The 99461-nt window shown below is 73.9% G+C and carries 79 protein-coding genes and 2 pseudogenes; 46 read left to right on the top strand and 35 right to left on the bottom strand.

Annotated elements, in window-relative coordinates; genetic code table 11:
• From ACFP3R_RS24075 to ACFP3R_RS24045, 7 genes are all read right to left on the bottom strand, one after another.
• A partial coding sequence (locus ACFP3R_RS24075; RefSeq protein ID WP_380638651.1) for a BTAD domain-containing putative transcriptional regulator occupies nt 1-2282 on the bottom strand: 2282 nt, incomplete at its 3' end.
• A gap of 476 nt (nt 2283-2758) precedes the next feature.
• Nucleotides 2759-3175 carry a PRC-barrel domain containing protein gene (locus tag ACFP3R_RS24070; RefSeq protein WP_380638650.1) on the bottom strand — a complete coding sequence of 139 codons (417 nt, stop codon included), beginning with the start codon at nt 3173-3175 and terminating at the stop codon, nt 2759-2761.
• A 120-nt stretch (nt 3176-3295) separates the two neighbouring features.
• Nucleotides 3296-4162, bottom strand: a complete 867-nt coding sequence (locus tag ACFP3R_RS24065; protein ID WP_380638649.1) for a GNAT family N-acetyltransferase — start codon at nt 4160-4162, stop codon at nt 3296-3298.
• A 32-nt stretch (nt 4163-4194) separates the two neighbouring features.
• Nucleotides 4195-4863 carry an NUDIX domain-containing protein gene (locus ACFP3R_RS24060; protein WP_380638648.1) on the bottom strand — a complete coding sequence of 223 codons (669 nt, stop codon included), beginning with the start codon at nt 4861-4863 and terminating at the stop codon, nt 4195-4197.
• Entirely contained in the window at nt 4860-6065 is a 1206-nt protein-coding gene (locus ACFP3R_RS24055) for an adenylosuccinate synthetase (RefSeq protein ID WP_380638647.1), read from the bottom strand. The genes ACFP3R_RS24060 and ACFP3R_RS24055 overlap by 4 nt, the downstream gene beginning before the upstream one ends.
• On the bottom strand, nt 6062-7039 hold the full coding sequence (locus ACFP3R_RS24050) for a hypothetical protein (RefSeq protein ID WP_380638646.1): 978 nt from the start codon (nt 7037-7039) through the stop codon (nt 6062-6064). The genes ACFP3R_RS24055 and ACFP3R_RS24050 overlap by 4 nt, the downstream gene beginning before the upstream one ends.
• Nucleotides 7040-7041: 2 nt before the next feature.
• Nucleotides 7042-8049, bottom strand: coding sequence for a protein kinase family protein (locus tag ACFP3R_RS24045; protein WP_380638645.1), 1008 nt, complete (start codon nt 8047-8049; stop codon nt 7042-7044).
• A 237-nt stretch (nt 8050-8286) separates the two neighbouring features.
• Here ACFP3R_RS24045 and ACFP3R_RS24040 point away from each other — a divergent pair, with 237 nt between their 5' ends.
• The 3 genes from ACFP3R_RS24040 to ACFP3R_RS24030 all read left to right on the top strand — a co-directional run bounded on the left by ACFP3R_RS24040 (nt 8287) and on the right by ACFP3R_RS24030 (nt 11571).
• The gene (locus ACFP3R_RS24040; RefSeq protein WP_380638644.1) at nt 8287-10227 is read left to right on the top strand and encodes a serine/threonine-protein kinase; all 1941 of its coding nucleotides are present in this window, start codon (nt 8287-8289) and stop codon (nt 10225-10227) included.
• A 124-nt stretch (nt 10228-10351) separates the two neighbouring features.
• Nucleotides 10352-10984: a ClpP family protease gene (locus ACFP3R_RS24035; RefSeq protein ID WP_380638643.1), complete on the top strand. Its 633-nt coding sequence runs from the start codon at nt 10352-10354 to the stop codon at nt 10982-10984.
• A complete protein-coding gene (locus tag ACFP3R_RS24030) occupies nt 10981-11571 on the top strand; it encodes a ClpP family protease (RefSeq protein WP_380638642.1) in 591 nt (196 codons plus the stop codon). Before ACFP3R_RS24035 ends, ACFP3R_RS24030 begins: the two co-directional genes overlap by 4 nt.
• A 68-nt stretch (nt 11572-11639) precedes the next feature.
• Here ACFP3R_RS24030 and ACFP3R_RS24025 read toward each other — a convergent pair whose 3' ends face one another.
• The gene (locus tag ACFP3R_RS24025) at nt 11640-11987 is read right to left on the bottom strand and encodes a helix-turn-helix domain-containing protein (RefSeq protein ID WP_380638641.1); all 348 of its coding nucleotides are present in this window, start codon (nt 11985-11987) and stop codon (nt 11640-11642) included.
• 87 nt (nt 11988-12074) lie between these two features.
• On the opposite strand from ACFP3R_RS24025, the gene ACFP3R_RS24020 reads away from it, so the two are divergent.
• Entirely contained in the window at nt 12075-12593 is a 519-nt protein-coding gene (locus ACFP3R_RS24020) for a pyridoxamine 5'-phosphate oxidase family protein (protein ID WP_380638640.1), read from the top strand.
• Here ACFP3R_RS24020 and ACFP3R_RS24015 read toward each other — a convergent pair.
• Nucleotides 12580-13059, bottom strand: a complete 480-nt coding sequence (locus ACFP3R_RS24015) for a SagB/ThcOx family dehydrogenase (RefSeq protein WP_380638639.1) — start codon at nt 13057-13059, stop codon at nt 12580-12582. The genes ACFP3R_RS24020 and ACFP3R_RS24015 overlap by 14 nt on opposite strands.
• A gap of 216 nt (nt 13060-13275) precedes the next feature.
• Between ACFP3R_RS24015 and ppk2 the strand changes: the two genes are divergently transcribed.
• A complete protein-coding gene (gene ppk2, locus ACFP3R_RS24010; protein ID WP_380638638.1) occupies nt 13276-14256 on the top strand; it encodes a polyphosphate kinase 2 in 981 nt (326 codons plus the stop codon).
• A 193-nt stretch (nt 14257-14449) separates the two neighbouring features.
• Nucleotides 14450-16147 carry an alpha-glucosidase gene (locus tag ACFP3R_RS24005; protein ID WP_380638654.1) on the top strand — a complete coding sequence of 566 codons (1698 nt, stop codon included), beginning with the start codon at nt 14450-14452 and terminating at the stop codon, nt 16145-16147.
• Nucleotides 16148-16293: 146 nt separating this feature from the next.
• Here the strand turns inward: ACFP3R_RS24005 and ACFP3R_RS24000 are convergent, their stop codons facing one another.
• Nucleotides 16294-18150 (bottom strand): ABC transporter ATP-binding protein, encoded by a 1857-nt coding sequence (locus ACFP3R_RS24000; protein WP_380638637.1) that lies wholly within the window; start codon nt 18148-18150, stop codon nt 16294-16296.
• Nucleotides 18147-19880: an ABC transporter ATP-binding protein gene (locus tag ACFP3R_RS23995; RefSeq protein WP_380638636.1), complete on the bottom strand. Its 1734-nt coding sequence runs from the start codon at nt 19878-19880 to the stop codon at nt 18147-18149. Before ACFP3R_RS23995 ends, ACFP3R_RS24000 begins: the two co-directional genes overlap by 4 nt.
• 87 nt (nt 19881-19967) lie before the next feature.
• On the opposite strand from ACFP3R_RS23995, the gene ACFP3R_RS23990 reads away from it, so the two are divergent.
• Nucleotides 19968-20666, top strand: a complete 699-nt coding sequence (locus tag ACFP3R_RS23990; RefSeq protein WP_380638635.1) for a TetR/AcrR family transcriptional regulator — start codon at nt 19968-19970, stop codon at nt 20664-20666.
• Between the two features lie 112 nt (nt 20667-20778).
• On the opposite strand, the gene ACFP3R_RS23985 is transcribed toward ACFP3R_RS23990, so the two are convergent.
• The 8 genes from ACFP3R_RS23985 to ACFP3R_RS23950 form a co-directional block, all read right to left on the bottom strand.
• Nucleotides 20779-22287 carry an RICIN domain-containing protein gene (locus tag ACFP3R_RS23985; RefSeq protein WP_380638634.1) on the bottom strand — a complete coding sequence of 503 codons (1509 nt, stop codon included), beginning with the start codon at nt 22285-22287 and terminating at the stop codon, nt 20779-20781.
• Between the two features lie 14 nt (nt 22288-22301).
• Complete coding sequence (locus ACFP3R_RS23980) at nt 22302-23609, bottom strand: RICIN domain-containing protein (RefSeq protein WP_380638633.1); 1308 nt, start codon at nt 23607-23609, stop codon at nt 22302-22304.
• Nucleotides 23610-24331: 722 nt separating this feature from the next.
• Nucleotides 24332-26101: an arginine--tRNA ligase gene (gene argS, locus ACFP3R_RS23975; RefSeq protein WP_465269998.1), complete on the bottom strand. Its 1770-nt coding sequence runs from the start codon at nt 26099-26101 to the stop codon at nt 24332-24334.
• A 137-nt stretch (nt 26102-26238) separates the two neighbouring features.
• Nucleotides 26239-27276: a medium chain dehydrogenase/reductase family protein gene (locus ACFP3R_RS23970; protein WP_380638632.1), complete on the bottom strand. Its 1038-nt coding sequence runs from the start codon at nt 27274-27276 to the stop codon at nt 26239-26241.
• 96 nt (nt 27277-27372) lie between these two features.
• Nucleotides 27373-28422, bottom strand: a complete 1050-nt coding sequence (locus ACFP3R_RS23965) for an ABC transporter ATP-binding protein (protein ID WP_380638631.1) — start codon at nt 28420-28422, stop codon at nt 27373-27375.
• The gene (gene modB, locus ACFP3R_RS23960; RefSeq protein ID WP_380638630.1) at nt 28419-29207 is read right to left on the bottom strand and encodes a molybdate ABC transporter permease subunit; all 789 of its coding nucleotides are present in this window, start codon (nt 29205-29207) and stop codon (nt 28419-28421) included. Before modB ends, ACFP3R_RS23965 begins: the two co-directional genes overlap by 4 nt.
• Nucleotides 29204-29944 (bottom strand): molybdate ABC transporter substrate-binding protein, encoded by a 741-nt coding sequence (gene modA / locus ACFP3R_RS23955; RefSeq protein ID WP_380638629.1) that lies wholly within the window; start codon nt 29942-29944, stop codon nt 29204-29206. Before modA ends, modB begins: the two co-directional genes overlap by 4 nt.
• Entirely contained in the window at nt 29941-30339 is a 399-nt protein-coding gene (locus ACFP3R_RS23950) for a TOBE domain-containing protein (RefSeq protein WP_380638628.1), read from the bottom strand. Before ACFP3R_RS23950 ends, modA begins: the two co-directional genes overlap by 4 nt.
• 154 nt (nt 30340-30493) lie before the next feature.
• On the opposite strand from ACFP3R_RS23950, the gene ACFP3R_RS23945 reads away from it, so the two are divergent.
• Nucleotides 30494-30973, top strand: coding sequence for a DUF4383 domain-containing protein (locus ACFP3R_RS23945; protein WP_380638627.1), 480 nt, complete (start codon nt 30494-30496; stop codon nt 30971-30973).
• Nucleotides 30974-31081: 108 nt separating this feature from the next.
• The gene (locus tag ACFP3R_RS23940) at nt 31082-31300 is read left to right on the top strand and encodes a hypothetical protein (protein WP_380638626.1); all 219 of its coding nucleotides are present in this window, start codon (nt 31082-31084) and stop codon (nt 31298-31300) included.
• A 102-nt stretch (nt 31301-31402) separates the two neighbouring features.
• On the opposite strand, the gene ACFP3R_RS23935 is transcribed toward ACFP3R_RS23940, so the two are convergent.
• Complete coding sequence (locus ACFP3R_RS23935) at nt 31403-32320, bottom strand: NAD-dependent epimerase/dehydratase family protein (protein WP_380638625.1); 918 nt, start codon at nt 32318-32320, stop codon at nt 31403-31405.
• 35 nt (nt 32321-32355) lie between these two features.
• On the bottom strand, nt 32356-33525 hold the full coding sequence (locus ACFP3R_RS23930) for a metallophosphoesterase (RefSeq protein WP_380638624.1): 1170 nt from the start codon (nt 33523-33525) through the stop codon (nt 32356-32358).
• Nucleotides 33526-33634: 109 nt separating this feature from the next.
• On the opposite strand from ACFP3R_RS23930, the gene ACFP3R_RS23925 reads away from it, so the two are divergent.
• Both ACFP3R_RS23925 and ACFP3R_RS23920 read left to right on the top strand, forming a co-directional pair.
• Nucleotides 33635-33811 (top strand): hypothetical protein, encoded by a 177-nt coding sequence (locus ACFP3R_RS23925; protein WP_380638623.1) that lies wholly within the window; start codon nt 33635-33637, stop codon nt 33809-33811.
• 147 nt (nt 33812-33958) lie between these two features.
• Nucleotides 33959-36061 carry a putative bifunctional diguanylate cyclase/phosphodiesterase gene (locus ACFP3R_RS23920; RefSeq protein WP_380638622.1) on the top strand — a complete coding sequence of 701 codons (2103 nt, stop codon included), beginning with the start codon at nt 33959-33961 and terminating at the stop codon, nt 36059-36061.
• Nucleotides 36062-36215: 154 nt separating this feature from the next.
• On the opposite strand, the gene ACFP3R_RS23915 is transcribed toward ACFP3R_RS23920, so the two are convergent.
• Nucleotides 36216-36872 (bottom strand): thiaminase II/PqqC family protein, encoded by a 657-nt coding sequence (locus ACFP3R_RS23915; protein ID WP_380638621.1) that lies wholly within the window; start codon nt 36870-36872, stop codon nt 36216-36218.
• A gap of 247 nt (nt 36873-37119) precedes the next feature.
• Here ACFP3R_RS23915 and ACFP3R_RS23910 point away from each other — a divergent pair, with 247 nt between their 5' ends.
• The 9 genes from ACFP3R_RS23910 to ACFP3R_RS23870 all read left to right on the top strand — a co-directional run bounded on the left by ACFP3R_RS23910 (nt 37120) and on the right by ACFP3R_RS23870 (nt 47970).
• Complete coding sequence (locus ACFP3R_RS23910; RefSeq protein ID WP_380638620.1) at nt 37120-39150, top strand: diguanylate cyclase; 2031 nt, start codon at nt 37120-37122, stop codon at nt 39148-39150.
• A 48-nt stretch (nt 39151-39198) separates the two neighbouring features.
• Complete coding sequence (locus tag ACFP3R_RS23905) at nt 39199-39408, top strand: hypothetical protein (RefSeq protein WP_380638619.1); 210 nt, start codon at nt 39199-39201, stop codon at nt 39406-39408.
• Between the two features lie 120 nt (nt 39409-39528).
• Nucleotides 39529-41838: a discoidin domain-containing protein gene (locus tag ACFP3R_RS23900; protein ID WP_380638618.1), complete on the top strand. Its 2310-nt coding sequence runs from the start codon at nt 39529-39531 to the stop codon at nt 41836-41838.
• Nucleotides 41839-42008: 170 nt separating this feature from the next.
• A complete protein-coding gene (locus ACFP3R_RS23895) occupies nt 42009-42821 on the top strand; it encodes an esterase-like activity of phytase family protein (RefSeq protein ID WP_380638617.1) in 813 nt (270 codons plus the stop codon).
• On the top strand, nt 42751-43071 hold the full coding sequence (locus ACFP3R_RS23890; RefSeq protein WP_380638616.1) for an esterase-like activity of phytase family protein: 321 nt from the start codon (nt 42751-42753) through the stop codon (nt 43069-43071). Before ACFP3R_RS23895 ends, ACFP3R_RS23890 begins: the two co-directional genes overlap by 71 nt.
• A 359-nt stretch (nt 43072-43430) precedes the next feature.
• Entirely contained in the window at nt 43431-45785 is a 2355-nt protein-coding gene (locus ACFP3R_RS23885) for a xanthine dehydrogenase family protein molybdopterin-binding subunit (RefSeq protein WP_380638615.1), read from the top strand.
• Nucleotides 45782-46630: an FAD binding domain-containing protein gene (locus ACFP3R_RS23880; RefSeq protein WP_380638614.1), complete on the top strand. Its 849-nt coding sequence runs from the start codon at nt 45782-45784 to the stop codon at nt 46628-46630. The genes ACFP3R_RS23885 and ACFP3R_RS23880 overlap by 4 nt, the downstream gene beginning before the upstream one ends.
• A complete protein-coding gene (locus ACFP3R_RS23875; protein ID WP_380638613.1) occupies nt 46627-47094 on the top strand; it encodes a (2Fe-2S)-binding protein in 468 nt (155 codons plus the stop codon). Before ACFP3R_RS23880 ends, ACFP3R_RS23875 begins: the two co-directional genes overlap by 4 nt.
• Nucleotides 47095-47217: 123 nt before the next feature.
• Nucleotides 47218-47970, top strand: coding sequence for a hypothetical protein (locus ACFP3R_RS23870; protein ID WP_380638612.1), 753 nt, complete (start codon nt 47218-47220; stop codon nt 47968-47970).
• Here ACFP3R_RS23870 and ACFP3R_RS23865 read toward each other — a convergent pair.
• The 4 genes and pseudogenes from ACFP3R_RS23865 to ACFP3R_RS23850 form a co-directional block, all read right to left on the bottom strand.
• Nucleotides 47954-51451: a hypothetical protein gene (locus tag ACFP3R_RS23865; RefSeq protein ID WP_380638611.1), complete on the bottom strand. Its 3498-nt coding sequence runs from the start codon at nt 51449-51451 to the stop codon at nt 47954-47956. The two genes, ACFP3R_RS23870 and ACFP3R_RS23865, sit on opposite strands and share 17 nt — an antisense overlap.
• Before the next feature lie 163 nt (nt 51452-51614).
• Nucleotides 51615-51881, bottom strand: a complete 267-nt coding sequence (locus tag ACFP3R_RS23860; protein WP_380638610.1) for a hypothetical protein — start codon at nt 51879-51881, stop codon at nt 51615-51617.
• 164 nt (nt 51882-52045) lie between these two features.
• Nucleotides 52046-52376 (bottom strand): annotated as a pseudogene (locus ACFP3R_RS23855) (nitroreductase); the annotation flags it as partial.
• A 71-nt stretch (nt 52377-52447) separates the two neighbouring features.
• The gene (locus ACFP3R_RS23850; RefSeq protein WP_380638609.1) at nt 52448-53677 is read right to left on the bottom strand and encodes a DUF4032 domain-containing protein; all 1230 of its coding nucleotides are present in this window, start codon (nt 53675-53677) and stop codon (nt 52448-52450) included.
• A gap of 299 nt (nt 53678-53976) precedes the next feature.
• On the opposite strand from ACFP3R_RS23850, the gene ACFP3R_RS23845 reads away from it, so the two are divergent.
• Nucleotides 53977-54648 (top strand): lytic polysaccharide monooxygenase auxiliary activity family 9 protein, encoded by a 672-nt coding sequence (locus tag ACFP3R_RS23845; protein WP_380638608.1) that lies wholly within the window; start codon nt 53977-53979, stop codon nt 54646-54648.
• Nucleotides 54649-54747: 99 nt separating this feature from the next.
• Here ACFP3R_RS23845 and ACFP3R_RS23840 read toward each other — a convergent pair whose 3' ends face one another.
• The 5 genes from ACFP3R_RS23840 to ACFP3R_RS23820 all read right to left on the bottom strand — a co-directional run bounded on the left by ACFP3R_RS23840 (nt 54748) and on the right by ACFP3R_RS23820 (nt 60489).
• Nucleotides 54748-56301: a pectate lyase family protein gene (locus ACFP3R_RS23840; RefSeq protein WP_380638607.1), complete on the bottom strand. Its 1554-nt coding sequence runs from the start codon at nt 56299-56301 to the stop codon at nt 54748-54750.
• 323 nt (nt 56302-56624) lie between these two features.
• On the bottom strand, nt 56625-57635 hold the full coding sequence (locus ACFP3R_RS23835) for a pectate lyase family protein (RefSeq protein WP_380638606.1): 1011 nt from the start codon (nt 57633-57635) through the stop codon (nt 56625-56627).
• Nucleotides 57636-57645: 10 nt separating this feature from the next.
• Nucleotides 57646-58650: a pectate lyase family protein gene (locus ACFP3R_RS23830; protein WP_380638605.1), complete on the bottom strand. Its 1005-nt coding sequence runs from the start codon at nt 58648-58650 to the stop codon at nt 57646-57648.
• 11 nt (nt 58651-58661) lie between these two features.
• Nucleotides 58662-59696, bottom strand: coding sequence for a pectate lyase family protein (locus ACFP3R_RS23825; RefSeq protein ID WP_380638604.1), 1035 nt, complete (start codon nt 59694-59696; stop codon nt 58662-58664).
• 457 nt (nt 59697-60153) lie between these two features.
• Nucleotides 60154-60489, bottom strand: a complete 336-nt coding sequence (locus tag ACFP3R_RS23820) for a hypothetical protein (RefSeq protein WP_380638603.1) — start codon at nt 60487-60489, stop codon at nt 60154-60156.
• Nucleotides 60490-61885: 1396 nt separating this feature from the next.
• On the opposite strand from ACFP3R_RS23820, the gene ACFP3R_RS23815 reads away from it, so the two are divergent.
• A complete protein-coding gene (locus ACFP3R_RS23815; protein WP_380638602.1) occupies nt 61886-62242 on the top strand; it encodes a hypothetical protein in 357 nt (118 codons plus the stop codon).
• Nucleotides 62243-62462: 220 nt separating this feature from the next.
• Complete coding sequence (locus ACFP3R_RS23810) at nt 62463-63722, top strand: hypothetical protein (protein WP_380638601.1); 1260 nt, start codon at nt 62463-62465, stop codon at nt 63720-63722.
• 91 nt (nt 63723-63813) lie between these two features.
• Here the strand turns inward: ACFP3R_RS23810 and ACFP3R_RS23805 are convergent, their stop codons facing one another.
• Nucleotides 63814-65514 (bottom strand): S8 family serine peptidase, encoded by a 1701-nt coding sequence (locus tag ACFP3R_RS23805; RefSeq protein WP_380638600.1) that lies wholly within the window; start codon nt 65512-65514, stop codon nt 63814-63816.
• A 221-nt stretch (nt 65515-65735) separates the two neighbouring features.
• Between ACFP3R_RS23805 and ACFP3R_RS23800 the strand changes: the two genes are divergently transcribed.
• Nucleotides 65736-67040, top strand: coding sequence for a glycoside hydrolase family 18 protein (locus ACFP3R_RS23800; protein WP_380638599.1), 1305 nt, complete (start codon nt 65736-65738; stop codon nt 67038-67040).
• Nucleotides 67041-67118: 78 nt separating this feature from the next.
• On the opposite strand, the gene ACFP3R_RS23795 is transcribed toward ACFP3R_RS23800, so the two are convergent.
• Both ACFP3R_RS23795 and ACFP3R_RS23790 read right to left on the bottom strand, forming a co-directional pair.
• Entirely contained in the window at nt 67119-67958 is an 840-nt protein-coding gene (locus ACFP3R_RS23795) for a phosphoenolpyruvate hydrolase family protein (RefSeq protein WP_380638598.1), read from the bottom strand.
• A 5-nt stretch (nt 67959-67963) separates the two neighbouring features.
• Nucleotides 67964-68866, bottom strand: coding sequence for an NAD(P)-dependent oxidoreductase (locus tag ACFP3R_RS23790; RefSeq protein ID WP_380638597.1), 903 nt, complete (start codon nt 68864-68866; stop codon nt 67964-67966).
• Between the two features lie 192 nt (nt 68867-69058).
• Between ACFP3R_RS23790 and ACFP3R_RS23785 the strand changes: the two genes are divergently transcribed.
• The 15 genes and pseudogenes from ACFP3R_RS23785 (at nt 69059) to ACFP3R_RS23715 (ending at nt 89661) form a co-directional block, all read left to right on the top strand.
• A complete protein-coding gene (locus tag ACFP3R_RS23785; RefSeq protein WP_380638596.1) occupies nt 69059-70948 on the top strand; it encodes a non-ribosomal peptide synthetase in 1890 nt (629 codons plus the stop codon).
• A 120-nt stretch (nt 70949-71068) separates the two neighbouring features.
• Nucleotides 71069-75556, top strand: coding sequence for an amino acid adenylation domain-containing protein (locus tag ACFP3R_RS23780; RefSeq protein ID WP_380638595.1), 4488 nt, complete (start codon nt 71069-71071; stop codon nt 75554-75556).
• Nucleotides 75553-75882: a phosphopantetheine-binding protein gene (locus tag ACFP3R_RS23775; RefSeq protein WP_380638594.1), complete on the top strand. Its 330-nt coding sequence runs from the start codon at nt 75553-75555 to the stop codon at nt 75880-75882. Before ACFP3R_RS23780 ends, ACFP3R_RS23775 begins: the two co-directional genes overlap by 4 nt.
• Before the next feature lie 4 nt (nt 75883-75886).
• On the top strand, nt 75887-79282 hold the full coding sequence (locus tag ACFP3R_RS23770; RefSeq protein WP_380638593.1) for a thioester reductase domain-containing protein: 3396 nt from the start codon (nt 75887-75889) through the stop codon (nt 79280-79282).
• Nucleotides 79279-80142 carry a 3-hydroxyacyl-CoA dehydrogenase family protein gene (locus ACFP3R_RS23765; RefSeq protein ID WP_380638592.1) on the top strand — a complete coding sequence of 288 codons (864 nt, stop codon included), beginning with the start codon at nt 79279-79281 and terminating at the stop codon, nt 80140-80142. The genes ACFP3R_RS23770 and ACFP3R_RS23765 overlap by 4 nt, the downstream gene beginning before the upstream one ends.
• Nucleotides 80139-80432 (top strand): acyl carrier protein, encoded by a 294-nt coding sequence (locus ACFP3R_RS23760; RefSeq protein ID WP_380638591.1) that lies wholly within the window; start codon nt 80139-80141, stop codon nt 80430-80432. Before ACFP3R_RS23765 ends, ACFP3R_RS23760 begins: the two co-directional genes overlap by 4 nt.
• Nucleotides 80425-81534, top strand: coding sequence for an acyl-CoA dehydrogenase family protein (locus ACFP3R_RS23755; RefSeq protein WP_380638590.1), 1110 nt, complete (start codon nt 80425-80427; stop codon nt 81532-81534). Before ACFP3R_RS23760 ends, ACFP3R_RS23755 begins: the two co-directional genes overlap by 8 nt.
• Nucleotides 81531-82517, top strand: coding sequence for a 3-oxoacyl-[acyl-carrier-protein] synthase III C-terminal domain-containing protein (locus ACFP3R_RS23750; RefSeq protein ID WP_380638589.1), 987 nt, complete (start codon nt 81531-81533; stop codon nt 82515-82517). Before ACFP3R_RS23755 ends, ACFP3R_RS23750 begins: the two co-directional genes overlap by 4 nt.
• Before the next feature lie 17 nt (nt 82518-82534).
• Nucleotides 82535-83596: pseudogene (locus ACFP3R_RS23745) on the top strand (HAD-IIIC family phosphatase); the annotation flags it as partial.
• Nucleotides 83573-85153 (top strand): amino acid adenylation domain-containing protein, encoded by a 1581-nt coding sequence (locus ACFP3R_RS23740; protein ID WP_380638652.1) that lies wholly within the window; start codon nt 83573-83575, stop codon nt 85151-85153. The pseudogene ACFP3R_RS23745 and the gene ACFP3R_RS23740, both read left to right, overlap by 24 nt.
• Before the next feature lie 29 nt (nt 85154-85182).
• The gene (locus ACFP3R_RS23735) at nt 85183-86436 is read left to right on the top strand and encodes an MFS transporter (protein WP_380638588.1); all 1254 of its coding nucleotides are present in this window, start codon (nt 85183-85185) and stop codon (nt 86434-86436) included.
• 21 nt (nt 86437-86457) lie between these two features.
• Nucleotides 86458-87513: an LLM class flavin-dependent oxidoreductase gene (locus tag ACFP3R_RS23730; protein ID WP_380638587.1), complete on the top strand. Its 1056-nt coding sequence runs from the start codon at nt 86458-86460 to the stop codon at nt 87511-87513.
• A complete protein-coding gene (locus ACFP3R_RS23725; RefSeq protein WP_380638586.1) occupies nt 87510-88016 on the top strand; it encodes a flavin reductase family protein in 507 nt (168 codons plus the stop codon). Before ACFP3R_RS23730 ends, ACFP3R_RS23725 begins: the two co-directional genes overlap by 4 nt.
• 14 nt (nt 88017-88030) lie before the next feature.
• Nucleotides 88031-88972 carry a hypothetical protein gene (locus ACFP3R_RS23720; RefSeq protein ID WP_380638585.1) on the top strand — a complete coding sequence of 314 codons (942 nt, stop codon included), beginning with the start codon at nt 88031-88033 and terminating at the stop codon, nt 88970-88972.
• Nucleotides 88973-88977: 5 nt separating this feature from the next.
• Nucleotides 88978-89661: a 4'-phosphopantetheinyl transferase family protein gene (locus ACFP3R_RS23715; protein ID WP_380638584.1), complete on the top strand. Its 684-nt coding sequence runs from the start codon at nt 88978-88980 to the stop codon at nt 89659-89661.
• On the opposite strand, the gene ACFP3R_RS23710 is transcribed toward ACFP3R_RS23715, so the two are convergent.
• Nucleotides 89651-89779 (bottom strand): hypothetical protein, encoded by a 129-nt coding sequence (locus ACFP3R_RS23710; RefSeq protein WP_380638583.1) that lies wholly within the window; start codon nt 89777-89779, stop codon nt 89651-89653. The genes ACFP3R_RS23715 and ACFP3R_RS23710 overlap by 11 nt on opposite strands.
• Before the next feature lie 106 nt (nt 89780-89885).
• Between ACFP3R_RS23710 and ACFP3R_RS23705 the strand changes: the two genes are divergently transcribed.
• The 7 genes from ACFP3R_RS23705 to ACFP3R_RS23675 all read left to right on the top strand — a co-directional run.
• On the top strand, nt 89886-90515 hold the full coding sequence (locus ACFP3R_RS23705; RefSeq protein WP_380638582.1) for a DUF899 domain-containing protein: 630 nt from the start codon (nt 89886-89888) through the stop codon (nt 90513-90515).
• A gap of 227 nt (nt 90516-90742) precedes the next feature.
• On the top strand, nt 90743-91558 hold the full coding sequence (locus ACFP3R_RS23700; RefSeq protein ID WP_380638581.1) for an ABC transporter permease: 816 nt from the start codon (nt 90743-90745) through the stop codon (nt 91556-91558).
• Nucleotides 91555-92601: a taurine ABC transporter substrate-binding protein gene (locus ACFP3R_RS23695; protein WP_380638580.1), complete on the top strand. Its 1047-nt coding sequence runs from the start codon at nt 91555-91557 to the stop codon at nt 92599-92601. Before ACFP3R_RS23700 ends, ACFP3R_RS23695 begins: the two co-directional genes overlap by 4 nt.
• Nucleotides 92594-93361 (top strand): ABC transporter ATP-binding protein, encoded by a 768-nt coding sequence (locus ACFP3R_RS23690; RefSeq protein WP_380638579.1) that lies wholly within the window; start codon nt 92594-92596, stop codon nt 93359-93361. Before ACFP3R_RS23695 ends, ACFP3R_RS23690 begins: the two co-directional genes overlap by 8 nt.
• A gap of 17 nt (nt 93362-93378) precedes the next feature.
• Nucleotides 93379-94218, top strand: a complete 840-nt coding sequence (locus ACFP3R_RS23685) for a TauD/TfdA dioxygenase family protein (protein WP_380638578.1) — start codon at nt 93379-93381, stop codon at nt 94216-94218.
• Between the two features lie 126 nt (nt 94219-94344).
• On the top strand, nt 94345-95499 hold the full coding sequence (locus tag ACFP3R_RS23680; protein WP_380638577.1) for a C45 family autoproteolytic acyltransferase/hydolase: 1155 nt from the start codon (nt 94345-94347) through the stop codon (nt 95497-95499).
• 460 nt (nt 95500-95959) lie between these two features.
• Nucleotides 95960-99461, top strand: a 3502-nt coding sequence (locus tag ACFP3R_RS23675; protein ID WP_380638576.1) for a beta-ketoacyl synthase N-terminal-like domain-containing protein, incomplete at its 3' end; no start/stop codon positions are given.

Raw genomic sequence — 99461 nt, 5'->3', positions numbered from 1 at the left:
CCGGCGTCGGCGAGGGCGGCCCGCAGCACCGGCGCGGCCTCGGCGGCACGGCCCTCGCGGTGGTGCGAGGCGGCCAGCACCCAGCGCGTCTCGGCGACCAGCTCGCGGTCCCGGGCGCGGGCCAGCGCGTAGCGGGCGTCGGCCTCGGCCCGGCCGCCGAGCCGGAACACCAGGCGCGCCAGCCGGGCGGCGAGCCGTTCCCGCGCCCCGGCGGGCACGTCCGACCGCCCGAGGACCGAGCGCAGCACCGCGACCGCCAGGTCCGGGTCGCGCGCCGCGACCGCCTCGGCGTTGGCGGTCAGCCAGTCCACCACCCACGGGTCCACGGCGGTCGGCGCGGTCGCCAGCTGCCGCGCGACCAGCTCGACCGGTGAGCCGGCCGCGGCCAGCGCCTCGGCGGCCCGGCGGTGCAGCGCGGCCCGGACCGCGGCCGGGGTGCCGCGGTAGAGGGCGTGGTGGACCAGGTGGTGCCGGAAGGCGAACTCGGCGCCCGCCTCGACCAGCACGCCCGCCGCCGTGGCCTCCTCGACTGCGGCGACCAGCTCGGAGACCGGCCGGCCCGCCACGACCGCCGCGTTCCCGGGCGCGAACCGGGTGCCCAGCAGCGCGGCCCGGCGCAGCAGGTCCAGGGCGTCCGCGGACAGGAACGCCAGCCGCCTGGTCAGCGCGCCCACCAGCGACGTCGGCATGTCCTCGCCCACCAGGTCCGCCTCGGCCACGCCGTCGCGGAACTCGACCGAGTTCTCCCGCAGCAGGGCGTCGACGACCTCCCTGAGGTAGAGGGGGTTGCCGCCCGCGCACCCGGCCACGCGGTCCAGCCCCTCGCCCGGCGCGGCGCCCACCAGCCCGGTCAGCAGCGCGGTCACCTCGTCCTCGGCCAGCGGCCCCAGGTCGACCAGGACGCCGGTCCGCACGACCGCGCGCCGCACCCGCGCCACGTCGTCGCGGTGCGGCACCGGCCGCGCCACCGCGACCAGCAGCAGGGGCAGCCGGTGCGCCAGGCGCAGCAGCCGGTGCCACAGCAGCACGCTGGCCTCGTCGGCCCACTGGAGGTCGTCGAGCGCCAGCACCAGCGGGGTGTCCGCGCACAGCTCGCCGACCAGCTCCACCAAGCGGTCGATCGCGGTCAGCACGGGGTCGTCCGGCGCGGGGGAGTCGCCGGCCGGGTCGAGCAGGTCCCGGGCCAGCCCGACCCGGCGCGGGTCGGCCGAGGTGACCGACACGTCGAGGGCGTCGAGGACCACCCGGAGGGGGAAGCGCCCGCCCAGCTCGTCGGCCGCGGCGCGGGCCACGCGGACGCCCGCGTCCGGCGCGCCGGCCAGGGCGGTGGTCAGCAGCGACGACTTGCCGATGCCCGGTTCGCCCTCCAGCCACGCGGCGCCGCCGCGCCCCCGGGCCACCTCGGACACCGCGCGCCGCAGCAGGTCCAGCTCCCGGCGCCGGCCGACGAAGGGGGACAGCGCCGGCCGCGGCGGTGGGGTCGGGTGCGCCCGGGGCCGGGGCGCCCGGTGCGCGGCCACGTCGCCGTCGAGCACCCGGCGCTGGACCTCGCGCAGGGCGTGGCCGGGCTCGATGCCCAGTTCGGTCGCCAGCACGCGCCGGGCCCCGCGGAACACCTCCAGCGCCTCGGCCTGCCTGCCGCCCTGGTGCAGCGCGGTCATCAGCAGCGCGTGCAGGCCCTCCCGCAGCGGGTGCTCCACCACCAGCCCGAACAGCTCGGCCACCACGTCGGCGTGCCGGCCCAGCCGCAGCGCCAGCTCGGCGTGCCGCTCCACGGCGGCCAGCCGCAGCTCGTGCAGCCGCGACCGCTGCGCCTCGGCGAACCGGCCGGGCACGGCGAACAGCGCCTCGCCCTCCCACAGCGCCAGCGCCGCGCCCAGCTCCGCCGCGGCCCGCTCCGGGTCGTGCCGCGCCAGCGCCTCCGCCCGCTCGCGGTGCCGGTCGAAGCGGTGGACGTCCAACCCGTCCCGGTCCAGCCGCAGCGCGTAACCCGCCCCGGTCGAGGTGAGCACCACCCCGGCCGACCGCTTGGACCGCTCGGGCTCCAGCTCCCGGCGCAGGCCCGAGACGTAGGTGTAGAGGCTCGCCCCGGCGCTCGCGGGAGCCGCGTCGCCCCACACGCCGTCGATCAGTTCGTCCCTGGAGACCGCCTCGTTCGCGCGGAGCGCGAGCAGGGTGAACACCGCCCGCCTGCGCGCGGTGCCGAGGTCGACCTCCGCGCCGCGGCGCCAGGCGCGCACCGGGCCCAGCAACCTGACCACCAGCGACGCGGTCGTGCTCATCGACATCGGATCACCCCTTTCGTGGAAATAGGGGCCGGGTGGCGTGCTCTTGCTGATGGCGTACCTGCTCCGCTGTGCGCCGGTTGCTATCGAAGATGTGCCCGTTCGACCACGTTATCACGGGAACGGATCGGGAAGAATGCTCACAACCCGCGTCTCAAAAGAGGGTTTTCGCAGATCAAATCCGTGTGGTCGGAAGTCCGGCCCGGTCGCGGCGATACTCTCGGCGATAGTTTTACAGAAAACTCATCCGATTCCCCCGGGCTTGGAATCGGTAGGATGACCGTTTGACCGGGCACCTGTGGGAGATTGCCGGAATGGCCCCGGAACACCGGTTCGCGGGTGCCCCGCCACCCGGGCGGGACGTCCGGACCAGGGTGCCGGGGCCGTTCGGGGTGAAGACGGCGGGGGCTCGGGGACGGCGCTCCGGCGCCACCCCCGAGCCCCCGCGGCAGGTCCGGTCGTCCGCGGCACCGTCAGGGCGCCGTGCGGTAGCTCTCGGTGTAGTAGTCGCCGAGGCGGGCGCGGAACGCGTCGGCGTCGAAGGTGTCCGGGTCGTACTCGGGCCCGCTGGTCACCTGCTCCTTGGTCCGGTCGACGTGGATCACCCGGCCGTCGTGGTCGATGCGGGCGACCGCGCCGACCGGCAGCACCACCTGGTGGCTGGTCAGCCAGGTGCCGGTGTCGACCAGCAGGCAGTCGGCGGGCACCCGGGCGTTGGCCTCGTCGACCTTGCCGATCCGGCCGTCGACCGCCTCGACCTCGTACCCGAGCAGGCCCACGTCGGGGCGGTCGCGGTCGCCGACGGCCTCGTTGCGGGTGTCGAGGATCGCCACCGCGTCGCGCCAGATCCACGGGGCGAACGGGAACGGGTGCGGCTCCATCGCAGTCATGGTCGTCTCTCCTTCGTGCGGTGACCGGACGCCGGTCACCGGGAGGTGGTACCCGTTCCGGCGATCATGGGAACCCGCTCCGGGGGATCGGCGGGCGCGACCCGGTACCGGGGCGCCTGCTCAGGCGCCCCGGCACAGGTCGTGGACCTCGGGCAGGGGCCGGAAGCCGGCCGACGCGTAGGTGGCGACGGCGCCGACGTTGGAGCTCGGTGTGCAGACCAGGGCGCTGGACGAGCCGAGCTCCCGGAGCGCGGCCGCCGCGGCGACGGCGATCGCGTGGCCGTGGCCGTGACCGCGGTGGTCCCGGTGCACGCCCATCGGTTCGAGCAACCCGGGCCTGCCCGGACCGGCCGACCACACCGTCACCGCCGCCACCGCCTCACCCCGGTCGTCGCGGGCGACCAGGCACCGGGCCGCCGCGTACGCCGGTCCGGCCGCCATCGCGCGCCAGCGCTCGTCGGTGAACGTCGACCTGTCGAACGACGCCCGCTGCACGGCGGTCCGCACGGGCGCCTGCTCCGGCCCGACCACCTCGATCCGCAGGCCCGGGTCCTCGACCGGCTCCGCGAGGTCGCGGCGCAGCGGCGTCCACGGCTCGTCGGTCCGCCAGCCCTCCTCGACCAGCAGGTCCCGGACCAGGGCATCGGCCGGCGCGTCGACGTAGACCCGGCCCGGCACCAGCACGCCGCGCGCCGGGTCGACCACGTCCTCGACCACCCGCCGCGCCAGCTCCTCGTCCCGCCGGGCGCCCGGCGCGGTGGTCAGCCGCAGCAGCTCGGGGTCGTCGAGCAGCCCGACGGCGAGGATTCGCCCGTCCCGGCTCCAGGTCCGGACCGCCGCGGCCGTCGCCTCCGCGCCGAACCGCCGGAACCAGCCCAGGTCGCCGGGGTGCAGCTGCGCCGGAGCCCCGTCGTGCTGCCACTCGCGCAGCGCGGCCAGGGCGCCGCTCGGCCCGTCGGCCCCCGGCTCGTCCAAGGTGATCGCCATACCCGGGATTCCACACCACCGCCGGGTCGCGCTCAGCGGGTGGTCGGCTCGGCTCGTCCGGGGTCCGGCCGGACCCACCGCCACACCGAGGGCGGGCGGCCGCCCCTGGGCAGGGCGGCGGCGTGCTGGGCGGTGCGCTCCAGGCCGGGCACGCGCTCCATGGTCCGGCCCAGGTTGGCGGGGTAGGGGCGGTCGCCGGTCAGGGACTCGGTGACGTCCAGGGCCTGCGCGGTGGTGAACTCGGGCCCGAGCAGGCCGGCGGTGAACCCGACGTCGCGCCAGAGGCGGTCGGCCAGGATCGGGCGGCAGTCGGCCACGATCCGGTCGTGGTCGAAGGCCAGCGGCGGCACGTCGGCCAGCGGCGTCCACGTGGTGGGGCCGCCGGTGAGCCGGCCCGGGTCGACCGCGGCCCACAGGGCGATCGACAGCGTGGGCCCGCGCGGGTCGCGGGAGGGCTCGTCGAACGTGGTCAGCTGGCCGGAGGCGGTGACCGCGTCCCCTGGCACGCCGAGCTTGTCGCGCACCGCGCGCCGGGCGGCGTCGCGCAGGCGCTCGCCCCGGCCCAGCAGGACACCGGGCAGGGCCAACTCGCCCGCGAACGGCTCCTGGGCGCGGTGGGCGACGCCCAGGAGCACGGTGCGCGCGGTCGGGTCGAAGCGCAGGGCCAGCACGTCCACCGACACCGGGGTCGACTCGATCATGGACCGATTGTCGCGCACGCCCGCACCGCGTAGCGGTCCCGGTCCGGGCCGCTGCCGGTGACCAGCACGGGCCGGCGGGCCTCGAACCAGGCCAGCGGGTCCGGCAGGTCCTCGGGTGCCGCGCCGCGGCGGGGCACGACCCCCAGCCCGGTCGCGTCCAGGTGCGTCACGGCCAGCCCGTCCACCCCGCCGCACGCGGCCACGGCGTACTCCAGCAGCTCCGCGTCCAGGTGGCCGGCCCGCCACGCGCCCTGGTAGTGGCCGGTGGCGTTGTGGCGCTCGGGGAACCGGGCCGCCACCGCCGGGTCCTCGGTCGGCAGCGGCCCGGCGCCGTGCCGGGTCTGGTAGGTCCGGGTCACCCCGACGACCGCGGCCGGGCGGCCGCCCAGCAGCTCGCGGGCGTTGTCCGGGGTGGTGGTGGACCAGGTGGTGTGCGGGTGGAAGCCGTGGTGCTGGTCGAGCAGCACGCCCTGCGCGCCCTCGAACACCAGCCGGCCCCGCCCGGCCAGCCGGCCCACCTCGTCGCCGCGGGTGATCCGGACCGCGTCGGCGAAGTCGCGGTAGAGCGACACCAGCTCGGCCACCGACGTGCCCGACCCGATCAGCGGCTCGTAGAACCGGGCCAGCGCGTCGAGCTTGCGCCGCAGCGCCGCGGGGTCGGCGCAGTCGCCGACCCGCGGCGCCGCGCCCGGCGCGCCCAAGACCTCCTGGTGCTCCACGACGTCGCCGGGGCGGGCGCCCGCCAGCAGCGAGTACCAGACCGTCTCCCCGATGCCCTTGCCGCACGAACCGTGCCGCGAGCGCCCCCGGGCGTCCTCGCGGGCGCGGTTGGCGCGGATGTGGAACGGCGTGGTGAGCAGCGCGCCGGCGTCGACCGACAGCAGCCCCAGCGGGTCGGGCACCCCCAGCCCGGCCAGTTCCCGCGACTCGCCCGCCAGGGCCATCGGCTCGACCAGCACGTGCCGGGACAGGTGGGTCGGCACGCCGGCGAGCGTGCCGGACCCGAACTGGCTGAACGTGTGGTGCCTGCCGTCCGCGACCACGTTGTGCGCGGCCTGCGCGCCACCGTTGAAGCGGACCACCGACACCGTCTCGCGGTCGTGGCACAGGGCGTCGACCACCGCGCCCTTGCCCTCATCGCCGAACCCGAGGCCGACGACCACCACGTGCCCGTCCACGCCGTTCACACCCGCTCCGCTCACGTCAGGGTCACGTCGTCGGGACCGTCGAGCGCCGGGGGCGTGGCCGACCTGGTCAGGGTCTTGCCGCCGACGCCGACCAGCGCCTTGCCGACCGCCGCGCTCTCCGCCGCCGACCCGATCTCGGCCAGGTCCACCATCGCCTGGTCCAGGTCGACCACGCGCTCCTCCAGCCCGATCGTGGCGGCGATCAGCTCGCACACCGCGCCGGGGTCGTCGAGCTTGAGGAAGCGCTGCCCGAGGACGCCGCGCCAGTGCTCCGCGATCTCCGGGTCGTTGTAGTAGGCCGACTGGTCCGGCAGCACGTAGTAGACGTGCCAGCGGCGCTCCAGCTCCCGGTAGACCGAGACCGGGTCGATGTCCTGGTGCACGTCGTCGCCGATGACCCTGCGGATGTGCCGGGCCTCCAGCCGGGGCTTGTTCAGCTCGTCGCCGATGAGGAACAGGTAGCCCTTGCGGCCGCGCTTCTGCCAGGCGTCGGTGACCACGTGCCGGGCCATGAAGTAGGCGGCCAGCTCGTACGACTCGCTCTTCTGCCCGCCGCCACCGCCCTCCAGCAGGATGGTGCGCAGCTGCTCGTCCATCCGGTTGTCCGACTCGAACTGCCCGACCTGGAGCGGCACCCGGTCGCTGTCGGCGTCACCGATGCCGCCGAACATCAGCTGCGGGTCGGTGAGGTAGCCCTTGCGCTGGATGAGGCCGTGCAGCTTGCCGAGCTTGGTCTGCATCACCTTGGGCACCCGGCCCATCGAGCCGGTGACGTCGAACAGCACCGCGATGGGCGTCGAGTCGGCGTGGTCGGCCGAGTCGCGGCACTCGCGCACCGCGTCCCTCGGGTCCAGCGACGGGTCGGCCCGCCACTCGCTCCTGGGCTTGCCGCGCATCGCGGCGGTGTAGCCGAAGTCGTCGATGCCCTTGGCGGCGCGGAAGGTCTTGGCCGCCGCGTAGGCGTTGTCGTCCCACTTGCCGTGTCCCACGGTCAGGCTCCTGTCGGGGTAGGGGGGAGGGCGAACGGGCGGAAGGTCCGCTCGCCGTAGAGGTCTTCGAGCAGGTCGTCGTACTCGGTGAGCAGGTCGGCGGCGTCGGGCCGCCGGGCCGGGTCGTCCTGCGCGCACCCGCGGGCGAAGGCGCGCTGCCGGGTCTCGTGCCCCGCCAGCACCCCCAGCATCAGCGCGTGTGCCATGTGGACGTCGGTGGCGGCGGTGACCGGCTGTCCCAGGTGGACCTCAGGCGGGTAGTCGACGGTCTTGCCGGTGGCCAGCGGCCGCTGCCCGCTCTCGACCGCGAAGGACCAGCCGACCAGCACGACGCCGTGCTGCTCGGGGTGGACCAGGACGTTCTCGGCGACGACCGCGCCGTGCACCAGGCCGATCCGGTGCGCGCCGGCGAGCGCCCGCAGCAGCCTGCGGTGCATCCACGCCCAGTCGCGCCCGTCCAGGCCGCCCGGGAACGCCCGCCGCACGTCCGCGAGCGTCACGAACCCGTCCACCAGGGGTTCGAGCACGGTGAACGCGCGCTCGCCGCGTGCCACCGGGCCGGAGCGGTCGACCAGGCGCGGGTAGTAGGGCCGCAGCCACCGGTGCTCGTCGGTGAACCGGGCGAGCGCGTCCAGCGCGTCCCACTCGGCGTGGGCCAGCGGGTTGAGCGCCGGGTTGCGCACCACCTTGACCACGTGCGGGCCGTCGGTGAGGTAGGTGTTCGCGACGCTGCCCACCGCGTGCAGGGCGGTGATCCGGTAGGCGCCGCGGTCGGTGCGCAGCTCGACGGACGTGCCGCGCCGCCACTCGTCGTGGAGCCTGGTCAGCTCCGCGGACGCGGCGTGGGCCCTGGTGTCGGCGGGCCCCACCCGGTCGGGGTGCAGCACGGCGGCCAGCGCCCGGTACAGCCGCTGCGCCTCCCGGTGCCGGGCGGGGTCGAGGGGACCGAACAGGTCGGCCGCCGAGGTCGCCCGCTCGACCCGGTCGAGTGCTTCCTGCCTGGTGAACATGGTTTGAGTCTATACGACTCAAACCAGTGTTCGGGGTGGAATACCGGTGTGTCCTGGGTCACGTGCCCGTGCCGGGGTGGGGGGTGCCCGCGAACGTGACTACTGCCGGACCACCCCCGGTGCTCCATCGCGGTGATCTCTGAGCCAACAGGCTGAACCGGGCCCGATTCCGCCATCCGGCCGCAGCGCCGCTCCCATACTGGCCGACCACGGCCCCACCACGAGACCAGGAGATCCATGTCCGGTGACGACAGCGCGTTAGCGGGGTTCCGCGGGGTGACGACCGGCCTGGTCGACGAACTGGTGAAGCGGCCGGGTGGCCGCGCCCGGACGCTGCCGCTGGTCGTCGCGCTCGGGTCGCGCGGCACCGGCAAGACCGCCCTGCTGCGGAGCGTCCGCGACCGGTGCGCCGACGGGGTGCCCCTGGCGCTGCTGGACTTCGAGGACCCGGCCGGGGTCCGGCCCGCCGCCGCCCTCGCCGGGATCGCCCTCGACCTGGGCCGGGACGTGCCGGGGGCCGACCGGATCGCCTTCCCCCGGCTGTGGCTGTGCGCGCTGGTGCTGGCCGGCGACCCGGGCGACCGCGACGGCGCGCTAGCCGAACTCCGCGACCTGATGAGCGAGGACCACCCGCTGGAGCGGCACCGGCCGCGGGTGCTGGAGCTGGTCCGGCTCGTCGGCGAACCGGACGGGCTGCCCGGCTGGGCCCCCTCCGCCACCGGGGTGCTGCTCCACGGCCTCGACTGGTTCTCCCGCCGGCGGCTGCTGCGCGCCGTCCGCCAGGTGACGCCCGGCGCGCCCCGCGACCCCCGCGACCTGCCGGCGGCCCTCGACCGGGCGGGCCGGGGGTCGCCCGCCGACCGCCGCGCGGTCGACGACACCCTCTTCGACGCCTTCCTGGCCGACCTGCACCGGCACTTCACCGGCCGGGCCGACCACCCCCGGCGGAGCGCCCGCTGCGCGGTGCTGCTGGACAACGTCCACACCGGGGAGGGCAAGGCGTTCCTGACCTCCTACCTGGCCGCGCGCGAGCGGTCCGCGGCGGTCGGCGACCACGTCGCCGTGATCGCCACCAGCCGGACCTGGAACACCGACTGGGACGACACCTGGCGGCGGCCCGGCACCCCCGCGGGCGGCACCGCCCCGCTGCCCCTGCCGCGCACCCCCGAGGACGCCGAGCGGGACGCGCGCTCGGCCACCGGGTGGCGGCCCTGGTACCTGGTGCACCCCGGTCACCTGAACGCCGCGGACACCGAGGACGTGGTGGTCCGCGCCGCCGTGCCCGGCCTGCCCCGGTCCCTGCCCCACCGCCTCACCCGCGGCCACCCCGGCGGCCTGCGGATCGTGCTCGACGTGCCGGCCAGGCAGGCGGGCCCCGTCGTGCCGCGCCGGCTGCTGTCCGCGCGCGCCTCCCCGACGGGCAACGCCTCCCTCGCCGACGAGGCCTTGGCGCAGCTCCTGCGCGACCTGCCGGCCGAGCGGGTGGACGACCTGGTCACGGCGAGCGCGGGACGCGGGGTGGAGTTCCTGCCCGACCCGACCGCGCCGGATCAGACCGCGCCCGGCACCGGCCCGCCGGACGGCGGCGACGAGCTCCACGCGTTCCTGCTCGACCACTTCCTGCTCACCCTGGAACCCGACGAGAACGGCCCCCGCGTCGTGCTCGACCCGTGGCTGCGCACCCTGCTGCTGCACCGGCTCGCGCACCGCGAGGACCCCGCGCGCGGCTGGGACGCGGTGCACCGGCGGTACCGCGACCACCACGAGGCCCGGGGCCGGACGACCGAGGCCCGCTACCACGACCTCGCCCTGGGCGACGTGCGCTCGGTCGTGGCGCACCTGGCCGGCCCGTTCACCTCCGACGGGCCGCTGGACCAGCCGACCGCCCGGGGGTGGTTGCGGGAGCTGGACCTCATCACCGGCGCGCCCAACCGGCTGCCGCGCGACCACGACCCGCTCACCCAGGTCGAACTCCTCGCCGAGGGGGTCCCGCCGACCGGTCCGCACGGCGCGGCCCTGGCCAGGCTCGTCGCCGCGCTGTGGATCGCGGGCGACCCGCTCGGCGACCCCGAGGACACCCTGCGCGGCCGGGTCGAGCACGCCTACAGCCGGCTCTCCCAGCACAGCGGCCAGGGCTCGATCCTGCTGTACGACCGGGTGGAGAGGTACCGCGCCTGAGCGAGGTGGCGGCTGGGCGAGGTGGCGGCGGAGGGCGCCCGTAGCTCGGCCGGTCCGCCGTGAGCTGATCCGCTCACGGCGGAGAAAGCGGCGCCCGGAGCCGGGGTGGCGGCATCGTCGGGGCATGACCGACAACCAGAAGCAGCCGATGTTCGACCACCGGCTCCGCGAGCGCTTCCTCGCCCAGCGGGTGCTCGTCCTCGACGGGCCCCTCGACGACGACAACGGGACGGTGCTCGCCACCCAACTGCTCTCCCTGGCCGGTGAGGACCCGGGCCGGGACATCGCGCTGTGGATCCACTCGCCGGGCGGCTCGGTCGCCGCGATGCTGGCCATCCGCGACGTGATGCGGCTCGTGCCGTGCGACGTGGCCACGTTCGCCCTGGGGCTGGCGTGCAGCGCCGGGCAGTTCCTGCTGTCCGCGGGCACGCCGGGCAAGCGCTTCGCTCTTCCCCACGCCAGGATCATGATGCACCAGGGCTCGGCGGGCATCGGCGGATCCGCGGTCGAGGTGCAGGTGCAGGCGGACGACCTGCGCCACACCCGGGACACCGTGCTGAGGCTCACCGCGGCGGACACCGGCAGGCCGGTGGACGAGGTCTTCGCCGACTCCCTGCACGACCGCTGGTTCACCGCCGGGCAGGCGCTGGACTACGGCTTCATCGACCACGTCGTGAGCGACCTCGGCCAGGTCGTGCCCGTGCGCACACACGAGCTGGGCCTCGGCCTCGGCCAGAAGGCGGGGACCCGCGCATGAGCACCTACACCATCCCCAGCGTCATCACCCGCGGCGTGGGCGGCGAGCGGGTCATGGACGTCTACTCGCACCTGCTGTCGGAGCGGATCGTCTACCTCGGCACCGCGATCGACTCCGGCGTGGCCAACGCGCTGATCGCCCAGCTGCTGCACCTGGAGGCGGACAGCCCGGAGCGGGAGATCAACCTCTACATCAACAGCGAGGGCGGCGACCCGTCCGCGATGCTCGCCCTCTACGACACCATGCGCTACGTCAAGGCGCCGGTGACCACGACGTGCGTCGGCCAGGCGGTCGCAGCCGGCGCGGTGCTGCTCGCGGCGGGCGAGGCCGGGCGCCGCTTCGTGCTGCCCCACACCAGGGTGGTGCTGCACCAGCCCGCGGCGCAGGGCCGGGGCACCATCCCGGACCTCATCCTCCAGGCCGACGAGGTCGTGCGGGTGCGCACCCAGCTGGAGGAGATCCTCTCGGCCCACACCGGTCGCGGTGTGCCGCAGCTGCGGCACGACACCGACCGCGACCGCGTGTTCGACGCGCGGGGCGCCGTCGCCTACGGGCTCGCGGACCACGTCCTCGACCGCCGGGTCTGAGGACGTCGCCCCGGGCCCGGCGGTCGGGGACGCGGTCGGCGGCCGGGTACGTGGTCGGGGACGTGGTCTCAGGCGGCCAGGACCACGGGTCCCGAAGGGCGGCGCCCCACCGCGGGGCCCGCGCCGCGGTCCCGTCGGACGTCGCTCGCGAGACCGGTGAGCAGGTCGGCCAGGTCGACGCCGAGCGCGCCGGTGACCGCGGCGATCATCTCGCTGGAGGGCTCCTTGCGGCCGCGCTCGATCTCCGACAGGTACTGCGGCGAGATGCCGGCCCGCTCGGCGACGTCGACGAGGCGGCTGCCCCGCTCCTCCCTGGCCGCCCGCAGGCTCCGGCCCAGCACCACGCGCCACAGCGGGTCCGGGACCCGTTCCGGAGTGCGGGCGCGCTTCTGGTGGAAGGGGAGGATGTCCGCCATACCGCCATCCTGACCCCCGCCCGGCGCCCGGGGGAGGGGTTCCGCTCCCGGCGAAAACGCGGCCCGGGAGATCGTTACGGTGGCGTGGTGCGCGAAACCGGCGAAGAACTCGCAGAGCTCCAGGCCCTGCTGGACGCCTCCCTGTCCCGCTCCACCTCCCACCTCCGCTCGATCGTCAGCGGGCACACCGCGACCGCGGAGCAGCTCACCGGGGTCCTGACCGGCATGTGCACGCTCGCCCTGTCCACCGTGACGGCCAAGGGCGAGCCGCGCGTCAGCGGCGTGGACGGCCACTTCCTGCACGGCAGGTGGCACTTCGGCACAGCGCGCGGCGCCGCCAAGGCCCGGCACCTCGCCGCCCGTCCGTCCGCGAGCGCCGCGCACCTGCGCGGCGAGGACCTCGGCGTGTTCACGCACGGTGAGGTGGAGGACCTCAACCCCCGCGCCGGCGAGCCCGCCGCGGACTGGCCGGACCTGCTGGCCTACTTCAAGGAGTTCTACGGCGACGACGCCTTCGACTGGGACGAGGAGGTGGTCTTCTACCGGCTGCGCCCGCACTGGATGACCGTCTACGCACCCGACCTCGCGAAGCTCACCGCCCCGTGAGGGGCGGCTCGGCCGGGAGCCGGTTCCGGCGGAAGGTCTCCAGCCCGGCGACGGGCGGAACGCCCTGGGGCTCAGGGTGCGGCCACCCGGCGGCCAGCGGGTAGAGCGGGGTGTGGCCGACGTTGTCCAGGCCGAAGCGGTCGGCGACGAGCGTGTCGCGGAACGCGCCCGTCTGGGCCGGGCCGAGGCCGAGCGCGGTGGCGGTGAGCACGAAGGTCTGGCCGAGGTGCCCGGCGTTGAGCAGGGACACCCGGTAGCAGCGGGGTGTGCGGTACTTGCTGTACATGCGGTCGATGACGGCGGTGAGCACCACGAGGAAGGGCGCGCGGCCGACCCGGTCCTGGTCGGCGCCCATGCGGGTGCCCTCCTCGGCGGTGAAGCCCCCGGCCGGCAGTTCCAGCGAGTGCTCCAGGGCGTTGGGGGGTTCCACCCAGTCGTCGAAGGCGGTGAGCACCTCGGCGACCACGGGTGCAGCGCGGTGGGGCCGCCACCGGGGTAGGGGTGGGCGACTCGCCGAACCACTCGCGTGAGTGACGAAGCCCCTGGTGGCTCGCTGGTTTCCGCTCCGGTGAGTCGCGATCTCCCCGGTGGTGCGGGGGAAAGCGGTCGTGGCCGCGGTCCGGGCCGCAGGGGCCTTTCGGACGGCTGTTTGCGGTGGTGGTGGCGGGGGTACGTCGACCGTGTGAACAACGCGCTCGACATCTCGGACCGGTTCCCGGAGCTGTCGGTCGACGGCTTCGTGGTGGACTACGAGGACGGCGACGACCCGGTGCTGCGCCGCCGCGACGGGTCGCTGGTGGACACGTGGCGGGAGAACTACCCCTACCCCGAGCGGATGTCGCGCGAGGAGTACGACCTGGCGAAGCGGTTGTTGCAGATCGAGCTGCTCAAGCTCCAGTACTGGATCAAGGACACGGGCCGCCGGGTGGTCATCGTGTTCGAGGGCCGGGACGCGGCGGGCAAGGGCGGCACGATCAAGCGGTTCACCGAGCACCTGAACCCCCGGGGCGCGCGGGTGGTGGCGCTGGGCAAGCCGACCGACCGCGAGCAGGGCGAGTGGTACTTCCAGCGGTACGTCGACCACCTGCCCACGGAGGGCGAGGTCGTGCTGTTCGACCGGTCCTGGTACAACCGGGCGGGGGTCGAGCGGGTGATGGGGTACTGCACCGACGAGCAGTACGAGCGGTTCATGCGGCAGGCCCCGACGTTCGAGCGGATGCTGGTCGACGACGGCATCCTGCTGGTCAAGCTGTGGTTCTCGGTGTCGCGGGCGGAGCAGCGGACGCGTTTCCTGATCCGGCAGGTGGACCCGGTGCGGCAGTGGAAGCTCAGCCCGAACGACGTGCGGTCGCTGGACCTGTGGGACGCCTACACCGAGGCGAAGGTGGCGATGTTCCGGGCCACGGACACGGAGGCGGCTCCGTGGACGGTGGTCAAGAGCAACGACAAGAAGCGGGCGCGGATCGAGGCGATGCGCAGCGTGCTGGCGCGGGTGGACTACGCCGACAAGGACCCCGAGGTGGTGGGGGAGCCCGACCCGAAGGTGGTGGGTCCGGCGGCGACGCTGCTGGAGGAGGGGGAGGACGAGGCGTCGTTGAGCCCGACGCCGATCGCCCCGGTGGACGCCCCCGACCACGGGCCCGGGATGCACCCGCCCGTGTGACCTGTCGTTCCGGTGGCCGACCGCCCGGGTGGTCAGTCGCTCCGGGGGCGACCGCCCGCGCGGAACACCGCCCCGGGACCGCTGTGCCGGCGGGTCCTGCCGATCGGCCCCCCGCCGGCTACCCTGGGCGACGCGGTCGCCGCCGGCGCCCGCGATGATCATCCACATCGGACTGGGAGGCGCGAGGGTGTCGATGGCTCAGGAGGCCGGGTGGTGGCGCTCGGCGGTGGTCTACCAGGTCTACCCCCGCAGCTTCGCCGACTCGAACGGTGACGGGGTCGGCGACCTCAACGGGATCACCGCCCGGTTGGCCCACCTGGAGCGGCTCGGGGTGGACGTGGTCTGGCTGTCGCCGGTCTACGCCTCGCCGCAGGCCGACAACGGCTACGACATCTCCGACTACCAGGCGATCGACCCCGCCTTCGGCACGCTGGAGGACTTCGACCGGCTGCTGGCCGAGGTGCACGCCCGGGGCATGAGACTGGTCATGGACCTGGTGGTCAACCACACCTCCGACCAGCACCCCTGGTTCGTCGAGTCGCGCTCGTCGAAGGACAGCCCGAAGCGGGACTGGTACTGGTGGCGGCCGCCGCGCGAGGGCTTCGCGGTCGGTCGGGCCGGCGCCGAGCCGACCAACTGGGAGTCGTTCTTCTCCGGGCCCGCGTGGACGGCGGACGAGGCGACCGGCGAGTACTACCTGCACCTGTTCGACCGCCGCCAGCCGGACCTGAACTGGGAGAACCCGCAGGTCAGGCAGGCCGTGTACGAGATGATGCGGTGGTGGCTGGACCGGGGCGTGGACGGCTTCCGGATGGACGTGATCAACCTGATCGCCAAGGACCCCGCCCTGCCCGACGGCGCGCTCACCGGCACCGCCGGGCTGGGGGACGGCTACCCCCACTACGGCACCCGGGACCGCGTCCACGACCTCCTCCAGGAGATGCACCGGGAGGTGTTCGCCGGCCGGGAGGGCCTGTTGACGGTGGGCGAGATGCCCGGGGTGACCTGGGAGCAGGCCCGCCTGTTCACCGACCCGGCCCGTCGGGAGGTGGACATGGTGTTCCAGTTCGAGCACGTCTCCCTCGACCACGGCCCCGGCGGCAAGTTCGACCCCCGCCCGCTGGACCTGCGGCTGCTCAAGGGCTCGCTGGGCCGCTGGCAGACCGCCCTGGCCGAGGTCGGCTGGAACAGCCTGTACTGGAACAACCACGACCAGCCCCGGGTCGTCTCCCGCTTCGGCGACGACGACCGCTGGTGGCGCGAGTCGGCCACCGCCCTCGCCACCGTGCTGCACCTGCACCGCGGCACCCCCTACATCTACCAGGGCGAGGAGCTGGGCATGACCAACGCCCCGTTCGCCTCGGTCGACGACCTGCGCGACGTGGAGTCGCTCAACCACTACCGCGAGGCCGTCGCCGGCGGGGTGGACCCCGAGGTGGTCATGGTCGGGCTGCGCGCCATGGGCCGCGACAACGCCCGCACCCCCGTGCAGTGGGACGACGGCCCCCACGCCGGGTTCACCACCGGCACGCCGTGGCTGGCGGTCAACCCCAACCACACCCGGATCAACGCCGCCGCCCAGTACGACGACCCGGACTCGGTGTTCCACCACTACCGGCGGCTGGTCGAGCTGCGCCACACCCGGCCGGTGGTCGCCCTGGGCGGCTTCCGGATGTTCCTGCCCGACCACCCCCACCTGTACTGCTACGAACGCGCCCTGGACGACGCCCGCCTGCTCGTGCTGGCCAACCTCGGCCCGGGTGAGGAGAGCGTCGAGCTGGAACCGGGGTGGGCGGCCGAGCACGTCGTGCTGGCCAACACCGACCGGGTGCGCGTCAAGGCCGGTCGGGCGGAGCTGGGGCCGTGGGAGGCGCTGGTCCTGGAGCGGTGAGCCCGGCGTGGTGAGCGGGGAGCCCTGAGCGGTGAGCCCGGACCCTTCGCCGTTCCGGGTGCCGGGCACGGGGACCGCGAGGTCCCCGTGCCCCGGCCTCAACCCACCACGGCTCTCGGCCTCAGCCCTCCCGCTGGGGCCCCGCCTCACCCCGCAGCGGCGGCGAACTGCGCCGAGTACAGCCGGTGGTAGGCGCCGTGCGCCTCCAGCAGTTCCTCGTGCGTCCCCTGCTCCACGATCCGGCCCGACTCCATCACCAGGATCAGGTCCGCGTCCCGGATCGTCGACAGCCGGTGCGCGATGACGAAGCTCGTCCGCGACGACCGCAGCGCCGCCATCGCGTGCTGGACCAGCGATTCGGTGCGCGTGTCCACTGACGAGGTCGCCTCGTCCAGGATCAGCAGCGACGGGTCGGCGAGGAACGCGCGGGCGATCGTCAGCAGCTGCTTCTCGCCCGCGCTGACGTTCGTGCCCTCCTCGTCGATCACCGTGTCGTACCCGTCGGGCAGCGTGCGCACGAACCGGTCCACGTAGGTGGCCCGCGCGGCGGCCACGATCTCCTCCTCCGACGCGCCGGGGCGGCCGTAGGCGATGTTGTCCCGGATCGTGCCGCCGAACAGCCACGTGTCCTGGAGCACCATGCCGATCCGCGACCGCAGGTCCGAGCGCCGCAGCGCGGTGATGTCCGTGCCGTCCAGCGTGATCCGGCCGGAGTCCAGCTCGTAGAAGCGCAGCACCAGGTTCACCAGCGTGGTCTTGCCCGCGCCGGTCGGGCCGACGATGGCCACCGTCTGGCCGGGTTCGGCCACCAGCGACAGGTCCTCGATCAGCGGCTGGTCCGGCCGGTAGGAGAACCCGACGTGCTCGAACGCCACCCGGCCCCGGCTCGCCTCGGGCACCGGCGCGTCGACCGGGTCCGGGGCCTGCTCCTCCGCGTCGAGCACCTCGAACACCCGCTCGGCCGAGGCCACGCCCGACTGCATCAGGTTCGCCATCGACGCCACCTGCGTCAGCGGCTGGGTGAACTGGCGCGAGTACTGGATGAACGCCTGCACCTCGCCCAGCGTCATCGCCCCCGAGGTGATCCGCAGCCCGCCGACCACCGCGACCGCCACGTAGCTGATGTTCGACAGGAACATCATCACCGGCATGATCAGGCCGGACATGAACTGCGCGCTCGTCGCCGAACCCACCAGCTCGTCGTTGCGCCGCCGGAACTCCTCCTCGGACTCCCGCTGCCGGCCGAACACCTTCACCAGCTGGTGCCCGGTGAACGCCTCCTCGATGTGCGCGTTCAGCGCGCCGGTGTGCTTCCACTGCGCCACGAACTGCGCCTGCGACACCGTGCGGATCCGGGCGGTCACCACCACCGACACCGGGATCAGCAGCAGCGCGATCAGCGCCAGCAGCGGCGAGATGGTGATCATCATGATCAGCACGCCCACCACGGTCAGCAGCGAGGTCAGCAGCTGGCTCAGCGTCTGCTGCAACGTGGTCGAGATGTTGTCGATGTCGTTGGTGACGCGGGACAGGGTCTCGCCGCGCGGCTGGCCGTCGAAGTAGCGCAGCGGCAGCCGGTGCAGCTTCGCCTCCACGTCGGCCCGCAGCGTCAGGACCACCCGCTGCACCACGTTGTTGAGGATGCGGCCCTGCGCCCAGCCGAACAGCGAGGAGGCCAGGTACAGCGCCAGCACCCAGGCCAGCACCTCGCCGAGCGCGCCGAAGTCGATCCCGGCGCCCGGCACGCCGCGCACCCGCGCGAGCACGCCGTTGAAGATGATGTCGGTGGCGTGGCCGAGGATCTTGGGCCCGGCGACCGCGAACGCGACGCTGACGACCCCCAGGACGACCACGGCCGCGACCGTGCCGCGCTCCGGGCGCAGCCGCCGCACGAGCCTCTTCGCCGACGGCGTGAAGTTCTCCGCCTTGCCCATCGGCATCCCCATGCCGGGGAAGTTCCCGCCCATCCGGGCGGGCGCGCGGTTCGTCGTGGCGGTGCTCATGCGGCCTGCTCCGGGGTCAGCTGGGACTCGACGATCTCGACGTAGGTGGGGCACGTGTCCAGCAGTTCGCGGTGGGTGCCGGTGCCGACCACGGACCCGTTGTCCAGCACCACGATGCGGTCCGCGTCGATGATCGTGGACACCCGCTGCGCGACGACGAGCACGACGGCGTGCGCGGTGTGCGGGCGCAGCGCCGCGCGCAGCCTCGCGTCGGTGGCCAGGTCCAGCGCGGAGAACGCGTCGTCGAACAGGTAGATGCCGGGCTTGCGGACCAGCGCCCGCGCGATGGACAACCGCTGCCGCTGACCGCCCGACACGTTCGTGCCGCCTTGCGCGATCGGGGCGTCGAGCCCCTCGGGCATGGCCTCCACGAAACCCCGCGCCTGGGCGACCTCCAGCGCCGCCCACAGCTCCTCGTCGGTGGCGGCGGGGTTGCCGTAGCGCAGGTTGCTCGCGACGGTGCCGGTGAACAGGTACGGCCGTTGCGGCACCAGGCCGATGCGCGAGCACAGCGCGTCCGCGTCGACCTCCCGCACGTCCACGCCGTCGACCAGCACCGCGCCGGAGGTGACGTCGATGAGCCGGGGGATCAGGTTGACCAGGGTGGTCTTGCCCGCGCCGGTGCTGCCGATGATCGCCGTGGTGCGGCCCGCCTCGGCCGTGAACGTCACGTCGCGCAGCACCGCGTCCGCCGCGCCGGGGTAGCGGAACCCCGCGTTGACGAACTCCACCTCGGCCCGCCGGGGCAGCTCCACCACCGGGTTCGGCGGCGGCGTCACCGACGACCGGGTGTCCAGCACCTCGTTGATGCGCTCGGCGCTCACCGCGGCGCGCGGGATCATCATCGAGATGAACGTGGCCATCATGACCGACATGAGGATCTGCATCAGGTAGCTGAGGAACGCGGTCAGCGCGCCGATCTGCATCTGGCCCGCGTCGACCCGGTAGGCGCCGAACCACAGCACGGCCACGCTGGAGGCGTTCAGCAGCAGCATCACCACCGGGAAGATCAGCGCCTGCAACCGGCCGACCCGCAGCGCGGTGTCCGTCAGCGCCCGGTTCACCCCGGAGAACCGCTCGGTCTCGTGGGGCTCGCGGACGAAGGCGCGCACCACGCGGATGCCGGACAGCTGCTCGCGCAGCACCCGGTTGACCGCGTCGATCCGCTCCTGCATCAACCGGAACTGCGGGACCATCCGCACCACGATCAGCCCGATCGAGAGGGCCAGCGCGGGCACGCACACGAGCAGCAGCCAGGACAGCCCGAAGTCCTCGCGCAGCGCCATGACGATGCCCGCCACGCACGTGATCGGGGCGGCGATCAGCATGGTGCACACCATCACCACCAGCAGCTGCACCTGCTGCACGTCGTTGGTGGTGCGGGTGATCAGCGAGGACGGCCCGAACGAGGCGACCTCGCGCGCGGAGAACTCCCCGACCCGGTGGAACACGGCCGAGCGGACGTCGCGGCCGAAGCCCATGGCCGTCCGGGCGCCGTAGTAGACGGCGCCGACGGAGCAGCCGACCTGCACGACGCTGACCAGGAGCATCCAGCCGCCGGTGGACAGGATGTAGTCCGTGTCGCCGGTGGCGATGCCGAAGTCGATGATGTCGGCGTTGAGGCTGGGCAGGTACAGCGAGGCCACGGTGCCGACGAGCTGGAGCACCAGCACGACGGTGAGTTCTCGCCGGTAGGGCCGCAGGTGTGTGCGGAGCAGGCGGGTGAGCAACGAACTTCCCCCATAGGAAACGGATCGTGTCTAATGTGTGCAAGGTAGACCGGTTTTATAAGAAACGCAACGTATCTAAGGAGCAGGGTGGCCGAACCGAGGTCGCGGCGTCGCGGGGCCGAGCTGGAGGCCGCGGTCCTGGACGCGGCATGGGCGGAGCTGAGCGAGGTCGGCTACTCCCGGCTGACCATCGAGGCGGTGGCGAAGAGGGCGGGCACGAGCAAGCCGGTCATCTACCGCCGCTGGCCGAGCCGGGCCGAACTGGCCCTGGCGGCGTGGAACCGCCGGGTCCCGGTGTCGGTGGCGGACCCCGACACGGGCGACCTGAGGGAGGACCTGCTCGGCCTGTTCTCCTCGGTGGCCCGCCGGGCGGACTCGATGATGAACGAGATGATCGCGGGCGTCATGGGCGAGGCGTTCCGCCACCCGGAGGTGGCCGGTATCCTCCGCGACCGCCTGACCTCGAGGTCGCCGCTGACCGGACCGCTGGACGCGATCGTCGACCGGGCCGTGGCCAGGGGCGAGCTCCCGCCCGTCGAGGTGCCTCACCGGGCGGCCCGCGTGCCGCTGGACCTGATCCGCAGCGAGTCCATGGCCTGCGGCGCGCCCCTGTCCGAGGACGCGGTGGCGGAGCTGGTGGACGACATCTACCTGCCCCTCCTGCACGGCCTCGCCTCTCGGCCCCTGCCCCAGGATGGCCCGGATCAACGGCCGGGGCGACCGGATTCGCGAGTAAAATCCCGAGCTGAATTCCCGGAATCCGGCCAAATCGACACAATCGTGTGAATTGCGGGCGGGAGCGGTGCGTGAGGGCGCTCAGTCCTCCGGGTACGGCGGAACCCCCGGTGCCGGGCACGAGCCTGGCGCGCGAGGTTCCGCGGTCACGTCGAGCCGACCGTCAGACGGTCGTGCGCGACCACTGCTGGTTGGTGCCGGAGTTGCACGGGTACTGCTTGAGGACCGCGCCGTCGGCGGTGGAGGCGGACGGCACGTCCACGCACTTGCCGCTGTGCCGCGCCCGGAGCTGGGACCAACTGCCGTTGGTGACCAGCTGGAACTGCTGGTTGGTGCCGCTGCCGCAGGTGTACTGGACGAGTTCGGCGCCGTCGGCGGTGGAGGCGCTCACCACGTCCAGGCACTTGCCGCTGTGGCGGCTGACGATGCGCCAGTAGCCGCTGCCCGCGTCCTGGAACTGCCACTGCTGCCAGGCGTTGCCGCCGTAGGCGTACTGGCCGACGCGGGCGCCGTCGTCGGTGTTCGGTTGCTGGACGTCCATGGACTTGCCGCTGTGGCGGACGTCGAGGCGGTAGTAGGTCGGTGCGGGGTCGTTCCCGGTGTCGTCGCCCCAGGCGTAGCGGAGGCGGGTGGCGCCGGAGGCGTTGCGGACGGTCAGGTTGAGGTCGGTGCCGCTGCCGCTCAGGGAGTACATCGAGTAGTAGTCGTAGCCGATGTTCCCGGGCTTGCCGCCGATGGCGGGCCAGTAGGTGCCGCCCATCCGGTTGTCGCGCATGACCTGGGCCATGGCGCGGATGTGGCGCACGAAGTTGTCGGTGCTGCCGGCGTCGCCGTAGTTGAGGCCGGTGGACATCGGCGCGCCGAACTCGGTGGCGACCGCGCGGGAGGCGCAGTTGCCCAGGCGCGTCTGGATGTGGCTCCGGAAGGCGTCGTAGGTCATCGGGCTGTAGAAGAAGGCGTAGTGGTGGAAGGACAGCAGCGTGGCGTTGAAGCGGCTGTCGTTGCAGACGTCGCGCAGGTCCTGGCTGTAGCCGGTGCCGCCGATGAGCACCCGGCCCGGCACCGCCGAGGTGTGGTAGGACAGCCAGTTCGCGGCGACGGTGCGCCAGTCCGCCGAACTGTAGCCGTGCGGCTCGTTCATCGGTTCGAAGTAGACGTTGCCGTTGGAGCCGTACGTGTTGGTCACGCTGGACCACATCGTGTTCCACGCGGCCAGGTTCGTGATCCGGCCGCCGGACGCGGCGCCGTCCTCCCAGTAGGCGAGGATGACCTTGAACCCGCGGGCGGTCGCGGCGTCGATCGCGCCGCGGTAGGCGTTCCACCACGTCGTGTTGGCCACGGTGTGGGTGTTGATGGGCAGGCGGACGGTGTTGACCCCCAGGGTGGAGGCCATGTCGTCGTAGAGGGCGTTGGCCTTGGCCCGGACCGTCGCGTTGCTGTCGGACAGGCTCAGGCCCTGCACGACGAGCGTGCCGGTGCTGAAGTTGTCGCCCAGCACGGCCCAGTTCACGCCGCGGAACTGGCTGGTGGCGGCGGTGGCCGGCGCCGCGGGGGCGACGAGGCCCGCCGCGGTGAGCGCGGTCACCGCCAGGGTGGTCAGCGACCGGCGCCACGACCGGGCGCGCCGCGGTGGTCCTGCTGGGGGAGCACCAGGCGCCGTGATCAGTGTCATGAGGTGTCCAATCACTAGACCTGGGCGCGGGTCCACTGCTGGTTGGCGCCGCCGCCGCAGGTGTACTGCTGGATGTCGGCGCCGTCGCCGGTGCCGGAGTTGACGACGTCGAGGCACTTGCCGCTGTGCCGGGCGACGATCCGGGAGTAGCCGCCGTCGGTCTGCCACTGCCACTGCTGGTTGGTGGCGCCGCCGCAGGTGTACTGGATGACGTTCGCCCCGTCGGCGGTGGAGCCGCTGGCCACGTCCAGGCACTTGCCGCTGTTGCGGTTGACGATGCGGGACCAGCCGTCGCCCGCGTCCTGGAACTCCCACTGCTGGTTGCCGCCGCCGTTCCACGACCACTGCTTGATCTCGGCGTTGTTCGCGGTGGAGGCCGACACGACGTCCACCACCCGGCCGCTGTTGCGGTTGGTCACGCGGTAGGCGGGCACCGCGCCGGGCACGTCGGCCACCGGCAGGATCGTGCCGTGGCGGCAACCGGGGCACGTGATCTGGCCCAGGCCAGACCAGGAGTCCAGGTTCGAGCTGGTGGCCGTCCAGATGCCGCCGTTGGTGTACTTGTCGACCCAGACGCGCCAGGAGCCGTCGGCCATCCGCAGCACGGCCGGCCCCTCGTAGCCCGAGCTCCACAGCTGGCCCCGGTTGGCCCACCCGCCGGTGAGGCTCGTGCTGGTCCAGTGCTCGATGTACTTGGTGGTCTCGTTCTTGGTGAAGGCGTGGTAGGTGCTGCCCGACTTCACCACGTAGGTGTCGATGTAGTTGTAGCCGAGGCCGCCCATCTGCGCCGGGGCGCTCCAGGAGGACAGCGCGCTGTTCTGGGCGGTGAAGACGTAGGGGCGGAAGCAGTTGGAGCACGTCGTCTGGGCGATGCTCACGATGATCCGGACGGTGCCGTTCTCGACGTAGAACTCGGGCGCCCAGGTGAACCGCGTGTTGGCGACGCCGGAGTTGACGCTCGTGACGTGCGTCCAGTTGACCAGGTCGGGGCTGGAGGCGATGTTGAAGTGCGTCGAGTTCGTGGTCCAGGACTGGACGGTGTGGGCGATGTAGTAGAGCCCGTTGTGCTGGATGACGCTGGGGTCGCGGAGCACGCCGGACGGGCCGCGGTAGTTCGTGTCGGCCAGCACGCCGAAGTTCGTGCCGTTGGTGGAGGAGTAGACCCAGAGCTCCTGGTCGGCGGCGGCGTCGCCCTTGAACGTGGTGTAGACGTAGCCGGGGGCGGCCTGCGCGGGCGACGCGACGGTCACTGCGGTGCCGGCGGCGGTGAGCGCCACGAGGCTGAGCCGGGCCAGCCAGCGCTTGACCTTCTGTCTGTTCACGGGTGATCTCCTGGGTCGGGGGTGTGCGCGGCGCGGCCGCGGTCGACAGAGGACCGTGCGGTGTTAGCGTGAACACGCAGCCGGGGTGGTGATCGGGATCGCGGCGAGCGGCGCGGCAGTTCCGGCGGGAGCCGGTGGTGGCCGGGTGCGGCGGCCGGGTGCGGCGGAACGACCGTCCGGTTCGGACGGGCCGGGGGCGCGACCTCGTCGGTGGCGCGGTCGCCCGGTGGTCGGCCCGGTTCACCCCTCCGGGATCAGTCGCGGCGCCGTTCGCGGCCGGTGTGGCACACCGTCGTCGGGGCGACCAAGGTGGGGCGTCCGCGGCGGGAGGGTGAAGAGTTCATCGTTGATCTCCTCGGGGTGTCGACGACTGCCGGGCGATCGGCCGGCCTGGGGCACCGGCTCGGGTCGGTGGTGTCCAGCTGTGCGCGGGAGGCGCCGGTCGTCATGACCCGGGCGGTGGCCCGTCGGCGCCATGACACCGCGCTGCGGCCGTCGACTGGCGTCCGCGGCGTCCCGGTGGGGCGAGAGCCACGGATGTTTGCGTTAACATCCAAGGCGGTCATAGTGTGCGAGCAATGACGCGGCGGTGTCAAGGGTGTGACGTTCTGTCACGTGCGGCCCGGCCGCCCGCCCGGCCACCTCCGCCAGGTCGTCCGGCGCGGGCCTCCCGCCACCGCGTGGCACCGGGTACCGGTGCGCGGTGGCGGGAGGCGGCGGGACTACATGCGTTCCGGTGCGGCGATCCCCAGCAGGTCGAGGCCGTGGCCCAGCGTGCGGGCCGTGAGCCGGCACAGGGCGAGCCGGTTGCCGCGCACGGGTTCGTCGGCCTTCAGGACGGGGCAGGCTTCGTAGAACGCGGTGAAGGCGCGGGCCACCTCGTAGAGGTGGCCGCAGAGCCGGTGCGGTTCGAGGGTGGCGGCGACCTCGGTCAGGACGGCGTCGTGGGCGTCGAGCGTCAGGACGAGGTCCCGCTCGGCCGGGTGGAGCGCGGTGGTGGGGTCCACGGTGGTGTCCGGGTCGCCCGCGTTGCGCAGGATGGAGCTGATGCGGGCGTGGGCGTACTGGAGGTAGACCCCGGTGTTGCCGGTGAAGGAGACCATGCGGTCGACGTCGAAGGAGTAGTCCTTCACCCGTGAGGTGGACAGGTCCGCGTACTTGACCGCGGCGATGCCCGCCGACTCGGCGATCCGGTCCAGCTCGGCCGCGTCGAGGTCCGGGTTCTTCTCGACCACGACGGCGCGGGCGCGGGTGACGGCGGCGTCGAGCAGGTCCACGAGGCGGACGGTGCCGCCCGCCCGGGTCTTGAACGGCGTCCCGTCCGGGCCGAGGATCGTGCCGTAGGCGACGTGCTCGGCGCTGGTGTCGTCGGTGAGCCAGCCGGCGCGGCGGGCGGCCTCGAAGACGAGCTGGAAGTGCAGGGACTGGCGCGAGTCGGTGACGTAGACCAGCCGGTCGGCCCCGAGCTCGCGGACGCGGTGGCGGATGGTGGCCAGGTCGGTGGTGTCGTAGCCGTAGCCGCCGTCGCTCTTGCGGACCACGAGCGCGGCGGGTTTGCCCTCCGGGCCGGACACCTCGTTTGAGTGGAAGACCAGCGCGCCCTCGCTCTCGACGGCCAGGCCCGCGGCGACCAGCTCGTCCACGGTGTCGGCCAGCACGGGGTTGTAGAACGACTCGCCCACCGAGTCCTCGGCGGTGAGCAGCACGGTCAACCGGTCGTAGATCGCGCGGAACGACCGTTCGGACTCGGTGACGATGCCCCGCCAGACCGCGACGGTGTCCGGGTCGCCCGCCTGGAGGGCGACGACGCGGGCGCGGGAGCGGTCGGCGAAGTCCGGGTCGGCGTCGAACTCGGCGCGTGCCGACCGGTACAGGTCGTTGAGGGCGGACACCGCCGAGGCGCCCTCGTCGAGCTCGTCGTGGTGCCACGTGGCGTCCGGGTGCTCGTCGAGGTACTGGATCAGCATCCCGAACTGGGTTCCCCAGTCGCCCAGGTGGTTCTGGCGCACCACGTCCGCGCCGAGGAAGTCCAGGACGCGGGCCAGGCTGTCGCCGATGATCGTCGTGCGGAGGTGCCCGACGTGCATCTCCTTGGCGATGTTGGGCGCCGAGTAGTCGACGACGGTCCGCCGCCCGCCCTCCGGCGCGCCCGTGCCGAGGCGGAGGTCCCGCAGGCGGGCGGCGACCTGCTCCCAGACCGCGTGGTCGGTCACGGTGACGTTGAGGAAGCCGGGGCCCGACGGTGCCGCGGCGGCGACCACGGTCTGCCCGTCGAGGTCGAGCGCGCCCGCGATGTCGGTGGCCAGGTCGCGGGGCTCGACGCCGAGGCGCTTGGCCAGGGCGAGGGCGGCGTTGCACTGGAAGTCGGCGCGGTCGGATCGTCGCACCACCGGGTCCGCCCCGGCCAGGTCCGCCCGGACCCGGCCGATCGCCTCCGACATCGTGGCGGCGACCCGCCCCGACAGCGACAGCACCTCGCGGTGGTGATTCACCTGGAACGTCCTCTTTCGTCGAAACGGAATTCGGTCGGAACCCGTTCCGCACCGCACCCCGGGCGCGAAACGGGTGCCCACGGTCGCCCGGTCCGGGCCGGGGCGCAACCGAAATTCGCGGCCCCGGCCGGTGGTTCTCACGGCACCAGCACGACCTTGCCGGTGATCGTGCCGGACTCGGCCAGCGCCACCGCCTCGGCCACCCGTTCCAGCGGCACGCGCGCGGCCACCTGCGGTCGCAGTCGCCCCTCGGCCAGCAGCGCGAACACCGCCCCCAGGTCGTGGCCCAGGCGGGCGCGGAAGCCGGCCGCGTCGCGCTTGCCCGTCCAGATGTTGAAGAACTTCGCGGTGCGGCCACCGGGCAGGGCGTCCCACAGGAGCAGGCGGGCGAACAGCCTGAGCACCGGCAGGCGGGAGGAGCCCGGGGCGTCGCGCGTGGACGCGGTGCCGTAGGCCACCAGGGTGCTGCGCGGTCCCAGCAGCCGCCAGGAGTCGACGATGCCGGGACCGCCGACGTGGTCGAAGACCGCGTCCACGCCGCCGGGGGCCAGTTCGCGCACCTTCGCGGGCAGCGCGGGGTCGCGGTAGTCCAGGGGGGTGGCGCCCAGTTCGCGCACCGCGTCGTGGTGGCGCGGCGACGCGGTGCCGATGACCCGTGCCCCGGCCAGGCGGGCCAGTTGCACCAGGGTGGAGCCGACGCCGCCGTTCGCGCCGTGCACCAGCACGGTCTGCCCCTCGGCGACCCGGGCGACGCCGTGCAGCATCTGCCAGGCGGTGATGCCGTTGACCACCACCGTTTCGGCCTCGGCGGGGTCGACGCCGTCGGGCACGGGCACCAGGTCGGCGGCGTCCACCACGGCGTGGCTGGCCCACCCGCCGGTCTTGGTGAGCACGGCGAACCGGCCGCCCAGCAGGCCGGGGTCGACGCCGGGGCCCACCTCGGCGACCGTGCCGACCAGGTCGTAGCCGGGCACGAACGGGAACGGGGGCTGGTCGTAGTACTTGGCCCGGCGCATCTGCTGCTCGGCGAACGACACCCCCGTCGCCTCGACCCGCACCAGGGCTCGACCGGGGCCGGGGGTGGGGCGCTCGCGGTGGCGCAGCACCAGCCCGTCGGGTTCGACCACCCCGGGCAGCACGACCTCCAGCACCTGTCCGGTCGACGCGTCGTCCACGGAGCCTCCTCCATCTGTGAGTGGTCAGTCACTCAATCCAGGGAGAAGTAAACGGGTGAAGTCCCTCCTTGTCAACAGGAGTGGTTGGTTACTCACTCAGGCCGGGTAGGCGCTCACCTCGGTCGCCTTCACCGCGGCCCACAGTCGGTCGCCCGGCTTGAGCCGCAGCTCGGCCACGGTCGCGGTGGTCACGTCGGCCAGCACGGGCGGCGCGCCCTCCAACCGGACGCGGGTGGTGTGCGCGTGCCGCTCCACCCCGGCCACGGTCACCTCCCACGCGTTGCGCGGGCTGCCGCCGGGCCGCGCGGGGTGCAGGCTCACCGCGTTCGGCGGGAACACCACGTGCACGCGCCCGGCCGCCGGCGCGGCCACGGTCAGCGCGCCGCCACCGTCCAGCGCCACCGAGGCGCCCGAGGCCGTGCCCCGGTAGAGGTTCAGGCCCACCAGGTCGGCGACGTAGTCGGTGCGCGGCCGGCGGGCGACCTCGGCCGGCGCGCCCTGCTGCACCACCTCGCCGCGCTCCAGCACCACCAGCCGGTCGGCCAGCACCATGGCGTCGAGCGGGTCGTGGGTGACCAGCAGGGTGTGGCCGGGGTAGTCGCGCAGGTGCCCGGCCAGCTCCGCGCGCACGTGCAGGCGGGTCGCCGCGTCCAGCGCCGCCAGCGGCTCGTCCAGCAGCAGCAGGTCCGGGCGGGTGACCAGCGCGCGGGCCAGCGCGACGCGCTGCGCCTGCCCGCCGGACAGCGCCCGCGGCCGGGTCCGCGCGTGCTCGGCCAACCCCACCCGCTCCAGCCAGCGGGCCGCCTCCGCGCGGGCCGCCGCCCGACCCGCGCCCCGCGCCCGCAGGCCGAAGGCGACGTTCTCCAGCGCGCTCAGGTGCGCGAACAGCAGGTAGTCCTGGAACACCACGCCGATCGGCCGCCGCTCGGGCGGCAGGAACACCCCCGGCGGCACGTCCCACTCCCGCCCGCCCACGCGCAGGTGCCCGCCGGTCAACCGCAGCAGCCCCGCCAGCGCGCGCAGCGCCGTGGTCTTGCCCGCCCCGTTGGGCCCCAGCAGGGCCACCACCTCGCCGGGCTCCGCGGTCAGCCCCACCCCGAGCCGGAACCGGCCGCGGTCGACCTCCAGGCGCGCGTCCAGCGTCACGACGGCCCGCTGACCCACCGGTCGCGCAGCGCGGCCAGCACCGCGACCGACACCACCAGCAGCACCACGCTCAGCACGATCGCCGCGTCCGGGTCGGTCTCCAGCGCCAGGTACACCGCCAGCGGCATGGTGGTCGTCTCGCCGGGGAAGTTGCCGGCGAAGGTGATGGTCGCCCCGAACTCGCCCAGCGCCCGCGCCCAGCACAGCACCGTGCCCGCCACCACCCCCGGCAGCACCGACGGCAGCGTGACCCGCCGGAACGCCAGCCAGCGCGACGCGCCCAGGGTCGCGGCCGCCTCCTCGTAGCGCGGGTCGGCGGCCCGCAGCGCGCCCTCCACCGAGATCACCAGGAACGGCATGGCCACGAACGCCTCGGCCAGCACCACCCCGGCCGTGGTGAACGGCAGCGACACCCCGAACCACTCGTGCAGGTGCTGCCCGACGAGCCCGCGCCGCCCCAGCACGAACAGCAGCGCCACCCCGCCCACCACCGGCGGCAGCACCAGCGGCACGGTCACCAGCGCCCGCAGCAGCCCCCGCCCCGGCAGGTCGCCCCGCGCCAGCACCCAGGCCAGCGGCACGCCCAGCACCACGCACACCACCGTCGCCAGCGACGCGCACACCAGCGACAGCCGCAGCGCCTCGCCCACCGACGCGCTGAACAGCTGCCCCGGCAGGTCGCCCCACGGCGCGCGGGCCAGCAGCCCCACCAGCGGCACCAGCAGGAACGCCAACCCCACCGCCGCCGGCAGCGCCAGCACCACCGGCAGCCGGCCGCGCGTCACGGCGCGTCGAACCCGAACCCGGCCAGCGCGGTCCGCCCCCGCTCGGACCGCACGTGCTCGACGAACGCCCGCGCCCCCGCCGCGTTGGGCGCCGCGGCCAGCACCGCGATCGGGTAGTCGTTGACCGCCAACCCCGCCTCGGGGAAGTCCAGGCCCTCGACCGCGTCGCCCGCGGCGAGCACGTCGGTGCGGTAGACCAGCGCGGCGTCCGCCTCGCCCAGCCGCACCTTGGTGAGCACCGCCTTCACGTCCTGCTCCAGCGTGTCCGGCCGCGGCACGACCCCGGCCGCCGCGAACACCTCCCGCGCCGCCGCCCCGCACGGCACCTGCTCGGCGCACAGGGCGATCACCGGCTCCTCGCGGCCGAAGTCCGCCAACCCGGTCACCCCCGCCGGGTTGCCCCGGGGCACCGCGACGCGCAGCCGGTTGCGCGCGAAGGTCACCGGCGACACCGCGTCGCCGACCTGGCGCATGGTGTCGGGGGAGGCCGCGGCGAACACGTCGGCCGGCGCGCCCTGCCCGATCTGCCGGGCCAGCCCGGAACTGCCGCCGAAGTTGAAGATCACCTCCGTGCCGGGGTTGGCGACCTCGAACTCCCGCCCCAGCGCGGTGAACGCCTCGGTCAACGACGCGGCGGCGAACACCGTCACCCGCTCGGGCGCCTCCGGCCGGCCGGGGGAGCCGCAGGAGACCAGGACCGCGGCGACCACCGCGGCGGCGACCGCCCGCACGCTCACGCCCCCGGGATCTCGACGACCACGTGGGTGGACTTGATCGAGGCGACCGCCACGCACCCGGCCTCCAGACCCAGCTCGTCGGCCGACTCGCGGCTCATCAGCGACACCACCCGGAACGGCCCGGCCTGCATCTCCACCTGCGCCATCACCCCGTCCTTGACCACCCGCGTGACGATGCCGCGCATCCGGTTGCGCGCCGACGCCGCGACGGTCGCGCCCGGCTCGGGCGCCTCGGCCAGGCGCCGGGCCAGCCCGGCCAGCTCGCGCCCGTCCACGCCCTTGCGGCCGCTGTCCAGCCGCACCTCGGCCAACCGGCCCTGCTCGACCCACCGGCGCACCGTGTCGTCGCTGACCCCCAGCAGGGCGGCGGCCTCGCTGATCCGCAAATTCGGCACGAACCGAAGTCTAGAACCGCGCCTGCGGAAAAATCGACCTCGTGGCGTGCGCCGGTGCGACGCGGCCCCGGGTCGGCCGCTCCCGGGGGATCTTGGTTTCGCCCCACCCACCCCGGGTAAGCCAGGCCCAACCAGCCAGATCCGGAGGACCGCCATGACCAGCGCGACCGAGCGCACCGGCACCCGCCGCCGTCCCGTCCAGGCGATCGCGCTCCTGGTGGGGGCGGTGTTCCTGCTGGTCGGGGTGCTGGGCTTCATCCCCGGCATCACCGCCCACTTCGACCACCTCGGCTTCGCCGGCACCGGGTCGCGCGCGGAGCTGTTCGGGCTGTTCCAGGTGTCGGTGCTGCACAACCTGGTGCACCTGCTGTTCGGCGTGGCCGGTGTCCTGGCGGCCCGCGCCGCGGGCGCCTCGCGCGCCTTCCTGGTCGTCGGGGGGTTCGTCTACCTGCTGCTGTGGGTCTACGGCTCGGCCGTGGACGCCGCGGGCGGGGCGAACTTCGTGCCCTTCAACGCCGCCGACAACCTGCTGCACCTCGGCCTGGGCGTCGGCATGGTCCTGCTCGCGGTGATCGCCACCTTCGCCGAGCGCTCCCGGGGGCAGTACCCCGGCACGGAGCAGCGCGGTCGGTGACGCCCGGATGACGCCTCGGTGAACCGGGTCGCGTAAGTTCACCCCGGGAGGCGCTTGACTGGGAGGGCGTAGATGGCGAGTTCCGGACGACGGCGGCGGTTGGGGCGGGTGGACCCCTTCATCCTGTTCACCGTCCTGCCGCTGTTGTTGATCGCGGGCGTCCTGGTCTGGGGTGGCCTGTCCTGGGTCGGTGTGGTCGTCATCGTCTTCGTGGTGCTGCTGGTCCTGGTGGACTCGTGGACGAACCGGCCGTTGCCGTTCGACGTGCCGGACGAGGACGAGGACTACGACTACGAGCCGCCCCCGGCCGGTCGACGCGGCTACTAGTGGGCAGCCGGCGCTACCACCCGTAGCGTCGCTGCCCACCTCCCCGGCGGGGTGAGTTCACCCGGTCGGGAGAACGTCAGCCCCTCCCGGCGGGCCGCCCGACTACCGCCGGTCGCGGGGGAACGTCTCCGCGATCGCCGGGTCGAGGGACTCCGGTCGGGTGGGCGGGATGAACAGCTCCCGCAGCAGCAGGTCGCCCAGGTGCCGGGGATCCAACCCGGACTGCCTGCCCCGCGCGGCGTGCGCCGCCCAGGTCGCCCACAGCGCCGCCCGCACCACCGCGCCCGGCAGTCGGCGCACCGGGCGCGGGTGCCCGGCCGCGCCGGCGACGCGGCCGATCATCCCCGACCAGGTCAGGTTCTCCCCGGACACCGGGATGTCCTCACCGGACGCCCGCTCCAGCGCGTCCACCGCCACCTCGGCCACGCACCGGGCCGTCGTGGCGGCGCTGCCTCCCGGTGGGGCCAGCAGCGGTGACCGCGACCGCGCCCACCGGTCCAGCGGGCCCGCCCAGTTCGGCTCCCGGTCCCGGGCGCGGCCGAACACGAACGGCAGTTCCAGCACCGCCACCGGCAGGTCCGGGCCCGCCGCCACGCGGCCGAGGCGCGCCTGCTCGACCCGGCTGCGGATGTAGGGGTGGCGCTCGGTCAGCCGCCAGCCGGGGTGCTCCCGGTGGAAGTGCGTGTAGTACGACCCGAGGACCACCGCCCGGGTCAGGCCCTCCTCGCGGGCCGCGGTGAGCAGCCGCACGACCGGGGCGACGTTGCCGCGGTGGAACACCGGGTAGGCGGGCCCGCGCGGCACCTCCCGGTCGTCCGCGCCCGCCGCGAACACCACGCCGTCGTGCCCGGCCATCAGCGCGCGGAACTCCGCACCGCTCGCGCGCGTGGCGTCCAGGGCGTGGTCGACGCCGTCGCGCGCGGTCCGCGCCGCGGTCGTCGCCCCGTGCCCCAGCGCCCGCAGGCGCTCCACCACGTGCTGCCCGATCAACCCGCTCGCACCCACCACCAAGACCCTCACGGGGCCGTGATGCTACGCCGGGACCGCCCCCGCCATCACGCTCCCGCGCGCAGGGTCAGCAGGGAGATCTCGCTGGGTGCGAACACCCGCAGCGGCGGACCCCAGAACCCGGCGCCCCGGCTGGTGTAGAGGCGGGTGCGCTCACCGTGGCGGCTCAGCCCCGACAGCACCGGCTGCTGGAGCCGCACCAGCAGGTGGAACGGCCAGATCTGGCCGCCGTGGGTGTGGCCGGACAGCTGGAGGTCGACGCCCGCGGCGACCGCCTTGACGATCTCGGAGGGCTGGTGGGCCAGCAGCACCACCGGGTCCTCGGGCCGGGTGCCCGCCAGCGCCGCGGCGAGGTCAGCGCCGTGGCCGGGTTCGCCGGAGTGCGCGCCGGTCACGTCGTCCACGCCCGCGAACACCAGCCGCGCCCCGTCGCGCTCCAGCACCCGGTGCTGGTTGTGCAGGCTCGTCCAGCCCAGCTCGGTCAGGTGCTCCAGCCACGCCTGGGCATTGCCCAGGTACTCGTGGTTGCCGGAGACGTAGAACCGGTGCGGCGCGCGGACGTCGGCCAGCGCGGCGGCCTGGCCCCGGCGCTGCGCCACCGTGCCGTCGGCGATGTCGCCGACGTGGACCACCACGTCGGCGTCCAGCTCGTTGACCGCCGCGACGGTGGCGTGCGACCAGCGGGTGCGGTCGATCGCGCCGTAGTGGGTGTCGGCGAGCACCGCGACGGTGAGCCCGTCGAACGCCGCGCCCAGCCGGGGCAGCGCCACCTCGGTCCGCCGCACCCTCGGCACGCGCCGCGCCTCGTGGACGCCGTGCGCGGTCAGGGCCAGGCCGATCACCAGCAGCAGCACCGCCACGACCCGGGCCCGCAGCGGGTTGTCCACGCCCGCGACCGCCAGGACGAGCCGCAGCACGTCGGTGACCAGGGTCCAGGCGAAGAACACCCACGCCACGCCGAGCACCGCGTGCGCGACCCGGGCGGCGCGGTCGGTGTGCCGGCGGCCGTGCGCGCGGACCAGCAGCAGCGGGAACGCCACCGAGACCGCGACGAAGAACGCGGTGCCCGCCCACTGCGCCGGCCACGGCCACCGCGCGCTCGGCGCGAACAGGCCGAAGTACGGCACCCACAACAGCAGCGCCGTCACCGTGAGCAGCACCACCGCGAACGCGACGCGGCGCCGCGCGGACGGACGGGGTGGCGCGCTGGTCGACATCGAGGCTCCTCGCCGTTTACGAACCGGTGGTCTGTTAACAGAGGCTAGCTTTCGCGCCGACCGCTGTCCAAAGCGGTTTGTCCACCCGCCTGTCGGCAATCCCCGGGCCATGGTCGACGAGGACGACGTGCGCGAGGTCCGGACACCCGAGCAGGACGAGCGGCTGGAGGAGGTGCGGCGGGACATCGCCGAGGCCAGGTCGGAAGCGGCCGACCTCCGTGAGGCCACCCCCGACCCGTTCCCCGACTCGGACCCGCCGAACGAGGACGGCACCCCGGCCAACTGACCGACTCGGTCCACAGTGGACATTCACCCGAATGGCGGTTGATTCCCGGCGAACGGGTCTGAATAGTGCGATCACCCGGCAGGCTGTGCCGTGATCGTCGTTCTACTCTGGGGGTAACCGGGCGTGGCTCGTCCAACCCGTGCCCCGGTGGACGGGGGACTCCTGTCGCCGGGGCTGTCCGGGCTGCGCCGCACGGTCCGGCTGACCTCGGCGTTCACCTGGCTGGCCGGCGTGGCGTTCGCCGTGCAGCTGGTGTTCGCCGGAGCCGGCCCCGCCCACCTGCCGCTCGCCGCCCTGGCCCTGGTCGTGCTGGCGGCCTGGCTGCGGCCCGGACGCGACCCGTGGGCCGTCGCCGCGGTCGAGGGCGTGGTCATCCTCGGCGCGACGCTGGTGATGCCCACCCCGCAGCCCGTCATCGCCTTCCTCTTCGCGGTCACCGTGCGCCGGGCCCTGCGCGTCGGCGCGGAGCGGTTCCCGGTCAGGGCGCTGCCCGCGCTCGTCGGCTACCTCGCCGGGCTGACCTGGTGGCTGGTCGACCAACCGGCCGCCGTCACCGGACCGCAGGTCGCCGCCAACCTCATGCCGCTGGCCGGGCTGGTGGTGGAGAGCCTGGCGCTGCACGAGGCGGTCCGCGCCACGCGGCTGGTCGAGCGCGCCAACCGCACCCTTGAGGCCGTGGTGCGCGCCAGCCCCGTCGGCCTGGTGCTGCTCGACGAGGAGGGCAGGCCCGCGCTGCGCAACGAGCGCGCCCGCGAGCTGCTGGACTGGACCGGGGACCCGGGCGACCGCGTGCCGTGCCCGCACGGCCCCGACCTCTCCCGCTGCACCGCCGGCTGCCGCACCGCCGGGGAGGCCGTCGAGGTCGAGGTGCCGCGCCCCGGCGGCATCACCGGCGTCCTGGCCGTGCACGCGGTGCCGATCGAGCGGCGGACCCTGGTCACCGCCCAGGACGTGAGCAAGCGGCGGCGGTTCGAGGAGGTCCTGCGCGCCCGCGCCGAGCGCGACGAGCTGACCGGGCTGGCCGGCCGCGCCCACTTCCTGCACCTGGTGGACCAGGCGCTGCTGGCCGGTGAGGCGGTCGGCCTGCTCGTGATCGACCTGGACGGGTTCAAGGAGGTCAACGACGCCGACGGGCACGAGGCGGGGGACTGGTACCTGGTGTCGGCGGCCGAGCGGATCAACCGGGCCGCGGGCCCGGTGGCCGAGGCCGCGCGGCTGGGCGGCGACGAGTTCGCGGTGCTCGCGCCGGGGCACGACGTGCGCGACTCGGCGCGGCTGGCCACCCGCGTGCTGTCCGAGCTGGCCCGACCGCTGGCCGGCCTCGGGCACGACACGGCGATCCGGGCCAGCGTGGGCATCGCCGTGTCGCGGCCGGGCATCGGCACCGCCGACCTGCTGCGGGACGCGGACACCGCGATGTACGCGGCCAAGCGGGAGGGCGGCGCGCGCATCCGGCTGTTCCGGCCGGAGATGGGCGAGCAGGTGCTGGCGCGCCAGCGCGACAAGGCCGACCTGCGCACCGCGGTGGACGAGGGCCAGCTGGTGCTGCACTACCAGCCGATCGTGGACCTGGCGACCTCGGAGGCCGCCGGCGCGGAGGCCCTGGTGCGCTGGCAGCGCCCCGGCCACGGGCTGCTCGCGCCCGGCGCGTTCATCGGCCTGGCGGAGGAGACCGGCCTCATCGTGCCGCTGGGCGCCAAGGTCCTCGCCGGGGCCTGCGAGCAGGCCATGCGCTGGCGCGAGCAGGGCCGCGGGCTCGGCGTGACCGTCAACGTCTCCACCCGCCAGCTCTCCGCGCCCGTGTTCCTGCCCTCGCTCGACCGGGTGCTCAAGACCACCGGCCTGCCGCCCACCCAGCTGACCATCGAGGTGACCGAGTCGGTGTGGGCCGACGAGGCGGCGATGCGCGGCCTGATGGAGGTCCGCGAGACCGGCGTCCGGGTGGCCCTGGACGACTTCGGCACCGGGTACTCCTCGCTGAGCTACCTCCAGCGGTACCCGTTCGACGTGGTCAAGATCGACAAGTCGTTCACCGGGAACCTCGACGACACCGGCCGCACCGCGGGCGTGGTCCGCTGCATCATCGACCTGGCCGAGGTGCTGGGGGCGCACACCGTCGCCGAGGGCATCGAGACCGAGGCGCAGGCGGACTGGCTGCGCCGGGCGGGCTGCGCCTACGCCCAGGGCTACCTGTTCGGCCGCCCCGACACCCCGGAGAACTGGGACAGCCACCCGATCGCGGTGTCCTGACCGCACGGCCGTCCGGGTCCTCGCGCGGAACGGGCGGAACCGCCCGCGCACGGCTCACGACAAGGGCCTGGTCGAGCGCACGACCGGCGCGGGACAACCGGTCACGACCGGTCACGACCGGCGCGGGGACGACCGGGGCCGCCCCCGCGCCCCCTCAGGCCACCCCGGCCAGCGTGTTCCAGAACATCAGCTCGTAGGAGTGCAGCAGCCGGGCCGCCGGCAGGGCCCCCTCCGGGGTCCACCCGGTGGCCAGGACCGCGTCGAGGGCGGCCAGCGAGAGGGCGTCCAACTCCGGCGACGGGGTGGCGAAGAAGTCGAAGAACGCGCAGGCCGCGTCGTCGAATCCGTAATGCTCGCGCAGCCCGCCGGCGATCGTCGCGCAATAGCCGCCCCATTCCGCGAAATTCGCCAGAATCGCGAGCAGCGCGTCGTGCGGATTGCCGTCCAGGGCGAGCCTGGCCACGTACGACGGGTACGCCTGGCACCCCGGCAGAGGCCGGTACGAGGCCAGGTCCGCCCCGGTCAGGCCGCAGGCCGCGGCGAAGTCGCCGAGCTTGGCCAGCGCCAGCCCCTCGCCGCCCGCGACCATCGCGAAGAACTCGCGCTGCGGGCGTTCGGTCGCCTGCGCCGCCAAGGTGAGGAACGCTCGCCAATCGCTGCGCACGATCAGGTGTTCCTCCGCCGCGAGGCCCCGCAGCGCGTCGAGCGACGCCCGGCCGCCGGCGATCAGCGGCGCCAGTTCGTTGGTCCCGCCGTCCCGGCGCACCTCCTCGCGCACCCGCTCCAGCAGTTCCCGCGCTTCGTCCGACATGATCTCCCCAGTGGCGACGGTGTTGGGCGTCAACCCTATCCTCTGGGTGGGGACGATGAAGACTCGGCAACAGGGGATTGACGCAACGTCCCGTTTACCGATCTCATGGCCACGCTTGTCGCAGCGGAGCCGAGCCGCAGAAGGAGAGTCGGGATTGCGCGTCGTCGCGGACAGGTCGGTCGAAAGCCGCGGAATCCCGATCGAAAAACCCGACCGGCTCTGGCTCGGTTACCTGGTTCTCGGTCTGGTGGCCGTGGCCGTCTACTACACCGTGCCGATCTTCGTCGGCCCGGTGCCGCTGCGCGTGGTCGTGTACTGCGCGGTCAGCGCGTCCGCCGCCGTCGCGGTGTGGTGGGGGGTGCGCCGCAACCGGCCCGAGCACCGCGCGCCGTGGGTGCTGCTCGGGCTCGGGCAGGTGGTCTACGCCCTGGCCGACACCACGTTCTACGTCTCCCACTACGTGCTCCACGAGACGCGCTACCCCTCGGTCGCCGACGTGTTCTACATCGGCCACTACCCGCTGGTGATCGCCGGGCTGGTGGTGCTGGTGCGCCAGCGCCGCTCCGACCGCGACCTGCCCGGCCTGCTCGACGCCGCGTCGCTCACCGTGGGCGCGGGCCTGCTGTCGTGGGTGTTCGTGATCGGCCCGCAGACCCGCCTGGGCACACCGCTGCTGGTGGAGGTCGCGTCCCTGGCCTACCCGCTGATGGACCTGGTGGTGCTGCTGGTCTCGCTGCGGCTGCTGTTCGGCGGCGGTCGCCGCGACGGGTCGTTCGTGCTGCTCAGCGCATGGCTCGCGGCGATCCTCACCGCCGACACCGTCTACGTCATGCAACGGCTGGACCACACCTACGCGGCGGGCAACTTCCTCGACGCGATCTGGCTGACCGGCAACCTGGCGCTCGGCGCGTGCGCCCTGCACCCGTCCATGGGCCGGATCGCGCAGAACGTGGACGCGCCCGCGCTGCGGTTGAGCTGGCCGCGGCTGACCGTGCTGTGCCTGGGCGCGCTGATCGGGCCGCTGCTGCTGATCCTCCAGCACGCCCAGGGCGTGCAGCGGGACGTCCCGGCGATCGCGGTCGGCTGCGCGGTGCTGTTCGCGCTGACCACGACCCGGTTGGCGGGCCTGGCGGTCGACCAGCGCCGGATCGCCATCACCGACGGGCTCACCGGCCTGCGCAGCCGCCGCTACTTCGAGGCGCGGCTGGCCGACGACGTGGCGCGGGCCGAGCGCGTCGGCGGCCCGCTGGCCGTGGTGATCCTCGACGTGGACCGGTTCAAGCAGATCAACGACCGGTTCGGGCACCCCGGCGGCGACCGGGTGCTGGTCGAGGTGGCCGACCGGCTGCGCGAGGTCGCCGGCCCCGAGCAGGTGCTGGCCCGCTACGGGGGCGAGGAGTTCGCGCTGATCACCACGGGTGCCGACGCCGAGCAGCCGACCCGGTTGGCCGAACGGCTGCGCCACGCCGTCGCCCGGGAGCCGATCGTCGTGAGCGACGAGTCGTCGGTGACGGTTACGCTCTCCGCCGGCACCGCCGCGTTCGCGCCCCACCACGGGTCGGCGTCCGCGCTGGTGTCGGCCGCCGACCGCGCGCTGTACCTGGCCAAGGACCTTGGCCGCGATCGCGCGGTGGCCGGTGGGACATCGGTCGCGGAGCAGCGGGAGGACGTCGCGGTGGACTACCTGGACCAGGTCGCGGACCTGGTTGACCTGCGGGTGGCGAGCCCGGGGCGCAGCGTGGCCATCGCCGAGTGGGCGCGGACCGCGGCCGAGCGCCTGGAGCGCGACGCCGGCGAGGTCCGCACCGCGCACCGCGCGGGACGGCTGCTGGACGTGGGCATGGTCGTGCTGCCCGACGACCTGCTCACCGAGTCCGGCCCGCTGACCGACCAGCAGTGGCACCTGCTGCACGAGCACCCCGACAGCGGCGCCCGCATGGTCGGCGTGCTGCCCGACCACTCCGAGGTCGCCGAGGTCATCCGCCAGCACCACGAGCGGTGGGACGGCGCGGGCTACCCCAACGGCCTGCGCGGCGAGCGCATCCGCATCGAGGCCCGGATCCTGTCGGTGTGCGACGCGTGGGCCGCGATGCGCGCCGACCGGCCGCACCGGCGGGCGCTGACCCACGAGCAGGCGGTGCGGGAGCTGCGGGTGGGCCGGGGCGCCCGGTTCGACCCGCACCTGGTGGACGTGTTCCTGGAGCTGCTGGACGAGCACGCGGTGGGCGACATGGTCACCGGGCCGGCCGCGCCCCGCGAGGGCACCCGCCTGTCCTGAACCCCGCGTCCTGTCCTGAACCCCGCGTCGCGCGTCGCCTCGATCGCCGTGGACCCGGACGAGGTGCGCGCGTTCCCGGCGGGGCGGCGGGTCGTCACGGTGGCCACGATCGGCCCGAACGGGGACGGCCCCACCCGGTGCCGCTCGCGCACCTCCCGGGTCGGCCCCGGACAGGCCGTGGCCCGGGTGATCGCCACCCCGGACCGGGTCCTGGCGGACACGCACCTGGCGATCAGTGCCCTGCTCGCCGACCCATAGTCGGCTTTTTGCGTGATTAAGTAGACATCTTGCAGACGTTCTGCTTATGGTGTGCGCCGCGCCACACCACGTGACGTCCCTGCCCGCCGCCGGGGTCCTGTCCAACGAAGGGCTGAACCCATGCGCCTGACACCCCACCCCCGGCGCCTGCCGGCGCTCGGCGCGATCGTGACGACCGCCGCGCTGCTGGCCGCCGCCGTGGTCGCGAGCGCGGACCCGGCCGGGCCGATCTCGGTCGCCGCGGCCCCCGGCTCGCCGTTCGACGTCCCGGACCGGGGCGCCGACGTGCCGTTCGTGGAGCACGAGGCGGAGCTGGCCGCCACCAACGGCACGCGCATCGGCCCCGGCCGCCGCCAGGGCACGCTGGAGGGCGAGGCGTCGGGGCGGCGGGCCGTGACGCTGTCCGGCCAGGGCCGGTACGTCGAGTTCACCCTCACCGAGCCCGCGAACTCCATCGACCTGCGCTACAGCGTCCCCGACGGCAACGGCGGCGCGGGCATCACCGCCCCGCTGTCGCTGTACCTGAACGGGCAGAAGTCCGGCAGCCTCACCCTGACCTCCCGGTACGCCTGGCGCTACGGCTCCTACCCGTACTCCAACGACCCGGGCCAGGGCCGCCCGCACCACCTCTACGACTCCACCCGCGCGCTGTTCCCGACCACCCTCCAGGCGGGCGCCAAGGTGCGGCTCCAGGTCGACGCGGGCGACACCGCGCCGTCCTACACGGTCGACCTGGCCGACTTCGAGCTGGTCGCGCCGCCCGCCGGCCGCCCGGCGAACTCCGTGTCGGTCACCGAGCACGGCGCCACCCCGAACGACGGCACCAACGACAGCGCTGCCTTCGACGCCGCGGTGGCCGCCGCCCGCGCCGCCGGCCGCGAGGTGTGGATCCCGGCCGGCCGGTTCACCGTCACCAAGCACATCACCGTCGACCGGGTCACCGTGCGCGGCGCGGGCCACTGGCACAGCGTCGTGACGGGCGACCGCGTCGGCTTCTACGGCCTGGGCGAGCCGTCCTCGTGCGGCCAGGGCGGCAACTCGGGCGTGAGCACCCGCGTCGGCCTGCACGACTTCGCGATCATCGGCGAGGTCACCAACCGGGTGGACTGCGACCAGACCAACGCCATCGGCGGCGCGCTGGGCGGCGGCTCGGTCGTCTCCGGCATGTTCCTCCAGCACACCAAGGTCGGGCTGTGGCTCGACGGCCCCTTCGACGGGCTGACCATCCGCGGCAACCGGGTCGTCGACCAGCTCGCGGACGGCATGAACCTGCACCGCGGCATCAGCAACGTGCTCGTCGAGCACAACCTGTTCCGCAACATCAGCGACGACGGCATCGCGCTGTGGTCCGAGCAGCAGGCCGACCACTCCAACACCATCCGCCGCAACACCGTGGTGGTGCCGATGAAGGCCAACGGCATCGCCCTCTACGGCGGCCGGGACAACGTCGTCACGGAGAACGTCGTCGCCGACACCCAGGACCAGGGCGGCGGCCTGCACGTCGGCAACCGGTTCTCCTCGGTGCCGCTGTCCGGCACCACCACGCTGTCGCGCAACACCACCCTGCGCGCGGGCGTGCTGGACTCCAACTGGCAGTTCGGCGTGGGCGCGCTGTGGTTCGACGCCCGCGACGGCGCCATGACCGGCCGCATCGACGTCACCGACACCGACCTGGTCGACAGCAACTACGAGGCCATCCAGTTCATCAGCGGCACCATCACCAACGTCCACTTCAACGGCGTGCGCATCAACGGCGCCGGCACGTTCGGCGTCCAGCTCCAGTCGCCCGGCTCGGCGTCGTTCACCAACGTGGTCGCCACCGGCCTCGGCCGCGCCGGCGTCTACAACTGCCTGGGTGAGGGCGCGTTCCAGATCACCCGGGGCGCGGGCAACTCCGGCTGGGACGGCCCGTCGTACTGCGGCGCGTGGCCCGAGCCGGTCTACACCGACCCGACCACCCCGCCGACCACGACCACCACCACGACGACGACCACGACGACCTCGGTGGTGCCGGGCGGCAACCTGGCGCGCGGCAAGCCCGTGACGGCCTCCAGCACCACCGGCGGCTTCCCCGGCGGCAACGCGGTCGACGGCAACACCGGCACCTACTGGGAGAGCGTGAACAACCAGTTCCCGCAGACCTTCACGGTGGACCTCGGCAGCGCGGTCCCGGTGCGGCGGATCGTGCTCAAGCTGCCGCCGGCCACCGCGTGGGGCGCCCGCACGCAGACGCTGAGCGTGTCCGGCAGCGCCAACGGCAGCACGTACGGCCAGCTGGTCGCCTCGACGGGCTACCGGTTCGACCCGGCGTCGGGGAACCAGGTGAGCATCCCGGTCACCGGCAGTTCCCGCTTCCTGCGGCTCACCGTCACCGGCAACACCGGGTGGCCGGCCGCCCAGCTGGCGGAGTTCGAGGTGTACGCGAGCTGACGCGACGGGGTGGGTGCTCGCCGGCCGTGCGGCGGGGGAGCACCCACCCGTGTCCTCTTACGAGTGAAATTTGCCGTTCCCTATTGCTTCAGTGTTGCTCAAAAGCAACGTTCAGCCGCGCTCGGGGCGCGCGCCACCCGCCGTTCACCACGCGGTCCTGACGTGCGGCCATGAGGAGAAGCCTGCTGGTCGGTCTGTCGGCGCTGGTGTCGGTCGGGGTCGCGGTGCCCGGGGTGGCGTCGCCGGACGACCGCCGGGACCGGGGGCGGGCGACGCTGACGGGGTTAGCCGCGCTGCCCGCGTCGACGTTCGTGCCCGGCAGCGAGCCGTCCGGGGCGGCGCTGGGGACGGCGCCGGTCAACGGGGTGGTGGCGCCGTTCGCGGACCAGCCGGTGCAGGGGTTCAGCGGGGTGCTGCGCAACGCCGACGGCACCTACGACGTGCTGTCGGACAACGGGTTCGGCACGAAGGCCAACAGCGCGGACTTCGCGCTGCGGGTCCAGCGGGTGGCGCCGGACTTCGGGTCGGGCGTGGTGGACGTGGTCGGGGGGATCACGCTGACGGACCCGCACGGGCACGTGCCGTTCCCGCTGACGCGGCCGGACCGGGTGTTGACCGGCGCCGACCCGGACGTGGAGTCGATCGTGCGGGTGGCGGACGGCTCGTACTGGATCGGGGACGAGTTCGGCCCGTACCTGCTGCACTTCGACCGGGCTGGGCGGTTGCCGGCGCCGCCGGTGCCGTTGCCGGGGGTGTTCGCGCCGGAGAACCCGGCGGGTGCGTCGAACCTGGGCGGCAGCAAGGGGTACGAGGGCCTGGCGCTGTCGGCGGGCGGTCGGGTGCTGGACGCGTTGCTGGAGGGGACGGTCGCGGGGGGACGCGGCGGGCACGCTGCGGTTGAACGAGTTCGACGTGCGGTCGGGGCGGTACACCGGGAGGCGGTGGACCTACCGGTTGGACCGGCCGGAGCACGCGATCGGTGACGCGGTCACGGTGGACCGGAACCGGTTGCCGGTGATCGAGCGCGACGGGGCGCAGGGCGTGGACGCGCGCGTGAAGCGGGTGTACCTGGTGGACAAGCGGGACCGGGACCGGGACGGGGTGCTGGACAAGACGTTGGTGGCGGACCTGCTTGATGTCGCGAACCCGCGGGCGCTGGGCGGGTTCGGCAGGACGTTCACGTTCCCGGTGCGGTTTCCCGTGGCCGGGATCTGTGGTGCGTGTCGGTGCTGAGGTGCTGGGTGTGCCGCCGGAGGAGCGGCGGTGGGTGCTGGAGCTGGGCGCGGCCGCCGCGCCGAGCCTGGACACGGGGTTGTCGTGGGGGCGGTTCCGGCGGGTGGACGCGGCGCTGGTGGCGTTCGACGCGTGGTTGGCAGGGCACCCGGGGCGGTGCACCGGTCGACGCGGGTGTTGCGCGGGTACGAGCGCCTGCCCGCGGTGCTCGGCGGCTGATCCTCGACGGCTGATCCTCGGCGGCTGGTCCGGTGCCGGGCCGGCTTCGCCCGTAGCCTGGTACGGCACCCTCTTGTGCGATTCCCCCGGGCCCGCCGCGGTGGGACAGTGGCTGCCTGACCTCGGACCCGGGGGGCGGCGTGGGCGAAGGGCTGATCGGCGCGCGGGTGAGCCGCACGGAGGACCCGAGGCTGCTCACCGGTCGCACCCGGTTCCTCGACGACGTGCGGCTGCCGGGGATGCTCGAGGCCGCCGTGCTGCGCAGCACCCTGCCGCACGCCCGCGTGGTGCGCGTGGACACGACCGCCGCGGCCGCGCACCCCGGTGTGTTCGGGGTGGTGACCGGTGCGGACGTGCGGGCCGCGGTCGTGGCGCGGCAGCCGGTCGTGTGGTGGCCCGACCCGGGCGCGCCGATCCCCTCCGGCTACCCGCTCGCGGTGGACGCGGTGCGCTACCCCGGGCAGGGCGTGGCCGCGGTGGCGGCGGTGGACCGGGCGACCGCGGAGGACGCGGCCGAGCTGATCGAGGTCGAGTACGAGCCGCTGCCCGCCGTCACCACGGTGGAGCAGGCGCTGGCGCCGGGGGCGCCCCGCCTGCACGAGGACCTGCCGGACAACGTGGGCGCCCGGGTGCTGGTGGAGAAGGGCGACGTGGCGGCGGCCTTCGCCGAGGCGGAGGTCGTGCTGCGCGAGTCGTTCCGGTTCTCCCGGCAGCTGGGGGCGCCGCTGGAGACGCGGGGCGTGGTGGCGACCTGGGACCCGTTCACCGGGCGGCTGGACGTGTGGCTGTCGACCCAGGCGCCCGAGCTGGTCCGGGAGCTGCTCGGCGAGGTGCTGGGCCTGCCGGTGGGCCGGATCCGCGTGCGGACCCCCGACGTCGGCGGCGGGTTCGGCACCAAGTTCGACTTCTACGGCGAGGAGGTCGTGGCGGCGGTGCTGTCCCGGGTGACCGGTCGGCCGGTGAAGCTCGTCGAGGACCGCCGGGAGAGCTTCGTGGCCAGCTCGCACTCCCGCGAGCAGCGCATCGAGGTCGAGCTGGCGGCGCGGGCCGACGGCACGATCACCGGGATGCGCGGCACCCTGCACGGCGTGCTCGGCGGCGTGGTGGGCTCGGCGGGGCTGTCGCCGTGCTGGACCACGGCGGCGACGATGACCGGCCCGTACGACATCCCGGCCTTCCGGGTGGACGTCGTGGGGGTGTTGACGAACAGGTCGCCCTACGGCTCCTACCGGGGCTACGGGCTGCCCAAGTCCAACTTCGTGCACGAGCACATGGTCGAGGCGCTGGCCCGGCGCCTGGGCGTGGACGCGCACGCCGTGCGGCGGCGCAACTTCATCGCGCCGTCGGCGTTCCCGTACCCGGGCCCGGTCTTCGTGCACGACGGCGGGCGCTACGAGGAGTGCCTGGACCTGTGCCTGGGGGCCGTGGCGCGGGCGGGGTGGGCGGGGTTCGCGGCGGCGGCGCGGGAGCGGGGCGAGGCGGTCGGGATCGGCTACTCCTTCCACACCGAGGTGTCGGCCTTCGGGCCGTCGCGCATCGTCAACCGGGGCGGTCTGCGGCACTCCGGGTTCGACGAGGAGGTGGTGCGGGTCGACTCCACCGGGCACGTGACCGTCCACACCGGGTTGAGCGCGATGGGGCAGGGCATCCACACCGCCCTGGCGCAGGTCGCCGCCCAGTGCCTGGGCGTGCCGCTGGACCACGTCACCGTCATCTCCGGCGACACCGACGCCTGCCCCTACACCGGGTACGGCACCGGGGCGAGCCGCGCGGCGGCCGTCGGCGGCGCGGCGCTGCTCACCGCGGCCACGCGGCTGCGCGCCAAGGTGCTGCGGATCGCCGGGCACGTGCTGGAGGTCTCGCCCGACGACCTGGACGTGGCCGACGGGGTCGTCTCCGTGCGCGGTGTGCCCGGCGCGGCCCTGACGCTGGCCCAGGTGGGCGACGCGGCCTACCGGCGGGTGGACGGCGTGCTGCCCGAGGACGAGACGCCGACGCTGGAGGAGCGCGAGGTCTACGACCCGGTCGACACGGCGACCTCCTACGGCTGCACCGCCGTGCTGGCCTCCGTCGACGTGGAGACCGGCGTGGTGACCCTGCTCGGCCACCTGATCGCGCACGACTGCGGCACCGTGATCAACCCGCTGATCGTGGACGGCCAGCTCCAGGGTGGCGCGGCGCAGGGCATCGGCGGCGCCCTGTTCGAGCAGCTGTCCTACGGGCCCTCCGGCGAGGCGCTGACGCGCTCGTTCACCGACTACCTGCTGCCCACGGCCGTCGAGGTCCCGCCCTTCGGCATCGAGCACATGTCCACGCCCGCCGAGCACGTCCCGGGCGGGTTCAAGGGGATGGGGGAGGCGGGTGTCGTGGGCGCCGGGGCGGCCGTCGCCCACGCGGTGGAGGACGCGCTGTCCGACCGCGGCGTCACCATCACCTCCCTGCCGATCACCCCGCCTGCCCTGCTGGCGGCCATCCGGAAGGGCACCGGCCGGTGAAGGCCGCCCCGTTCGACTACGTGCGCGCCGCCACCGTCGAGGAGGCTGTGGGCGCCCTGTCCGGCGACGGCGCCAGGGCGCTGGCCGGCGGGCAGAGCCTGGTGCCGCTGCTGAACCTGCGGCTGGCCCGGCCCACGACCGTGGTCGACGTCAACCGGCTCGACCTGGACCACCTGCGCCTCTCCGGGACCGACCTGGTGCTGGGCGCCCTGGTCCGGCACCGGCGGGTCGAGACCTCGCCGCTCGTGCGGCGCGAGGTGCCGCTGCTGGCGGAGGCCATGTCCCACGTCGGGCACGTGGCCGTCCGCAACCGCGGCACGGTCGGCGGCAGCGCCGCCCACGCCGACCCGGCCGGGGAACTGCCCGCCGTCTGCGTCGCCCTGGACGCCACCCTCGTCGCCCGGGGCCCCGCCGGGCCGCGCGCGATCGCCGCGCGCGACTTCTTCCTGGGTCCGCACCGCACCGCCCTGGCCCCCGGTGAGCTGCTCGTCGAGGTGCGCCTGCCGGTGCCGCCACCGGGTAGCGGCCACGCCGTGGCCGAGCTGTGCCGCCGCCACAACGACCTCGCCCTGGTCGCCGTCGTCGCCTGCGTCACCGTGTCCGAGGGGACCGTCACCCGGGCCCGCGTCGCCGTCGCGGGCGCCGGACCCACCCCGCTGCGGGCCACCGCCGCCGAGGCCCTGCTGGTCGGCCGCGCCCCCACCGCCGACGCCATCGCCTCGGCCGCCGACGCCGTAGCCGACAGCACCGACCCGCCCGACGACCTCCACGCCCCGGCCACCTACCGCCGCGACATGGCGGCCGTGCTCACCCGCAGAGCCCTCCGACAGGCGGTCGCCCCGTGAAGCTCACCGTCACCCTCACCGTCAACGGCAGGCCGGTCGAGGCGACCTGCGAGCCCCGCCGCACCCTCGCCGACTTCCTGCGCCACGACCTGGGCCTCACCGGCGTCAACGTCGGCTGCGAGCACGGCGCCTGCGGCTCGTGCACCGTCCTGCTCGACGGCGCCACCGCCCGCTCGTGCTGCCTGCTCGCCGCCCAGGTCGACGGGGCGAGCGTCACCACCGTCGAGGGGATGGCCGACAACGGAGCGCTCAGCCCCCTCCAGGAGGCGTTCCGCCGCCACCACGCCCTCCAGTGCGGCTTCTGCACGCCCGGGGTGCTGGCCACCGCCACCGAGCTGCTGCGCGACCACCCCCACCCGACGGAGGCCGAGATCCGCGCCGCCCTGGCGGGCAACCTCTGCCGCTGCACCGGCTACCAGCACATCGTCGACGCCGTCAGGGCCGTCGCCGAGTCGTCGGACTGACGCCTCGACCGGACCGGGGGAGGTGTTCGCGGTGGTGACGCCCCGGGCGTCGACCCCGGCGGGCTCCCCGCGGAACCGGACGCCCTGGCCGCGCTGTACCGCAGCCTGGTCGCCGGGCGGCGGATGCTGGTGCTGCTGGACAACGCCGCCACCACCGACCAGGTCGCACCGCTGCCGCTGGGCAGCGCGTCCTGCACCGTGCTGGTCACCGGCCGCACCACCCTGCCCGCCCTGATCGACCGGCACGGCGCCCGCCACCTGTCCCTGGGCGTGCCCACCCACACCGAGGTCCGCGACCTGCCGGCCCTGCGCCTCGGGGAGGAGCGGATCGCCGCCGAACCCGGGGTGACCGACGAGCTGATCGGGCTGTGCGGGCGTCACCCGCCGGCCCTGGCGATCACCGCCCGCCACGCCGCCACCCGCCCCGCCATCCCGCCGGCCGAGTTCGCCGCCGAACTGCGGGACCTCGGCCTGGACGTCCTCGACGACGACAACGACAACGACGACGACAACGACAACGACGACGACCCCGCCGCGACGACGTGGCCGTGTGGCGGACCGCCACCGACTCCGCCGGCCACCTGCCCGACCCCACCCACCGCACCCTCGCGTACCGCTTCCTCGGCCACCCCCACGCCGCCCTCGGCCACCACGACGAGGCCCGCGCGGCCTGGCGGGAAGCCCTGGAGCTGTACCGCGACCAGGGCCGCGACGCCGACGCCGACCGCGTCCGGCGGCAACTCGACGCCCTCGACCCGACAGCGGAACCGGACGCGGACGCGCGGAACGGGTGAGCGAGCGGGCAGATCGGCCCCGATCAGGCCCGGTCCGGCCCGCCCGACCACCACCGCCGCCGCCCTCAGCGCACCGGGATGATCGCCCGCACCTGGAACACCCCGTCCGCCCCCACCTCGATCACCGGCAGCTGCCGCCCGACCGCGTTGCCGGTGGTGGCGTCCAGCGTGAACGGACCACCCGCGCCGCGCACCTGGTTGCGCTCGCGGTCGGAGCGCACCAGCTCCGCCCGCACGCTCCGGCGCGTCGGCGCCTCACCCGACTTCAACCCCACCGCGGCGCGGTTGACCACGTCGACCATCGCCAGCAACGCGTCGTGCATCATCACGCCCCAGCCGTCGGCCAGGTCGGCGGTGGTGAAGCCCAGTTCCTCGAACCTCGCGGTGAGCTGGTCGAACTCGGTGATGCCCATCTGCCGCGCCGCGGCCGGGTCCACGTGCGGGGCGTAGACGACGGCCAGGGGCGGCTGCTCCGGCCGGGGCCGCAGGTCGTCCCTGGTGCGCAGCATCGACGCGTCGGAGCCGGAGACCAGCGTGATGGGCCGGTCCAGCGCGCAGGTGCGTCGCCGCAGGTTGCTGATCAGGTCGTCGAGCAGCACCGCGCGACCGGCGTAGAGCACCGTGTCCAGGGCGTCGTCGCTGCACAGGTCCTTGGTGATCTGGTTGAACTGGTTGTCCAGCGTCGCCTCGGTGTCGAACGGGTTCTCCACGGTGATCGCCAGCCTGCCGCTCGCCCCGGCCGCCTTGAACTCCTCGTGCAGCGTGGAGGTGTAGAGGTCGTCCTCGTTGTCGTCGTAGACGAGCATCGCCCGCCCGACGCCGCGCCCGGCCAGGTAGTCGGTCAGCACCGCGATCTGGTTGCCGGTGGTGGAGTTGACCCGCGCGAAACCCCTGATGTAGCGGGTGGGCTCGCCCGGCTGCGCGGTCGGCTCGACCTGGAACCCGGTCGCGGTGATCACCGAGGCGATCATCGGGACGTCGGCCTCCGCGAGCGCGCGGGCCGTGTGCTGGGCGTTGGTGGTGCTCTGGCCGACCCCGACCACGCCGACCAGCCGCTGCTCGTCGGCCAGTTCGACCAGCTGGTCCACCACCCGGCGCCACTCCTGCTGCGTGCTGCCGGGGTTGGCCAGCAGCAACCGGACCTTCGGCTCGCGCTTGTCCTGGTTCGCGGTCAGCTGGGCGACGTGGGCGCCCTCCAGCTGGGCGCGGACCCGCTCCCACGTCACGCTGCCCACCTCGGTGGGCAGCAGCGGCGTCAGGACGGCGACCGTGACGTGCGACTGCCCGGCCACGCGCTCGTTCTCCGCCAGGATCCGCCCCTGCACGTCGGCCAGCCGGTCGTCGAACACGTAGGACCCGTCGGTGACGCCCACGCACTCGCCGCCCCGGTCGTGGACGCCCTCGCCGCACCGGGTGAACAGGTTCAGGCCGACCACCACCGAGGCCCCGACCACCACCACCAGCGCCGCGGCGAGCGCCGCCAGCCTGACCCGCGCGGCGCGCCGGGCGCCCCGGGGCGTCGGCGGCGTGAAGTCGAGCTCCTCCGGCCTGGTCGAGGCCCGGCGGCGCGGACCCCGGCTCGTCGACGGGGTGTCGCCCGCCTCGGCCCTGGCCTCCAGCAGCGCGGCGGCCTTGAGGAAGTCGTTGCGCGCCACGCCCGGCTGCTGCGCCAGCGTCTTCAGGTCCCACGCCGCGCTGGTCCACAGCTCCGCGCGGTTCGCCGTGGACAGCGGGTCGTTGGCGGCCCACAGCGCCGCCACCACGCGGGTGATCGTCCGCCCCGGCTCCGCCGCGGGCGCGGTGAGGCCGGCCGCGGCCAGCACCCGACCGGGGTCGGTCTCGTCGGTGTCCAGGTCGTTGGGCGCGGCGGTGACGGCGTCGAGCGCGGCGAACCACGCCCGCGAGTCGGGCAGCAGCCCCTCCAGCCACCGCACCACCGCGTCCACGTCCCGCAGCGCCAGCGCGTGGTAGTGGCGGTCGGACTCCCGGCCGTGCTCCCGCAGCCAGCTGTGCGCCGCGGCCCACCGCGCGGGGTCGGCGGCCAGGCGGCGCAGCAGCAGGTGCCGCAACGCGGGCAGCAGCACCACGCGGCCCTCGTCGGCCCGACCGGGGTCGGCGGGCGGCCCGTCGCCCGCCCGCGGCACCGGCCGGCCCGGGTCGCGGACCTGGAGCGCGTCGGGCACCGGGCCCGCGCCGCCGCGCGAGGACGGCACCAGGTCGCTGCCCGTCAGCTCGTCGGCCTGCTCCACGTCCCGGGCGGCGGCGCACGCCTCCAGCTCGGCCAGCGCCTCGGGGGACGCGGCACCGAGCAGCTCGCGCCGCAACCGCGCCTCGACCGTGACCGGGTCCTTGTCGACCGGGCCGCGCCACCGCGCGCCCAGCAGCCGCTTCACCGACGTGTCCTCACCGGTGTGGTCGCCGACGGCCTTCACCACCACGGCGGTGGCGGCGGGGTGGCCCCTGGTGAAGCGGTACACCTCGGCGGCGACCGCGCGGTGCGCGTTGAGGCGCGGACCGGCGACGTCGGCCACCATGTCCTTGACCTCGTCCAGGGTCAGGTCGCGCAGCGCCACCGGGTAGGAGTCGCTCTCGTACTCGCCCTGCCTGCGCGCCAGGTAGTCCTCGTAGCCCGCCTCCTCGGCGAACGGGATCTCGCCGTCCGGCTCCACGTGCCGGGCCACGCCGCCCGCGCTGGTGGCGACCACGGTCAACGGGTCGGGCTCGCCGCGGCGGGCGTCGGTCAGCGCGCGGTAGAGCAGGCGACCGGGCTTGGTGTCGACGTCGTCCAGCAGCAGCACGCAGTTCAGCGACCACGCGCGGGCCCCGCGACCCCGGCCGAACGCGGCCCGCAGGTCGGCCAGGAACGCCGCCCACAGCAGCTCGGTGGCCTCCTTGCGGTCGGCCTCGCCCGCGTCGTCGCGGGTCAGCAGGTTGAGCCGGGCCAGCTCGTCGTACGCCTTGTCGCCCGCGCCGTACCACTCCAGGCCCTCGCCCAGCACGACGCGGCGACCGTGCCGCCACGACACCAGGCCGTCCAGCACGAGGTTCGGCGCGTACCGCGCGGCCGTGGCCACCCCCGGCACGGCGCCCACCCCCGGCACCGCGCCGGCGAGGTCCTGTGCCAGGTTGTCCAGGAACGTCCGCAGCTGGTCGACGCGCCGGGCGTTCTCCAGCGCCTCCCGGATGCGTAATCGGGCGGCGTGGCCCAGGGTGTCGACCTGCGCGGAGATGGCGACCTGGGCGGTGACGAAACGCGGGAACGGGATCGAGCCGTACCCGGCGGCGTTGCGGTTGAGGTCGAACGCCAGCAGCGGCAGCACCTCCCAGGCCGTGCTGCTGCCCAGCTCGCCGCAGTTGACGCGCGCGTGGGGGACCGCGCCGCGCAGCCGGCTCTCCAGGGAGTCGAGCAGCGCGGTCCGGCCGCAGCCCTTCGGCCCGGTGAAGATCAGGACCGGGGTGCGGCGCGTGGTCGGCCGCCCCTTCGGCTCGGGCCGGGTCGCGAACTCCCGCACCAGGGCGGTGGCCCGGTCCCTGCCGTGCAGGTTGAACGGGTCGTCAGGCATGGTGAACCCCCACACGAACGAGCGCGAGCAGACATGATCTCGCTCCACCGCGGTCGTGTCACGGCTTTCGGCGCACTACCACGCCCGTGGGCGATCGCCCTCCGCTCCGGCCCCCGCCCGGTCGGGGCGGGTGGTGCGCCACCGGGGCGGCGCACCACCGCCGTCACCTCAAGGGCTCGACGTACCTGCCGTCGAGGTGCAGGCTGCTCTTGGCCGCCAGCCCGGAGTAGGCGTAGTCGACCTTGATCTTCGCCGGCACCCCGCCCACCTGGAAGTCGATCTCCTTCCTGGTGAACCACAGGCGCCCGTCGCCCACCTGCTCGCCGTCGACGGACACCAGGATCTTGCCGGTCATCGAGCTGTGGTCGATCTCGACCTCGTGCTCGCGCTCGGCCACCGTGACACGCCAGACGTGGTCTGCTTCGCTCATCTCGAACCCCTGTCTCGTCCCAAGTGGGGTTCACCTACCCGATGCCGTTCGACCTCACACCTGGCCCGTCGGGCCGCGGTCGGCACGCGCGCGGCTCCTCCACCAGGGCGAGCGGACAGCGCGCCCCGCCGTGCGGGCCGGTCGGTCCACCTCCTGCGCCCGGCGCAGCTGTGCAGCCCTTCGCCGCGCAGCAGCAGCATGGCGGTTTGCAGGTACATGCCGATGTCGGACCACTGGGCCGGCCCCATGTCGCGGTCGGTGTAGCAGAACAGCGCGGCGGGCGCGCCGAAGCAGTCCCAGTTCCCGGCCGCGGCCCGCCGGCGCGCCTCCACGTCCCCGCGCGAGATGCCCAGCGCGCCGTAGCGCTGCGCGGCGAAGGCCGACTGGCGCTCGCGGTAAGGGGGACTTCAGCCCGGCCGGGTACATCTCGTACTCCCGCTCGTCCCAGGCGTCGGCCGCGGCCACGCGCTCGCCGGCCCGCCGCTTCAGCTCGGCCGGCGCCGCGCGGCCGACCTCCGACCCCGGCGGCGGGCGGGGGAGACGTCCACGGGACGCCCCACCCGGAGTCAGCCCACCAGGTCGTCCTCGTCGGCCTCCTGGTCCCCGTCCTGGTGGGGCAGCACGGTGGCCAGGTAGGAGTGCAGCGCCGCGGTCGTGCCCACGTCGCGCCCCGCGTCCTCGGACAGGTACCAGCGGTGCACCAGCACCTCGTGGAACAGCTCCGCCGGGGCCAGCACGCCGAGCAGGTCGGGCGGCACGGCCGCCACCACCGGGTCGTACACCTCGCTGCGCCACAGGTGGCCCGCGGTGGCCTCGGGCACCGGGCGGCCGTCGCGCTGCTCCAGGTAGGCGCGGAACGAGCGCAGGTCGTTGAGCAGGCGGCGGGCCTGGTTCTCCTGGGCCTCCAGGCCGGTGAGGCGGAACAGCTCGCGGCGGTGCTGGCCGCTCTCGGCGACCCGGATGTCCACCCGCAGCCGGGCTCCGCCCCCGGAGGTGATCAGCTCCACCTCGCCGACGTCGAAGCCCAGGTCGTTGAGGCGGCGCAGGCGCTCGGCGACGCGGTAGCGCTGCTCGTCCAGCCGGAACGACTCCTCGCGGGTGACCTCGTCCCACAGCGCCCCGTAGCGGCGCGGCACGCTGTCGGACACCTCGATCGGGTCCAGCTCGGGGGGCAGCAGGCCGCCCGCCTGGAGGTCCATCAGCTCACCGCCGATGCGCTCGCGCGCCAGGTCCACGTCGTGGTGGCGCTGGCCGTCGGACAGCCGGGGGTGCCGCTCCACGGTCTCGGCGTCGACCAGGTGGGCGGCGAGCTTGCCCGCGTCCAGCCGGAACAGGGTGTTCGACAGCGAGCAGTCGCCCCAGAACGTGCCCGACAGGTGCAGCCGCACCAGCAGCTCCACCAGCGTGTCGACCAGGCGGTCGGCCGAGTGGTCGTCGCCGCGCGGGCTGGAGAACAGGTACCGGTAGGACATCGAGTGCTCCAGGTACCGGGTGACCAGGACGGCCTGCTGGTCGTCCGGGCGGTCCACGCACAGCCCCAGCACCGACACCGCCGGCATCCCCTCGTGCTCCAGCTCGCCCAGCACCGCGTACTCGTGGCGGGCCAGCCGCTCGGAGATCTCCTTGAGCGCGTAGACCCGACCGTCGCTGGTCACGAACCGCACGACGTGCCGGGAGATGCCCCGCTGCGGCACGGTGAGCAGCAGGTCCTCGTCCCACTCCTCCAGCGGCCGCGCCCAGGGCAGCGACAGCAGGCCGGTCGCCTCGGTGGCGGGCGGGCGGAACAGGAAGCGCATCGGGTCCTCCCGTCGTGCGTGGACGAGCGGAAGGTACCCGTCGCCGGTGGCCGGCCGGGGTGTGTGACTGCTCACCGGCGTCCCGGTGCGCGTCGGCCGGCTCCACCGGCGGCGCGCCGGGGAGGGGGCCGGTGCCGACCGCGGGGGAGTGGAAAGGGCTTTCGTCGAACGCGCACGTCGAATGCCGTCGAACGTGAACCGCTTGTGGGACAACACTTCCCATCTCCGCGCACGGCTGGTTACAGTGCGATTTGGGAGCGCTCCCAAAATATGTGGTCATCCTCAACGAGGAGGAGAGAGTGGCGCTCAAAGCCATCCCCGCGAGAAAGAACCTGCTCGCCCGCGCCTCCGCGACGGTCGCCGCCGTCGCCGGGCTGCTGGCGGGTGTGCTCACCGGTGTCGCCGACGCGCACGGCTCCACCACCGACCCGCCCTCGCGCAACTACGGCTGCTGGCAGCGCTGGGGCAGCGACTTCCAGAACCCGTCCATGGCCCAGCAGGACCCGATGTGCTGGCAGGCGTGGCAGGCCGACACCAACGCGATGTGGAACTGGAACGGCCTGTACCGCGAGGGCGTGGCGGGCAACCACCAGGGCCAGATCCCGAACGGCCAGCTGTGCAGCGGCGGCCGGACCGGCGGTATGCGGTACGCGGCGCTGGACAACCCCGGCCAGTGGAAGGCCGTGACCAAGTCGCGGCAGTTCACCCTGACCATCACCGACCAGGCCCGCCACGGTGCCGACTACCTGCGGGTCTACGTCACCAAGCAGGGCTTCAACCCCACCACCCAGGCCCTGGGGTGGAACAACCTGGACCTGCTCACCACCACCGGTCGCTACGCGCCGGCGGGGCAGTACCAGGTGGCGGTGAACGCGGGCAGCCGCACCGGCCGCCACGTCGTGTACGTGATCTGGCAGGCCAGTCACTCGGACCAGTCGTACTACTTCTGCTCGGACGTCGTCCTCCAGTAGGGCGACCGCGATCGGCGGACCACGACGGCCCCTCGGCACCGCACCGGAGTGCGGGGCGAGGGGCCGTCGGTCGTGCCCGGTCGTCGTTCGGCGGCCCGCCTAGCAGGTGCCGTTCGACTCCTTCATGCCGTTGTTGGCGCCCGCCGTGCGGCTGACGATGCCCGGCACGCAGGTGGTCTGGTCGAGCGAGTAGGCGTAGGGGATGGACACCGTGGTCGTCGACCTGACGTCGGGGCCGGCGGGGTTGGTGTCGCTGCCGGGGGCCGACCAGGTCACGTTGTCGAAGATGTTCCCGCTGACCTGCCAGTACCCGGCCTCGCTGGTGTAGAAGGTGCCGAGGGCGTCGTGGACGTCCTTGAAGTAGTTGTTCTCCACCTTCGCCCTGGCCCCGGCGCGGGAGTTGATCCCGGACTCGTGGATGTCGACGTAGTGGTTGTTGTACATGTGGCCGATGCCGCCGCGCAGCAGCGGGGTCCGCGAGTCGATGTTCTCGTAGAGGTTGTGGTGGTAGGTGACGAACCCGTTGGAGCGGTCGCTCTCGCTGGACCCGACCAGCCCGCCGCGACCGGAGTTGCGCAGGGTGCTGTAGGACAGGGTCACGTACTGGGTGTCGTCCTTCATGTCGAACAGGCCGTCGAAGCCCTCCGACTCGCCGCCCGAGGCCAGCAGGGTGGTGTGGTCGACCCAGACGTTGCGGACGCTGCTCTCCATGCCGATGGCGTCACCGCCGTTGGAGGTGGGCGAGCCCGACTTCTTGACGTTGCGGATGGTCACGTTGCGGATGATGATGTTGCGGGAATCGCGGATGTGGATGCCGAGCTGGTCGAACACCGCCCCGCTGCCGACGCCGATGATGGTGACGTTGCTGATCTGCTTGAGCTCGATGACACCGGCGGCGGTCGAGCAGCTGTCGCCCGAGACCTTCGTGGTGTTGCCGTGGTTGATGGTGCCCTCGACCTCGATGGTGATCGGGGTCGAGCTGCTGGCCCGGCCGCACAGGGCCTGGTGGATCTGGGTCCCGGAGGTGGCCCGCACCGTCGCCCCGCCCCGGCCGCCGGTGGTCCCGCCGTTCTGGGACGCGTAGCCGGTCGCGGTGCCCGTGGGCGGGTTCTGGTTCGACGTCGTGGTGGTCGTGGTAGTGGAGGTCGTCGACGTCGTGGTGGAGGTCGACGTGGAGGTGGACGTCGCCGTGGACGTCGTGGTGGAGGTGCCGGTGGTGGAGCCGGTGCACGTGACGCCGTTGAGCCTGAACGAGCTCGGCACGGGGTTGGACCCGGTCCACGAGCCGTTGAAGCCCGGCGTGACCGACGCGCCCGTGCCCAACGCCCCGTTGTAGCTCGCGTTGCGCACCGTCACCGCACCGCCCGACTGGGAGAACTCCCCACCCCACATCTGCGTGACCTGCTGCCCGGCGGCGAACGACCACTCCAGCGTCCACCCCGACAGCGCGTCACCCAGGTTCGTCACCGTGACGTTCGCACCGAAACCACCCTGCCACTGGTTCGTCACGCTGTAGTCGACCCGGCACCCGACCGCCGCATTGGCATTGGTGCCGGCCGCCATCACCAGGCCCCCGGTCACAGTCGCCACCGACACCGCCGCGGCGATACCGGCGATCCGGCTCCTCCTGCGTTCACCAATGCGCTCACCCATGCGTCGCCTCCTTGCGAACAGCACTCCTGGACAGCGGTCCCCCACGGCCCCGACCACCACCGACTGGCGGTATCAGCGGTGGTCACAGACTCTGGGAACGCTCCCAGGGAGCATTGCGCAAGTATGCGCAGCTGGCAAGAACATTCATGTCGATGAACCGGCGGCCGGAGAGAGAGGCGCGCCGCACGATTTTTTCGCGGCCCACCCATTCACGGACGTGAACGAAAAGAGGTGCGGAACGGCCACCCGTTCCGCACCTCCGCGATGACCGACGACCGGGAACGCCCCGGCCCGCACGAGCCGGGGCTGGGCGTCCCGCGGACCTACACCCTGCCGACGCCCGCGCCCGCGGTGACCAGCGAGGGCACCGAGGAGGCGGGGTCCAACGCGTAGGCGTAGTAGGTGCGCGGCTCCACCACGGTGCCCAGGGTCTGCGGCGCCCCGGAGTTGACGTAGGCGTTGTTGCGCTCGACCACGCGCCCCGGCCCGCTCTTGTCGTAGCCGGACAGGATCGGCTTGGCCACGTTCTCGAAGTAGTTGCCCTCGACCACCACGCCCGCGTCTTCCGTGGACGCCACGCCGTAGAGCGCGTTGCCCCGGTAGTAGTTGTTGTAGACGTGCACGGGCTCGCCGAACCGGACGCGGGGGTGCCGCTGGTCGGTGCGGTCGAAGAAGTTGTGGTGGTAGGTGACCCGCAGCTTGCCCCGGTCGGCCGTGTAGGTGTCGGAGTGGCCGAGCAGGGCGGCCTTGCTGTGGTCGTGGAAGTGGTTCCAGGAGATCGTCACGTAGTCGGACTCCCGCTTGACGTCCAGCAGGCCGTCGTAGCCGCGCGAGAGGTCGCAGTGGTCGATCCACACGTGGTGCGCCTTGTTGGTGACGCTGATCGAGTCGTCGGACGCGTCGGTGAACCGCAGGTTGCGGATGATCACGTTGTTGCCGGGGCGGGTGGTGGAGCCGAGCTGGAGCCCGCCGCCGGTGATCTCCGAGCTCGACCCGACGCCCAGGATCGTCTTGTTCGCGACCACGGTCAGCATGTCGTCGCCGACCTGGACACGGCCGGAGACGGTGATGACGTAGGGCTCCTTGCGGCCCACGTAGTCGGCCAGGGCGTCGGCGGTGGTCACGGTGACCGCCTGGCCGCCCGCGCCGCCGGTGGTGCCGTTGAGGCCCAGGGCGTTGACCGAGGCGAAGCCGTCGGCGACGGCGAGCGCCGAGGGGTGCTGGTGCGGGGTGGGGTAGGCGCTGGCGCTGGCGCCGGCGTTGCGCGGTGCGGTGGCGGCGAAGGCGGCCAGCGCCGAGCCGGCGAGCAGTCGTCGGCGGTTCAACGGGCTCATCGTCCCCTCCTCAGATCCGGCCCACGCCGACACCGGCGGGCACGGTGGTCCGCAGGTTCGCGGCGTTGTCGGGCGTGTAGGCGTAGTAGGTGCGCGGCTCGACCACGGAGCCGAGCGTCTCCGGGGTGCCGGAGTTGACGTAGACGTTGTTGCGCTCGACCACGCGCCCCGGCCCGCTCTCGTCGTAGCCGGAGTAGATCGGGAAGGGCACGTTCTCGAAGTAGTTGTGCTCCACCAGCACGCCCGCGTTCTCGGTGGACGCCACGCCGTAGAGCGCGTTGTTCCGGAAGTAGTTGTTGTAGACGTGGATGGGCTCGCCGAAGCGGACGCGGGGGTGCCGCTGGGCGGTGGCGTTGAAGTAGTTGTGGTGGAACGTGGTGCGCAGCTTGCCGGTGTCCGGGCCCGAGTTGGAGTCGGAGTGGCCGAGCAGCGCGGTCTTGCTGTGGTCGTGGAAGTGGCACCACGACACGGTGATCAGGTCCGCCCCGCGCACGATGTCGATCAGGCCGTCCGCGCCGCCGCTGAGGTCGCAGTGGTCGATCCAGATGTGGTGCGAGGACTGCTGGACGCTGATCGCGTCGTCGTCGGCCCCGGTGAACCGGAGGTTCCGGATGATCACGTTCTGCCGGCGGTACATGTCCAGGCCGCCGCCGTTGATCTCGGCGCCGGGCAGGCCGATGACGGTCTTGTTCGACCGCAGGGCCTGCTTGCTGCTGAACCGCATGATGCCGTCGACCTGGATGATGTAGGGCTCGTTGCGGTCGCAGTAGTCCAGGAACGTTTCGGTGTCCCGCACGGTGACCACGGGACCGCCCGCGCCGCCGGTGGTGCCGTTCTGGCCGAGCAGGTTGGTGCCCGCGAAGCCGTCGGCGGTGGCGAACGGCGCGGCCCACACCGGGTTGGTGGTGGTCGCGGGCCTGGTCGCGGGCTTGGCGGCGGCGACCGTGGCGCTCGCGGCGGTCAGGGCGGTGGCGGCGGCGCCCGCGAGGAGGCCGCGCCTGCTGATGGGGCTCATGGCCGGTCCTCTCAGATCCTGCCGACGCCCGCGCCCGCGGGCACGACGGTCGGCACCTCGGCGGCGCGGTGGAGCGTGTAGGCGTAGTAGGTGCGCGGCTCGACCACGCTGCCGCGCGTCTCGATCTCGTGGTTGCAGTCGACCAGGATGTTGTCGCGCTGCACCATGCGGCCCAGGTCGCCGCTGAAGTCCACCCGACCGGGGTTGTTCACGCTGTAGAAGTAGTTGCCCTCCAGCACCACCCCGGCGTTCATCGCCGACGCCACGCCGTAGCTGTTGTCCCGGTAGTAGTTGTTGTAGACGTGCACCGACTCGCCGAACCGGACGCGCGGGTTGCGCTGGTCCGAACCGTCGAAGTAGTTGTGGTGGTAGGTCACCCGCAAGCGGCCGATGTCCTGCGCGCCGTTGTCGTCGTCGTGACCGAGCAGCAACGTCTTGTCGTGGTCGTGGAACCTGTTCCAGGAGACCGTCACGAAATCGGAGCCGCGCTTGATGTCGACCGCGCCGTCATCGCCGTTGGAGAAGTCGTTGTGGTCGATCCAGATGTGGTGGCTGAACATCTGCACGTTGATCAGGTCGTCGGTCGCACCGGAGATGGAGAGGTTCCGGATGATCACGTTGTGCACGGCGTTGGCCGGGGGAGAGGTCACGTCGTCGTCCACCGGCAGGCCGATGTTGAGCCCGCCGCCGACCAGCCGGGCGTCGGTCCCCAGACCGATGACGGTCTTGTCCGAGGACACGTCGTGCATCCCGTCCGAGCTGCCGGTCGGCAGCGTGATGGTGCCCTTGACCTGCACGACCAGCGGACCGGACCGGGAGATGTAGTCCAGGAACTGGGCCGGCGTGGTCGCGGTGACCACCGCGCCGCCCGCGCCGCCGGTGGTGCCGTTCTGGCCGAGCGCGGAGACCGAGGCGAAGCCGTCGGCGGACGTGGCGGCCAGGGCGGGGGCCGCGCCGGGCGCGGTGAGCGGGGAGGCGACCAGGACCGCGGCGGCGATGACCGCGGCCCGGGGCAGGGCGCGCCTGTTCCCGGCAGTTGTGCGCATGGGTTTTTTCCTTTCCCGACAGGAGTCAGGCGAGGGGCAGGGAAAGTGATTCTCATCGCACCGTAAGAGGTGTGTTCCGCACATGTCAACGCCGGATTTCCGGTTCACATATGTGGTTGTTTCAGGGGGTGGTCCTGTTCACATATGTGTTCTATTTTCGGTCTATTCCAGGTGGCCGCGCATTCGATCTGCGTTCGATGCCGGCGGTTCGTTCCGCCGGGTCGACGCGGTCCGGGTGCCGGTCGGTCGAGCCGGGTCGGGTGGCTGAGCACCGCGTCCGGGCACGGGAGGCTCAGCGTTCGATCAGCGCACGCTCAGCGCCGGATCAGCGGCCCTGGTGACCGTGGTCATCACCGGGGCCGGGAGAGGGAGGGGGATGAGGACACCGCACTCCGGGTCACCAGGATCGACAGCGGTGGCAGCAACCACACCGACGCCTCCAACAACCGCGGCAACCTCATGCGCGCCTGCGGGAAGGCCGGCAACTACCCCGAGGTCGCCTGCACGATCTGGCGGTGACGAGCGGGACGACGGCGTGTCCCGGTGCCTCGTCGGAGTGGAACGTGTCCAACGCCCAGGCGATCCGCCACACCGCGTCGTGCCGACCGGGCTCGTCGGCGGCACGGAGGTCGATGTCCGGTCCGCGCACCAGGCCGAGCAGCCCGAACGCCGTCGCCTGCTGCTGCGGCAGGGCGGCGCAGGACCAGGACAGCACCGCCGCCAGGTCGGTGGCCGGGTGGCCGGTCTCCAGCGCCGCCAGGCGGGTGTCGGCGTCGCGCAGTTCGGCGGCCAACCCGGCGAGCGGGAAGTCGGGGTGCGGGGTGGCGGCCGGCGACGACCCCCGGGGCCAGGGGCAGGCCCGCGCGGTGGGTGATCAGGTCGGAGACCACGTCAGGCTCGGATTCGACTCGCTCGGCGCCCAGCCGTACAGCCCCACCCCCGCCCGGGGATCGACCGGTACGGCCTCGGGGGCGACCCCCAACGCCGAGGAACCCGCGCACCACCTCGGCGGCCGGCACGGGGTCTCCGTCGGCGTCGCACCCGCGCAGGTTCGCGAACAACTGGCCGTCGGGGAACCTGTCCGCGTTGCGGTGGGCCCGGTGCAGCGCCGGCCACGTCTTCCCCACGCCACCCGGACCTGCGACGGCCGAGATGGCCGCGGGTTCGACCGCGTGCCCGCCACCGTCCACGGAGGAGGTCAACGCGGCCGGTTCCCGGTCGCGGCCCACGAACGCCGCCGGGGCGGGCGGGAGTTGACGCGGGATCACCGTCGGCGGCCGCTTCGCCCCGGTGAGGGGCGGGCCCGGTTCGTCGCGCAGGTATCCCGGTGTCCGGTGGACGAGGCGGACCCCGGGGTCTCCCGCCGGCACCGCGCGCAACTGGGACACGCACCCCTGGACGCTGTTGCGCGCGGTGGCCGGAGGCCCTTCCTCCCACGTCCCACAGCGCGTCGATGAACCGGTGCAGCGGCACGACCTGGCCGGGTGTCAGCAGCAACACCGCCGGCACCGCTCGTTGGCGTACGCCGCTCAGCCGGATCTCGTGGTTTTCGTCGCGCACCTCGACGGTGCCCAGCAGCCCGAATTTCACCGTGTCCCCCGACCGGCGTCATGTCGTGTTGGTGCAGCCGCGGACCAGTCTCCACACCGCGCCCGGCGCGATCCGCCCATGCCGAGCGGTGTCCCTCGATCAGGCCAGTCGCTTTCGCCCACCCGACGCAACACCGCCGGGGGTCGCCGGCCCAGGGGCCCGGCAAGTGAGGTGCGAAGGCGCGGGTGCGTCGGGATCGCTACTCGCCCGGCGGCAGCGCGCACACCGTGTGCGTTCGACGCGCGGACTTGACGGGGAAATGTCGTGCCGTGCTTCGGTCATATCGACCGCAGAAGTGCGGCAAGTGCGTATCGTTATTCCACCCGAACAGGGAGCCGCGGCCTTTCGGGTGGGTAAGCGTGCATACGCTGGGTAGCGCTCTCGACTTCTCCGGGCGCTCAATCGGCGGTGTACGACATACGCCCCCTGTCGGAAGTATGCAATGCGGGAGGAAATTCGACCAATTCGGAGGGGGAAGAACGCCCGTGTCATCGGAGAAACGTTTTTCTTTTGTTTTCGCCACAGTTCTCGCACTCGGTGCCTCGCTCCTGTTCGGGGGCGCCGGGGTCGCGTCCGCGACGCAGCCGCCGGGCGGCGCCGTGGCGGTGGACCTGCTGTCCGACGTCCCCAAGCACGTGGTGCTGGACGCCGCGACCGGGCGGGTGGTGTCGGCCGTGCCGGTGGGGGAGTTCGGGACGCTCATCTCCAACCACAACTACTGCAACTCGGGTGAGGGCTGCTACCACGCGGGTCGGACGCCCTACGCCCACCAGGGCTTCTTCGGCACGCCCGGGACGTTCACCGGCTCCTGGCCCTACCGGAGCAGTTGGTACACCGGCCGGTACACCGCGCGGGCGTGCTGGGTCGGGGCGTGCGCGCAGGTGGCGCTCGGCCCCAACACCACGGCGACGTTCGGCGGGACGCTGGTGACCGGGACGTCGTTCCGCATCTACTGAGCGCCTCCTGGCCCCGCGGCGGACGACCCGCCGGGACCTGACCGGATCCGCGGGTCAGGTCCCGGCGCGACGGCGAGCGGGCGAGCGGGCAGGCGGGCGGAGCGGCGGGCAGGCGGAGCGGCGGCCACAACAGCACCACAACAGCGGGACAACGACACGTCCGTAGACCTTTCGGTGTCAGGCGGGGAGGGCTCGCCGGGTAACCGAGGGGAAAGTGTCGATGAGTACACACTTCCGCAGTCGTCCGAAGCGGTCGTGGCGCCGTGCGCTGCCCGCGGTCGTGGTGACCGCCGCGATGGCCGCGGCGCTCGTCCCGGGGCACGCCGTCGCCCAGGTGGGCACGACCACGGTGGTCGAGGAGGACCAGGACTTCCCGTCGGTGCCCCTGCCGGACCCGACGCGCACCGACCCGGAGGTGCTGGCCGTCGTCAACGCCGCGGCGGACGCCCTGGAGTACTCCACCGCGGTGGTGGCGGCCGACCCGACCCGGGAGTACCCGGAGGGCACGGTGGAGGCCGGCCTGCGGGCCGGGCTGCTGACCGTGCCCGCCGAGGTGCGGCGGGAGATCACCCGTTCGGCGCAGGCGATGGTCAACGCCGACGTCGACGCCAGGGTCGCCGAGTTCGGCCAGTACGGCAGGAACGACTGGGCCACCCACGCCCGGCTGGGGTTCGCGGGCGTCTTCCAGGCCGAGACGCTGCGGGTGGACCGCGCGGCGCTGACCGCCCGGCTGAGCGGCCAGGCCGACCAGCTGGCGACCGAGGGGCGCGCGGCCGAGCAGCAGGTCCACGAGGAGGCCCGCAGGCTGGGGGTCGACCCGTCCACCATCGAGCGGGTCAAGGCGCTCGCCCTGGACATCACCTCGGTGAAGTGCCTGGGCGAGACCGACGACTGGTCTCCGAGCGACGAGATCTCGATGGGCGGGTTGACCATCGGTTCCGACGGGGTGACCACGAAGATCAGCCCGTTCAACGTGCACGACGACTTCGACACCGGTGAGATCATCACCTACGGCAACGGCGGCAAGCGGTTCTCCACGCTGAACATGTCCCAGGCGGGCGTGTGGCCGCGGTACTACGGGCACAGCGTCTTCCTCGCCGAGAGGGACGGCTTCGGCGGGTTCTCCAAGGCCCTGACGAACGCCTGGGAGCAGGTCAAGGGCTACGTCCAGACCGCGATCGAGAAGCTGGTCCAGGGCGTGCTCTCGCCCTACCTCGGCGCGGCCATCGCCGGCGCGATCGGCAAGGTGGTCGCGTGGCTGGTCAAGACCTTCATCGGGTGGCTGGTCAAGCTCTTCCAGGACGACCTCTTCGCGCCGCAGCACGTGAACGTGAAGCTGCCGTCGAACGCGAAGTTCATGTACGAGAACCCGATCTACCTGGGCTGGGACGACTCCCGCTCGCCGACCATGTCCGGGTGGTACAAGGGCCACGGCGGTGGCCACTACCGGGTCAACGCCCACCTGGAGGTCCTCTCCTGACCTCGTCGGGCACCACCGGCCGAGCCCTGAGCGGAATCCGCTCAGGGCTCGGCCGGTCGTCGTACCGGGCGCGTTGCCGCCCGGCACCGGGTCAGAGGAAGTCGCCGCCGCGGGTCACGGCGCCGTAGGCGTCCACGATGCCGTACCCGTAGAAGCCGTTGAACCGGGTGTCACCCACGCAGGTCGCGGTGAACTCGGCCGGTCGGCCGACGTCCTCGTACGACACCGTGCGCGGCTCGGGACAGGCCCGCGGGGTGGCGGTGTTGACCAGCACCGCCTGCACCCGGTCCGGGGACATGGTCAGCGTGCCGGGGTGCGCCCGGTCCTTCTTGCCGTACTGGCTGACCACCAGCGCGGCCACGCCGGTGGCGTGCGGCGCGGCCATCGAGGAACCCTGGAGGTAGCGGTAGAAACCGCAGGTGGTGGCGTCGCAGTACCTGGCCACCCCGGCCGCGAGGCCCTGGGGGGTGATGGCGCCGTCGGCGTCGACGTCTCCCGCGGCCACCGCCACGTTGCGGGGGTAGGCGGAGCGGATCAGGTTCTCGTTGGTGCGGTACCAGTCGGTGCCCAGGCCGTCGCGGAAGTAGCCGCCGGGGGCCGACAGCACGGTCTGCTCGGTGCCGTAGTTGGCGTAGTCGGCCTTGGCCGTCGACGGGCCGAGCGCGGACACCGAGATGACGTGGTTGCCCTCGGTCGGGAGGTTCAGGCACGTCGCGTTGTCGATCGCGCGGGGGTAGGAGGCGCCCGGCGGGTAGTTCGGGCTGGCCGCGTCGGTCCGCGGGTTGCCCAGGTCCTCGTGGTTGTTGCCGCCGGCGCCGATCAGGGTGACGCCCTTGCGGTGCGCGTAGTCGAGCGCGCGCTGGACCGCGGTGATCGTGGTGCGCTGGGCGATCTGCGCCTCGGTGCCGTCGGCCGGGTTGGCCGTGCAGTTCATGTACCAGGGGTCGACGTAGAACGACATGTTGATCACGTCGAGGCCGATGTCCGCGCCGTAGGTCAGCGCGTCCACCACGGGCTGGAGGAAGAAGTAGCCGGAGTCCTGGCCACCGCGGATGTTGACCAGCGACACGTTCGGCGCGACGCCGGACACGCCGAAGCCGTTGGCGGCGGCCCCGATGGTGCCCGCGACGTGCGTGCCGTGGCCGCCGTCGTCGCGGTCGGCGGGGTCGACGCAGCCGCGGAACTCGCACGGCCCGTCCAGCTCGTCGCCGTTGGGGTCGTTCGGGATGTCGATGGTGAAGTTGCGGGACAGCTCGCGGTTGAAGTTCGGCGCGATGTCCGGGTGCGTGCCGTCGACCCCGGTGTCCAGCACGCCGACGTGGACTCGCCGGTCACCGGCCTGCCGGGCGCGGGCGATGTCGGAGCGCACCAGGCGCAGGCCCCACAGGGCGTCGTCGAGCGGGTCGAGACCGGCCGCCGCGCGGGGTCGGCTCTCGGGTGCGGGCCGGGTGTTCGCGCCGACGTGCTCGGTCTCGACCTCGTGCTGCTCGCGGACCTGCCGGTTCGCGCTGCGGGGGGTGTGGCCGATCGGCCGCACCGGGGCCGCGCCGAACACCGCGTCGGCGGCGGTGACGCGCCGGACGAACCCCGTGGCCGGCGCCGTCACGGTCAACGTGCCGACCGCGGCGTTCTCGGCGGTGACCCGGCCACCGGCGGCCTCGACGGCGGCACGCGCGGCCGGGAGCGGCGCACCGGTTTCCACGAGGACGGTGTAGTCGGCGTCCTGCTGCTGGGCCGACACGGGTTGGACGGTGGCCACGAGCACCACCACCGCGCTCGCCACCGCGAGCACTGGCCGAGCTAATCGTCTGGGTCTCAAGGTTGTCTCCTCGCAGCGGATCGGATCGCGTCGCGACACCCTGTCACAGGCGACCGCCCGCGGTCAGGGTCCTTCGTCGGGTTCCGGGTACGGGGTGCCGATGGCGGTTACGCCGTCCGGGCGTACCAGTGGTCTAGACCTCCCTCTAGCGTGGTCCGGACCACCCCGTAGCCACCGCCAGTGCGAGGAGAACGATGTCGATGAAGAGGTGGGGCGCCGCCGTCACGGCCGGCGCCCTGTCGATCGGGCTGCTGGTCGCCGGCGCCCCGGCCCAGGCCCACGACCGCCACGGCTCCGGCGCCGTCCGCACCGTCGGGTACTACACGCAGTGGAGCTTCGCCGACCGCGGCATCCCGGTCCGCTACCTGGTCGACAACGGCACCGCGGCCAAGCTCACCCACCTCAACTACGCCTTCGGCCTCCTCGACGAGCAGGGCAGGTGCGTCAGCTCCGACCCGGTGGCCGACTACCGGCGGCCCTTCACGGCGGAGCAGGCCGTCAACGGCAGGGCCGACCGGCCCGGCCAGGCGCTGGCGGGCAACCTCAACCAGATCAAGCAGCTCAAGCAGAGGTTCCCGAAGCTGCGCGTCTACATCTCCCTCGGCGGCTGGACGGGGTCGAAGTACTTCTCCAACGCCGCGCTCACCCGGCAGTCGCGCGCCGCGCACGTGAAGTCCTGCGTCGACCTGTGGCTGAAGGGCAACCTGCCGGGAGCGCCCGCCGGTGCGGCCAAGGGCGTGTTCGACGGCATCGACCTGGACTGGGAGTGGCCGGCCACCGAGGGCAACCCCGGCAACGTCGTGCGCCCCGAGGACAAGCGGAACTTCACCGAGCTGCTGCGCGAGTACCGCGTGCAGCTGTTCACGCAGGGCCTGAGGGACCGCAGGTCCTACGACCTCACCGCGTTCCTGCCCGCCAACCGCGAGGCGCTGGACCGCGGTTACGAGGTCGAGAAGGTCTACCGGCTGCTCGACTTCGCCACCGTGCAGGGTTACGACTACCACGGCACCTGGGAGAGGACCACCAACCAGCAGTCGGCCCTCCGCGTGCCCGAGGGCGACCCGACCACGCCCCCGGACAGCGGTGAGATCGTCGTCGACGCGCACCTCCAGCGCGGGGCGCCGCGCCACAAGGTCGTCCTCGGCGTGCCGTACTACGGCCGCGGCTGGACCGGCGTGACCAACTCGAACAACGGCCTGTTCCAGCAGTCCACCGGCCCCGCCCCGGCCACCTACGAGGCGGGCTACGACGACTACCGCCTGCTCAAGGACCTGCTGGCCGACGGGAGGTACAGGCTCCACCGCGACGAGGCGGCAGGCCACGCCTGGCTGTTCGACGGCACCACGTTCTGGACCTACGACGACCCGATCGAGCTCGAGCGCAAGGGTCGGTTCATCCGTGACCGCGAACTCGGCGGCGCGATGATCTGGTCGCTGGACGGCGACACACCGCAGGGCGAACTGATCAACGGCCTGTACGCCGGTCTGCACCGACGCTGAGGAGACCCGCGGCTGTGACGACCGCGGGGTGCGCCGCGAGAGGCGGCGCACCCCGCGGTGGGTCGGCCCCGCGGTGTGTCAGCCCACCGGCCGGGTCAGACCGGTGAAGCGGCGGGTCTGCGCGGTGATCGCGTCCTCGACCGGCATCCGCTCCAGCGAGGACGCGCCGTAGAAGCCGTGGACGCCGGTGGTGGCGCCCAGCACGTGCCGCACGTCCTCCGGCTCGGCGATCGGGCCGCCGTGGCACAGCACCAGCACGTCGTCCCGCGCCGCGTGCGCCGCGTCGGCCCACTCCTGGAGCAGCCCCGCGCACTCGTCCAGGCCGCGCGAGGACACCGCGCCGATCGTGCCGCCGACGGTCAGCCCCAGGTGGCAGACGACGATGTCCGCGCCCGCCTCCGCCATCGCCTCCGCGTCCCGCGCGGAGAACACGTACGGCGCGGTGAGCAGGTCGTGCGCCGCCGCGGCCGCGATCAGCGACACCTCCAGGTCGAACCCCATGCCGGTGGCTTCGAGGTTGGCCCGGAAGTTGCCGTCGATCAGGCCGACGGTCGGGAAGTTCTGCACGCCGCAGAACCCCATCCGCGCCAGTTCGGGGAGGAAGACCTCCGGATCGAGGAACGGGTCGGTGCCGTTGACGCCCGCGAGCACCGGCGTGCGCGTCACCACGGGCAGGATCTCCCGGCCCATCCCGACGACGACCTCGTTGGCGTTGCCGTAGGCCAGCAGCCCGGCCAGCGAGCCGCGGCCCGCCATCCGGTACCGGCCGGAGTTGAACACCGTGAGCAGGTCGACGCCGCCGTTCTCCTGGCACTTGGCCGACAGGCCCGTCCCGGCGCCGCCGCCCACGACGACCTCACCCCGCGCGGCCTTGGCGCGCAGCCGCTCCAGGACCTCGGCCCGGCGGAACCGCGGCACGGCCGCTACTTCCCGCGCAGGTGACGGAGCACCGCGCTGATGTCGTCGTCGCCCAGGCCGTCCCGCACCGCCGCGGCCAGCCGCTCCCTGGCGCCCGCGACCACGCCGCCGTCGACGCCGCCCGCCTCCAGCACCAGCCGCAGGTCCTTCTCGGCCAGGTCGAGGGAGAACTGGGTGGAACCGGGGTCGTCGAGCTTCTTGCGCACGCGCGGGACCAGCGGGCTGACCACCGTGCCCTCCAGGGCGGTCAGCGCCAGCTCCTGGTCCAGGCCCAGCTCGTCGGCCAGCGCCAGCGCCTCGCCCACCATCACGAACGACGCGCCGAGCACGATGTTGACCAGCAGCTTCACCGAGGCGCCCGCGCCGAGCGGCCCCACGTGCTTGACCTTGCCCAGCACCGCCAGCACCTCGGAGGCGGCCGCGACGTCGTCCGCGGAGCCGCCGGCGTAGATGCCCAGCTCCCCGGAGGACGCGGCGGGCAGGCTGCCCTTCACCGGGGCGTCGACCAGCCGGGCGCCCCCGGGCAGGAGCTCGCGCAGCGCGGCCACCGCCCGCGGCCCGATCGTCGACATCTCCACCACCAGCGCGCCGTCCGCGAGGCCCGCGGCCGCGCCGTCCGGCCCGGCGAACACCGCCTCCACGGCCTCGGGCCCGGTGAGCATGGTGATCACCAGTTCGGCGCCGGCGACCGCCTCCGCCGGCGTGCCCGCGGCGCGGGCGCCCGCGTCGACCAGCGGTGCGGTGCGCTCCGCGGTGCGGTTCCACACGGTGAGTTCGTGGCCCGCCGCCACCAGGCGGCCGGCCATGAGCGAGCCCATTCGGCCCAGTCCGAGAAACGCTAGTCGAGTCACGGGCGTGGACCGTACCGGAGGCGCGCGCTCCCGCAAGGGTCTTTTGGTCGGGTTCATCGCCTATCTATAAACCACTGATCGGTCTAATGGGAGTCACGCCCTGTGACCAGGGAGGCCCAGTTCAAGCCCTGGTAAAGCCCATTCGTTTTCCTTATCGCCACTAACGGTCTATTGGCTGTTGGTCTGTTGTTCACCTAGCGTTGCGGTCGCTCAGACGCCGTGAGGGCGTCGTTGCCACTGGGGGAAGCATTGGCACCAACTGGAGCGCGCGCTGCCGAGCGCGCGCAGTACGAGCACGAGCGCGGACGGGGGACCGCCGGCCTTTCCGAGCTGGTGTGGCGTCACGTCCGGGTCCGACCGGAGGCGTGCGCCGTCCACTCGCCCGGCACGGGGGAGTCCCTGACCTACCGACAGCTGTGGGCGCGTTCCGAGCGCGTCGCGGCCGGCTTGGCGCTCCGAGGCGTCGAGCGCGGTGAGGTCGTCGCGGTCGACCTGGGGCGTTCGGTCGACCTGGTGGTGGCGCTGCTGGGCGTGGTGCGCGCCGGCGGGGCCTACCTGCCGCTGGACGCGCACGCTCCCGCCGAGCGCCGCGCCCTGCTGCTGGAGGAGGCCGGTGTCCGCACCACGCTGACCGCGGCCGACCTGGAGGTCACCGACGCGCGGGAGGACGAGGACCGCGCCGCCGCCGTGGACAGGGCCGGTGTGGACGCGGCCGGTGTGGACGGGACCGTCCCGCGCGGGACCGACGTGCGCGCCGCCGGCGACGACCCCTGCTACGTCAACTTCACCTCCGGTTCCACCGGGCGCCCCAAGGGCGTCGTCGTGCCGCACCGCGCCGTGGTCCGGCTCGTCTCCAACGCCCGCTACTGCGCCGTCGAACCGGGGGACCGCGTGGCCAACGCGTCCAACCCCGCCTTCGACGCCACCACCTTCGAGGTGTGGCACACCCTCACCGCGGGCGCCGCGGTGGTGGTCTTCCCGGCCGTGACCGAGCTGCGCCTCGACGACTGGGCCGAACTGGTGCGGACCGAGGGCATCACCACGATGTTCCTGACCACCTCGCTGTTCCACATGGTCGCGCGGGAACGGCCCGGTGCCTTCCGGGACCTGCGGACCGTGGTCGTCGGCGGGGAGCAGCTGGACCTGGCGGCCTGCCTGCGGGTGCTGGCCGAGGGCCCGCCCGGTCGACTCGTCAACGGCTACGGACCGACCGAGACCACGACCTTCGCCACCTACTACGACTGCACGCCCGACTCGTTGGCGGGCCGCGACCGCGTCCCGGTCGGGTTCCCCCTCCAGGACACCGCGGTCCACGTGCTCGACGCCGACCTGAGGCCCGTCGAACCGGGTGCCACGGGTGAGCTGTGCGTGGGCGGGCCCGGCGTGGCGCTGGGCTACCTGAACCGACCCGACCTCACCCGCGAGCGCTTCGTGCCCGCCCCGGACGGCGACGGCCCGGTGTACCGCACCGGTGACCTGGCCAGGGTGCTGCCCGACGGCGCGCTGGAGGTGCTCGGCCGGCGGGACCGGCAGGTCAAGCTGCGCGGCTTCCGGATCGAGCTGGAGGAGGTCGAGCGGGCCGTCCTGGCCACCGGCCTGGTGGACAGCGCGTTCGCGGAGAAGCTGGGGGAGGGTCCCTCGGCCTACCTGGCCTGCGCCGTGCTGCCCGTGCCCGGCGCGGACCTCGGCGACGCCGCCGGGCTGCCCGCCGCCCTGGAAGGCGCCCTGGCGCGCTCGCTGCCCGCCTACGTGGTGCCGACCCGCTGGCACGTCCTCGGTGGACTGCCCTACGGGCCCACCGGCAAGGTGGACCGCGCCGCGATCTTCGCCCCTCCGCGGTCCCCGGCCGAGGAGGACGGGGGAATTCCCGGTGAGGGTGTATCCACGACCGACGAGCCGGCTCTGGTAGGTGTGGCGGGACAGGTCGAACTCGTCTGGAAGGACGTGCTGGGGGTGTCCGCTGTGGACTCCCTGGACAACTTCTTCGACGTGGGCGGCAACTCGATCCTCGCGATCCAGTTGGCCTCACGGCTCCGCGAGCGGCTCGCGGTCGACGTGGAGCCCACCGACGTCCTGCTCGCCGAGTCACTGGCCGAACTGGCCGACCGGGTGGGCGAGCGGGTGTCCGCCAAGCCCTAGCGGCACGTCCGCCGAACCACCACCCCGGCACGGCCGGGGCACCACCGCACGTCCCCACGCGCCCCGGGCCGCACCGCGCCCCGAGGTGTCCTCGCCATGCCCGATTCGGAGATCCCACGCGTGAATGACCTGCCTTCCGGCCCCACCAGGCTGGGTGCTCGCGTCGCGCCGCTCTCGTTCGCCCAAGAGCGGCTGTGGTTCATCGACGCCGCCGCGCCCGGCTCCGCGACCTACAACGTCCCGCTCCTGCTGAGCTGGCGCGGGACCGTCGACCCCGCCACCCTGACCGCCGCCCTCAAGGCCGTCGTGGACCGCCACGAGGTGCTGCGCACGACCTACCACCTGCGTGACGGCGCGCTGGTGCAGGAGATCGGCGACACCGGCGAACCGGCGGTCGAGGTCGTCGACCTGTCCGGTGTGGACGGTGCTCGGGACCGCGCCCGCGCCGAGGCCGCCGACCTCGCCCGGCGGGGCTTCGACCTCGCGGACCGGCCGCCGCTGCGCTGCGCGGTGTGGCGCGGCGTGCCCGGCGGGGACCTGGTGCTGCTCGTGGTGCACCACATCGCGGTGGACGGCTGGTCGCTGCCCTCGCTGTTCGCGGACCTGGCCGCGGCCTACGACGCGGTCGAGGCGGGCGAGCCGGCCGCGCTGCCGGAGCCGCCCGTCCAGTACGCGGACTTCGCGGTGTGGGACCGGGCCGTGACCGACTCGCCCGCGATGGAGAAGCTGCTCGCCGACCGGGCCGAGCAGCTGAACGAGGTGCCCGGCGACCTCGTGCTGGGCCCGGCGCGCCCCCGCGCCGCGGTGGCCGACGGCGACCGGCCGGGCGAGGAGCACGTGTTCGCGATCCCGGCGGAGCTGTGGACCGGCGTGCGGGACCTGGCCCGGACGCTGCGCGCCACCCCGTTCGTGGTGCTGTTCGCCGCGTACCAGGCGGTGCTCCAGCGGTGGTCCGGCCGCGACGACTTCCTGGTCGGCACGGTCACCGCCAACCGCCCGCACGCCTCGGTGGAGCAGCTGGTCGGCTTCTTCGTCAACACCGTGCCGCTGCGCTGCCGGCCCGAGCCGGACCTGGCGTTCGCCGAGCTGTGCAAGCGGGTGCGCACCGAGGCGTTCCAGTCGCTGACCCACCAGCGCATCCCGTTCGACCGGCTGACCACCCGCACCTCGCGCGGCACGGCCACCATCGGCTTCGCGCTCCAGAACATGCCCGCCCCGGGCGCGGACGGGCGGTGGACCGGACCGGAGCTGCTGCCCACCGGGACCGCCAAGTTCGACCTGATCCTGATCGTCGAGGAGGAGCGGGGCGGCCCGCGCGGGCGGATCGAGTTCGACACCGACGTCTACCCCGCCGAGGTCGCGGCCCGGCTCGCCGGGAACTTCCTCACCCTGCTGACCGCCGCCGTCCGCGACCCCGGCACCACCGTGGCGCGGCTGCCGCTCGGCGCCGCCCGGGAGGGCGTCCTCGTCGGCGCGGACCAGGACCTGGACGGGGCGGTGTCCGTGCTCGACCTGGTCGGCCGCGGCTTCACCGACCTCGGCGCCAGCGCGGTCAGCGCCGCCGGCGACCGCGTGTCGTGGCGCGAGCTGGACGCCTGGTCGCGCGCCGTGGCGCACCACCTCGCCGACCGCGGCGCCGGCCCCGCCGCGTTCGTCCCCGTGCTGGCCGCGCGCGGCCCGGCGCTCGTCGCGGGCTGGCTGGGCGCGCTGCGCACGGGCGCCGCCTACGCGCCGCTGAGCCTGGACACCCCGGCCGACCGGCTGGACCACGTGCTCGCCGAGCTGGACGCGCGGGTCGTGCTGGTCGACCACGCCGGCGCGGCGCTCCTCGCGGCGCACGGCACGCGGGTGGACGCCGTGCGGATCGAGGACCTCCGCGCCGCGCGGGACCTGCCCGCACCGACGCCGGCCGCACCGACGCTGCCCGGATCGACCCCGCCCGAATCGACGCCGACCGCGCCCACGCCGACCGCGCCCACGCTGCCCGACCCGGTGCTGACCGGCCGCGAACCGGCCGTGGTCATCTACACCTCCGGCACGACCGGCAGGCCCAAGGGCGTGCTGGTGCCGCACGGCGGGATGCTCAACACCGCCGTGTGGTGGGCGCGCGACATCGACCTGGGCCCGGCCGACCGGGTCCTGTGCACCTGGTCGACCTCCTTCGACGGCGCCACGCACGAGGTGTTCCGCTCGCTGATCGCCGGCTCCGAGCTGGTCTTCGCCGACGACGTGGAGCGGCGCGACCCCACGGCGCTGGCCCGGCTGCTGCGCGGGGTCACCGTCACCTCGATGACCCCGAGCCTGCTGCGCGCGGTCCTCGACGCCGACGACGATCCCGCGCCCACCGCGCTGCGCACCCTGTACGTGGGCGGCGAGGGGCTGCCCACCGCGCTGGCCCGGGAGTGCCTGGACCGCTGGGGCGTGCCGATGCGCAACATCTACGGCCCGACCGAGGCGTCCTGCATCAGCACGTTCGCGCCGGTGGACCTGGCCGACGGGCGGGCGCCCGCGATCGGCGTGCCGCTGCCCCGCACCCGCGCCTACGTGCTGGGCGCGCACCGGGAGGAGCTGCCGGTGGGCGTCCCGGGCGAGCTGTACGTGGCCGGCGCGGGCGTGGCCCTCGGCTACCTCGGGCAGCCCGAGCGGACGGGCGCGGCGTTCCTGCCCGACCCGCACGGGGAGGGGCCCGACGCCCGGATGTACCGCACCGGCGACCGGGTCGTGCTGCGCGAGGACGGCCTGGTCGAGTGCCTGGGCCGGGTGGACGACCAGGTCAAGGTGCTGGGCAACCGCATCGAGCTGGGCGAGGTCCGCAAGCTGCTGGAGGAGCGGCCCGAGGTGCGCGCCGCCGCGGTCCAGGCCGAGGGCGAGCCCCTGCGGCTCGTGGCGTGGATCGAGCTCGCCGAGCCGGACGCACCGCTGCCCACCCGTGACGAGGTGCTCAAGCCACTGCTGCGCTGGCTGCCCGCGGCGGTGCTGCCCGCCGAGGTGCACGTGGTCGACGCGCTGCCCATGACCGCCAACGACAAGACCGACTTCGCCGCGCTCGGCGCGCTGCGCTCGGTGCGCCTGCCGTACGCCACCGCGCCCGCGGGCGAGCTGACGCCGGACCAGGAGCGCGCCGCGCGGCTGTTCGCCGACGCCCTCGGCCGCGACGTCGCCGAGTTCGGCGCGGACGCCGACTTCTTCACCAGGGGCGGCCACTCGCTGCTCGCGGTGAAGATGCTGGCCGGCACGCGGGCGGCGCTGCGGGACTTCCTGGCCGACCCGACCGTGGCCGGGCTCGCCGCGCTGCTCACCGCGCCCGAGCCGGAGGCCGTCGCCGCGCCGGCGGCGGACGACCGCTTCCCCGTGACCGCGGTGCAGCAGCGGTTCTGGTTCATGGACAAGGTCTCCGCGCTGCGGTCGGCCTACCTCGCGCCGGTGCTGACCGAGTTCACCGGCCGGGTCGACCTCGACGCCCTGCGCCGCGCCGTGGAGCTGGTGCTGGGCCGCCACCCGGCCCTGCGCTCCCGGTTCGCGCTGGACGCCAAGCAGCGCAAGGTCTTCTACCGCACCGACGGCGCGCCGCCGGAGGTCGTGGTGACCGACGCCGCCGGCTGGTCCGCCGACGAGGTGGCCGACCACCTGGCCGACGCCTGCTGGACGCCGTTCGACCTCGCGGTCGACGCGCCGGCGCGGGCCGAGGTCGTCGCGCTCGACGACCGCGCCGTGCTCGTGCTCACCGCCCACCACATCGTCACCGACGGGTGGTCGCAGCAGGTGCTGGCCGAGCAGATCGCCGCGGTGTACCGGGGCCGGGACGACCTGGCCGACCCCGTGCACCCGGCCGCGCTGGCCGGCGAGCCGGTCGACGAGGCGCGCGTCGCCGAGGTGGTGGCAGCCCTGCGGGGCGCGCCCACGGACGTCGACCTGCCCCGCGACCGGCCGCGGCCGACCGTGCAGTCCACCGGGGGCCGCACCACCACCGCGCTGCTCGACCGCGAGGTCACCGCCGCGCTGCGGGCGGCGGGCGCCGAACTGGGCTGCACCACGTTCATGACCACCGCCGCGCTGCTCGCGGTGGCGCTGGCCCGCCGCGGCGACCAGCGCGACTTCCTGTTCGCCTTCCCCTGGGCCGGCCGGGACCGGGCGGGCAGCGCGGACGCGGTGGGCATGTTCATCAACACCCTGGTGCTGCGGGTCGACCTGCGCGACGAGCCGACCTGGCGCGAGCTGCTGGTCCGCGTCCGCGACCGCAGCACCGCCTGCTACCGCGACGCCGACGTGCCGTTCGACGCCATCGCGGCGGCGCTGCACCCGGGCCGCGACCTGAGCAGGCCGCCGGTGACCCCGGTCTACACCACGGCCCTGCCCGCACCGGCGGAGCCGCCGGACCTCGGGCCCGGAACCACGGCCCGCTACCTGCCACCGGAACCGACGCACATCAAGTACGAGTTCGAGCTCGTGGCCACGGACCTGCCCGACCGGGTGGAACTGGCCGCCTCCTGCGCCACCGGACTGTTCGACGCCGGCACCGCGGCCGGCCTGCTCGCCTCGGTGACCGCCGCGGCGAGCGACCTCGCCGTCGACCTCGACGCGCCCGCACTCAAGGAGATCCGCAAGTGAACACGCAAACCGCCACCGACCTCGCGGCCACCACCGAGGGGGTCCGGCAAGCCTGGGCCGAGGTGCTGGACCGCACGACCGTGCCGGACGACGTCAACTTCTTCGAGATCGGCGGCGACTCGCTGCTGCTCATCGTGCTGCTGGAGCGCCTCGGCGGCCTGACCGACCGCGAGCTGGAGGCGGCCGACCTGTTCCAGCACAGCACCGTCCGCGCCCAGGTCGAGCTGCTCACCTCGCCCGACGCCCCGCGCGAGCTGGTCGAGCTGGGCGCCACCAACCGCCGCGGGCTGCTCGGTCGCGCCCGCCGCACCGGACAGGGGGAATGACCCGGTGAGCGACACCGACATCGCGGTGGTCGGGATCGGCGCCCGGTTCCCGGACGCCTGGACCCCGCAGGACTTCTGGCGCAACCTGGAGGACGGCGTGGTCTCGCTGCGGGAGCTCCCGCGCGAGGCGATGCTCGCCGCCGGGGTGACCGAGGCGATGCTGGGCGAGCCCGACTTCGTCAGGGTGGGCACGAGCCTGCCCGGCCACGCCGACTTCGCGGCCGAGTTCTTCGGCTACCCGCCCACCGAGGCGGAGCTGATCGACCCGCAGCAGCGCGTCTTCCTGGAAGCGTCGTGGGAGGCCCTGGAGACCGCCGGGCACGCGCCCCGGCCGGGCGGCCCCGTCGTGGGCGTGTTCGCGGGCGGCGCGCAGAGCACCTACACCTCGGTGCTGTTCGCGGCGAAGGCGCAGGCCGAGGGCATGGCCGCGGCCATCGACGACGTGGACCTGCACCTGGGCGGGCTGGGCGACTTCCTGCCCTCCCGGGTGGCCTACAAGCTGGGCCTGCGCGGTCCGACGGTCGGCGTGCAGACCGCCTGCTCGTCCTCGCTGTACGCGGTGCACTACGCGACGCTGAGCCTGCTGTCCGGTGAGTGCGACATCGCCCTGGCCGGCGGCGCGACCGTGCTGGAGCCGATCGCGGGCTACCGCTACCAGCCCGGCGGGCTCATGTCCGCCGACGGTTTCTGCCGGGCCTTCGACGCCAGGTCCACCGGCACCTCGTTCAGCTCCGGCGTGGGCGTGGTGGCGCTGCGCAGGCTGTCCGACGCCCTGGCCGACGGTGACCACGTGCTCGCCGTGGTCAAGGGCAGCGCGGTCGGCAACGACGGCGCCGACCGCTCCGGCTTCACCGCCCCCAACCCGCTCGGCGTGGCCGAGGTCGTCTCCGGCGCGCTGCGCGTGGCGGGCGTCGGCGCGGACGAGCTGCGCTACGTCGAGGCGCACGGCTCCGGCACCTCGCTGGGCGACCACATCGAGCTGCGCGGTCTGGCCGAGGGGCTGCGCGCCAGCACCTCGCGCACCGGCTTCTGCTCGCTGGGCACGGTGAAGGCCAACATCGGGCACACCGGCCCGGCCGCGGGCATCGCCGGGTTCATCAAGGCCGTCCGCATCGCCCAGACCGGCACGCTGCCCGCGCACCCGATGTTCGAGCGGCCCCGCGACCCGGGCCTGCTGGCCGAGAGCCCGTTCCACATCGCCACCGAGACGGGCGCCACCACCGACCGCGACCGGCACGTGCTGGTCAACTCGATGGGCCTGGGCGGCACGAACGTCGCCGCGGTGCTCGCCCCGCCGCCCGCGCCCACCCGGCCCGCCGCCCGCGCGGACGAGGTCGTGCGGCTGGTGCTGTCCGCGCGGACCCGCACCGAGCTGGACGCCATGTCCAAGCGGCTCGCCGACGCGCTCGACCCCGACGCGGCGGCCGACGTCGCGCACACCCTGCGCGTGGGCCGCAAGGCGTTCCCGGAGCGCCGCGTGGTCAGCGCGCCCGCCGGCAGGCTGGCCGCCGCGTTGCGCCTGCCGGGGCCGCCGGCGGCGCGCACGGTCCGCGCCACCCCGCGCCGCGCGCTGATCGACGCGGCCGAGGGCGTCGAGCAGGCGGTGCTCGACCGCTTCGCGCTCGCCTTCGGGGCGGACGTGGAGGTCGTCGCCGGGCCCGAGGACAACCCGCCGCCGAACACCCACGTGGTGTCCGCGCCGGGGGACGTCGACGAGGCGATCACCGACGCCTGGCTGCACGGCGTCGAGGTGGACTGGGCCGCGCTGTCCGACGGCACCGGCCGCCGCGTGCCGCTGCCCGCCTACCCGCTGTCCCGCCGCCGGGCCTGGGCGCTGGACCGCTACCCGGCCCTGCACGCCACGCCCGCGCCGGCGTGCGCGGCCGTCCCCGCCGCCCCGTCGACCGAGCCCGTGGTGGGCGCCGACGACGTGGAGCAGGGCCTGCTGGAGGTCTGGCGCGACCTGTTCGGTGGCGGCCGGGTCGGCCTGGACGACGAGTTCGGCGCGCTCGGCGGCTCGTCGCTGCTGTCCGTGCAGATGGTGCTCAAGATCCAGAAGCGGTTCGACGTGCTGGTCAACGTGCACCGGGCGGGCGGCAGCAAGGCCACCGTGCGGCGCATCGCCGAGATCGTGCGCGGCCTGCGGGCGGGCGCCGAGCGCGGCTCGTCCGACATCGACCCGATCGCCGACGGCGACGGCGACCTGGTGGACCGCGACCTCCAGCTGCCGCTGGGCGAGCTGGCGCCGTTCGAGGCGCCGGGCCGGGACGTGCTGCTCACCGGCACCACCGGCTTCCTGGGCACGTTCCTGCTGCACGAGCTGCTCGCGGTCACCGAGGGCCGGGTGTACTGCGTGGTCCGCGCGGACGACGAGGCGCGGGCCCGGCAGCGGCTGCGCGACGCCTCGGCCAAGTTCGGCCTGCCCGAGCCCGACCCGGCCCGCGTGCACCTGGTCCTGGGCGACCTGCGGGACGTCACCGGGCTGCTGGAGTCCTACCGGGACGGCGAGCTGGCCGGCCGGATCGGCTACGTGCTGCACTGCGCGGCCAAGGTGGTGTTCACCGAGCCCTACCGCGTGCTGCGCGAGGACAACGTCCTGGCGACGGTCGACCTGCTGCGCTGGATGCGCGGGCACGGCATCCGCGACTTCAGCTTCGTCTCCACCGTCGCGGCCACGCACTACGCGCTCGGCACCGACAACAAGATCCTGGAGACCCGCGACCAGCCGCTGGACCCCCAGCAGGGTGGCTACGGCGTCGGCAAGTGGGTGGCCGAGCGGCTGCTGGAGCGCGCCGAGCAGGACGGGATGCGGGTGCGGATCTTCCGGCCCGGGTTCATCCTCGGCTCGACCAAGACCGGCGCCTGCAACGACAAGGACCTCATCTGGAACGTCCTCACCAGCGGCCTCGCGGTCGGCGCGCACCCGCTCGACGACCGCGCCATGCCGATGGCCCCGGTGGACGTGGTGTCCAGGGCGATGGCCGAGCTGACCGTCTCGCCCGGCTCGGTCGGGCGGGTCTACCACCTGGTGGACCGCAAGAGCTTCAGCCCGCGCCGCCTGTTCGGGCTGCTGGCCGGCGCCGGCTGGCGGACCGAGGCGGTGACCCCGGAGACCTGGCAGCGGCGGGTCGCGGACAAGGCGCTGGAGACCGGCAGCGGGCTGCTGTCGACGATGGCCCTCTACGAGCTCGACGGCCACGAGCTGGACGAGGACGGCCTGGAGGCGGTCGCCTGGCGGCCGTGGCTGGAGCGCGCCGAGCTGGGCTCCGCGCCGACCGGTGACCTGCTGCGGCGCTGCCTGACCTTCCTCGCCGAGCGGCACCCGAAGTTCGGCGACCTGATCGGCGACCTGCTCGTCCGGTCCGACGTGGACGACCAAGACCTGGTGGAGGTTCGATGAGCGAGCAGGGGATCAACCGGCTCGGCGTGGTGGGCGCGGGCACGATGGGCACGGCCCTGGCGACGCTGGCGATCGGCCGCGGCCTGCCCGTGGTGCTGGTCGACGTGGACGACGCCGTGCTGGAGCGCGCCCGGGACAACGTGGCGCAGCAGCTGCGGCTGGCCCAGCTCATGGGCAGGCTGCCGCGCACCGCTTCGGTCGGCGAGCTGGTCACCACCACCTCGGTGAACCGGCTGGCCGACGCCGACGCCGTCATCGAGGCCGTGACCGAGCTGCCCGAGGTGAAGGCCAAGGTGCTCGCGGAGGTGTCCGCGGCGGTGCGCCCCGGCACGCTGCTGGTGACCAACACCTCGGCCATCCCGGTGGACGAGCAGGCCGACTGGACCGCCCGGCCCGAGGAGCTCGTCGGCATCCACTTCATGAACCCGCCCTACCTGATCCGCACCGTCGAGGTCATCCACGGCCCGCGCACCGGGCAGGACGCCAAGGACCGCACCGACGCGCTGCTGGCGGCGCTCGACTGCGAGGGCGTCGTGGTCGGGGACGGGCCCGGGTTCGTCATCAACCGCATCCTCCAGCGCATGATCAACGAGGCGGCCCGCATCGTCGAGGAGGGCCGCGCCACCCCCGAGGCGGTGGACGCGGTCTTCCAGGGCTGCCTCGGGCACCGCACCGGCCCGCTGGCCACCGCGGACCTGATCGGCCTGGACAACGTCGTGGACTCCCTGAGGGTCCTGCGCGAACGCACCGGCGACCTCGGCTACGAGCCGTGCGACCTGCTGGTCGCGAAGGTCGCCGCCGGCGACCACGGCCGCAAGACCGGCCGCGGTTTCTACGAACACGGAGAGGCACAGTCGTGACCCTGTCTACCCCCCGGCAGACCACCACCACCGGCCGGAGCGACGCCGAGATCGAGCAGCACGTGCTGCGCTTCATCGAGCAGCACACCAAGAAGACCTGGGCCCCCGACACGGACCTGTTCGCGTCGGGCGCGGTGTCCTCGCTGTTCGCGCTCCAGCTCGTGATGGCGCTGGAGAAGGCGTTCGACGTCTCGGTGGCGGGCGAGGACCTCAAGCTGGACAACTTCCGCACCGTCAACGCGATGGTCGCGCTGGTGCGCAGGCTCCAGGACGAGGGCAGCGGTGAGTGACGACCTGAGCGAGGCCCGCGCGCTGGTCACCGGGCTCGTCGGCGACCGCGCCGGCGAGTGGGACCGCGCGGGCCGCATCCCCACCGAGGTGGTCCGGCGGCTGGGCGAGGAGGGCCTGCTGTGCGCCGAGGTGCCCGCCCGCTTCGGCGGGCGGGGCTGGTCCAGCCTGGACAACGGCGGGTTCACCGCCCACGTCGGCTCGCTGTGCAGCTCGCTGCGCAGCCTGATGACCTCGCAGGGCATGGCGGCGTGGGCGGTGCAGCGGTTCGGCTCCGCCGCGCAGCGCAAGCACTACCTGTCCCGCCTCACCGGCGGTGAGCTGGTCGGCATCGGGTTCAGCGAGCCCGGCGCGGGCAGCGACCTGTCCGCGATGGGCACCACCATCCGGGTCGAGGGCGACTCGGTGGTGGTGGACGGCACCAAGGTGTGGCTCACCGGCGCCGGGTACGCGGACCTGCTGGTCGTGGTCGGGCGGTTCGGCGACGGCGCCGCCGCGGTGGTCGCGGCGACCACCGGCGCGGGCGTGTCCGTCCGCCCGGTGCCCGACCCGATGGGCTGCCGCGCGGCCGGTCACTCCACGGTGGAGCTGCGCGACGTCCGGCTGCCGCTCGACGCGCTGCTCAGCGGCGCGGGGCAGCCGGTGTCCATGCTGGTCACCACCGCGCTGACCTACGGCCGCGTGTCCGTGGCCTGGGGCTGCGTCGGCATCCTGCGGGCCTGCCTGACTGCGGCCACGCGGCACGCGGCCTCCCGGGTCCAGTCCGGCCGGCCGCTGGCCGAGCACCAGCTCGTCGCCGGGCACCTGGCGGACCTGCTGGTGGCCGAGCAGGTGGCCACCCGGGTCTGCGAGCACGCCAGCCGGTGCTGGGACGACAGCTCGCCCGAGATGGTCACCGCCGCCGTGGTGGCCAAGCACGTCAGTGCCACCAACGCCGCGCGACAGGCTTCGACCGCCGTGCAGGTGCTCGCCTCCGCGGGCGCCGAGGACGGCCACGTCGTCGCCCGCGCCTACCGGGACGCGAAACTCATGGAGATCATCGAGGGCAGCAACGAGATCTGCCGGCTCGTGCTGGCAGAGCACGCCCTGGCGGTGGCGTCGTGAGCGCCCCGACCGGGGCCGGGGGCGCCGGCATCGGCATCGGCGCCATCCGCTGCGTGCTGCCCGACGACCGCGCCAAGGTCGTCGACCTGCCCGAGTTCGCCTCGCTCGCCCACGAGGAGGCCGAGTTCGCGCGGGCCGCGGGCGTGGAGACCGTCGCGGTCTTCGACGAGGAGCCCACCACGGACCTGGCCGCGCGGGCGTGCCGCGAGCTGCTCGCGGCCAACCCCGGGCAGCCGGACGTGCTGATGCTGGTCAGCCCCCGCTCGCCGGAGGTGCTGCTCGGCTCGGACGTGGGCGCGGTGGCCCACGGCAGCGGCCTGGCGTCGTTCTCGTTCACCGTGGACGGCCTGGGCTGCACCGGCTCCAGCGCGGCCTGGGCGCTCGCCCGCGACCTGCTGGTGGCGGACCCGTCGCGGGAGAGCGTCCTGATCGCCCACGCCAGCAGGCCGACCGGCGCTGACCGCATCCGCTACCCGGTCACCGTCATCGGCGACGGCGCGTACGCCATGACGATGGTGCGCGGCGGGCGGCCGGTGCTGCGGGCGCACCGGATGGAGACCGACGGCAGCTTCCACGACCTGTTCCGGGTCGACTACAAGCAGGCACCCTGGTACGAGTGGCGCGAGGAGTGCCAGTCGGCCGACCGCTACCGCTTCGACCTGGCCATGCACAGCCAGAAGCGGCTGGACCGGCTGGTCGACCAGGTGCTGGCCGACGCGGGCGTGACCAAGGCCGACGTGGGCGCGACGCTCATGCAGAACGTCACCGCGAGCGCCTACGACTTCTACACCACCCTGCTCGGCGTGCCCATCCACCCGGTGTGCGGGCAGCACCTGCGCGAGCTGGGGCACCTGGGCGCGATGGACGTCGTGCTCAACCTCGACCGCCTGCTGGCCTCCGGGGAGCTGGGGCGGGGTGACCTGGTGCTGGTGCTCAACAACAGCCCGGTCGCGGCCTGGGCGGTGACGCTGTGGGAAGTGTGAACGAAGGGGGAGCACGGGTGAGCGAGCAGCCGGCGGTCAAGTGCCTGGTCTGGGACCTGGACAACACGCTGTGGCGGGGGACCCTGCTGGAGGACGGCGAGGTCGAGCTGGTCGACGAGCTGCGCCGCGTCGTCGTCGAGCTGGACTCGCGCGGCATCCTCCAGTCCGTCGCCAGCCGCAACGACCACGACCAGGCGTGGGCCAAGCTGGAGGAGCTGGGCCTCGCGGAGTACTTCGTGCTGCCGCAGATCGGCTGGAGCCCCAAGTCGGGCTCGGTGCGGGCGATCGCGGACGCGCTGAACTTCGCGCCGCGCACCATCGCGTTCATCGACGACCAGCCGACCGAGCGCGCCGAGGTGGCCTACCACCTGCCCGAGGTGCGCTGCTACGAGGCCGAGCGGGCACTGGCCCTGCTCGACCTGCCGGAGTTCACCCCGGTGGTCACCGAGGACTCCCGGCAGCGGCGCCGGATGTACCAGGCCGGGTTCCAGCGCGACGCCGCGCGGGCCGAGTTCAGCGGCGCGGACGAGGAGTTCCTCCGGTCGCTGGAGCTGGAGCTGCGCATCGAGCGGGCCGGTGAGGAGGCGCTGGCGCGGGTCGAGGAGCTGACCCTGCGCACCAGCCAGATGAACGCCACCGGCGTGCACTACTCCGACGCCGACCTGCGCGCGCTGATCGCCGACCCGCGGCACGAGGTGCTGGTGGCGACGCTGAGGGACCGCTTCGGCCCGCACGGCGCCATCGGCGTGATGCTCATCGAGAAGCACGCGGGGGTGTGGAACCTCAAGCTGCTCGCGACCTCGTGCCGCGTGGTCGCGTTCGGCACCGGCGCGGTGATCCTGCGCTGGCTGACCGACCAGGCCGCCCGCGCGGGCGCCCACCTGGTGGCGGACTTCCGGCGCACCGACCGCAACCGGATGATGGAGGTGGCCTACCGCTTCGCCGGGTTCACCGACACCGCCTGCCGCTGCGCGGCCGAGCTGGCGCCCCCGGTGGGGCCGGAGGGCGTGGAGCGGCTGCACCTGGTGCCCACGCGGCAGCCGGAGACGACCACCATGTCCGTGCACGCGCCCGAGCTGGGCGGTCGCACCCTCTACGAGTGGTTCGAGGGCTCGGTGCGCCGCCACCCGGACCGGCCCGCGCTGGAGGTCCGCGGCGAGGCCGTGACCTACGGGCAGCTGCACCGCGAGGTCGTGTCGCTGGCAGACCGGCTGCTGCGGGAGCACGGCGCGCCGCCGCGGCGGCTGGCGCTGCTGGCGGCCCGCAGCCGGGTCGCGTTCACCGGCTACCTGGCCGCGCTGCGGCTCGGGGCCACCGTGACCCCGCTCAACCCGGCCTACCCCGCCGACCGCAACCGGATGGTGTGCGAGCTGGCGGGCGTGGACCTCGTCGTGGTCGACGAGTCCGGCGCCGCCCAGCGCGACGCCGAGCTGGACGCGCTCGTGCCGACGGTGGTGCGGCTGACCGAGGCCGACATCACCGACACCGGCGCGGTGGAGGCGGACCTCCCGCCGTACGCGGTGTCCCCGGACGACGTGGCTTACGTGCTGTTCACCTCCGGGTCCACCGGGCGGCCGAAGGGCGTGCCCGTCCGGCACCGCAACCTCTCGCCCTACATCGCGCACAACATCGAGCGCTACCGGGTCGAGCCGGGCTGCCGGATGTCGCACACGTTCGACCTGACCTTCGACCCGTCGGTGTTCGACCTGTTCGTCACCTGGGGCGGGGGCGCGACGCTGGTCGCGCCGCAGCGCAACGAGCTGCTCACGCCGGTGGACTACCTGGTCAACCACGGCATCACGCACTGGTTCTCGGTGCCGTCGGTGGTCTCGGTCAGCGCCGAGCTGGGCAACCTGCCCACCGGCCTGGTGAACACCCTGCGCCACAGCGTGTTCATCGGCGAGCAGCTGACCGCGCGGCAGGCCGCCGCGTGGCACGCGGTCGCCCCGGACGCGGTGATCGAGAACGTCTACGGCCCCACCGAGCTGACCGTGGCGTGCACCGAGTACCGGCTGCCCGCCGACCCCGCCGACTGGCCGGGGACGTCGAACGACACCGTGCCGATCGGTCCGGTGTACGACTTCCTCGACCGGGTGGTGCTCGACGAGGACGGCCGCCCGGCGCAGGAGGGCGAGCTGTGCGTGCGCGGCTCCCAGCGCTTCGACGGCTACCTCGACCCGGGCGACAACGCCGGCCGGTTCCTCGCCTTCGACGGCGAGCGCGCCGAGCCCTACGACGGCGACGGCCCGCTGACCCCCGCGCACTACTACCGTACCGGCGACCGCGTGCGCGTCGAGCAGGGGGAGTGGGTCCACCTGGGCCGGCTCGACAACCAGGTGAAGGTCCGCGGCTACCGCGTCGAGCTGGGCGAGGTCGAGGCCGCGATGCGCAAGCACCCGGACGTCTCGCAGGCCGTCGTCATCGCGCACCGCAGGGGTGACGACACCGAGCTGGTCGGCTTCCACACCGGCAGCCCGGTCGAGTCGACGGCGTTCCTGCTGTGGCTGCGCAAGAAGATCCCCGTGCACATGGTGCCGCGGCGCTACGTCCACCTGGACGCGCTGCCGCTCAACGCCAACGGCAAGGCGGACCGGGGCAGGCTCCGCGAGCTGCTCACCGCGCCGGACCTCGTCTGACCCGAACCAGGAAGCAGAGGAACACCCCCATGGCGGCCGTACCGTCCTTCGTCCGGCACCTCATCCCCGACCGCGGGCCGATCCGGGTCCTCGCCGCGAGCAACCTGGCGCGGACGGTCGGCAACGGTGTGCTCATCTCCGTCACCGTGCTGTTCTTCACCCGCTCCGTCGGCATCCCCGCCACCCAGGTGGGCCTGGGCATGACGATCGCGGCCGTGCTCGGGATGCTGGTCAGCATCCCGGCGGGGCGCGTGGCGGACGTGCTGGGCGCCCGCACCGCGGCGATCGCGTTCGTGGCCCTCCAGGGGCTGACGATCTGCACCTACGCCCTCGTCGGCGGCTTCGTCGGGTTCGTCCTCGCCTCCACGCTGGTGATCTCGGCGCAGTCGGCGGCGGACGCGGCCCGCGGCGCGCTGGTCGCGGGCGTGACGAAGGGCAAGGACCGGGTGCGCGCCAGGGCGTACCTGCGGTCGATCACCAACATCGGTGTGTCGATCGGCGCGGTCGCCGGCGGGGTGGCCCTGCACTTCGACTCGCGGCCGGGCTACGTGTCGCTGCTGTTCGCCGCGGGCGTGCTGTACGTGGTGGCGGGCCTGGTGTTCCTCAAGGCGCCGAACGTGCCGCCCGCGGCGAAGTCGGCGGAGGACGACGGCCCCACCTGGGTGGTGCTGCGCGACCGGCCGTTCGCGGTCGTCGCGCTGCTCAACGCGGTCCTGGTGATGAACGGCGGCATCCTCACCGTCGCCCTGCCCATCTGGATCGCCGAGCGCACCGAGGCCCCGACCTGGGTGTACTCCGCCATCCTGCTGCTCAACACGATCATGGTGGTGCTGTTCCAGGTGCGCGCCAGCCAGGGCAGCGAGGACGTCGAGGGCGGGGCGCGGGCGCTGCGGCGCTGCGGCGTCCTGCTCGCGGTGTGCTGCGGCCTGTTCGCCCTGGCGGCGGACCAGCCGGCGTGGCTGGCGGTGGTGGCCCTGGGCCTGGGCGCGCTGGTGCACGTGTTCGGCGAGCTGCTCTACAGCGCGGGGTCGTGGGCACTGGCCTACGAGCTGGCCCCGGAGCACGCGCAGGGCCAGTACCAGGGCCTGTTCGGCATGTCGACCCAGCTCGGCTCGGTGATCACGCCGGTCGCCGCCACCACGCTCGTGATCGGGTTCGGCTGGCCGGGCTGGCTCGTCTTCGCCGTCGTCCTGCTCGCCGCCGGCCTGGCCGCGCCCGCCGTCGCCCGCTGGGCCCAGAGCACCAGGCCGCAGCAGCCCGCCGAGAGCGCCCTCCCGGCCTGAACCACACCCTTGGGGGACACGATGGACTTCAGCCTCTTCTACTTCGCCAACGACAGCCGCGAACTCGACACCGACCGCTACCGGCTCCTGCTGGACGGCGCGCGGTTCGCCGACCGCAACGGCTTCACCGCCGTGTGGACGCCCGAACGCCACTTTCACTCGTTCGGGGGGCTCTACCCCAACCCGTCGGTGACCGGCGCCGCCGTCGCCACCATCACCGAGCGCATCCAGATCCGGGCCGGCAGCGTCGTCGCGCCCCTGCACAACCCGCTGCGCATCGCCGAGGAGTGGTCCGTCGTGGACAACCTCTCGGGCGGTCGCGTCGGCCTGTCCTTCGCCTCCGGTTGGCACGCCGTGGACTTCGCGCTCAAGCCGGAGAACTACGCCGACCGCCGGCAGGTGCTCATCGACTACACCGACCAGGTGCGCCGGCTGTGGCGCGGCGAGCAGGTCGACGTGGTCGACGGCACCGGCGCGCCGCAGCGGGTCGGGGTCTTCCCGCCGCCGGTGCAGCCGGAGCTGCCGGTGTGGATCACCAGCGCGGGCGGCGTGGAGACCTTCCGCAACGCCGGCCGCGCCGGGGCCGGGCTGCTGACCCACCTGCTGGGCCAGGACCTCGACGAGCTGGCCGGGAAGATCGCCGAGTACCGCGCCGCCTCCCGGGAGAACGGCTCGGAGGGGCACGTCGCGCTCATGGTGCACACCTTCCTGGGCGAGGACGAGGACGTGGTGCGCGAGCAGGTGCGCGGCCCGATGTGCGACTACCTGCGCAGCTCGCTCGGCCTGCTGCTGGGCTCGCGGCAGGGCAGCGCCCGCAAGGTCGACCCGAGCAAGCTGCGCGCCAAGGACGTGGACTTCCTCGTCGAGCGGGCGTTCGACCGCTACTACGACGACGGCGCGCTGCTGGGCACGGTCGACAAGGCGGCGCGCGTGGTCGAGCGGGCGCGGGCCATCGACGTGGACGAGATCGCCTGCCTGATCGACTTCGGCCTGCCGCAGCGGACCGTCCTGGCCGGCCTGGAGCAGCTCAACCGGCTGCGGGAGCTGACCTCGGCGCCGCTCGCGGCCACGACGTGAGCACCGCGGTGGAGCAGGACCTGGGCAGGCGGTTCCGCCACGCCGCGGGCCGGTTCCCGACCGGGGTGACCGTGCTGAGCACGGTCGAGGACGGCCTGCCGTGCGGCATGACCGTCAGCTCGTTCACCTCGATCTCGCTGGACCCGCTGCTGGTCCTGGTGTCGCTGGGCAACGGCTCCCGGACCTGCGAGCGGCTCCGGCGGTCCGGGGTCTTCGCGGTCACCGTGCTCGCCGACGCGCAGCAGGAGGTGGCGCGGTGGTTCGCCGGCCGGGCCCGGCCGGACGGCGCGGGCGCGTTCGACGGCATCCCCTGGCGGCCCGCGCCGCACTCCTCGGCGCCGATCCTCACCGACGGCGTCAGCTTCTTCGACTGCGTGGTGGAGCAGGTCCACGCCGCCGGTGACCACACGGTGGTGATCGGCGCGGTCCGCGCGTTCGACGTCCTGTCCGACCGGCCGCCGCTGCTGTTCGTGCGCAGCCGGTTCGGCCGGCTAACCGAGTGAGAGCAGGTCAACCCATGCTGGAGATCGTCCGCGAGTGCTACGGCTTCCGCGTCGTGTGCTCGGTGCACCCCGAGGCGCGCGAGGCCGTCGACCTGTTCTTCGGCGTCGCCGAGCCGCCCGCGTCGGCCCCGGAGGTGCGCCTGACCTTCGAGGTGACCGACGGCGCGGGCGTGCCCACGGTCGACCCGCCGCACACGCTGGAGGTGATCGCGTCCGACCCGATCACCATCGACACCGGCAACTCGCGCGCGGTGGTCGAGCCGGACGGGTGGCGGGCCACCGTCACCCTGGCCCGCGGCGACCTGGACGACCAGGTCGTGTGGGGCCGCTTCATCCTGGAGCGGCTGTTCCTCTACCTGGTGTGCCGCTCGCCCCGCCACTACCCGCTGCACGCCGGTGCCGTCGGCGTCGACGGGCAGGTGGCGCTGGTGTCCGCGCCGACCGGCACGGGCAAGTCGACGTTCAGCTTCTGGTGCCTGGAGCGCGGCGCCGACCTGGCCGGCGAGGACATCATGGTGCGGCACCTGGACGACGAACCCGGTGTCGTGTGGGGCTACCCGCGCGCCGTCTACCTCGACCGCGCCACGATCGACCGCGCCACCGTGCTCGACGGCGCGCTGATCAGCGAGATCGACGAGGGCCGGAAGAGCCGCGTCCGGCTGCCCGACGCGCTGTCCGACCGGCTGCGCCCGCGTGCCCGCCCCGAGGCCGCGGTGTTCCTGGTCCGCGACGGTTCCACCGGGACCCGGCCGCTGGGCGTGACCGAGGCCGTCGAGCTGTGCCGCGGCGACTTCGCCACCGGCAAGACCGACCAGGCGGTGCTCGCCGCGGTGGAGGCCGACCTGCGCGGGTTGCTGGCCGGGTTGCCGGTGCACGAGTTCTCGCTGTCGGAGGACCTGGACGAGTGCTTCGACGGGATGCGCGCGTTGCTGCGCGCGCCGCAGGCGGTGCGCTGACCGCCGTGCGGTGCGAGGTGTGGTGGGCGCGCCCGGTCGACGGGGTGGCCGGGCTGCTCGACCCCGACGAGCGCGCCCGGTGCGCCCGCTTCCGCGACCGGGACGCGCTGCTGCGCCACGTCACCGGCCGGGCCCTGGTCCGGTTGCGGCTCGGGCGGGAGCTCGGGGTCGCGCCGACCGGGGTCCGGCTCACCACCTCGTGCTCGCGGTGCGGGTGCGCCAACGGCAAACCGCGCCTGGCCGAGCCGCGCGGGGTGCACTTCTCCGTGTCGCACTCGGGGGACCGGGTCGTGGTCGCGTTCGCCTGGGGCGCCGAGGTCGGGGTGGACGTCGAGGAGGTCCGACCGGTCGACCCGCGCGTGGCCGAGCTGGCCGGCTGCCCGGCCGGGCCGGGGTTCACCCTGGCCTGGGCACGCAAGGAGGCGGTGCTCAAGGCGACCGGCCACGGCCTGTCGGTGCCGCCGGGCGCGGTGCGGCTCAGCGCGCCGGACGAGCCGCCCCGCCTGCTCGGGTGGTCGGGCCCGGAGCCGCTGGGCACACCGGTGACGCTGCGCGACCTCGACGCGGGCCCCGGCTACGCCTCGTCGGCGGCGCTGCTGACCGACCGGCCGTGGACCCCGGAACCGCTCGACGCGATGCCGCTGCTGCTGGCCCACGACGACGGCACCCGCTGCCACGTCAGCGGGTGAGCGCGGGCCGCACGCGGTCGATCCCGGTCAGGTCCTCGAGCACGTCGACCGCCCCGGCGGCGCGCAGCTCCGCGACGTCGCTACGGCAACCCTCCTCGCCGACCGGGCCGAGCAGCACGCCTCGGGGAAGGTCCCGGCTCCGTACGGGGGCGTGGGTCGGTGACCGTCCTCGGACCCGGACGGCGAGGAACGATCCTGTCGGTGGTCTGCGGCAGGATCGCGCCATGGCAAAACCGGAGATCGTGTCGGCGCGGGAGTGGCAACGGGCGCGCGACGAGTTGGTGGTGGCGGAGAAGGAACTCACGCGCGCCCAGGACGCCCTGGCCGCCCGGCGCCGCCGCCTGCCGATGGTCGGGTTCGGCAACGACTACACCTTCGCCTCACCGGACGGCCCCAGGACGCTGCTCGACCTGTTCGAGGGGCGCCCGCAGCTGGTGGTGTACCAGTTCATGGACAACGGCCCCGACCACTACTGCCCCGGCTGCACCGGGTTCACCGACAACGTCCCGCCGACCGCGCTGCCCGGCCTGGCCGCGCGCGGCATCAGCTGGGCGACGGTGTCGAACATGCCGTTGGCGCAGATCGAGGAGTACAAGGCGCGCAAGGGCTGGACGCTGCCGTTCGTGTCCTCGCACGGCACGTCGTTCGCCGAGGACTGCGGTGCGGGCGGCGGCTTCATGCTGAGCGTGTTCCTGCGCGACGGCGAGGAGGTGTACCGCACCTACAACACCACCTCCCGGGGCGTGGACCGGTTGGTCTTCACCAACGTCGTCTCCGACCTCGCCCCCTACGGCCGCCAGGAGGACTGGGAGGACTCGCCCGCCGGCTGGCCCCAGCACCCCACCTACGGCTGAGCGGGCCCCCTCCGGCGCGGCGGGTACAGCGATATCGGAAATCAAAAGGATCGTCGCGCCGATACGATCGTGGTCCGAGGTAATTCCTCGGGGTGAATCCCACGAAATCCCCACCGGCACAACCACTTTCCCCCGTCGTGTCCACGGAGCGGGAAAGGCGTTCGGGGGATGTGCGTTTCTGTACATTCGCCGCCGACCGCTTTTCCCGCCCCCCGCACGGAGTCCCCATGGCGCAGGAGGAACGACGCGGTGCCGCGCTGTCGGCACCGCACTCGGTGCTGGTGCGCGTGGCCGCGGTGCCGGTGCTGCTGGCGATCTGGCAGCTGCTCGTGCTCGCGGAGTTCTGGCCGCCGGCCGTCCTCCCCGGGCCCGGACAGGTGTGGGACCAGCTGCTCTCCGCCTCCGACGCGGGCAACGGCCAGGGCGGGTACGCGGGGTCCACCGTTCTGGAACGGCTCGGGGTCAGCCTGCGCCGGGTCGGCTACGGCGTCCTCTACGGCGTGCTGGTCGGCATCGGGCTCGGGCTGGTCATGGGCCTGGTCCCGCTGGTCCGCGCGGTGGCCGAGCCGTTCGTGACGTTCCTGCGCGCGCTGCCGCCGCTGGCCTACCTCAGCCTGCTGGTCATCTGGTTCGGCATCGACGAGGAACCCAAGGTCTACCTGCTGGTGGTGGCCGCGTTCCCGCCCGTCGCGGTGGCGACCGCGGCCGCCGTCACCGGGGTCAACCGGCAGTACGTCGAGGCCGCCCACGCGCTCGGCGCGAACCGGCTGGGCGTCGTCACCGCCGTGGTCCTGCCCGCGTCCGCGCCGGAGATCCTGACCGGCGTGCGGCTGGCCGTGGGCATCGCCTACAGCTCGGTCGTGGCCGCCGAGACCGTCAACGGCGCGGACGGCATCGGGGGCATGGTCCTCAACGCCCAGCGCTACAACCAGACCGCGGTGGTCCTGCTCGGTCTCGTCGTCATCGGCGTGACCGGGCTGCTCATCGACACCGCCCTCCTCGCGCTGCAACGCGCCGTCTCGCCGTGGCGCGGGCGGGCGTGAGCGCCTACACCGGGAGCACCACCATGCCCGTCACCCGCAGATCGGTCCTGTCCCTGTTCGCCGCCGCACCGGTGCTGGCGGCGTGCGGGGTCGGCGGCTCGTCCACCTCGGGGGCCGGCGAGCGCCCCCGGGTCCGCATCGCCTACCAGAACTTCGCCGACAGCACCCTGCTGGTCAAGGACCGGGGCGTGCTGGAGGCGGCGCTGCCCGACCACGAGATCACCTGGACCTCGTTCGACTCCGGCGCGAGCATCAACACCGCCTTCCTCGGCGGCGCGATCGACCTGGCGGTCATCGGCAGCAGCCCCGCCGCGGCCGGGTTGAGCGCGCCGCTGAACATCCCCTACCAGGTCATCGAGCTGCTGAACGTCATCGGTGACAGCGAGGCCCTGGTGGTGCGCAAGGACAGCGGCGTCACCGACATCGCGGGCCTGGCCGGCCGCAAGGTCGCCGCGCCGTTCAGCTCGACCGCGCACTACAGCCTGCTGGCCGCCTTCGAGCGGGCGGGCGTCGACCCGGCCTCGGTCACCCTGGTGGACCTGGAGCCGCAGAACATCCAGGCCGCCTGGCAGCGCGGCGACATCGACGGCGCGTACGTGTGGACGCCGGTGCTCGGCGTGCTCCAGCAGGACGGCGTGACGCTGACCGACAGCGCGGAGCTCGCCGCCGAGGGCAAGCCGACCTTGACGTTCACCGTGGGGCGCAAGGAGTTCATCGAGCGGAACGGCGACGTGGTCGACCAGTGGCTGGCCGCCACGGACGACGCGCTCAAGAAGATCAAGACCGAGCCGCGGGTGGTCGCGGAGGCCGTGGCGCGGCAGCTCGGCGCGGGCGTGGACGACGCGCTGTCCCAGCTGGAGCAGAACATCTACCTCGACCACGCCGAGCAGCTCGCGCCCGAGTACTTCGGCCCGCCCGGGTCCCCCGGCCGGCTCGCCGAGCAGCTGCGGGCCACCGCGGAGTTCCTGCACGGGCAGAAGAAGGTCGACTCGGTGCCGGACCTGGAGACGTTCCGCGCGGCCCTGCGGGCGCCCCGTGGGTGAGCCGCTGGTGGAGCTGGTCGGCGTCGAGCACCGGTACCGGGCCGGTCGAGCCGAGGTGCCCGCCCTCGGGCCGCTGGACCTGCGCGTCGACCCGGGCGAGTTCCTGGTGGTCGTCGGGCCCTCGGGCTCGGGCAAGAGCACCCTGCTGCGGCTGGTCGGCGGCTTCGAGCGACCCACCGCGGGCGAGGCGCGGGTGCTCGGCGGCACGCCCGTGGCCGGGCGGGATGTCGGCACGGTCTTCCAGCAGCCCCGGCTGTTCCCGTGGCAGACCGTCGGCGGCAACATCGCCACCGCGCTGCGCTGGGCGGGCGTGCCGCGTGCGGACCGGCCGCGGCGGACCCGCGAGCTGCTGGACCAGGTGGGCCTGGCCGACCTCGCGCCGCGCCGCACGTGGGAGGTCTCGGGCGGCCAGCAGCAGCGGGTGGCGATCGCCCGCGCCCTGGCCGCCCGGCCCCGGCTGCTGCTGATGGACGAGCCGTTCGCCGCGCTGGACGCGCTGACCCGCGAACGGCTCCAGGAGGACGTCCGCTCGCTGACCGACGGCGAGCGGGGCGTGGTGTTCGTGACGCACGGCGTGGACGAGGCCGTGTTCCTCGCCGACCGCGTCGTCGTGCTGTCCGACCGGCCCGGTCGGGTGGTGCTGGACCTGCCCGTGCCGCTGCCGCGCTCCGGTGTGCCGGCCGACGAGCTGCGCGGGTCGGCGGAGTTCGCCGCGCTGCGCGGCGAGGTCGCCGGAGCCGTCCGCGCGATCGCGGCCTGAACCCAGTGGGGAGAACCATGACGCACTTCGAACCGCTCACCCCGACCCTCGGCGCCCGGGTGACCGGCGTCGACCTCAACGACGTCGCCTCCGCAGAGGAGGGCGCGCGGCTGCGCGCGGCCCTGGTCGAGCACAAGGTGCTCGTGTTCCCCGGCCAGTCGCTGACCCCGACCGCGCACCGCGCGTTCGCCGCCGCGCTGGGCGAGCCGACGCCGGCCCACCCGGTGGTGCCGGGCCTGGACGCCGACCACCCCGAGATCTACGTGCTGGACGCGGGCGACGGCGGCAAGGCGCCCGTGTGGCACACCGACGTCACGTTCATGGCGCGGCCGCCGCTCGGGTCGGTCCTGCGGGCCGTGACGCTGCCGCCCACCGGCGGCGACACGTGCTGGACCGACCTGGAGGCGGCCTACCTGTTCCTGTCCGGTCCGCTGCGCGCGCTGGCGGACGGGCTCACCGCGCTGCACGACGGGCGCAAGGACTTCGAGGAGTACCTGCGCGACCGCCTCGGCGGCGAGGGCAACACCTGGGAGGGGGAGCGCATCCGCTCGCTGGAGCCGGTCGAGCACCCCGTGGTCCGGGTGCACCCGGAGTCGGGGCGGCGGAGCCTGTTCGTGAACCCCGGTTTCACCACGCGGCTGCTCGGCCTGACCGAGGGGGAGAGCCGGGCCCTGCTGGACGTGTTCTTCGCCGCGGTGGGCCGGCCGGAGTTCACCGTGCGCCACCGGTGGACCGAGGGCGACGTGGTGGTGTGGGACAACCGGAGCACGGCTCACTACGCCGTGGACGACTACGGCGACCTGCGGCGCGTGATGCACCGGATCACGCTGCGCGGGGACGTGCCGGTCGGGGTGTGAGCCGCGCACCGCCGAGTAGGCCGATCGGTGGTACCTGGACCTCTTCTCCGCCGGGGCGGCATCCCGGCCGGTCGCGGTGGGAACCCCGGGAGGGACGCACCCCACGCGCCGGAACGGAGTACCCCGATGGACTTGACGCGCGAACTCGTCGCCGGCAGCACCGGTGAGTTCATGACCGTGCGGCACCTCGTGGTGTCGGGCAGCCAATCCGAGGTCGGCCGCGCGCTCGCCCAGGAGGCCAGGGGCCGGGGCTGGCGCCCGGTGCCCGCCGACCCGACCGTGGGCCGGGCGCGGCGCACCTGGTTCGAGCGCAACTGGCCGCAGCACCACGCGCGCATGGCGGGCGCGGCGCAGGTGGCGGGCGTGGCGCCGGACGACGACGCGGTCCACCTCGACGGGCTCACCAGCCTGCCGGTCGGCTCCGGCTGCTCGGCCACCTGGAGCGCGCCGTCGCGGACCGCCGACGGGCACACCCTGGTCGGCCGCAACTACGACTTCTTCACCCTCGGGCAGCAGCAGCTGGTCGCGATGATGACCGGCGAGCAGGGACCGGAGGACGAGCCGCCGATGTCCTCGCGCCCCTACGTGATCACCAGCGTCCCCGACGACGGGCCGGCGACCACGGTGGTGACGATGAACGAGCTGGACGGCTGCATGGAGGGCATCAACGAGCACGGGCTCGTGGTCGTGCTCCTGGTCGCGGACGCGGAGAGCGCGAACGCGCCCGTGCCGGCCGGGCCGCAGGTCGGCATCAGCTCGGGCCAGCTGCCCCGGTTCGTGCTCGACACCTGCCGGGACGTCGAGGAGGCCAAGCAGGCGCTGCTGACGGCCAAGCAGTACGACCTGGGCACGCCGCTGCACTACCTGGTCGCGGACCCGTCCGGCCGGGCCTTCGTCTGGGAGCACGGCCACGGCGGCGTCGAGCACATCGTCGAGGCCGACGGCGACTCGCTGAGCGTGACCAACCACCTGCTCCACCGGCGTCCCGACCCGGCGGACCCGCCCCGGGACAACGAGGACACCATGCTGACCCACCAGCGGCTGGAGAAGCTGGGGGAGCGGGTGAAGGCCGGCCCGATGTCGCCGGAGCGGCTGCGCGCGGCCCTCGACGAGGTGCGGTTCGACGGTCGGAAGTCCGGGGACTCCCCGCTGCGCACGCTGTGGCGCACGGTCTTCGACCTCGACGACCGCACCATGGCGACGCGCTTCTACCTCGGGGACGCGGCGGACGGCGAGCCCCGGTACAGCCCGGAAACCGTCTTCCGCCCGGCCCTGACCTGAGGCCGGAGGTGCCGGGCGCGCGGGTCGACCGCCGTGCGCGCCCGGCTCCGGGGCACCCCGGCGCACCCCCGGCGAGCCCTGGCCAGGCCGCCGTTACCGCTCAGTAGGGCAGGTTGTCCACCCACCGAAGTGGGTGCGTCCGTTCGGACCACAAGGCCGCTGCTGCGAATGACCTACACCGATGTGGTCGCACCTGTGTGCGTTGCATCACACTTTTCCGTTTGCGCGTAATACTTCGGTGTCGACGCGATGACGTGACCGTGTCCGCGGGTGAACCGCATCCGGGCTCCGGTGGAGAACACCGCAGATCGGCGCTGCTTTGTCGGAAAGCAACAAGCACCGGCCTTGACATCTTCACAAGGGTGAGGACAAGGGTTCGGGGCGTTGACCGCGACGGACCGGGTTGCCTTCACTACTCCACGTCATCGGCTCTGCCGAAGCGTGCTGCCGGGAGTAATGCATGGTCAACCGTTCCGACCTCGTCATCGCGCTGAACCCGGTGCACCGCCCCGCACCCCGGCTGACCGCCGCCGTCGCCCGCGCCGGCGGGCTCGGCGTGCTGGAGCTGCCCCCGGGCGACCCCCGGGCGGCGGCCGACGCGCTGGACCTGGCCGCGCGGTGGACCGCCGGGTCGTTCGGCGTCCGGGTCCGCCCCGGCTGCCCGGAGGTGGACCTGCCCGACAGCGCGGGCACCGTGCTGCTCGCCGACCCGGCCCGCCGGCCCGACGAGTTCCCCGGCCGTCGCGTGCTGGTCGAGGTCACCGACCTGGGCGAAGCCCGGTCCGCGGTGGCCGCGGGCGCGGCCGGTCTGGTGGTGCGCGGCCGGGAGGCCGGCGGCCGGGTCGGCGAGCTGAGCACCTTCGTGCTGCTGCAACAGGTGCTCGCCGCGGTCGACGTGCCCGTGTGGGCGGCCGGTGGCATCGGACCCCACACCGCCGCGGCCGCGGTCGCCGGCGGCGCGGCGGGCGTCGTGCTCGACACCCAGCTCGCGCGCTACCCCGAGGCGGGGCTGCCGCTGGAGGTCACCGCCGCGCTCGACGGCCTCGACGGCTCCGAGACCGTGCTGCACCAGGGCTTCCGGGTGCTGCGCCGACGCGGCCCCGGCGTGCCGGAGCTGCCCGCCGAGGGCATCGGGGACCGACTCGGGGCCGACGACCCGCGCGAGCAGTTCCTGCCGGTCGGGCAGGACGTGGCCCTGGCGACGGTGTTCGCCCGCCGCTGGCGCACCCCCGGCGCCGCCGTGCGCGCGGTCCGCGACGCCGTGCTGGCCGCCCTCGCCGACGACGCGGCCCCCGCCGTGCTCGGAGCGGGCTCGACGGGCGCGCGGAACCTGGGCACCACCCTGCCCGTGGCGCAGGGCCCCATGACCAGGGTCAGCGACCGGCCCGGCTTCGCCGCGGCGGTGGCCTCGGCCGGTGGCCTGCCCTTCCTCGCGCTGGCCCTGTCCGGCGCGGCGCAGACCCGCGAGCTGCTGGAGCGCACCCGCGCCGAACTGGGCGACGCGCCCTGGGGCGTCGGCGTGCTGGGCTTCGCCGCCGAGGACGTGCGCACCGCGCAGCTGGAGGTGGTGCGGGAGGTCCGGCCCACCCACGCGATCATCGCGGGCGGGCGGCCCGCCCAGGCGGCCGACCTGGAGGCCGCGGGCATCGCCGCGTTCCTGCACGTGCCCTCGCCCGGCCTGCTGCGGCAGTTCCTCGCGGCGGGCGCGCGGCGGTTCGTGTTCGAGGGCGCGGAGTGCGGCGGCCACGTCGGGCCGCGCAACAGCTTCCCGCTGTGGGAGTCCCAGGTGGACGTCCTGCTCGACCACCTGGCCTCGGGCGGCGCGGCCGACGACCTGACCGTCCTGTTCGCCGGCGGTGTGCACGACGAGCGGTCCGCCGCGATGGTGGCCGCGCTCGCCGCGCCGCTGGCCCGCGCGGGCGTCGGCGTCGGCGTGCTGATGGGCACCGCCTACCTGTTCACCGCCGAGGCCGTCGACACCGGGGCCATCGGACCGGTGTTCCAGCGGCAGGTCGTCGCCGCCGCGCGCACCGACCTGCTGGAGACCGCCCCCGGTCACGCCACCCGGTGCGTGAGCAGCGGGTTCACCGGGGAGTTCACCGCGCTGCGGGAGCGGCTGCGCGCCGACGGCGTGCCCGACCGGGAGGCGTGGGAGCGGCTGGAGCGGCTCAACGTCGGTCGGCTGCGCCTGGCCAGCAAGGGCCTGGAGCGCGTCGGTGACGAGCTGCGCCCGGTGGCGGAGGACCGGCAGCTGGCCGAGGGCATGTTCATGGCGGGTGAGGTGAGCGTGCTGCGCGACGCCGTCACCACGGTCGCCGACCTGCACGAGGCGGTCGGCGCGTCCGCCGCCCGGTGGCTGCGGGACCGGGCGGGCGCGGTGCGCGCGGCCCTGGCCGAACCGGTCGTCGAACCCGGGCCCGAGCCGCTGCGCGTGGCCGTGGTCGGCATGGCCTGCGTGTTCCCCGGCGCGCCCGACCTGGCCTCGTTCTGGGCCAACGTGCTCGCCGGCCGCGACAGCGTCACCGAGGTCCCCGCCGAGCGGTGGGACCCGGGGGTCTACTACGACCCCGAGGGCGACGGCGAGCGCACCCCCTCGCGGTGGGGCGGCTTCCTGCCGCGCATCCCGTTCGACCCGCTGGGCTACGGCATCCCGCCCGCGTCGCTGGGCGCGATCGAGCCTGTGCAGCTGCTCGCGCTGGAGGTCGCCCGCCGCGCCCTGGTCGACGCCGGCTACCCGCACACCGGGGCCGACCACCGCCGCACGTCCGTGGTGTTCGGCGCGGAGTCGGGCAGCGACCTGTCCAACGCCACCACCCTGCGCACCGTGCTGCCCTCCTACCTCGGGCAGGTGCCGCCCGCGCTCGACGCGCAGCTGCCCCGGCTGACCGAGGACTCCTTCCCCGGGATGTTGGCCAACGTCATCGCCGGGCGCGTGGCCAACCGCCTCGACCTCGGGGGCGCCAACTACACCGTCGACGCCGCGTGCGCGTCCTCGCTGACCGCGGTCGACGTGGCCTGCAAGGAACTGGTCACCGGCACCAGCGACCTGGTCGTGTGCGGCGGCGCCGACCTGCACAACGGCATCAACGACTACCTGCTGTTCTCCTCGGTGCACGCGCTCTCGCCCAGCGGCCGCTCCGCGACCTTCGACCGGTCCGCCGACGGCATCGCGCTGGGCGAGGGCGTGGCGTGCGTGGTGCTCAAGCGGCTGGACGACGCGGTGCGCGACGGCGACCGGGTCTACGCGGTGATCGACGGCGTGGGCAGCGCCAGCGACGGCCGCGCCCTGGGCCTGACCGCACCGCGCCCCGAGGGGCAGCGCGCCGCGCTCACCCGCGCCTACCGCAACGCGGGGATCTCTCCCTCGCGCGTCGGCCTGGTGGAGGCGCACGGCACCGGCACGGTGGTCGGCGACCGCACCGAGCTGCGGGTGCTCACCGAGGTGTTCGCCGAGGCGGGCGCCGAGCCCGGCTCGTGCGCGCTCGGCTCGGTCAAGTCGCAGATCGGGCACACCAAGTGCGCCGCCGGCCTGGCCGGGCTGATCAAGGCCGTGCTGGCGGTGCACCACGGCGTCAAACCGCCCACGCTGCACCTGCGCGCCCCCAACGAGGCGTGGGAACCCGGCCGCAGCCCGTTCGCCTTCCACACCGCGGCGCGGCCGTGGGCGGCGGAGGCGGCCGACCGGGTCGCGGGCGTGAGCGCGTTCGGGTTCGGCGGCACCAACTTCCACGTGGTGGTGCGCGCCCACGAGCAGGCGCCCGCCGCGCACGCCCTGGACCAGTGGCCGGCCGAGCTGTTCGTCTTCCGCGGCGCGGACCCGGCGGCGGCCCGGCGCGCGGCGGCCGACCTGCTGGGCCACGCACCCGGCGCGCGGCTGCGCGACCTCGCCCTGCGCGCGGCGACGCGGGCCGACGTGGCGGCGGGCCGCGGTGAGCGGGGGTGGCTGGGGGGGGGCGCCCCGG

The sequence above is a fragment of the Saccharothrix lopnurensis genome, assembly GCF_042658445.1.
Taxonomy (GTDB): domain Bacteria; phylum Actinomycetota; class Actinomycetes; order Mycobacteriales; family Pseudonocardiaceae; genus Actinosynnema; species Actinosynnema lopnurensis.
The sequence above is the reverse complement of the archived record's forward strand: the minus strand, read 5'-3'. Positions and strand labels throughout refer to the sequence as shown.

Bases quoted from the DNA above. Each gene is read 5' to 3' on its own strand.
- ACFP3R_RS24070 (WP_380638650.1), bottom strand. From the start codon at position 3,175: ATGACTGCGATGGAGCCGCACCCGTTCCCGTTCGCCCCGTGGATCTGG.
- ACFP3R_RS24065 (WP_380638649.1), bottom strand. From the start codon at position 4,162: ATGGCGATCACCTTGGACGAGCCGGGGGCCGACGGGCCGAGCGGCGCC.
- ACFP3R_RS24060 (WP_380638648.1), bottom strand. From the start codon at position 4,863: ATGATCGAGTCGACCCCGGTGTCGGTGGACGTGCTGGCCCTGCGCTTC.
- ACFP3R_RS24045 (WP_380638645.1), bottom strand. From the start codon at position 8,049: ATGTTCACCAGGCAGGAAGCACTCGACCGGGTCGAGCGGGCGACCTCG.
- ACFP3R_RS24040 (WP_380638644.1), top strand. From the start codon at position 8,287: ATGTCCGGTGACGACAGCGCGTTAGCGGGGTTCCGCGGGGTGACGACC.
- ACFP3R_RS24035 (WP_380638643.1), top strand. From the start codon at position 10,352: ATGACCGACAACCAGAAGCAGCCGATGTTCGACCACCGGCTCCGCGAG.
- ACFP3R_RS24030 (WP_380638642.1), top strand. From the start codon at position 10,981: ATGAGCACCTACACCATCCCCAGCGTCATCACCCGCGGCGTGGGCGGC.
- ACFP3R_RS24025 (WP_380638641.1), bottom strand. From the start codon at position 11,987: ATGGCGGACATCCTCCCCTTCCACCAGAAGCGCGCCCGCACTCCGGAA.
- ACFP3R_RS24005 (WP_380638654.1), top strand. From the start codon at position 14,450: ATGGCTCAGGAGGCCGGGTGGTGGCGCTCGGCGGTGGTCTACCAGGTC.
- ACFP3R_RS24000 (WP_380638637.1), bottom strand. From the start codon at position 18,150: ATGAGCACCGCCACGACGAACCGCGCGCCCGCCCGGATGGGCGGGAAC.
- ACFP3R_RS23985 (WP_380638634.1), bottom strand. From the start codon at position 22,287: ATGACACTGATCACGGCGCCTGGTGCTCCCCCAGCAGGACCACCGCGG.
- ACFP3R_RS23945 (WP_380638627.1), top strand. From the start codon at position 30,494: ATGACCAGCGCGACCGAGCGCACCGGCACCCGCCGCCGTCCCGTCCAG.
- ACFP3R_RS23930 (WP_380638624.1), bottom strand. From the start codon at position 33,525: ATGTCGACCAGCGCGCCACCCCGTCCGTCCGCGCGGCGCCGCGTCGCG.
- ACFP3R_RS23925 (WP_380638623.1), top strand. From the start codon at position 33,635: ATGGTCGACGAGGACGACGTGCGCGAGGTCCGGACACCCGAGCAGGAC.
- ACFP3R_RS23915 (WP_380638621.1), bottom strand. From the start codon at position 36,872: ATGTCGGACGAAGCGCGGGAACTGCTGGAGCGGGTGCGCGAGGAGGTG.
- ACFP3R_RS23900 (WP_380638618.1), top strand. From the start codon at position 39,529: ATGCGCCTGACACCCCACCCCCGGCGCCTGCCGGCGCTCGGCGCGATC.
- ACFP3R_RS23895 (WP_380638617.1), top strand. From the start codon at position 42,009: ATGAGGAGAAGCCTGCTGGTCGGTCTGTCGGCGCTGGTGTCGGTCGGG.
- ACFP3R_RS23870 (WP_380638612.1), top strand. From the start codon at position 47,218: ATGCTGGTGCTGCTGGACAACGCCGCCACCACCGACCAGGTCGCACCG.
- ACFP3R_RS23865 (WP_380638611.1), bottom strand. From the start codon at position 51,451: ATGCCTGACGACCCGTTCAACCTGCACGGCAGGGACCGGGCCACCGCC.
- ACFP3R_RS23860 (WP_380638610.1), bottom strand. From the start codon at position 51,881: ATGAGCGAAGCAGACCACGTCTGGCGTGTCACGGTGGCCGAGCGCGAG.
- ACFP3R_RS23850 (WP_380638609.1), bottom strand. From the start codon at position 53,677: ATGCGCTTCCTGTTCCGCCCGCCCGCCACCGAGGCGACCGGCCTGCTG.
- ACFP3R_RS23840 (WP_380638607.1), bottom strand. From the start codon at position 56,301: ATGGGTGAGCGCATTGGTGAACGCAGGAGGAGCCGGATCGCCGGTATC.
- ACFP3R_RS23835 (WP_380638606.1), bottom strand. From the start codon at position 57,635: ATGAGCCCGTTGAACCGCCGACGACTGCTCGCCGGCTCGGCGCTGGCC.
- ACFP3R_RS23830 (WP_380638605.1), bottom strand. From the start codon at position 58,650: ATGAGCCCCATCAGCAGGCGCGGCCTCCTCGCGGGCGCCGCCGCCACC.
- ACFP3R_RS23825 (WP_380638604.1), bottom strand. From the start codon at position 59,696: ATGCGCACAACTGCCGGGAACAGGCGCGCCCTGCCCCGGGCCGCGGTC.
- ACFP3R_RS23810 (WP_380638601.1), top strand. From the start codon at position 62,463: ATGAGTACACACTTCCGCAGTCGTCCGAAGCGGTCGTGGCGCCGTGCG.
- ACFP3R_RS23800 (WP_380638599.1), top strand. From the start codon at position 65,736: ATGTCGATGAAGAGGTGGGGCGCCGCCGTCACGGCCGGCGCCCTGTCG.
- ACFP3R_RS23790 (WP_380638597.1), bottom strand. From the start codon at position 68,866: ATGAACCCGACCAAAAGACCCTTGCGGGAGCGCGCGCCTCCGGTACGG.
- ACFP3R_RS23765 (WP_380638592.1), top strand. From the start codon at position 79,279: ATGAGCGAGCAGGGGATCAACCGGCTCGGCGTGGTGGGCGCGGGCACG.
- ACFP3R_RS23740 (WP_380638652.1), top strand. From the start codon at position 83,573: ATGTCCGTGCACGCGCCCGAGCTGGGCGGTCGCACCCTCTACGAGTGG.
- ACFP3R_RS23735 (WP_380638588.1), top strand. From the start codon at position 85,183: ATGGCGGCCGTACCGTCCTTCGTCCGGCACCTCATCCCCGACCGCGGG.
- ACFP3R_RS23730 (WP_380638587.1), top strand. From the start codon at position 86,458: ATGGACTTCAGCCTCTTCTACTTCGCCAACGACAGCCGCGAACTCGAC.
- ACFP3R_RS23720 (WP_380638585.1), top strand. From the start codon at position 88,031: ATGCTGGAGATCGTCCGCGAGTGCTACGGCTTCCGCGTCGTGTGCTCG.
- ACFP3R_RS23705 (WP_380638582.1), top strand. From the start codon at position 89,886: ATGGCAAAACCGGAGATCGTGTCGGCGCGGGAGTGGCAACGGGCGCGC.
- ACFP3R_RS23700 (WP_380638581.1), top strand. From the start codon at position 90,743: ATGGCGCAGGAGGAACGACGCGGTGCCGCGCTGTCGGCACCGCACTCG.
- ACFP3R_RS23685 (WP_380638578.1), top strand. From the start codon at position 93,379: ATGACGCACTTCGAACCGCTCACCCCGACCCTCGGCGCCCGGGTGACC.
- ACFP3R_RS23680 (WP_380638577.1), top strand. From the start codon at position 94,345: ATGGACTTGACGCGCGAACTCGTCGCCGGCAGCACCGGTGAGTTCATG.